The sequence below is a fragment of the Streptomyces sp. A012304 genome (assembly GCF_026008495.1).
Taxonomy (GTDB): domain Bacteria; phylum Actinomycetota; class Actinomycetes; order Streptomycetales; family Streptomycetaceae; genus Streptomyces.
In genome coordinates this window covers 51933-154525 of record NZ_BQUN01000111.1, presented here as the reverse complement: position 1 = coordinate 154525, position 102593 = coordinate 51933, and the positions used below count along the sequence as shown (strand labels likewise).

The 102593-nt window shown below is 70.1% G+C and carries 81 protein-coding genes and 2 pseudogenes; 38 read left to right on the top strand and 45 right to left on the bottom strand.

The annotated features are described in order from the left end of the window. Positions 1-42: 42 nt before the first annotated feature. The 5 genes from ALMP_RS28360 to ALMP_RS28345 form a co-directional block, all read right to left on the bottom strand. Positions 43-2526, bottom strand: coding sequence for an RICIN domain-containing protein (locus tag ALMP_RS28360; protein ID WP_264933390.1), 2484 nt, complete (start codon positions 2524-2526; stop codon positions 43-45). 378 nt (positions 2527-2904) lie between these two features. Continuing rightward, positions 2905-4902: a lectin gene (locus ALMP_RS28355; RefSeq protein ID WP_264933388.1), complete on the bottom strand. Its 1998-nt coding sequence runs from the start codon at positions 4900-4902 to the stop codon at positions 2905-2907. Positions 4903-5003: 101 nt separating this feature from the next. Then, the gene (locus ALMP_RS44460) at positions 5004-5270 is read right to left on the bottom strand and encodes an AbfB domain-containing protein (RefSeq protein WP_375803542.1); all 267 of its coding nucleotides are present in this window, start codon (positions 5268-5270) and stop codon (positions 5004-5006) included. A gap of 316 nt (positions 5271-5586) precedes the next feature. After that, positions 5587-5766, bottom strand: coding sequence for a hypothetical protein (locus tag ALMP_RS28350; protein ID WP_264933386.1), 180 nt, complete (start codon positions 5764-5766; stop codon positions 5587-5589). Between the two features lie 77 nt (positions 5767-5843). After that, positions 5844-6908: a LacI family DNA-binding transcriptional regulator gene (locus ALMP_RS28345; RefSeq protein ID WP_264933384.1), complete on the bottom strand. Its 1065-nt coding sequence runs from the start codon at positions 6906-6908 to the stop codon at positions 5844-5846. Positions 6909-7130: 222 nt separating this feature from the next. Between ALMP_RS28345 and ALMP_RS28340 the strand changes: the two genes are divergently transcribed. Next, positions 7131-8708, top strand: a complete 1578-nt coding sequence (locus tag ALMP_RS28340) for a glycoside hydrolase family 31 protein (RefSeq protein WP_264933382.1) — start codon at positions 7131-7133, stop codon at positions 8706-8708. 213 nt (positions 8709-8921) lie between these two features. Here ALMP_RS28340 and ALMP_RS28335 read toward each other — a convergent pair whose 3' ends face one another. From ALMP_RS28335 to ALMP_RS44455, 5 genes are all read right to left on the bottom strand, one after another. Continuing rightward, a complete protein-coding gene (locus ALMP_RS28335) occupies positions 8922-9515 on the bottom strand; it encodes a beta-galactosidase trimerization domain-containing protein (protein WP_264933380.1) in 594 nt (197 codons plus the stop codon). 229 nt (positions 9516-9744) lie between these two features. Next, entirely contained in the window at positions 9745-12813 is a 3069-nt protein-coding gene (locus ALMP_RS28330) for a S8 family peptidase (RefSeq protein WP_264933378.1), read from the bottom strand. A gap of 359 nt (positions 12814-13172) precedes the next feature. Next, the gene (locus ALMP_RS28325; protein ID WP_264933376.1) at positions 13173-14219 is read right to left on the bottom strand and encodes an SGNH/GDSL hydrolase family protein; all 1047 of its coding nucleotides are present in this window, start codon (positions 14217-14219) and stop codon (positions 13173-13175) included. 310 nt (positions 14220-14529) lie between these two features. Continuing rightward, positions 14530-16026 carry an alpha/beta hydrolase gene (locus ALMP_RS28320; RefSeq protein WP_264933374.1) on the bottom strand — a complete coding sequence of 499 codons (1497 nt, stop codon included), beginning with the start codon at positions 16024-16026 and terminating at the stop codon, positions 14530-14532. 335 nt (positions 16027-16361) lie between these two features. Beyond that, on the bottom strand, positions 16362-16643 hold the full coding sequence (locus tag ALMP_RS44455; RefSeq protein WP_375803541.1) for a hypothetical protein: 282 nt from the start codon (positions 16641-16643) through the stop codon (positions 16362-16364). A gap of 337 nt (positions 16644-16980) precedes the next feature. On the opposite strand from ALMP_RS44455, the gene ALMP_RS28310 reads away from it, so the two are divergent. Both ALMP_RS28310 and ALMP_RS28305 read left to right on the top strand, forming a co-directional pair. After that, positions 16981-17529: an AAA family ATPase gene (locus tag ALMP_RS28310; protein WP_264933372.1), complete on the top strand. Its 549-nt coding sequence runs from the start codon at positions 16981-16983 to the stop codon at positions 17527-17529. Between the two features lie 661 nt (positions 17530-18190). Then, positions 18191-19336 carry a GAF domain-containing protein gene (locus ALMP_RS28305; RefSeq protein ID WP_264933370.1) on the top strand — a complete coding sequence of 382 codons (1146 nt, stop codon included), beginning with the start codon at positions 18191-18193 and terminating at the stop codon, positions 19334-19336. Between the two features lie 26 nt (positions 19337-19362). On the opposite strand, the gene ALMP_RS28300 is transcribed toward ALMP_RS28305, so the two are convergent. The 6 genes from ALMP_RS28300 to ALMP_RS28275 form a co-directional block, all read right to left on the bottom strand. Beyond that, positions 19363-20781 (bottom strand): ricin-type beta-trefoil lectin domain protein, encoded by a 1419-nt coding sequence (locus ALMP_RS28300; RefSeq protein WP_264933368.1) that lies wholly within the window; start codon positions 20779-20781, stop codon positions 19363-19365. A gap of 404 nt (positions 20782-21185) precedes the next feature. After that, a complete protein-coding gene (locus tag ALMP_RS28295; RefSeq protein WP_264933366.1) occupies positions 21186-23483 on the bottom strand; it encodes a discoidin domain-containing protein in 2298 nt (765 codons plus the stop codon). A 96-nt stretch (positions 23484-23579) separates the two neighbouring features. Then, positions 23580-24488: a carbohydrate ABC transporter permease gene (locus ALMP_RS28290; RefSeq protein ID WP_375803540.1), complete on the bottom strand. Its 909-nt coding sequence runs from the start codon at positions 24486-24488 to the stop codon at positions 23580-23582. After that, complete coding sequence (locus ALMP_RS28285) at positions 24488-25480, bottom strand: carbohydrate ABC transporter permease (protein ID WP_264933362.1); 993 nt, start codon at positions 25478-25480, stop codon at positions 24488-24490. Before ALMP_RS28285 ends, ALMP_RS28290 begins: the two co-directional genes overlap by 1 nt. Before the next feature lie 42 nt (positions 25481-25522). Then, the gene (locus tag ALMP_RS28280; protein ID WP_264933361.1) at positions 25523-26821 is read right to left on the bottom strand and encodes an extracellular solute-binding protein; all 1299 of its coding nucleotides are present in this window, start codon (positions 26819-26821) and stop codon (positions 25523-25525) included. Between the two features lie 77 nt (positions 26822-26898). Continuing rightward, positions 26899-29445, bottom strand: a complete 2547-nt coding sequence (locus ALMP_RS28275; protein ID WP_264933359.1) for a glycoside hydrolase family 3 protein — start codon at positions 29443-29445, stop codon at positions 26899-26901. A 154-nt stretch (positions 29446-29599) separates the two neighbouring features. Here ALMP_RS28275 and ALMP_RS28270 point away from each other — a divergent pair, with 154 nt between their 5' ends. Continuing rightward, complete coding sequence (locus ALMP_RS28270; RefSeq protein WP_264933357.1) at positions 29600-30232, top strand: TetR/AcrR family transcriptional regulator; 633 nt, start codon at positions 29600-29602, stop codon at positions 30230-30232. An 86-nt stretch (positions 30233-30318) separates the two neighbouring features. Here ALMP_RS28270 and ALMP_RS28265 read toward each other — a convergent pair whose 3' ends face one another. The 4 genes from ALMP_RS28265 to ALMP_RS28250 all read right to left on the bottom strand — a co-directional run bounded on the left by ALMP_RS28265 (position 30319) and on the right by ALMP_RS28250 (position 34446). Further along, complete coding sequence (locus ALMP_RS28265) at positions 30319-30534, bottom strand: hypothetical protein (protein WP_264933356.1); 216 nt, start codon at positions 30532-30534, stop codon at positions 30319-30321. 267 nt (positions 30535-30801) lie between these two features. After that, positions 30802-32370: a long-chain fatty acid--CoA ligase gene (locus ALMP_RS28260; protein WP_264933354.1), complete on the bottom strand. Its 1569-nt coding sequence runs from the start codon at positions 32368-32370 to the stop codon at positions 30802-30804. Positions 32371-32404: 34 nt separating this feature from the next. Next, a complete protein-coding gene (locus ALMP_RS28255; RefSeq protein WP_264933352.1) occupies positions 32405-34072 on the bottom strand; it encodes a cation acetate symporter in 1668 nt (555 codons plus the stop codon). Next, complete coding sequence (locus tag ALMP_RS28250; RefSeq protein ID WP_264933350.1) at positions 34069-34446, bottom strand: DUF485 domain-containing protein; 378 nt, start codon at positions 34444-34446, stop codon at positions 34069-34071. The genes ALMP_RS28255 and ALMP_RS28250 overlap by 4 nt, the downstream gene beginning before the upstream one ends. A gap of 169 nt (positions 34447-34615) precedes the next feature. Here ALMP_RS28250 and ALMP_RS28245 point away from each other — a divergent pair, with 169 nt between their 5' ends. The 7 genes from ALMP_RS28245 to ALMP_RS28215 all read left to right on the top strand — a co-directional run bounded on the left by ALMP_RS28245 (position 34616) and on the right by ALMP_RS28215 (position 40786). Next, positions 34616-35758 carry a GAF domain-containing protein gene (locus ALMP_RS28245; RefSeq protein WP_264933348.1) on the top strand — a complete coding sequence of 381 codons (1143 nt, stop codon included), beginning with the start codon at positions 34616-34618 and terminating at the stop codon, positions 35756-35758. Beyond that, the gene (locus ALMP_RS28240) at positions 35743-36435 is read left to right on the top strand and encodes a response regulator transcription factor (protein WP_264933346.1); all 693 of its coding nucleotides are present in this window, start codon (positions 35743-35745) and stop codon (positions 36433-36435) included. Before ALMP_RS28245 ends, ALMP_RS28240 begins: the two co-directional genes overlap by 16 nt. A 684-nt stretch (positions 36436-37119) precedes the next feature. Next, positions 37120-37323, top strand: a complete 204-nt coding sequence (locus ALMP_RS28235; protein ID WP_028799214.1) for a cold-shock protein — start codon at positions 37120-37122, stop codon at positions 37321-37323. Between the two features lie 179 nt (positions 37324-37502). Beyond that, positions 37503-38984, top strand: coding sequence for a DEAD/DEAH box helicase (locus tag ALMP_RS28230; RefSeq protein WP_264933337.1), 1482 nt, complete (start codon positions 37503-37505; stop codon positions 38982-38984). A gap of 112 nt (positions 38985-39096) precedes the next feature. Then, on the top strand, positions 39097-39417 hold the full coding sequence (locus tag ALMP_RS28225; protein ID WP_264933496.1) for a CBS domain-containing protein: 321 nt from the start codon (positions 39097-39099) through the stop codon (positions 39415-39417). 61 nt (positions 39418-39478) lie between these two features. After that, the gene (locus tag ALMP_RS28220; protein ID WP_264933336.1) at positions 39479-39793 is read left to right on the top strand and encodes an SCO5918 family protein; all 315 of its coding nucleotides are present in this window, start codon (positions 39479-39481) and stop codon (positions 39791-39793) included. A gap of 648 nt (positions 39794-40441) precedes the next feature. Continuing rightward, positions 40442-40786 carry a MerR family transcriptional regulator gene (locus tag ALMP_RS28215; protein ID WP_224740483.1) on the top strand — a complete coding sequence of 115 codons (345 nt, stop codon included), beginning with the start codon at positions 40442-40444 and terminating at the stop codon, positions 40784-40786. Positions 40787-40908: 122 nt separating this feature from the next. On the opposite strand, the gene ALMP_RS28210 is transcribed toward ALMP_RS28215, so the two are convergent. The 6 genes from ALMP_RS28210 to ALMP_RS28185 all read right to left on the bottom strand — a co-directional run bounded on the left by ALMP_RS28210 (position 40909) and on the right by ALMP_RS28185 (position 48706). Then, on the bottom strand, positions 40909-42261 hold the full coding sequence (locus ALMP_RS28210; protein ID WP_264933495.1) for a phosphatase PAP2 family protein: 1353 nt from the start codon (positions 42259-42261) through the stop codon (positions 40909-40911). A 1029-nt stretch (positions 42262-43290) separates the two neighbouring features. Then, positions 43291-43794, bottom strand: coding sequence for a hypothetical protein (locus tag ALMP_RS28205; protein ID WP_264933333.1), 504 nt, complete (start codon positions 43792-43794; stop codon positions 43291-43293). Between the two features lie 96 nt (positions 43795-43890). Then, a complete protein-coding gene (locus ALMP_RS28200) occupies positions 43891-44613 on the bottom strand; it encodes a TrkA family potassium uptake protein (RefSeq protein ID WP_264933331.1) in 723 nt (240 codons plus the stop codon). Further along, entirely contained in the window at positions 44606-45979 is a 1374-nt protein-coding gene (locus tag ALMP_RS28195) for a TrkH family potassium uptake protein (protein WP_264933330.1), read from the bottom strand. The genes ALMP_RS28200 and ALMP_RS28195 overlap by 8 nt, the downstream gene beginning before the upstream one ends. 135 nt (positions 45980-46114) lie before the next feature. Further along, complete coding sequence (nhaA, locus tag ALMP_RS28190; protein WP_264933329.1) at positions 46115-47431, bottom strand: Na+/H+ antiporter NhaA; 1317 nt, start codon at positions 47429-47431, stop codon at positions 46115-46117. Between the two features lie 195 nt (positions 47432-47626). Then, positions 47627-48706 (bottom strand): CdaR family transcriptional regulator, encoded by a 1080-nt coding sequence (locus ALMP_RS28185; protein WP_264933328.1) that lies wholly within the window; start codon positions 48704-48706, stop codon positions 47627-47629. 322 nt (positions 48707-49028) lie between these two features. Here ALMP_RS28185 and ALMP_RS28180 point away from each other — a divergent pair, with 322 nt between their 5' ends. From ALMP_RS28180 to ALMP_RS28170, 3 genes are read left to right on the top strand one after another with little or no spacing between them, the layout of a single operon-like run. Next, positions 49029-50264 (top strand): sodium:proton antiporter, encoded by a 1236-nt coding sequence (locus ALMP_RS28180; protein ID WP_264933326.1) that lies wholly within the window; start codon positions 49029-49031, stop codon positions 50262-50264. Further along, positions 50251-50607, top strand: a complete 357-nt coding sequence (locus tag ALMP_RS28175; protein ID WP_264933324.1) for a hypothetical protein — start codon at positions 50251-50253, stop codon at positions 50605-50607. Before ALMP_RS28180 ends, ALMP_RS28175 begins: the two co-directional genes overlap by 14 nt. A 44-nt stretch (positions 50608-50651) precedes the next feature. Further along, positions 50652-52538 (top strand): NAD(P)-binding protein, encoded by a 1887-nt coding sequence (locus ALMP_RS28170; RefSeq protein WP_264933322.1) that lies wholly within the window; start codon positions 50652-50654, stop codon positions 52536-52538. A gap of 423 nt (positions 52539-52961) precedes the next feature. On the opposite strand, the gene ALMP_RS28165 is transcribed toward ALMP_RS28170, so the two are convergent. Further along, positions 52962-53819, bottom strand: coding sequence for an alpha/beta fold hydrolase (locus tag ALMP_RS28165; RefSeq protein ID WP_264933321.1), 858 nt, complete (start codon positions 53817-53819; stop codon positions 52962-52964). A 105-nt stretch (positions 53820-53924) separates the two neighbouring features. Between ALMP_RS28165 and ALMP_RS28160 the strand changes: the two genes are divergently transcribed. After that, a complete protein-coding gene (locus ALMP_RS28160) occupies positions 53925-54470 on the top strand; it encodes a TetR/AcrR family transcriptional regulator (protein WP_264933319.1) in 546 nt (181 codons plus the stop codon). Positions 54471-54539: 69 nt separating this feature from the next. On the opposite strand, the gene ALMP_RS28155 is transcribed toward ALMP_RS28160, so the two are convergent. Beyond that, the gene (locus ALMP_RS28155) at positions 54540-54986 is read right to left on the bottom strand and encodes a DUF1772 domain-containing protein (RefSeq protein ID WP_264933318.1); all 447 of its coding nucleotides are present in this window, start codon (positions 54984-54986) and stop codon (positions 54540-54542) included. 91 nt (positions 54987-55077) lie between these two features. Here ALMP_RS28155 and ALMP_RS28150 point away from each other — a divergent pair, with 91 nt between their 5' ends. Continuing rightward, the gene (locus ALMP_RS28150) at positions 55078-55656 is read left to right on the top strand and encodes a TetR/AcrR family transcriptional regulator (protein ID WP_264933316.1); all 579 of its coding nucleotides are present in this window, start codon (positions 55078-55080) and stop codon (positions 55654-55656) included. A 315-nt stretch (positions 55657-55971) separates the two neighbouring features. Here the strand turns inward: ALMP_RS28150 and ALMP_RS28145 are convergent, their stop codons facing one another. The 5 genes from ALMP_RS28145 to ALMP_RS28125 form a co-directional block, all read right to left on the bottom strand. After that, positions 55972-60897 carry a DNA repair ATPase gene (locus ALMP_RS28145; RefSeq protein WP_264933314.1) on the bottom strand — a complete coding sequence of 1642 codons (4926 nt, stop codon included), beginning with the start codon at positions 60895-60897 and terminating at the stop codon, positions 55972-55974. Between the two features lie 115 nt (positions 60898-61012). Beyond that, a complete protein-coding gene (locus tag ALMP_RS28140) occupies positions 61013-63049 on the bottom strand; it encodes a flotillin family protein (RefSeq protein ID WP_264933312.1) in 2037 nt (678 codons plus the stop codon). A 165-nt stretch (positions 63050-63214) separates the two neighbouring features. Continuing rightward, on the bottom strand, positions 63215-63703 hold the full coding sequence (locus ALMP_RS28135) for a hypothetical protein (RefSeq protein WP_264933310.1): 489 nt from the start codon (positions 63701-63703) through the stop codon (positions 63215-63217). 363 nt (positions 63704-64066) lie between these two features. After that, positions 64067-65176 (bottom strand): SPFH domain-containing protein, encoded by a 1110-nt coding sequence (locus ALMP_RS28130; protein ID WP_264933309.1) that lies wholly within the window; start codon positions 65174-65176, stop codon positions 64067-64069. A gap of 53 nt (positions 65177-65229) precedes the next feature. After that, the gene (locus ALMP_RS28125; protein WP_264933308.1) at positions 65230-65667 is read right to left on the bottom strand and encodes an NfeD family protein; all 438 of its coding nucleotides are present in this window, start codon (positions 65665-65667) and stop codon (positions 65230-65232) included. On the opposite strand from ALMP_RS28125, the gene ALMP_RS28120 reads away from it, so the two are divergent. The 7 genes and pseudogenes from ALMP_RS28120 to ALMP_RS28090 all read left to right on the top strand — a co-directional run. Then, positions 65666-65899 carry a hypothetical protein gene (locus ALMP_RS28120; protein WP_264933307.1) on the top strand — a complete coding sequence of 78 codons (234 nt, stop codon included), beginning with the start codon at positions 65666-65668 and terminating at the stop codon, positions 65897-65899. The two genes, ALMP_RS28125 and ALMP_RS28120, sit on opposite strands and share 2 nt — an antisense overlap. Positions 65900-66109: 210 nt before the next feature. Next, the gene (gene kdpF / locus ALMP_RS28115; protein ID WP_375803544.1) at positions 66110-66187 is read left to right on the top strand and encodes a K(+)-transporting ATPase subunit F; all 78 of its coding nucleotides are present in this window, start codon (positions 66110-66112) and stop codon (positions 66185-66187) included. A gap of 1 nt (position 66188) precedes the next feature. Continuing rightward, positions 66189-67865, top strand: coding sequence for a potassium-transporting ATPase subunit KdpA (kdpA, locus tag ALMP_RS28110; RefSeq protein WP_264933305.1), 1677 nt, complete (start codon positions 66189-66191; stop codon positions 67863-67865). Between the two features lie 32 nt (positions 67866-67897). Continuing rightward, positions 67898-70000: a potassium-transporting ATPase subunit KdpB gene (gene kdpB, locus ALMP_RS28105; RefSeq protein WP_264933494.1), complete on the top strand. Its 2103-nt coding sequence runs from the start codon at positions 67898-67900 to the stop codon at positions 69998-70000. A 5-nt stretch (positions 70001-70005) separates the two neighbouring features. Then, on the top strand, positions 70006-70674 hold the full coding sequence (locus ALMP_RS28100; RefSeq protein ID WP_264933303.1) for a potassium-transporting ATPase subunit C: 669 nt from the start codon (positions 70006-70008) through the stop codon (positions 70672-70674). Between the two features lie 130 nt (positions 70675-70804). Then, positions 70805-71488 (top strand): response regulator, encoded by a 684-nt coding sequence (locus ALMP_RS28095; RefSeq protein ID WP_264933301.1) that lies wholly within the window; start codon positions 70805-70807, stop codon positions 71486-71488. A 1-nt stretch (position 71489) separates the two neighbouring features. After that, positions 71490-71687, top strand: a pseudogene (locus ALMP_RS28090) (sensor histidine kinase KdpD); the annotation flags it as partial. A gap of 32 nt (positions 71688-71719) precedes the next feature. Here ALMP_RS28090 and ALMP_RS28085 read toward each other — a convergent pair. Further along, complete coding sequence (locus ALMP_RS28085; protein WP_264933299.1) at positions 71720-72589, bottom strand: alpha/beta fold hydrolase; 870 nt, start codon at positions 72587-72589, stop codon at positions 71720-71722. A gap of 388 nt (positions 72590-72977) precedes the next feature. On the opposite strand from ALMP_RS28085, the gene ALMP_RS28080 reads away from it, so the two are divergent. The 3 genes from ALMP_RS28080 to ALMP_RS28070 all read left to right on the top strand — a co-directional run bounded on the left by ALMP_RS28080 (position 72978) and on the right by ALMP_RS28070 (position 76620). Then, the gene (locus tag ALMP_RS28080) at positions 72978-74477 is read left to right on the top strand and encodes an MFS transporter (RefSeq protein WP_264933297.1); all 1500 of its coding nucleotides are present in this window, start codon (positions 72978-72980) and stop codon (positions 74475-74477) included. Between the two features lie 135 nt (positions 74478-74612). Further along, entirely contained in the window at positions 74613-75182 is a 570-nt protein-coding gene (locus ALMP_RS28075) for a TetR/AcrR family transcriptional regulator (RefSeq protein WP_264933295.1), read from the top strand. A gap of 349 nt (positions 75183-75531) precedes the next feature. Further along, entirely contained in the window at positions 75532-76620 is a 1089-nt protein-coding gene (locus tag ALMP_RS28070) for a 4Fe-4S binding protein (RefSeq protein ID WP_264933293.1), read from the top strand. A gap of 128 nt (positions 76621-76748) precedes the next feature. Here the strand turns inward: ALMP_RS28070 and ALMP_RS28065 are convergent. Then, positions 76749-77602: pseudogene (locus ALMP_RS28065) on the bottom strand (IS5 family transposase). A 258-nt stretch (positions 77603-77860) separates the two neighbouring features. Between ALMP_RS28065 and ALMP_RS28060 the strand changes: the two are divergent. The 3 genes from ALMP_RS28060 to ALMP_RS28050 all read left to right on the top strand — a co-directional run bounded on the left by ALMP_RS28060 (position 77861) and on the right by ALMP_RS28050 (position 80112). Beyond that, positions 77861-78223, top strand: coding sequence for a YciI family protein (locus ALMP_RS28060; protein WP_264933291.1), 363 nt, complete (start codon positions 77861-77863; stop codon positions 78221-78223). A gap of 2 nt (positions 78224-78225) precedes the next feature. Beyond that, entirely contained in the window at positions 78226-79473 is a 1248-nt protein-coding gene (locus ALMP_RS28055; RefSeq protein WP_264933289.1) for an RNA polymerase sigma factor, read from the top strand. 216 nt (positions 79474-79689) lie between these two features. Next, the gene (locus ALMP_RS28050; RefSeq protein ID WP_264933287.1) at positions 79690-80112 is read left to right on the top strand and encodes a PIN domain nuclease; all 423 of its coding nucleotides are present in this window, start codon (positions 79690-79692) and stop codon (positions 80110-80112) included. Between the two features lie 195 nt (positions 80113-80307). Here ALMP_RS28050 and ALMP_RS28045 read toward each other — a convergent pair whose 3' ends face one another. After that, positions 80308-80910, bottom strand: a complete 603-nt coding sequence (locus ALMP_RS28045) for a TIGR03086 family metal-binding protein (RefSeq protein ID WP_264933285.1) — start codon at positions 80908-80910, stop codon at positions 80308-80310. Between the two features lie 165 nt (positions 80911-81075). Continuing rightward, positions 81076-81771, bottom strand: coding sequence for an SDR family NAD(P)-dependent oxidoreductase (locus ALMP_RS28040; protein WP_264933283.1), 696 nt, complete (start codon positions 81769-81771; stop codon positions 81076-81078). 102 nt (positions 81772-81873) lie between these two features. Here ALMP_RS28040 and ALMP_RS28035 point away from each other — a divergent pair, with 102 nt between their 5' ends. The 3 genes from ALMP_RS28035 to ALMP_RS28025 all read left to right on the top strand — a co-directional run bounded on the left by ALMP_RS28035 (position 81874) and on the right by ALMP_RS28025 (position 87704). Next, the gene (locus tag ALMP_RS28035) at positions 81874-82752 is read left to right on the top strand and encodes a helix-turn-helix domain-containing protein (protein WP_264933281.1); all 879 of its coding nucleotides are present in this window, start codon (positions 81874-81876) and stop codon (positions 82750-82752) included. A 180-nt stretch (positions 82753-82932) separates the two neighbouring features. Continuing rightward, a complete protein-coding gene (locus ALMP_RS28030) occupies positions 82933-84321 on the top strand; it encodes a hypothetical protein (protein WP_264933493.1) in 1389 nt (462 codons plus the stop codon). Between the two features lie 200 nt (positions 84322-84521). Next, complete coding sequence (locus tag ALMP_RS28025) at positions 84522-87704, top strand: BTAD domain-containing putative transcriptional regulator (protein WP_264933279.1); 3183 nt, start codon at positions 84522-84524, stop codon at positions 87702-87704. Here the strand turns inward: ALMP_RS28025 and ALMP_RS28020 are convergent. Beyond that, on the bottom strand, positions 87682-88437 hold the full coding sequence (locus tag ALMP_RS28020; RefSeq protein ID WP_264933491.1) for an ABC transporter permease: 756 nt from the start codon (positions 88435-88437) through the stop codon (positions 87682-87684). The genes ALMP_RS28025 and ALMP_RS28020 overlap by 23 nt on opposite strands. A gap of 104 nt (positions 88438-88541) precedes the next feature. Further along, positions 88542-89552, bottom strand: coding sequence for an ATP-binding cassette domain-containing protein (locus tag ALMP_RS28015; protein WP_264933277.1), 1011 nt, complete (start codon positions 89550-89552; stop codon positions 88542-88544). Positions 89553-90227: 675 nt separating this feature from the next. Between ALMP_RS28015 and ALMP_RS28010 the strand changes: the two genes are divergently transcribed. The 6 genes from ALMP_RS28010 to ALMP_RS27985 all read left to right on the top strand — a co-directional run bounded on the left by ALMP_RS28010 (position 90228) and on the right by ALMP_RS27985 (position 94313). After that, positions 90228-90566 carry a MerR family transcriptional regulator gene (locus tag ALMP_RS28010; protein ID WP_264933275.1) on the top strand — a complete coding sequence of 113 codons (339 nt, stop codon included), beginning with the start codon at positions 90228-90230 and terminating at the stop codon, positions 90564-90566. A 231-nt stretch (positions 90567-90797) separates the two neighbouring features. Beyond that, positions 90798-91001 carry a cold-shock protein gene (locus ALMP_RS28005; protein WP_007383480.1) on the top strand — a complete coding sequence of 68 codons (204 nt, stop codon included), beginning with the start codon at positions 90798-90800 and terminating at the stop codon, positions 90999-91001. 257 nt (positions 91002-91258) lie between these two features. After that, the gene (locus ALMP_RS28000; RefSeq protein WP_264933246.1) at positions 91259-92797 is read left to right on the top strand and encodes a DEAD/DEAH box helicase; all 1539 of its coding nucleotides are present in this window, start codon (positions 91259-91261) and stop codon (positions 92795-92797) included. Positions 92798-92865: 68 nt separating this feature from the next. Further along, positions 92866-93153, top strand: a complete 288-nt coding sequence (locus ALMP_RS27995; protein ID WP_264933244.1) for an SCO5918 family protein — start codon at positions 92866-92868, stop codon at positions 93151-93153. A 51-nt stretch (positions 93154-93204) separates the two neighbouring features. After that, positions 93205-93585 carry a hypothetical protein gene (locus tag ALMP_RS27990; protein ID WP_264933242.1) on the top strand — a complete coding sequence of 127 codons (381 nt, stop codon included), beginning with the start codon at positions 93205-93207 and terminating at the stop codon, positions 93583-93585. 239 nt (positions 93586-93824) lie between these two features. After that, a complete protein-coding gene (locus ALMP_RS27985; RefSeq protein ID WP_264933240.1) occupies positions 93825-94313 on the top strand; it encodes a DUF5994 family protein in 489 nt (162 codons plus the stop codon). 37 nt (positions 94314-94350) lie between these two features. Here the strand turns inward: ALMP_RS27985 and ALMP_RS27980 are convergent, their stop codons facing one another. From ALMP_RS27980 to ALMP_RS27955, 6 genes are all read right to left on the bottom strand, one after another. Then, positions 94351-95895: an SDR family oxidoreductase gene (locus ALMP_RS27980; RefSeq protein ID WP_264933238.1), complete on the bottom strand. Its 1545-nt coding sequence runs from the start codon at positions 95893-95895 to the stop codon at positions 94351-94353. Positions 95896-96079: 184 nt separating this feature from the next. Then, positions 96080-96703, bottom strand: a complete 624-nt coding sequence (locus tag ALMP_RS27975; protein ID WP_264933237.1) for a hypothetical protein — start codon at positions 96701-96703, stop codon at positions 96080-96082. A 204-nt stretch (positions 96704-96907) separates the two neighbouring features. Continuing rightward, positions 96908-99118, bottom strand: coding sequence for an MMPL family transporter (locus ALMP_RS27970; protein WP_264933235.1), 2211 nt, complete (start codon positions 99116-99118; stop codon positions 96908-96910). Between the two features lie 94 nt (positions 99119-99212). Continuing rightward, a complete protein-coding gene (locus tag ALMP_RS27965; RefSeq protein ID WP_264933233.1) occupies positions 99213-100151 on the bottom strand; it encodes a UbiA family prenyltransferase in 939 nt (312 codons plus the stop codon). 14 nt (positions 100152-100165) lie between these two features. After that, the gene (locus ALMP_RS27960; RefSeq protein ID WP_264933231.1) at positions 100166-100975 is read right to left on the bottom strand and encodes a TauD/TfdA family dioxygenase; all 810 of its coding nucleotides are present in this window, start codon (positions 100973-100975) and stop codon (positions 100166-100168) included. Further along, a complete protein-coding gene (locus tag ALMP_RS27955; protein WP_264933229.1) occupies positions 100972-101916 on the bottom strand; it encodes an isocyanide synthase family protein in 945 nt (314 codons plus the stop codon). The genes ALMP_RS27960 and ALMP_RS27955 overlap by 4 nt, the downstream gene beginning before the upstream one ends. Positions 101917-102593: the final 677 nt, after the last annotated feature.

Here is a 102593-nt window from a genome sequence, read left to right as displayed (position 1 = left end):
GGGGCCCCCCCCCCCCCCGCCATGGGGCTCAATGCGTCAGGGTCAGGCGATCTTCACCAGCCTCCACTGCTGGTTGGCGCCGCCGGTGGTGGGCCACTGGATGATGGCCGCGCCGTCGGCGATGGAGTTCGCCGAGATGGCGACGTTGAAGGCGTTCGAGCGTGACTCGATGGTGTAGTTGCCGTTCTCGAACGGGGCGATCTGCCACTGCTGGTTGGAGCCGCCGTTGGGCGTCCACAGCTGGAACTGGGTGTCGGGCGTCGTGGTGGCGAAGGGGATGTCCAGCGCCTTGCCGCTGGCGACACCGGTGATGGTGTAGTAGCCGGCGCTGTTGCGGGCCAGCCTCCACTGCTGGTTGGCGCCGCCGTTGTCGGCCCACTGGATGATCGGCGTGCCGTTGGCGGTACCGCCTCCGGAGGCGTCGAGGGCCTTGCCGCTCCTGACACTGATGATCTTGTAGGTGCCGGAGAGGTCGGGGACGGTTCCGGGGGTGATGGACAGGTTGGAGTACTGCACGGGGTAGTACCCGGCGGTACCCAGGCCGGCCAGGCCGCCGCTGAAGCTGTTGTCGGTGACCGTGCCGACCGTGTTGCCGTCGATCTTGGCGGTGATCGTGGAGTCCTGGAAACCGAGGGACAGCTTGTGCCAGGTGTTGGTGCCGGGGGCGGACACGGTGCCGCTGGCCAAAGTGGTCCAGATCCAACGGTTGTTCGTGACCCAGCTCGTCTTCAGCACCGACCAGGCGCCGGTGTCGGACAGGCGCAGGTGGTAGGCGTTCAGACCGCCGTTGTTACGGCCCTGGGTGCCGACCCGGCCGAGGATCTCGGCGGCACTGCCGCTCTTCTCCAGCAGCACGTCGGAGCTGACCGTGTAGTTGCTCCAGCCCAGCTCACCCATGATCGTGTAGGGCTGGGTGCTGTCCTCGAAGGTCCACTTGATCGGCTGGACCTGTGCCATCTGGCGCAGGCACTGGCCGCTGCGGCCGCCGGCGCAGGAGGCCGACTCGAACGCGCCGGTCATGGTGGAGAAGTACTTCGCCTCACGTCCGGCGCTGTAGCCGGCGAAGGTGTCGGAGTACGGCAGAGTGAGCTGGCTGCGGTCGGGGGAGGTGACGGTGCCGGGGAGCTGCCCGCTGGTGGTGGTCACCGTGTAGACCCGGCCGGGCTGCAGGGTGAGCGAGTACGTCCCGTTGACCGCCGTCAGGTCGGCGCCGCGCACCATGCTCGGCGTGCTCTTGCCGGGCTGCGACAGGTCGGTGGACCACACCCGCAGGGTGCCGCCGGGAAGTCCGCCCGCCACCTTGAGGTTGACCGTCTGCGCCTCGGTGGCCTGCGTCGTCTCCAGGACGGTGCTCCAGGCGCTCTTGTCGGGCGCTGCGTAGCTGACGTAGCTGCCGTTGGCGCGGTCGCCCGCGAGGTAGCCGGTGGCGGTGTCGAGGTACTTCCAGCCGGGCGAGGTGAACTGGGTCGTCTGCGCGATGGTCCAGGTGGTACGGCCCACGCGATAGTTGCCGGACCAGGGCTGGTTGGCGTTGATCAGGCCGACGGTCTCGAAGTCGAGGTTCTGGTAGATGGACGCGACGATGGGCCAGTTGATGTACGCGGTGGTCTTGGCGTCGATGTAGCCGCGGTTGATGGCGCGGGCCACCGGCGCGGCACCGATCTCGGAGTCCTGCGAGCCGTTCTCACTGGCCCAGATCGGCTTGCCGAGCGTCTGGGCGTCGGAGGTGGACGAGCAGGTCGTCATCTCGGAGATGCCACCGCAGATGTAGTGGCCGCCGGCGATGTCGATGGCGTCGTACAGGGCGCTGTTGTTCTTCATGCCGGTGGCGATGGTCCAGGCGTTGGCGCCGAAGTGGTCGCCGCCGACCAGCTTGACCGAGGAGTAGCCGTTCGCCCGCAGGGCCGCCTTCAGGTTCACGTACCAGGTGGCGTTGTAGTCCTTCTCGTTCCAGCCGCCGACGTAGTCGACGTTCACACCGTGCTGCTTGGCGCAGTCCAGCCAGGACAGGTAGTAGTCGATCATGTCCTGGGAGTAGAAGTTGCCGTTGCCGATCCAGCCGGGCGCGCCCCAGGGCATGCCGAGGACCTTGATGTCGGGGTTGCGGAGCTTGGCCTGCTCCATCAGCCACCACTCGTAGCCGGCGTCGCAGTTGATGGTGCCCTTGGTGTGCTGGTGGCTGGCCTCGGCGCCGTCGGTGGAGTTGGTGTCACCGCCCATCTCCACCTTGAGGATCTGCAGGCTCGCGCCGTAGCCCGGCTTGAACAGGTAGTCGAGGACCTGGTTGCGCTGGGTGGCCGGGTAGTCGTACAGCAGGCGCGTGTTGCCGCCGCCGCCGCTGATCGCGCCGACGCCGTCGAAGGTCCGTCCGCCGCTGGTGCCGTCCACCGTGATCGCGGTGGCGGGGATGGCGGCGTGCGCGGTGGACGGGAACGGCCCGTAGATCAGGGCGAGCGTGAGGAACAGGGCGGCGGCGGCCGCGATTCGTCTGATGTGTCTGTCGGGCAGACGCAGGATGTCGGGCAAGGGACGGTCCTTCTGGGTCGTTGCTTTCCGCGCCGAGGCTTCGGCACGTAACGGGTGCGAGGCGGGGGTGGGAGCGCGAGGTGCCAGAGGTGAGCAGACCGCCCCCGCTGGGTGCCCGCTTGGCGAGCGGTGCGACCGCACGCGTTTCCGGCGGCGAGGGAGGGCGTGTGGCCGGGGCGTCGGTCAGGACCCCGGCCGGGGACCGCGCGCCCCGGCCGGGCATGCCTGGGACACTCCTCCGGAGGGGCGCGGCGCCGCGGTGGGCGGAGTCAGACTCCGCCCGCCGCGATCAGTGCTGTGCCGTGTCGGCCCCTTTGGTGGGCAGTCGGTCCTGCTCTGGCGCCGGACGGGCGGGTGGTCAGGACTCTGCCGGGTGTCTCAGGTGCGGGTCCACTTCTGGTTGCCCCCTCCGTTGCAGGTCCACAGGATCAGCTTGGTGCCGTTGGCGGTCGCCGCGTTGGAGGCGTCCAGGCACAGGCCGGACAGGTTGCTGGTGATGGTGCCGTCCGAGTTGACGGTCCACTTCTGGTTGGTGGTGTTGCCGCAGTCCCAGATGATCACCTTCGTGCCGTTGGTGGTGCCGCGGTCGTTGGCGTCGAGGCACTTGTTGCCGTAGACCACGAGTTCGCCGCGCGAGGTGTGGGTGAAGGTCTGGTTGCGTCCGCCGGAGCAGTCCCAGATCTGGGCCTGCGTGCCGTTGGTGATGGTGTTCTTCTCGATGTCCACGCAGCGGCCCGAGGCGGAGCCGACCAGGGCCGTGCCGTCGGTGCCGGGGATGCCCTGGACGCGCAGGGCGTCGATGTCGGGTGCGGTGCTGCCGGAGACCGGGGCGAACCTCACCGTGTTGGCACCCTTGGCGAGGTGGGCGAGCACGGAGACGGTGCGGTAGGTGGTGGCCGAGCCGGTCGGCGGGAACGCCACGACGTACTTGAACTGGCCGTTCACCTGGATGGTGGCCTTGCGGGCGGTGCTGCCGCCGTTGGCGTAGGTGATGTCCACCAGCTTGGTTCCCGCCGCGCCGGCGGTCACGCTGAAGGTCGGGGTGGTGGCGGTGGTGGTGTCCTCGTAGGTGGAGCCGGCCGCCTCGGTGCCGGACACGGTCAGCAGCACCGCGTCGTTGGCCGGGACGGAGGCGGTGTAGCCGGTGGCGAACGAACCGGCGTCGGTGCGGGTCCAGGCGTTGCGCACGGTGGCGGACGCGGTCGTCAGGCCGAGGTCGGCCCAGCGGACCGTGATGTTCGCGGCGGAACCGGTGCGGTTCAGCAGCAGCACCGCGCGCTTGCCGGTGCCGGAGAGCACCTTGCCGTACACCTGCAGGCCCCGGGTGTCCTCGGCGACCTTGACGCCCTGCAGCCCGCGCGGATCCTGGTCGATGGCGATGACCTCGGGGTTGGTGAGGATGTCACGGGTCTCCGTGGTCATCGTGGCCACGTTGTTGCCGGCCAGCAGCGGGGCGCCCAGGATCGACCACAGGCCCATGTGCAGCCGGTTCTGCGCCGCGCTGAGCCCGTTGATGCCGACCATGAGCATGTCGGGGTCGTTGGTGTAGCCGGTGTGCTGGGCCGCGGGGTGCTGGGCCTTGTCGAAGTTGGTGTACATGTTCGCCAGGCTCGGCGTCTGGCGGAAGACCAGCACGTCGTCGCTGGTGCGCCACAGGTCGCCGTAGCCGGTCGCCCAGTTCCAGGGCAGGCCGGAACCCCACTCGCAGAAGGAGAGCACCAGCTTGCGGCCGGTGACCGCGGAGGCGGCCTCGTTCGCGGCGGCTATCTGCTTGTACGTGGTCTCCTGGTCCAGGCCCTCCACCCGGCCGCCGCAGAAGTCGAGCTTGACGTAGTCGAAGCCCCAGCGCTGGAAGGTCTCCAGGTCCTGCTGGTAGTGGCCCTCCATACCGGTGTTGGGCGCCGCGGGGCGGGTGCTGGGGAAGTAGTAGCCGCAGCCGTTCTTGCCCGCGTCGGTGTAGATGCCCGCCTTCAGGCCCTTGCTGTGGATGTAGTCGGCGATCGCCTTCATGCCGCCGGGCCACAGGTTCTCGTCGACGACGATGTTGCCGTTGGCGTCACGGGCGCCCTGCCACCAGCCGTCGTCGAGGTTGACGTACTTGTAGCCGGCCGCGGCCATGCCGGAGGAGACCAGGGCGTCGGCCTGCTGCTTGATCACGTTGTGGTCGATGCTGCTGAAGAAGGTGTTCCAGGACGCCCAGCCCATCGGCGGCGGGGTGACGCCGATCTGGCTGGTGCTCACGGCGGCCGGTTCGGCGGCCAGGGGAACAGACGCCTCCTGCCGGTCGAGGCTCGCCAGACCGGCGACGGCGAGTCCGGCGGCGATCACCTGGGCGGTGAGCCGTCTGACCCATCTTCGGGCAGGGGTGTGCGACATGCGGCTCTCCAAAGGGGGAGGTGGAAGGGAAACCGACCTCAAGGACGGCGCGGGGCAGCGAAGGGCCGTGACGGCGGTCGGTGGGGCACGGGGCGCTGTGGTCAGTCCCGGCGCGTCAGCAGACGTCGCACAAGGAGGCGTCCACGCGCTCGATGCAGGTGGGGACCGGACGATGCACAGGGCCTGGTCCGCGTGCCCGGTGTAGCGGGTCGGGATGTCGCGGGACTGGGCGATTCGGCCAGGCCCGCCGTCCGACGGAACGGGGCGTCCTGGGGGAACGTGCTCGTGCCGACGTCGGCGCCCAGCCTCAGTTCGTAGCTGTGGTGCAGCAGGGAGCGGGTCAGGGGGCTGACGGACCGGAAGGGCACTCCGAGCTGTCGGTGAGTCCGGGAGGAGTGGGTCTTGCGCTCATCTGCTCTCCAGGTGAGGCGTGTGGGGAGGAGAGCGGTCGGCGAGTCAGGATCCGTGAAGGACACGCCCCCTCGGCATCCACCACCGTCCGATATGCCGACCGCGGCTCGGTGAGTTGAGCAGAAAGTAGAACTGGGACGAAGGATCGTCAATGATTTTGTCGAAGCACGTTGGATTCTGTGTGATCGGTGAGGCAATGCAGCGGCGCTGGGCCACGCCCGCACCCCGCTGACCGGTTGATAAGCGACCGTACCGGGTCACCAGCACCCGACATTACGTACCATCGGGTCCACCGCGCGGGGTTGCGACCGTCGCCTCGTCGCCGATCAATTGCCAGGTCGACGGCGCGGTGTGCGCCCTGCATGCCGGGATGCGGCGGTAGGACGGGATCGAGTCGTAGAAGGCCAGAGGGGCGATGGCCGCGGCTCTGGCCTGGTCGATGTCGTCGGTCACGATGGCGGGGACGGAGGAAGCCGCGTTCTTCGCCGTATCGAGATCCGGCAGGGCGCCCGTGCACCGGCGCGACCGCGTCAGCCCCCCTCGATGAACAGTGCGGTCGTGGCACGTCGCACCAGTCCTTCGGGCTGGACGAGCTCCAGGCGTGGCGGACCGTCCGCGCCCTCGAGCCGCTCGAAGAGCAACCTCATCGCCAGGCTCGAGACGGCCCGCGGCCTGGGCGAGACGTTCGTGATGGGGCGCGCGTACGACAGTGCGGTGTCGTCCGTGCAGAAGCCGGCGAGCGAGACGTCCTGGCCGGGGGTGAGCTGCCGGTCGTGCAGAAGCCGGACCAGCCACTCGGTGGCGCGCGGGGTGCGCGTGATCAAGCCCAGCCGGTCGTCACGGTGGGTGAGGAGCTGATCCGCGCAGGCGGCGATGCCGTCCCAGCCGTCGAACGGGCGCGGGACGACGGTCAGCTCGATTCCGTGGAGGGCGGCCCGGTCTGTGGCGGCGTCGTAGAAGTCGAGCACGAACTGGAAACGCTCCTGCTCATCCCCGGGTTCTCCCAGCACCGCGATGTGCCGGTGTCCGGTGATGGCGAGCTCGTCCACCAGCAACTCGGCGGAGCCTCGGGTGTTGAAGTCGACCACGTCGAGGCCCTGTGGATCCTTCGGGCGGCCGACGAGAACCACGGGCAGGTCCAGCTCGTGTGCCGCCGGAACCCTGTCGTCGTCCAGCTGGATGTCCATGATGACGAAGGCGTCGCAGATCGAGCGGCCGGCCAGGCGGGTAATGCCGTCCGGGCCTTCCCTCACGGTGCTGAGGACCACCTCGTAGTCGTGCCGGCGTGCCTCCTCGATGATCCTTTCGATGTAGGGGACCGATTCCACCGCGTCGGCCTTGGGGCCGAGGTACACGATCAGTGCGATCACATTCGTCTTTGCCGTACGCAGCGTCCGGGCGCCGGCGTTGGGCTGGTAGCGCAGTTCGCGCATCGCCCGCTCCACGCGAGCGCGTGTCTCGGCGGATACGGCGCGCTTGCCGCTCATGACCGCGGACACCGTGCTCTGTGCGACACCCGCCAGCGCGGCAACGTCCCTGCTCGTGGGCGCAGACCGACCGTTGCGCCTGTCCGGCGACCGCTCATCTCGTGCCATGTGTCGACACGCTAGCCGACCCTCGCCCCGGGGTGTGGCTGCCCTTGTCGTGGCTGCGGCGCCGCAGGGGTGTTGCCGTTGTCTCGATGCCTGCTCTACGCTCGATACGTATCGCGCGATACGTATCGCTCACTCTTTCGCGTGGCTGCCTGCGGTTATTCGCGCGCCCTCCTCCCGCTGCAAGGTCGTGATGATGTGCTCCACCCTGTGCCTGCTCCGCCCGTGGACGGTCTCGAGGAACTGACCGTGGGCGACGAAGTGGAGCTGATCCTCGAGGCAGGCGAGCGCTGGTGGGGCGGCGCCGCGGAGGACGGCGTGCTGATGCCTTTTGGCGAGCAACCGCTCGTGCGCGATCTCGGCGTAGCCCTACGGCATGAGTCCGGTGACTCCGCGCCGTCGAATCAGAGCAGCCCGCTCCTGGTATCGACGCACGGGCGCGTGATCTGGTCGGACCGGCCTTTCACCTTCGCGTTCGAAGGCCGCGAGGGCGGCTTGCTGCGGGTGACGGGACGACAGGTCCGCGTATGCCGGGCCGGCGCCACCCTGCGGGAGGCGTACCAGAGCGCCGCGCGCCGCTTCTTCCCCCCGTCGGGGCGGGCACCCGCGCGGGAACTGTTCACCGGGCCGCAGTACAACACGTGGATCGAGTTCCCCTACACGCCCACGCAGGAGGCGGTCCTGCGGTTCGCCGCCGATCTCCTGGCCGCCGGGATGCCGCCCGGTGTCCTGATGATCGACGACTGCTGGTCGCCGGGCTACGGCACCTGGCGATTCGACGGTGCCCGCTTCCCCGACCCGGCGGCGATGATCCGCCGGCTGCACGACTGGGGCTTCTCGGTCATGCTGTGGGTCGTCCCGTTCGTCAGCCCGGACTCCGCCGCCTTCCGGGAACTCGAAGGCAAGGGGCTGCTGATCCGCGACCGGAACGGCGACATCGCGATCCGCCGGTGGTGGAACGGGCTCAGCGCCCTCCTCGACCTCACCGACCCCGCCGCCACCGCCTGGCTGACGGGCCACCTCGACACCCTCATGGCCGAGACCGGCGTCGACGGCTTCAAGTTCGACGCCGGTGACATACGGGACTACCGCGCCGACGACCTCACGGCCACGCCGGCCGAACCCGTCGACCTGTGCGAGGCGTGGGCGCGGGTAGGACTGCGATACCCGTTCAACGAGTACCGGGCGTGCTGGCGGATGGGCGGTCAGCCGCTCGGGCAGCGGCTGCAGGACAAGCCGCCCCTGTGGGGGCCGGCCGGGATCGAGTCGCTCATCCCCGAGATGCTCGCCCAGGGCATGATCGGCTACCCCTACACCTGCCCCGACATGATCGGCGGAGGTGAGATCGTGGCGATGGGCAAGCAGGGGGCGACGGACCAGGAGTTCTTCGTCCGATACGCCCAGATCGCGGCACTGAGTCCGATGATGCAGTTCTCGGTCAGGCCCTCCCGCGTTCTCGACGACGTCCATCTCGACGCGGTGCACGCGGCGCTGGCGATCCGCGCATCCCTGCTGCCGCTCATCCTCGACCTCGCGGACGAGGCCGCCCGGACCGGTGAGCCGATCGTGCGCCCGATGGCCTACCACGCGAGCGGACTGGAGAACGTCACCGATCAGTTCTTCCTCGGCCCGGACCTCATCGTGGCACCGGTGACCACGCAGGGCGCCACCGAGCGGAGAGTCGCCATCCCGGCAGGCCGCTGGCGCGGCGACGACGGCACTGTCATCGAGGGCCCCCCAGCCGTGACCGTGCGCTGCGACCTCGCGCGCATCCCGCGCTTCGAGCGTCTCGCCGACGCATGACGGACCGTTCGGCAAAGGAGTAGCGGGAGCCAGGTCCGCATCAGGTGGCGGCCGTTGCCCGGTCGTTCTCAGGGCGCTCGCAGTATTTTGGCCCTCTCCCTGATGGAGCTGATATTCCTGCCGGCCGAACCGCTACGCAACGCGGTCCGCATCCACCGTTGGGTCGCCCAAGCCCGCCACCGCACGGCAGGAGGGAATCTCCCGGCTCCTCTCTCATGGTTGGTTGTGCGGGGTCGTCGCGCAGCACCGCCGCGCCGAACGGCGGCAGACACAGGTGGCCGCTGACGGTGCGGGAGCGTCACCGGCGAGCAGGTCCACCGGGGTGCCGGTGCCGGCGACGACGGTCACCTCATCGGGGGTGTGGTTGAGCAGGAAGAGGTGTTCGGTGCCGTCGGCGGCTCGGCGGCGGACCGCTTCGACACCCGCGGGGGTGTCCAGGGCGGGCGTCACTCCGGCGCCGGTGACACAGTCCAGGACCAGGCGGCGCAGGGTCTCGCGGTCGGGTGAGGTACCGAGATACGTCGCGATGCCGGTGCCGAAACGGTGCCGGGTGACGGCCGGGCCGCCCTTCAGTTCGCCGTCGGTGTAGGCGGCCAGCAACTCGGCGCCGGCCAGGTCGATGACGTCCTGCCAGTCGGTGGCCGTGCCGGTGTGGCCGGCGTGGTGCAGGCCCACCGTCTCACCGGGCCGCAGGGGCGCGAACTCGTCGATCTCGATCCCGAGCAGGTCGCGGAAGGCGCCGGGGTGGCCGCCGGGCCGTACCCGGTCGTACGCGTCGACGATCCCCGAGAAGTACGACATCAGCATCCGCCTGGTCCGCGAGGCGGACCTGCTTCTCTTCTGTGCCCGTGGGGCGAGTGGAATTTCCCGCCCGGCACCACGGAGAGTCAGCGAAGTCACCCGGCCGTTGCCGGGTTTCGGGGTCGGCGATGTCCGGGCCACCGTCTCAGGAGGCCACCAGAGCGCTTCGTGTTCCGGCCCCACCGAGTCGTCGGTGGGGCCGGAACGGTATGTGGTGGGCTCGGGTGGTTCCGGGTTACGGAGTGACCGTCAGGACCGTGGAGCCGAGGGTGTGCTTGCCGTTGCCGTAGTCGACCAGGCCGAGGTAGGTGTGGCCGGCCCGGAGGTTCCGCCAGGAGACGGTGACCTTCGCGGTGGCGCCCGGGTCCGCCCGCTGCTCGGCCGGTGTCGCGGTGGCCGGGTGGTCCGGCTTGGTGTCCGCGCCGATCAGCCAGGTGTGCAGGGTGTACTTCTGGCTGGTCGCGCCCGGCGGCAGGGCGTACTGACTGACGTACACGTCGTACGTGCCCGGCCCGGGGAGGTCGACGTGTTCGTCGCTGCCTTCGCCGGCCATGGAGTACACGTTGCCGTCGGCGTCGTGGACGTCCAGGTCGATGTCACTGCCAGGGAGGAAGCCCCGGGACTGGATCGCGAGACGGGCCAGCAAGGTGCCCTCGGGGACGGTGACCTTCAGCTTCGCCACCGACGGCGGCAGCGGTGACGCCGACATGTCGGGGTGGTCGCCGGTCAGGGTGCCGGTGCTGGTCGTACCGGCGTACAGGCCGTTGACCGTGGTGGTGAGGGTGCCTCGGTAGCCGGTCCGCGAGGTGAGGGTGACCGAGCCGGTGGCGTCCTTGCCGGTCGCCTCGCTCTGCGCCCCGAGGGCCACTGCGCGCAGAGCGACGGCGCCGCGGACCTTGTGGTGCTTGTCGCTCCAGGTGACCGAGCCGTACGACCAGTCGCCGAAGGCCGCGCTGGTGCGGGTGAAGGTGACCCGGTACGACGCGGACCCGCCGGCCGGGACGACCAGCCGCTTCGGCGACACCGTGGCCTTGTAGCCGGGTGGCGTCTGCAGGGTGGCGGTGTACACGCCGGTGGTGGCGCCGAGATTGGTCACGGTCCGGGTGACGGTCTGACGCCCGACGAGGTCGCCCACCGAGATCGTCGGGGAGTTGAAGTCGCTCGGGTCGATCTTCCTGGTGGTGGCGCAGGCGTCGCTGCCGTCCGCGGCCACCGGGTGCTCGCCGAGCGAGCAGCTGTAGGCGATCCAGTCGGCGGAGGTGGAGTCGTAGACCAGGCCCGGGTCGGCGGCGCGGTTCGGGACGACCTGCCCGGCGCCGTAGTCGAGCGGGGTGGCCGCGCTGTCGGCACCGGCGCGCCGGATCGGTTTGCCCGCGCTGTCCTTGGTGGTGGCGGTGGTCATCAGCGCCGACTTCAGCTCCATCGGCGACCAGTCGGGGTGCAGCGACCGCAGCAGCAGGGCGAGGCCCGCGACGTGCGGAGCGGCCATCGAGGTGCCGGACATCATGCCCTGCTCGCCCTTGGCGTCGAGGCTGCCCGGGACGGTTCCGGCGACGATGTCCACGCCGGGCGCCGCCATGTCGGGCTTGATCAGGTCGCCTCCGCTGGTCAGGTCGGGTCCGCCGGAGGAGAACCCGGCGATCTGTGCGCCCGGCTGCTTGACGGCTCGTGCCGCGCCGAGTGCGGCGGTGGCCCGGGCGGTGCCGTCGGCGTACGCCTTGATCGCCTGGCCGGCGGCGCTGTCGACGTGAGTGGACGGGACGGTGTGGGCGTCGGCGATCTCCTCGTCGGTCACGTTCGCGTTGTACAGCACCATGCCGACGCCGCCCGCGGCCTTCACCTGGGCGCTCTTGTCGGTGCGGGCGTTGTCGCCGCGCTCGCACAGGACGATGGCGCCTTTCACCTTCGCCGCATCGAGGGTGTCCGGCTTGCACAGCTCGGCCTGCGCGGCGTCCACCCCGGCCCTGGCGGCCTTCCCGGCGTCGACCAGCGGCGCGGACTTCACGGCCAGGGCGCTGATGCCGACCCCGTCGAAGGACTCGCCGTTGCCGAGGGTCACGGTCGTGCGGTAGCCGGTGTCGTGGCTGGAGGCGGCCACCGTGGCCACCCACGGGACGTTGTTGCTGACGGTGCCGGGTCCGTCGTTCCCGGCCGAGGCGGAGACGAAGACGCCCGCCCGGGCGGCGTTGAACATGGCCTGGTACACGGGTCCGGTGGTCGGGTCACCGTTGCCGCCGCCGATGGAGTAGTTGATGACGTCGACGCCGTCGGCCACGGCCTTGTCGAAGCCGGCGACGATGTCCACGTTCGGGCATCCGTTGCTCCAGCAGACCTTGTAGGCGGCGATGCGGGCGGCCGGGGCCAGCCCGGATATACGGCCGGATATACCGCTGTCGGGCACGGTCGCGGGCACGTCGATGTCGCCGGCCGCGGTGGTCGCGGTGTGGGTGCCGTGCGACTCCGCGTCCATCGGGGACGCCCAGTCGGTGTCCTGGGGGTCTTCGAGGCCCGCACGGAAGTACTGGGCGCCGATCACCTTGTTGTTGCAGGTGACTTGATGCTCGACATCCTCGCCGCGGTCACAACTGCCCTTCCATTTCTTGGCGATGACCTCGGCGTCGGGCCGGGGCTCCGGAAGGGCCCGCAGGGAGGGGTTGTTCGTGTCGATACCGGTGTCGAGGACTCCGATGATGAGCCCCTCACCGGCCCTGCGCTGCCCGCCCGGGATCTTCGAGTAGAGCCCGCCGCGCTTCTTCAGGCCCAGGAAGGCGGCGGTGTCGGGGACGGGAAGGGAATGGCCCGTCGCCGTCGTCGTGGCCGTCCTCATGGCCGCCGTGGTGGCGCTGCCGGTGCCGGCTGCGACGGCCGGCTGGAGCATCTCGTTGCGCACCACCGAGACGACGCCCGGAGTGCGGGCCATTTCTGCCGCCTGCCGGGCAGTCAGCTTCGCGGCGAACCCGTTGAGCGCGTACTGGTAGACGAGCGCCGGCCGGACGCCCCGCACCTCGTCCAGCACCTCCTCGCGTTCCCGCTTCAGATGGCCGAGATAGTCGCGCACGGCCTGTGACCGCGTGTTGAGCCGCTCGCCCTGCGGGGGCGCTGTCTTGGAGTAGGTGGCGACGGGCCGGTCGTCGAGCTGCACGAGATACGTACCGGCGGAGAACGTGTTCTGGTCCGGCTTGTCAGGCGCGGCCTGGGCGGGTACTCCCTGCGTCAGGGCGAGGCCCGCGACGAGGGCCGGGACCAACAGGGAAGTGGTTCTGCGGCCGGGGCGACGGCGCCGGCCGGGATGCTGCTGTGACACGTTGGTGCCTCGCTGTGGAGTGGTCAATCCCCCGAGATCGGGGACCATCTTGTTGCTCGCAAGATCGCTGCGAGAAGAGTCGGAAGCTTGAAATGCCAATAACTTCACCAGTCCTTCACAGAGTTGGCGGGCCGTTGCGCTATCTGCGGGCACGCCGCAGAAGATGGGGGCGCACTGCTGTGCGCCGGCGCGCATGCGCCGCATCGCCGAACGCCTCCCAGTGGACGGGAAGTCCCCGACGCTGCACCTGTCCGGCCCGGGCGAGACCGAGCAGGCCGCCCGCGACACCGCGAGCGGCTGCTGGTCAAGTTCGAAAGACTGAATGCCGAAAGACCGACTGCCGAATGACTGACTATCCGTCAGCCCTTTTCGCCCGTACGGTGCCTGCGCGCGAAATAGCCCGCGGCGGTACCGACCGCCACGACCGCGAGACCCCCACCCGCGACGACGGGAGTGCTGCTCGACGCGCCGGTCTCGGCGAGATCTCCGTTCGTGGTCGGGCTGTTCGCCCCCGTGTCCGTGCCGGCCTCGGGCGTGGCTGACCCGCTGGGGGTCGGGGACGCGCCCGCACCGGGTGCGTCGTTGTCGGCGAGCACCGCCGCGAACGCACCTGCGATCGCCTTGTGGCCGTCGGCGTTGGGGTGGGGGTCCTGCTTCGTGCACGCCCAGGTCAGCTGGCAGATCCTGGCCACGTTCGCCGGCACCTCGCCCGCGCCGGGCACGTTCACCTGGGTGGTGAAGTCGTCCGAGGAGAAGGCCCCGGCCACGTCCGCCACCTTGAAGCCGGTGGACTTGTACACCTGGGTGATCCCCGTGTTGGCGGCCCTGACCAGGGGTGCCGACTCCTTGGCGGCCTGCTGCCCCGCGGCGCCCTGCAGCCAGGCCGCCAGGAACGGGTTGTGGTACGTCGAGCCCACGAACCGGGTGTCGTTCCCGCCCGCCTTGCGGAGCGCGCCCGCGATCTGGGCGAGGTTCTTCGCCATGCTCTGGCTCTTGCTGTTCAGGCATGCCGCGTCGAGGGTGCCGGCCGGGCTGACGCAGTTGAGGAGCATGTCGTTCGCGCCCACGCTGAGGGTCACGTAGGCGACCTTGCCGTGGTGCTGGGCCATGGCCTTCAGGGCGGCATCCAGTTGGGACTTGGCGTTCGGGTAGTCGCACGTCCCGCCGTTGATCAGAGACTCGGTGGTCTCAGCGGTGCAGCCGAGGCGTATGTGCTTCAGGCCGGGGGTGCGCTGCTTGAGCCGCGCGTACAGCTGGTCGGTGTAGGCGACGTGGGTGTCCTTGTCCACATCCGGCTGATAGCCGGTGGCCAGGGAGTCACCGAGCGAGATGTAGTACGTGGTGTCCTGGCCGTTGCCCGCCTCGTCGGCGGCGGCCAGTCCGGGCGTGCCCAGCACGATCGCCATGGCAGAGACCGCCAGCCCGGGGCCGAAACGCTGAAGGGGTCTCATCACTTGTGTGCTTTCCAGTGGTGTTGGGGAGGGGGGTGGCTGACGAACGCGTTGGCGTGCGACGTGGTGAGAGGCAGCGAAACAAAGCCGCACCAGATCTGGGCATCGAAGAAAGCCTTGGTGAAGGCATTGCTTGGGTCGGTGGGCCGGAAGAACAGCTGGCAGGCGGAAGGCCGCACAGTCAAGTTCACTTCGTCCCGCGGGTCAGAAGAGGCTGACGCCCGGGACGCCCCGAAGTGTCGGCAGCGGCGGCGGGTTGGCGTCGCTACGCTCGCGTTGCCGGTGCTGCCTGGCAGGTGAAGTCCTTCGCCGGCAGCTTGCCGGTGGTCAGGTAGGCCGTCGCCGTCCTGTCGGCGCACGACTTGGAGCCGTAGACGCCGTGTCCTTCACCTCCGAGGACCGTGACCATCTTCGCCCCCTTCAGGGCACGGCGCAGGCCCTGGCCGCCGGCCAACGGCGTCTGGGAATCCCACTCGTTCTGCAGGATCAGCGCGCCGACCTTGTTGTTGATCCTGGTGGCCTGCTCACCGCCCTTCTTCCAGAAGGCGCACGGCGTGATGTTGGACGCGAAGTCGCCGTACAGCGGGTACCTGGCCTTGTCCCGGATCGCGTCCCTGCGGTACCGCTCGGGATCGCGCGGCCAGGTGCGGGTGTCACCACAGAAGATGGCCCAGTAGCCGGCCTCGCCGTTGTCCGAGGGCATGGCAGTGCTGTACGACGGGGGAGGCGGCGTGGGCGCCTTGGACTCCTGGCCGGCGGACGGGCTTCCATCCGTGGCGGCCTCCTTCACCATGACGACCCAGTCGGCGGCGTCGCGCACGGTGAAGAACAGGCCACGCCCGTTGGCGCGGATGTCGTCACCGGTCATCGGTGCGCCGAGGTCGATCGGCTTGTGGTCGGCCCGGGCGACCAGATCGTAGAAGGTCTTGCGGACCGCCTGGGGAGTCTTCCCCAGCTTGTACGTGGAGTTCCGCTTCGCAGTCCACTCGGTCCATCGGGTGAAGGCGTGCTCGCCGGCCTCCGCCGAGAGCCGGTTCATGCCGCGCCAGATACGGGCCGGGTCTACGGCGCTGTCCAGCACGAAGCGGTCGGAACGCCGGGGGAACATCTGCATGTAGACCGCGCCGAGGTAGGTACCGTACGAGTACCCGAGGTAGGAGATCTTCTTCTCGCCGAGCACGGCACGGATCACGTCCATGTCCCGGGCGGTGTTGCGGGTGGTGATGTGCCGCAGCTTGGCGTCGCACTTCTCCGCGAAGGTCCGGGCCCACCGCACGTCCTTGGCGAACGTCTCGGGCCTGTACGCCCGTTCCGAGTCCTGCTCCTCCTGCGTCAGGCCACAGTCGACGGTGGAGCTCTGACCCATGCCTCGCGGGTCGAAACCGATGAGGTCGTACTTTCTCGTCACGGACTTCGGCAGCTCGCTTGCCTGCCGCTGCGGCATGCCGAGGCCCGGACCGCCCGGACCACCGGGGTTGAGCAACAGCACACCGCGACGCTCCTTCTCGGTACTCGTCCTCATCCTCGATATGGCGAGGTCGAGCTTCTTGCCGCCGGGTCGGCTGTAGTCGAGCGGAACCTTGATCGTGGCGCACTGGAAGGTGGCCGGCTCCGCCTTGTCGCAACGGTGCCACGCCGGCTTCTGCTGGAGGTACTGGCTGAGGGGATTGCCTGCGGCGGACGCCGTGGTCGGGGCGAGCACAGGAACCAGGGTGGCGATGGCACTGGCCGCCAGGAAGGTGGCTGTTCGACTGCTTCGCACGGGGGAAGGTCCTCAGGGTCGGTGTGTTCGGAACACGGTGACCCTCTCGTGGACAGGGTCCGGCCGAATCCATCGAATGGATAAGGCGCATACGCCGATGGATGTACGGGCAGGCGTGACAGATGGTCCTGGAGTCGCACGCCCGCGTTCGACTCCGCGACGTCTTGCCCAAGTGGTCCAGCGCCGTGAGCAATTTCCCGTTGGTCAGCCGCCTGGCCGCGTCGCCGGGGCGCGTGCGGCAGGCTTGGTGCTTCACGAGGAGTTCGAGCCGATCGAACCTGATGTCGGACCAGCGCAGGACGCACGTTCGCCCCGCCGAAAGCCGGTCGCCACCGTCATGGACAGGAACGTCCCCCAGGCCAGGTCCTGTTGCCAGGCGGTGTCGAGACCGAGAGCTCCCTCTTGGGGAGTTGGCCCTGGACGCGCGCGGGGTCGACGGCCGTGACGGCCTGTGGGCCCACCCGGACATGCTGAGCCGTAGCTCGATGGGGCCTGTCGCCGTACCGGATGGCGTTCATGACCAGCTCGCTGACGATCAGCACGGTGGCGAACACCGCTTCCGCCAGTCCCCAGGCGGCCAGCTGTTCGCCCGCCATCTTGCGGGCCCTGGCCACCATGGCGGGGTCCTGCGGCAGCTGCCGAGCGCCGAGGTCCGGGCCAGCATCAGGACGATGTCGTCGGCGGGACGGGTGGTCAGTACGGTGCGTAACACCTCGTCGCAGGTTCGCTCCAGCGGTTCGGCCGGACCGCTCAACGCCTGGCGCAGCAGGGCGAGCCCGACCTAGATGTCACGGTCGGCCGCCTCGACCAGGCCGTCGGGGCATAGGTGACCAACGTGAAGCCTCTGGTTCAGCGGGCATGATCTTGTGGTGAGGCCTGTCCTACCAGGGGCCTCACGCTTGCCTCCGAAGGGGGCTCGCGCATCCGCGTGCCATCTGTGAGCGAAAGGTCCGCGTGGGCACCGAACTGGGTTCCGCAGTCGTCCTGATCACCGGCGTGATGGCGTCGGGGAAGTCCACCGTGGCCGACCTTCTGGCCAGGCGACTGCCCCGGGCCGCCCACGTGCGTGGTGACGTCTTCCGACGGATGATGGTCTCCGGCCGGGAGGAACTGCTGCCCGAGGAGACCGCCGAGGCCAGGACTCAACTGGAACTGCGCTACCAACTGTCCGCGCTCGTGGCCGACGAGTACGCGCACCACGGGTGGACCGCGGTCGTCCAGGACATCGTCCTTGGGAAAGACCTGAGCCAGTATGTCGCCAGGGTGCGGACAAGCCCGTTGTACGTCATCGTGCTGGCTCCCTCCGCCGCAGCCGTGCACACCAGAGAAGCCAAGCGTCCAAAGACCGGGTACGGCCTCTGGACGATCGACGCTCTCGACCACGCCCTGCGAGAGGAGACTCCGCGCATCGGGCTCTGGCTGGACACCTCGGAGCAGACACCGGACCAGACGGTCTCGGCGATTCTCAACAACCTCGCCGCCGCTCGCGTAGAGACCGGCTGACCCAGGCCAACGCCCAGCTCGGCGAGGCTCTTTCACTGTGAAAACCTCACTGGTCCAGGCCCCCATACGCGGGCAGCGAGACCTCATACCTCGATCGCATCAGCTGGGCGCGCTCTGAGGCCGGCATGGCGGTTTCCAGCTGCACCAGCACCCGTGAATTCCCTGGCCGTCAACCAAGCCCGTGCTCCATTGCTTGAAAATCTCCGTGGCACGGAAGCTCAGTCCACTGACCTTCAGTGCTCGACGGTCGGGCCGGGCAGACACTCGAAAGCCCGCAAATTCCATTGCCCCATCGACGGACAGGCCATCAAAGGACTTTCCGTCCCGCCCAACTCTTCCGTGAGAGCCCAAACCCTGCGCACGTGCACGGCTGCCGAACAGCCCCAGACAGAGGTCTCCATATGGCGATGGCGTTGGAGGACGAACGAGGTCAGGATGGTTGCGGCCTCTTACCTCGACGCGGTTGCGCTCAGAGGGTCCGTCCCGTTTGCCATGCCCTGGGACCTTTCCCGACCGACGCGACGCTCCACGTCAGCCGGGAATGAGAGCAATCCGAAGGGTCCTCCGTAGAGCCGAAACCAGGTTCTGCCGCCAGTCGACACCGAAAGCGCTTTTGTTACCGGCTGGTCGGACCTGTTCGCCCCCTGGAGGGCGCAATACCATGGCTATCGTGGTGCGAAAACAACAAAGGCGACCGCCGCCTGACGACTTGCTCGAACTCGCCGCGGAATACAAAGAGATTCTCGCCTTGTTCGACGGTGCCGCCGCGATACGCCGGGTTGTGGAGACCGTGCCCGCCCAGTGCGGCGTCGACGCGGCCTGGGTCGGCGAACCCCACGGCACGGACAGTCTTGTCCTGAGGCATACGCTGAACATCCGCTCGCCCGAGGTCAATGGACTTGTCATTCCGGCGGGCCGTGGACTGGGCGGGCAGGTTCTCGTCGAACGCCGCCCGCTGTGGGTGAGGGACTACACGCGGGCGGCGACCATCACCCACCACTTCAACCCCGTGGTGCAGGCCGAGGACGTCGGCGCCATGATCGCCGTACCCATGGTTTACGGGGGCCGACTGCTGGGCGTGTTGTATGGCGCCAACCGGTTCGCGGCGTCGTACGACGACCGGGCGACACAGCTCTTCGAGCAGGCCGGCGCACGAGCGGCGGCCGCGGCGGTCGTCGCCGAGCGAACCCGGCATGCTGCCGAGGTGGCGGTGCACGAGGAGCGACGGCGGGTGGCCCTCGATCTCCACGACACCGTCGGGGCCATGCTCTTCACCATCGGCGCCGGCATCCGCGGTCTCCTCGCCGAACTGCCCCCGGGAGACACGCTCCACGGTCGACTGAGCGACCTCGAACAACAGGCGGCCGAAGCCGCAGCCGTACTACGCGGGTCGCTGCACGCACTGAATGCTCCGCCGGACCGGGTCGCGCTGGGGGTGGCCCTGCGCGGCGACTGCCGGGCCTTCCAGGAACGTACCGGCATCGTCGCCCGGCTCATCACCGTCACCGAACTGCCGCCACTGCCGTCAGCGCATCTCAGAGCGCTCACCGACACGGCGAAGGAAGCACTGTTGAACGTGGAGAAACACGCCCGGGCTCGATCCGTCGTGGTCAGTGTGTTCGCCGCCTCCGACGGGGTCACCGTGCGGATCGCCGACGACGGTGTGGGCCTCCCTCCTGCCGGACGGACACGTGAAGGGCTCGGTGTGGCAGCCATGGCCGAACGTCTGGCACGAGTGGGCGGACGGCTGAGCATGGGCCGCAATGAGGACGGCGGAGTCACCGTCCAGGCGTGGGTTCCCGTATGAGCACGGAGGGGATGGGCCTGATTCATTCACGGCCTGTGGCCCGCTTCAGTCAGCCAGCGCTCGAACCCACTCGGGAATGACGCGTCCGGTTCCCTGAGTACGACAGGAACACCCACCACCTGGCGAGTGCCGGCCGGCGTCACCGCAAGTCGACTGTTCCGGCCCGGGATGAGCAGTCCGCCATCCGACAGGATGAACTGGAAGTCCGCGGCCCAGTCATCGGCGGCCTCGGTGCACGGACGCATTTCGAGCTCGAACACTTCTGCCGAGTCCAGGCACAGGCCCGGGTCGGCATGGCTGCGGAGCAGCCCGTCCGGGCCCAAGTCCCACAGCTGGGTGGCCACGGGCGCGCACGTGGAGGTCACCGCGGTGGCGCCTGCGACCGCGTCACGGTTCCCGATGTCGAGGCACAGACCGGTCGCCACGTTGTGGAAGCGGGCGTTCAGGACCGGGGTCGGTGGGTTGCCGGCGGGGGTGGCTTGGGGGGACGTGGCCTGCGTGGGGGTGGATTCCGCTGTCCCGGCATCGGCCCCGGGGCCGGTCGGGGAGTCGCTGAGGAGGATTCCGGTGACTGCTCCTATGAGGACCCCCGAGGTGATGACGATCCCACCGAAGAGGAGGCCCGCTCGGCGACGAGCTGCCCGTCGGGCCCTGCGCATCGTCGCGCGGGCCACTGGCGTGTACAAGGGCCGGGCTTGTGGCGGCGCATGGGCTGCGGGCACCGCCGTGGACGCATCCGAGCGGCGGGCTCGGCAGAGGGTGAGGTAGTCCTCCGCGCCGAAGCCCAGCACCGCTTCGGCGAGCAGCAAGGGCAGGCGCTCCGGCGTGTGGTCGAGCTGGTCCGTGGCGGCTCGGCAGTACGCGCACTCCGTCAGATGGTGGTGCAGGTCCGGCACGGCCTCCGTGACCTGACTGCGGTCGGTGGAGACGTCGATGAGGCGGTTGTAGCGGCGGCAGTCCTCCTCGGGCGCGAAGTCGAGGTGGGCCTGACGGCACACGGCACGTAACCGGGCGCGGGTACCGCGAAGTCTGGCGCGGGCCGTGGCCAGGTCCAGTCCGGCATGGGAGGCGGCCTCCGCAAGGTCCTCCGCCTCGACTTCGGTGTGCCACAGCAACGAGCGCAGTTGTTCCGGAAGCTGCTGGAAGCCGTGGAGGAGCAGATGCCGGTCGCGCCGCAGGACCATCGCGGACGGCTCCTGCCCGTCCGCCTGGGTGCGCAGGCCCTCCCGCAGGTCGAAGCGCCGTTCGTCGGCATCCCACTCCTCGGCGGTCTCGATGACGGCGCCGAGCAGATGGCAGCGCCACGGGAAGATCGGCCCGGCCGCGCTGTCGAGCTGCCGCCGGAAGGCCGCCTGCGCGAGGGCCTTGGCGGCCCGGGGGGAGTTCGTGCACAGCGTCGCGTACTCCAGGACGGGCGCCCAGTGCCGGCCGAGCAGCTCCGTCACGAGAGATGAGACCCTCGGCGGCCGCGGTCCGGGACGAGACGGGTGAGAAGGCCGTCCCTCAACGTCGACGTCGACGCGTCCCCCTCCGAGACCGTCGGCGGGCACCGGCTGCACCGAAACGCGCTCGGTATCGCCTTGGCCGACCTGCATAGTGCGTTTCAGAAGCATCCGAGCCCCCGGTCGCCACGTCACCCTCTGCTACACAGGGCGATCTTGTGCCCGTCGGCAACTGTGCGGAAGCTCCAGCCGGAGGTCTCCATCCGCAGACGGACACCGTCCCGGTGCACGTTGCCCGCGGCACCACGCACGGAGGAGGCCCCACGCGGTTCCCTCCCCCGCACGGGGCCCATGGTCGGGTGGACGGCCTTTCGCAGCCGTCCCCCGGTCCGCCGTCCCGCCCTGGTTCAGGCGGGCCGTGTCGTGAGGATCACGGCTGCTCCGGCGGGCAATCGGTAGCTGTACGTCGTGGCGCCCCACGGGACGTCGAACGTGGCAGGGCCGACGCCGGAGTTGTACGCCACCGACAGCCGGGTGCCGTCGGGCAGGGTCGCGTTCTGGCGCTGGACACCGCTGTTCGTGGCGGCGGTCGAGGGCGAAGCCGCGGTGGCCGGCCCGTCGGGGGCGAGTACGGACACCTCGTGGATGGACCACCAGCTGCCGGATTCGGACTTGTTGACCACCCGTATGTAGCGGGCGGTGGTGGCGGGCAGTTGGATCCGTGTCACGGTGCTTCCCGGCCCGGACGCGATCGGCCGGCCCCAGGTGGCACCGTCCTCGGAGGCGTACACCTCGTACTGGCGGGCGAAGTCGCCGGACGAGGCGGTGCTGTCCAGGACGATCTGGCTGAACGTCCGCTTCGAGCCCAGGTCGACCTGGAACCAGTCTCCGGACTGCATGCCGTGTCCGGAGCTCCACCGGGTGGCGGGGTCGCCGTCGATGGCCTTGGACGGCGGGTCGTCCGTGCTGCTCGCCGAGGCCGACGCCTGCCAACCGTCGCGGGGCAGGGCCACTTCACCAGTGGGCGGAGTGAGGGTCGCGCCGGTGGGCAGGGTGTGGCCGAGCCACTGGTCGCCGATGCGGACCTGGGCCTGCCGGTCGAGCAGGCCGCTGTCGTAGGTGATCAGTGCCTTGCTGCCGTCGGGGTTGCGGAAGGGAATGTCGACCGAGCCGATGGCGGCCGGGTCTGTGTCGCCGTGCTGCTCGCCGGTCCAGGTGAAGGTCGCGGCCGCTCCCGCGGCCAGGGTGTGGGTGAAGTGGCGGTCGCCCCAGCGGACGTGGAAGGTGCGGGCCATGCTGCCGGAGTTGAAGGTGACCAGCGCGGTGGAGCCGTCGGGGTTGGTGAACGCGACGTCCTCGATGCTGCCCTTGCCCAGGGTGTTGGAGGCCACCCGGTGCGCGCCGGGCCGGACGAACTTGCTGGCCTGGGCGAGTCCCCAGTAGTCGGCCGTCGGCTTGTACGTCCACGTGCCGTCGGCGTTCTGGGCGACGGTCACCACGGGGCGGCAGGCGAGGCATCCGTTGTTGGTGGGCCCGTTGTCGGCGTCCAGGGCGAGGTTCCAGCGGACGATGCTCCGGGCCCAGTTCCGGGGGCCGTTGATGACGTTGTCCATGGCTCCGGCGAAGCTGCCCCGCTCGTCGCCCTCCCAGCCGCCGCCGGAGCACTCGGTCTGGAAGGCGGGCTCGTTGGGGTAGTCGTTGTGGACCACGGACTGTGCCAGTACGTCGCCGGCGTAGCAGTGCCAGGCCGTGCCGGCGACCTTCCGGGCGGAGGCCGGGTCGGCGTACAGGGACTCGGGGTAGCTGGTGACGTCCCAGTTGTGGTCGTAGCCGAGTATGCGGGTGGACAGGCCCTGGGCCTTGAGTGTCGGGGCCAGGTGGCGGGTGATGAAGGTCTTCTGCTGATCTGCGGACATGGACATGCCCGGGTAGGTCGACGGCTCGTACAGCGGCTCGTTCTGCGGGGTGATGTAGCGCACCGGCACGCCGGCCGCCGCGTATGCCTTGAGGAACTTCGCGAAGTAGTCGGCGTACGCCTGGTAGGCGTCCGGCTTGAGCTGACCCTTGACCATCGAGTCGCTGGTCTTCATCCAGCCCGGCGCGCTCCACGGGGTGGCCATGACGGTCAGCTGCGGGTTGATCCGGCCGGCCTGCTTCAGCAGGGGCAGGGTGTACGAGCGGTCGTGGTCGATCGAGAAGTGCGCCAGCGTGGGGTCGGTCTCGCCGGCGGGCATGTCGTCGTAGGAGTAGTTGCCGCTCACGGTGAAGTCGGTGGCGCCCATGGGCTGGCGCAGGACGCTCAGGCCGATGCCGTCGCGGCGGCTGAACAGGTCGCGCATCAGCGCGTCACGCTGTGCGCTGTCGAGCTTGGTGCCGACCAGCCAGGCGGAGGAGTCGGTGAACGAGGCTCCGAAGCCGGTCATCGGCTGGTACTTGCGGGTGGTGTCCACGGTGATCGTCGGGGCGGAGGAGCCGGACGGTGCAGGTCCTGTCTTCCAGGCCACGGAGGGCTGTGGGGACAGGTACGTCTTGGTGGACGGATTCGTGAGCCAGACCGATGCCTTGGCGGGCGCGGCGTCGGCCTGGGCGGCGGCCGGTGTGGCCGACGGAAGGACCGGGAGGGCCGCGAGCATCGCTGCGGCGGTGGTCAGGGCGGCCCGGCGCTGTGGCCGGGCGACGCGATCGGCCCGAAGGGTGGGTCTCATGGTGCGGCTCCTTGCATGCATGGCTGCGTGGTGCGAAGCGGCGCGTGGGGGCCAGGGAAGGGCGCCGGAACGGGGGTCACTTCAGAAGATGGGGGCTCACTTCAGGCCGGTGGTGGCGATGCCGGCGATGAACTGCCGCTGGAAGAGGAGGAAGACGACGATCACCGGGAGCAGGACGACGACGGCTCCGGCGAGGAGGATGCCGAAGAGGGTGAAGTCCTGGCCGCTGCTGGCCAGGGCGAGTCCGACCGGCAGCGTGTACTGGTTCTCGTTCTGGGCCACGACCAGAGGCCACAGGAAGTTGTTCCAGGAGCCGAGGAAGGTGATGATCCCCAGCGTGGCGAGCGCGGGTTTCGTCAGCGGCAGGATGACCTTCCAGAAGATCGCCAGCTCCCGGCAGCCGTCGACGCGTGCGGCGTCGATGAGTTCGTCGGGCAGGGTGGAGATGAACTGCCGCATCAGGAACACCCCGAACGGGGTGGCCAGGAACGGCAGGATCAGCCCGAGCAGGGAGCCACTCAGCCCCAGGTTGGTCACCACGACGAACAGCGGTACGAAGGTGACCAGGCCCGGCACCATGAGGGTGGCGATGACCAGGGTGAAGACGCCGCGCCTTCCTCGGAACTCGAGCTTGGCCAGCGCGTAGCCGAGCATCGAGCAGAAGACCAGGTTTCCGGCGGTGACGGCCAGGGCCACGATCACCGAGTTGGCGAACATGCTCGTGAAGTCGAGACTGCTGAACAGTTCGCGGTAGTTGGCGGTCGTGGGACTGGTGGGGACCAGGACGGGCGGCACCTTGCGGATGTCCGCCTCGGGTTTGAAGGACCCGGACAGCATCCACAGGAACGGCGAGATCATCAGCAGCAGGACGGCGGTGAGCGGCAGGTACAGCCAGGGGTGGCCCCAGGTCTGCCGGATGCGGCGGCGGCGCAGTGCCCGGTCCGTACCGGCGTGCTCCGTACCGGCGTGCTCCGTCCCAGGGGTGGCGAGAGTGCTCATGGGCATCAGTCCTTGTCTCGCAGCACTCGGAACTGCAACACGGTCAGCGCGACGATGAGGACGAAGACGACGTAGCCGGCGGCGGAGGCGACGTCGTAGTTGCCGTTGCCGAACTGTTTGTAGGCGTACAGCGTGGCCGACAGGGTGGAGTCCAGCGGGCCGCCGTCGGTCATGACGAACGGCTCGTCGAAGAACTGCAGATAGCCGATGCCGGTGGTCACGGCGGTCAGCAGCAGGGCCGGGCGCAGGAGGGGGAAGGTGATGCGCCAGAACCGCTGCCAGGGCCCGGCGCCGTCGAGTTCGGCCGCCTCCATCAGGGAGTGGGGCACGGACTGCAGTCCCGCCAGCATGATGATCATGACGGTGCCGAGGTTCCGCCACACCGCCATGACGATCATGACCGGCAGGGCGAAGCGGGTGTCGGCGAGCCATGCGGGGCCGTCGATCCCGAACCAGCCCAGGACGGCGTTCACCAGTCCGGCGCGGGGTTCGAGGAGCGTCTTCCACACCACGGCGACGGCCACGATGCTGGTGATCACCGGGAGGTAGAAGCCGAGCCGGAAGACGGCCCGGAAGCGCTGGATGCCGCTGTTGAGGGCCACCGCCGCGGCGAGCCCGGCAGCCAGCGTCAGAGGCAGGCTGACCAGGACGAAGACAGCGGTGTTGCTCAGGGCGGTGAGGAACTGGGGGTCCTCGTACAGCCGCGTGTAGTTGTCGAGGCCGATGAACCCCACGTTCAGCGGTGTGCGCAGGTCGGCGCTCTTGGTGTCGGTCAGGCTCATCAGCAGCGACCAGGCCACCGGGAGCAGCATGAAGGCGAGGAACAGGGCGAGGAACGGCACGGCGAGGATCCACGCGGCGCGGGTCTGCCGAGCCCCGGCGGTCTGCCTGAGCGAGAAGATGCGGCGGTCCGTGCGCTGTGGCCTCGGGGGCCGCAGCGCACGCGTGTCGCCCTTCTCCGGCTTCTCCGGCTTCTCCGGGAGAGTGTTCGTGGACATGGAGGTCATCCGTCCGTACGAGGGTTGCTCACGCGGCGGCGCTCAGCGGCCGGTGCCGATGCTGGTGGCCTTGGACTGCAGGGTCTTCTGCACCTCGGCGACGGTGGCCTTGCTGTAGGCGAGCTTCTCCAGCTCCGAGTCGATGGTGTCGGCGATCTGCTGCCAGGTCGTGATCGCGGGCGGCGCCTTGGTGACCTTCAACTGCTCGGCGAACGCCTTCATCTTCTCGTCCTCATTCAGCTTGGCCTCCGTCCACGCCTCGGGGGAGGCGGGCAGGTTCCCGGACGCCTTGGCGTAGGCGGCGAGGTTGGCGGGCTCGGTGAGGAACCGCACGAACTTCCATGCGGCGTCGGCGTTCTTGGCGTCCTTGAACACCGCCAGGTCGCTGCCGCCCGCGAGTCCGGCGGGCTGCTCGGCGTACGGCAGCGGCATGGTCTTCCACTTGCTGTCCAGTTCCGGGACGTCCTTGTGCAGGTTGCCGCCGGTGCTGGGGCCCTGCTGGAGGGTGGCGATCACCCCGTTCTGGAGGTTCAGCTTGTTGTCCGTCTTGTCGGTCGGCGCCATGCGCTGCTTGAAGACGTCGGCGTAGTACTCCAGCGCCTTGGTGACCTCGGGGGAGTCGAAGGTGAACTTCTTGGTCTCCGCGTCGTAGATGTCACCGCCGTGCTGCCACACCACCGGCAGCCAGAACAGCCAGGCGTTGAAGCCGATCTGCATTCCGGCGGCGTAGTGCAGCTTGGGGTTCTGCTTGCCGGCGGTGGCCTGGATGGCCTCGAGGTCCTTCAGGTAGCCGTCCCAGTCCGTGGCGGGGGCGGCCTTGATGCCGGCCTTGGTGGTGAGGTCGGTGCGGTAGTAGATCACCGAGGTGTCCGCGACGAACGGCACACCGTACGAGGTGTCCTTGTACTTCGTGGTGTCCCACTGACCGGGGTAGAAGTCCGACGACTCGATCGACGTGGGGGTGGCCTGGAAGCCGTTCATGGCGGCCATCTCAGCCATCCATGTGGAGCCGATGATGGACATGTCCGGGGTGTTGCCGGCGGCAATCGCGGTGGTCAGCTTCTCGTGGGCGGCGTCCCAGGGCACCGCGGTGATCTGGACGTCGGCGTCCGGGTTCTGCTGCTCGAACTTCTTCGCCAGGCTCTGCAGGTCCTTGTCGGCCTCGTCGCCCATGGACCACATGACGACCTTGCCCTTGGCCTTGCCGCTGCTGATCTCCGCGGGGGCGTCCGTGCCGGGACCGGAGTCCTCGCTCCGCCCGCAGCCGGTGGCCAGCAGGGCCGCCGCGACGGTGGCGCAGGCTATCTGGAGGGTTCTGGTGCTGGGACGGGTGGTGTACATGGTTGCGGCTCCTTGCGGTCGTGCTGAACAGGGCACGGGGGGTGGCTGGGGCACATGGGACTGGGCGACCGGATGGGTCAGCCTGCGGGGTGCAGGCAGCCGTCGTCGACGGTCACCTCAGCCGTGAGATGCAGGTCACGGCTGGAGCGTCCGACGCGGAGGCGGTAGCGGCCGGGCGGAGTGCGCCACGCGTGAGCCTCGCTGTCCCAGATCTGGAAGGCGCGGGCGGGCACGTGTACCTCGGCTGTGACGCGGGCGCCCGGTGCCGCCTGGACGGTGGCGAAGCCGGCGAGCAGGCGCACCGGCCGGTCGGGGCCGTCGTGTGGCGGTTCCAGATAGACCTGGACGACCTCACGGCCGGCCTGGGGGCCGGTGTTGGTCAGCTCCACGGTCAGGTCGAGCCCGTCTCCGCCCGCGGGGCTGGGCAGAGTGGCGGAGACGGGAGACGGGGAGAGGGTCACGGACTCGTACGTCCACCGGGTCCAGCCGAGGCCGTGGCCGAACGGGAAGGCCGGGACGAGCCCGCCCCTGTCCCAGGCCCGGTACCCGACGTGGACGCCTTCGCTGTAGTCCACGATGCCGTCGCGGGGGCGGGCGTCGGGGACGGGGACGTCCTCCGCGCGGGCGGGCAGCGTCCACGGCAGCCGGCCCGACGGCTCTGTCCGGCCGAGCAGGACGTCGGCCAGTGCATGCCCGGCCTCCTGGCCAGGCAGCCACACCCACAGCAGGGCGGGAGCCTCATCGGCCCAGGGCAGTAGCACCGGGGCACCGGCGTTGACGACCACGATGGTGCGCGGGTTCGCGGCGATCACCTTGCGGACGAGTTCGTTCTGGTGGCCGGGCAGATCCAGCCCGTTGCGGTCCCAGCCCTCGGACTCGACCTCTTCGTTGGTGCCCACGACGACCACGGCGACATCGGCCGCCTGCGCCGCGGCGACGGCTTCGGCGATCTCCTCGTACGGGGTGGGCCCGGGTGGGGCGTGGCGCAGTTGGGCGGTGACGAAACGGTCGTAACCACCGGGCTCGACCACGGTGAGGTCGATGCCGAGGGCGATCCGGCGCGGCTGCGGCCCGACCTCCAGGTCGATGCCCCGCAGCCGCGGGTTGTTGTGAGTGGAGTCGAGGATCAGTTCCACGCCCCGATCGTCGTCCCCGGCCAGGACCTCCTCGCCGTCCACGGTCACCGCGTAGCGGCCGACGCAGCCGATCTCCAGGCGGTGTGTCCCCGGCTCGGTGAAGGTCAGCACCGTGCGCAGCACCACACGACGCGTCGCCGCCCCGAAGGCCGTGTATCCGCTCCAGTCACCGGAGGGGCGAATCTCGCCACCCACCCGGTTGCCGTCGGCATCGAGGTGGTCAGCGCGCACGCCGGCGGTGCCGGTCTCGGGATCGATGAGCAGGGCGCCGGAGAGGAACGGCGGGCGCAGTCGGGCATCGCCGCCCCGATGCACCGACAGGCGCACGTCGTCGGGGAGCGCAGCGCGCAGCCCGTCCTCGAACGACACCGTCCGTACCGCCGGAACGAAGGCGCTCCCGCCGCCCTGGAGGTACGGCGCCACGGCGTTGGGACCGATGAGCGCGACGCTGCGGATGCCCTCTGGCCCCAGCGGCAGCAGGTCTGCCTCGTTGCGGAGCAGCACCATGCCCCGGGCCGCAACCTCGCGTAGGAGACGAAACTCCATTTCTCCGGGTCCCGCCTGGGCGGCGGGCGGCGCCGGGTTCTGCCCGGGTTCGCCGAGTTGCCCGGTGTGCCTGGCCAGGCGCAGCAGCCTCAGCACCTTGTCGTCGATGAGCCGCTCGTCCACCTCGCCCGCGCGCACGGCTGCCACAAGAGGCTCGCCCCACAAGGGGTCGGGTCCCGGCATCACCAGATCCAGACCGCCGACCGCCGAGGCCACGGTCGAGCGGGTGGCGGCCCAGTCACTGACCACGGGTCCGGAAAAACCCCATTCTTCCTTCAGCACTTCACGCAGCAGCCGCGCGTTTTCGGTCATCGGCGCCGACTCGGTGCCGTCGTCGACGCCTGAGTAGGCGGCCATCACGCTCCATGGCTCGGCCTCGGCGAGGACCTGCTCGAACGGGGCAAGGTAGACCTCCCGAAGCGTCCGCTCGTCGAGCCGGGAGCGGTAGCGGGTGCGGTCGGTCTCGGAGTCGTTGGCCACGAAGTGCTTCAGGCACGCGCCCACGCCCCGGCTCTGCAGGCCGCGTACCACGGCGGCGGCCAGCGTGCCGGTGAGCAGCGGGTCCTCGGAGAAGTACTCGAAGTGCCGTCCGGCGACTGGCGTGCGCTGCAAATTCACCACCGGGCCAAGGACGACATCGACGCCCTTGCGGCGCGCCTCCGTCGCGAACAGAGTCCCCAGGTGTTCGGCAAGCGCGGTATCCCAGGCGGCCGCCAGGGCGCTCGGAGCCGGAGCCAGCATGCCGGTGGCGCCGGGGTCCTCACCGGTTCCGCGCACTCCCTGCGGGCCGTCGGACATCGTCACCGCCGACAGTCCGAGGCGGGACTCGGCCGGGAGTCTCCACACGGTGGCACCCGTCAGCAGACGGACCTTCGACTCAAGATCCAGCGTCCGGATGCGATCGGACAGCTCGGTGTCATCAGGGAGGGCAGGGCGGCTCATGCTCGTCCTTCCAGGCCGCGGCGCGGCACGAAGCGGGCGGAACGGGAGCAGGAAAGCACACTTACTAAGTACTTAGTAAGTCCTTGTGCGTATGTTCTTTCTCAGGTTTGATCGGCACGTGACCACCGATCGACAGCCCCGTAGACTCCGCACGATGAGCGAGAGCACGCCGAACGGGGAGCGGCAGCCCCGCACCGGGAAGAGCCTCAAAGCGCAGCAGCGACGGCACGAGATCCTCCGGATCGCCATGGACACCTTCGCCACCCGCGGCTACAACAACGCCTCCCTGCAGGAGATCGCCGACCGCGCCGGAGTCACCCAGGCCGGCGTCCTGCACTACTTCCGCTCCAAGACGCTGCTGCTCGCCAGCGTCCTGCAACTGCGCGACGACACCGACACCGATCAGGACAAGGAGCGCCCACGCGGCCTGGCCTTCCTGCAGCACCTGGTCGACACCATGCGCCGCAACGCCGAACGTGAGGGCATCGTCCGCCTGTACGCGGTGCTGTCAGCGGAAAGCACCACCGAAGGCCACCCCGCCCAGGACTACTTCCGCGACCGCTACGAAAGCCTGCGCGCCGACGTCACCGCCGCGCTGGCGGAGGCCCACGAACTCGGCGAGGTGCGAGCCGACGCCAACCTCGAGGAAGCAGCCAACGCGATCATCGCCGTCATGGACGGCCTTCAGATCCAGTGGCTGCTCGCCCCCGACTCCGTCGACATGAGCGCTGCCACGGACCGCGTCATCACAGCGCTCTTGGCCGACATCACCGCCAAGCACACCTGACCCGTCGTGCGTCGCCCACCGCACGGGTGAGGGACCGAGTCGGAGACCCGGCCCCCCACCGGCATGTCCGGGTTCGGTTATCCGGCCTAAGAGATCGAGAACTGTGTCGTGCCCCCGTCCCCGGCCTTCGGGACGTAAAGCTGCTTCCACGTCCAGCCCTTGGGCGGACGGACATGGTGGAACTCGACCGACCTGTCGGTCTGCCACCAGTAATCCGCGGCGGTGGTGCACCCGTTGGCCGGGACGTCCCAGAACCGTGAACCGCCCCAGTCGCCGTGGTCGTTGTAGCCGACGAGGATCATCAATGCAGGTCAGAGGCTTGAACAACGGAGTGAAGTGGTGTCCCGCAGGGCGGCCGCCCTCAAGGTGCCTGCGAACACGGCGACCCGACGGGCGGAGGCTGCGTGTGCTCGCGCGCGAGAGGGCGGTCACCGAGAGATGCGCCCGCCGGGCCATGTGCCGGTAGGTGGGACTGCCGGCCGCCCGGCGCAGGGTTCGCAGCTCGTCGGCGAAGCGGGCTATCGGGCCGGCGCCGGGATCCAGCGGCGTCTCAGGGCGCCCCATGGAGGTCAGGCCGACAGTCGATCGGCAAGCTCACGCTTGAGGATCTTGCCTGTCGCGGTCATGGGCAGCCCGTCCCGGAACTCGACGATGCGTGGGTACTTGTGGCCCGCCATGTTCTGCCGGCACCAGGCCACGATGTCGGCCTCTGTGGCCGTGGCTCCGGGCTTGCGGATCACGAAGGCTTTGACCTCCTCACCGTGGCTGGCGTGGGGTACGCCGACCACTGCCGCGAGGCTGACGGCCGGGTGGGTGAGCAGAACTTCCTCGAGTTCGCGGGGGTAGACGTTGAAGCCGCCGCGGATGATGAGGTCCTTGGTGCGGTCCACGATGTAGAGGTAGCCGTCGGCATCCCGCCTGCCGACATCGCCCGTACGGAACCAGCCCTGCTCGTCGATGGCCTCCGCCGTCGCTTCCGGCCGGTCGAGGTATCCCTTCATCACGTTGTGGCCGCGGATCCGGATCTCACCGGGCTCGTCGACGTCTGCTTCCGTGCCGTCGGAGCGGACGACGCTCACCTCGACGCCCCACGCCGGAAACCCGATCGAGCCGGGTTTGCGAGGCCGGTCGATGCGGTTGAACGTGGCGATGGGGCTGGTCTCGGAGAGTCCGTAGCCTTCGAGGATGGGCACGCAGAAGCGCTCCTCGAAGCTCTTCAGCACCTCGACGGGCAGGGCCGATCCGCCGGAGACGCCGAGACGCAGGTTCTCCGCGATCGCGGCCAGCTCGGATCCGGTGACGTCCTCGCAGTTCAGCAGGGCCCAGTACATCGTCGGCACACCGGCGAAGAAGGTGATGCGCTCGCGCACCATGACCTCGATCGCCGCGCGGGCGTCGAAGCGCGGCATCAGCACGATGGTGGTGCCGGTCGCGAATCCCGCGTTGAGCTGCGCGGTCTGCCCGAAGGAGTGGAACAGCGGCAGCGCCAGCAGTTGGACGTCGTCGGGCACCATCGCGAACAGGCGGCTCGCCATCAGCGCGTTGTGGACCATGTTGCTGTGTGTCAGCTCGGCACCCTTGGGGGCGCCGGTCGTGCCGCTGGTGTAGAGGATGACCGCGGTGTCCGTCTCCGCCGTCTGCACGGTGTCGAACGCGGCGGGCATCCCGTCGGTGAACTCCGCGAGCGTCGTCGTCCCCGGGTTCTCCGGCCGGGTCGCACCGGAGGGCGTGCCGGGGAGCAGCACGAACTGCTCACAGCCCGGCGTCGACTCGAACGCCCGCAGCCCCGCCTCAGCGATCGGCAGTTGCTCAGTGCCCTCGAAGCAGAAGTAGGCGGTCGCTCCGGAGTCCTGGAGGTGGTACGCGATCTCCCGCTCGGTAAGCAGGACGTTCAGCGGTACGATGGTCGCGCCCGCCTTGAGGATGCCGTAGTAGACGATGGCGAAGTACGGCAGATTGGGGCAGCTCAGGGCCACCCGGTCGCCGGGTCCGATGCGGTGAGCCGACAGTGCCGCCGCGACCCGGTTCGCCTCGGCGTCGATCTGCGCGTACGTCAGCCGTGTGCCCCCCAGCACCACGGCGTCACGGTCGGGCGCCTCGCGTGCGGTGTTTTCCAGCAGGACGGCGAGGTTGAGCATGGGTGTCTCCTCGGATGAAGCGGTACGGCTGTGGCTAGCGGGCCGTGAAGAAGAAGCCCGGGTCGCCCGGCGTGGTCCTCGCGACGGGTTCCGTACGCGGGTTTCCGGTCGAGTTCTCCACGGCGACGCGGTGCTGGAGGTCGGCGAACTTCCGGACATCAGGCTGTCTGCGGTCGAGGAAGGAGCCGAGCCAGCCGAGCAGGAACCCGAGGGGGATGGAGGCGATTCCGCAGTACCGGAGCGGGAAGAGGGCGAAGTCCGAGTCTGGCAGCAGGGAGGTGGGGCTCCCTGACAGGCCGGGCGAGAGGGCCCACAGTGTCAGGCTGGAGACGAGCCCTCCGTAGAGCGTCCAGCATGCTCCCCTGCTCGTGAATCCGCTCCAGTACAGGGTGTACAGCAGCGCGGGCAGCACGGTCGACGCGGCGACGGCGAACGCCAGAGCGACCAGGGTGGTGACGTTGATGTCCTGGGCGTACATGGACAGCGTCGTGGCGATCACGCCGATCAGGACGGCCGCGATTCGGGCGAGGCCGACCTCCCGGCTCTCCGGTGCCCGACCCTGCCTGAACGCGGCCTGGTACAGGTCGTGCGCCATTGCGGCGCAGGCGGCAAGGGTCGTCCCCGACACCACCGCGAGGATCGTCATGAAGGCCACGCAGGAGATCACGGTCAGCAGCAGCGTGCCGCCCAGCTGGTCCGCCAGCAGGAAGGTGGCGGTGTTGCCGCTCGGGCTCTCGCTCGTGATGCGGGCCGGTCCGACCAGGGCTCCCGCCCCCAGCCCGATGACCGCCGCCATCAGGCAGAAGGCGAGGGTGAGGAGAGCCGCCCAGCGAACCGTCTCGCGCGCCGCGCGCGCCGTGGGCACCGCGCTGATGCGCATCAGCAGATGGGGCAGTCCGGCCGCGCCGAGCACGATGGCCAGCTGCAGACTCAACCCGTCGACCCTGCTGACCGCATCGCTCCCGACGGCAGCCCCGGGATTCAGGAACCGGTCACCGGCACCACTGTTGACCGCCGCCCGGTGCAGGACCTCGCCCGGGTTCCAGCCGGCCTCGGACAGCACCCCGAACGCGAGGAGCAGGCCACCGCCCACCAGCAGACCGGCCTTCAGCAGTTGTACGACGGTGGTGGCCCGCATGCCGCCGATGGCCACGTAAAGGATCATCACGAAGCCGAGCGCAGCGACCATGCTCCGCTCGGCCGCCACCCCGGTCAGACCCAGCACCGGTGCGGCCAGGGCGCCCGCGCCGACGAGTTGCGGGATGAGGTAGAGCAGGCAGATGACGAGCGTGGCCAGACCGGCGGCCGCGTGCACCGGACGCGGGTTCAGCCGCCGTGCCAGGCAGTCTCCGACCGTGAAGCGGCCTGTGCTGTGGTACGGCTCGGCGATCAGGAACTGGATGACGATCCAGCTGACGACGGGCCCCAGGAGGAAGATCATCATGCCGTCGTAGCCGGTCAACGCCACCAGCCCCGGCGTACCGAGAAGGGTGGCGGCCGACATGTAACTGCCGAAGAGGGCCAGCCCGGCCCGGGCCGGGGACAGCCGTCGGTCGCCGAGGTAGAAGCCGCCGTCGGCGCCGTCGGTGCCGTCTCCCGAGATGACCAGCACGGCCAGGAACAGCGCGCAGCAGACGAAGGGCGCGAAGACGGTGAAGACGTGGAAGGAGGGAGCGGCTGTCAGTTCGAGGGCGAGGCTCATCGGGCACCCCCCGCATGGCGCTTCAGCTCCTCGGTGACGGGGTCGACGTTGGTGGCGGAGTAGTGGGCGTACCAGTGAACGGCGGCCGCGGTGGCGGCACACAGCGCCAGGCCACCGGCGAGGCCGACGGACAGCCGGCCGACCAGGACCATGCCCATGAACTCCGGTGCCAGGGCGGCGAGTACAACGTTGAGCAGGAAGAGTCCGAGGACAGCGGCCGTGACGGGCCGAACCGGCCTGAGCCGTCTGGCGCGCAACGCGAGCAGGTCGGCCACGGGGTCGTCGACCCGCTCGTCCCGGCGGTTCCAAGGCTCCGCGCCTCGTTCGTGCCAGGGATCGCGGTGGCGGGGATAAGGGGTGGCGCCATGTGTCATGAGGGCTGCGTTTCCGTCTGGGGCGGCTGGCCTGGGGGGTACCGACGCATCCTGGGCGGGCCCGAGGACGCCCGACAGCCCCATGCGGAGGTCTCCAGATGGAGATGGCGTCCAGAAACGGAACCAGTGACCATGGGAAAGTAAGGGCCGAGCAGGGAGGTGCCCGAGCATGACCGGTCCGGTGGGCGGACAGCAGCGACAGCCGCTGCCTGACGAACTGTTCGAGCTCACCGAGGGTTACAGGGAGATCCTTGCCCTGCTCGACGGTCCCGCCGCGATGCGCCGGATCGTGGCGACGGTGCCCACCGTGTGCGGCGCGGACACGGCCTGGGTCGGCGAACCGGAAGGCCCGGACGAGATCGTTCTGAGGCATCCGCTGAACGTGCGGACCGACAGGGTGGACGGACTCGTGGTCCCCGTCGGCTGCGGCCTGGGTGGCCAGGTCCTCATCGAGCGCACACCGAAGTGGGTGCGCGACTACCAGCACGCCCAGAGCATCACCCACCACTTCAAGTCCGTGGTGGAGGCCGAGGGCATGACCTCGATGATCGCCGTTCCGATGGTCTACGAGGACCGGCTGCTCGGCGTGCTGTACGGCTCCAACCGCTACGCGGCGTCGTACGACGATCGTGCGACGCAGCTCTTCGAACAGGCCGCTGCCCGCGCGGCAGCCGCGGTGGTCGTCGCGGAGCGGGCTCGGCACGCCGCCGAGATCGCGGTGCACGAGGAGCGTCGACGCGTCGCCCTCGATCTCCACGACACCGTCGGGGCCATGCTCTTCACGATCGGCGCGGGCATCCGCAGGCTGGCCGAGGAACTGCCCCCGGGGGACGCGCTGCAGGGACGGCTCAGCGACCTGGAGCAGCAGACGGTGGAGGCGGCAGCCGCATTGCGCACGTCGCTGCACGCGCTGAACGCTCCGCCGGACCGGATCGCCGGCTGTGTGGCGCTGCGCGGCGACTGCCGGGCCTTCCAGGAGCGCACCGGCATCATTGCCCGGCTCATCACGGTCACCGATGTGCCGCCGCTGCCGCCGGCCCACGTCAGGGCGCTCGTCGTCGCGGCAAGGGAGGCCCTGCTGAACGTGGAGAAGCACGCCCAGGCCCAGTCCGTCGTGGTCAGCGTGTTCGCGGGCGCGGGCGGAGTCACGGTGCGGATCGCCGACGACGGCGTGGGGCTTCCGACCCGGAACACCTCGGAAGGACTGGGTATGCAGGCCATGTCCGAACGGCTGGCACGCGTGGGCGGACGCCTGAGCGTGGGCCGCAACGAGGACGGCGGCGTCACGGTACAGGCGTGGGTCCCCGCATGAGCCGGGAGGAGTCGGGTCAGCAGCACTCGGACCGGGAGACGACGGGCGACCAGGAGAAGGTGAGCGTCCTGGTCGTCGACGACCACCCCATCGTCCTGGACGGCGTGACGGTGGCCCTCAGCAACACCCCGTGGATCGCCGTCGCGGGATTCGCCCGCTCCGGGAGAGAAGCCGTCACCGCGGTCGAGCTCCTGCGCCCCGACATCGTCCTCCTCGACCTGCGCCTGCCCGACATGCTCGCACCCGAAGTGGTCCGCGAACTGCGCGCCCACCGTCCCGGCGTCAAAGTCGTGATCTTCACCGCGTATCCCGAGCACGCCGCGCTGAACGCGGCCCTCGACGCTGGAGCGCACGCGGTCATCCTCAAGGACACCGAGCGATCCGATCTGGTGGACACCATCCGGCGAGTGAACGCCGGCGAGCGCGTCATCTCCACCAGCCTCGAACAGGACGTGAATATCCTGCTGGCCAAACGGCTCAAGGAGCGCGGACTGACCCGCCGCGAGTACGACATCCTGCGCCGCATGGCGATGGGCGAGACGAACCCGGAGATCGCCGAGGCCCTCGGCCTCACCCGGAACACGGTCAAGACGTACGTGCAACGAACACTGGAGAAACTGGGCGCCCGCAACCGCATCGAGGCGCTCACCCGCGCCAACGAATGCGGGATCCTCTAGAGCCCCGGCCCTTCGTAGGGATTGCTCACGCAACGCCGCCCGTGTCCCCCTCGACGGCTCTGCATCGAACGCTGCTCTCACAGGCAGACCTAGAGCCCACCCAAGCGCCGTCGCTTCCCAAGCTGAGAGCGCGAGTTCGATTCTCGTCACCCGCTCCAGAGAGAAACCCCAAGTCATCTGACTTGGGGTTTGTTTGTGTCGAGTCCAATTTGAGGGTTTCGTGCCCTCTGTGCGCCCTGAGTCGAGGACAAGCGGTCACCTGAGGGGTCTTCGGACGCCGGACCGCCTCCATCGGGCAGGTGCACGGTCGCCATGTGGCCTTCGTCTCGCTTCGGGGGTCTGGGCGCTTTCGTCGGCATCTGGTCCGCCGATGACGACAGCGGCCGCGCACAAGCCATCGAAGGAGGTCACAGCGCTGCGAGCGGGAAAACTCGGCGGCAATACCGCAGCCCGGAAGACAATATCTATCGCCGCAAAGTAAGAAATCGAGGCGGCGCACGAGAAATATTCCTGAGGCGACAGGCGGCGCGGAATTACTTATCGGGCAGGGCCGATGTCGACGTGCTACTGTCGACGTCAGTTGCAGGTGTGGTTGCCAGAAGGTTTTTCCGACGGCTGATCATCACGGCGACACGGAATCCGCACAGGGCGTATTCCTGACACCGCCTCCGAAGGAGAAACAAAATGGCTACTGGCACTGTGAAGTGGTTCAACGCGGAAAAGGGCTTCGGCTTCATCGAGCAGGACGGCGGCGGCGCCGACGTCTTCGCCCATTACTCGAACATCGCCACCCAGGGCTTCCGCGAGCTGCTGGAAGGCCAGAAGGTGTCGTTCGACATCGCGCAGGGCCAGAAGGGCCCGACGGCCGAGAACATCGTTCCCGCCTGACGCACCGGCACTGACGCATACTTCGCCGCTGGGGCCCGCACTTTGGGTGCGGGCCCCGGCTCGCTTTATTTTCAGGGCGCTTCGACCCTGTCATTTACGGCTCGTTCTCGCGATTCTCTGCGCCGCTCATTTCGCTGCGGAAATTCCTTGATACGTGCCCACGTCGAGGAAGGTTCCGCATGAACCGCACACGCACCACTCGCGCACGCACAACTCGCGCATATGACCGCTTCGGAGGAAGTGCTGCCGCAGGCCGCTCCGGCGTTCCGCGCCGTTCCAGCGGTTACGGAAACCGACGGGCCGCACAGGGCGAGTTCGCGCTGCCGAAGACGGTCACGCCGGCGTTGCCCGCTGTTGCGTCGTTCGCCGATCTCGCCCTGCCGGCGCCGTTGCTGACCACACTCGGCCAGGAAGGCGTGACCGTACCGTTCCCGATCCAGGCGGCGACCCTGCCGAACTCCCTGGCCGGCCGTGACGTACTCGGTCGCGGTCGCACCGGGTCGGGCAAGACCCTCGCCTTCGGCCTCGCGGTACTGGCCCGTACGGCGGGCCGACGCGCCGAGCCGCGCCGGCCACTGGCCCTGGTCCTCGTCCCCACCCGTGAGCTGGCCCAGCAGGTCACCGACGCGCTCGCGCCCTACGCCCGCTCCGTGCGCCTGCGGCTCGCCACCGTCGTCGGCGGAATGTCCATCGGCAGGCAGGCCGGGGCGCTGCGCTCGGGTGCGGAGGTGGTCGTCGCGACGCCCGGTCGGCTCAAGGACCTCATCGACCGGGGCGACTGCCGGCTCGCCGACGTCGGCATCACGGTTCTCGACGAGGCCGACCAGATGACCGACATGGGCTTCATGCCCCAGGTCACCGCGCTGCTCGACCAGGTACGCCCCGAGGGCCAGCGGATGCTCTTCTCGGCCACCCTGGACCGCAACGTCGACCTGCTGGTCCGCCGCTACCTGACCGACCCGGTGGTCCACTCCGTCGACCCGTCGGCGGGTGCCGTCACCACGATGGAGCACCACGTACTCCATGTGCACGACGCGGACAAGCACCGCACAACCACCGAGATCGCGGCCCGGGACGGCCGGGTCATCATGTTCCTGGACACCAAGCACGCCGTGGACCGGCTGACCAAGCACCTGCTGAACAGCGGCGTCCGCGCCGCGGCCCTGCACGGCGGCAGGTCCCAGCCCCAGCGCACCCGGACCCTGGCGCAGTTCAAGGACGGTCACGTCACGGTCCTGGTGGCCACGAACGTCGCGGCCCGCGGCATTCACGTCGACAGCCTCGACCTGGTCGTCAATGTGGATCCGCCCACCGACCACAAGGACTACCTGCACCGGGGCGGCCGTACGGCCCGCGCCGGCGAGTCCGGCAGCGTCGTCACCCTCGTGACCCCCGGCCAGCGCCGCGGGATGACCCGGCTGATGGCCGCGGCCGGCATCACCCCGCACATCACACCGGTCCGCTCGGGCGAGGCGGAACTGAGCCGCATCACCGGCGCCCAGGCGCCCTCCGGCCTCCCGGTGGTCATCACCGCGCCGGTCGTGGAACGCCCCCGTCGCGCGTCTTCGCCGTCCCGGGGCCGCACCGGCCGGGGCCGGCCCGTCGGCGCGGGGGCGCGCCGCAGGGCACAGCTGCGGCCCGGCAACGAATCGGCTGCCTAGGCCCGGCGCGGTGCCCGGACCACCGTGGTCTCCCTGGGGCCGCAATGGTCAGCAGACCGGTCAACTCTTACCGCAGGAGGCACCCTTGACGTCAATCCAGACGCAGTACCGCATGCCGGACCCCGCCCCCCTGACCGTGGTCGACGACATCGAAGCGCACGGGCCTCGAGTGTGTGACGACATGACCGTCGAGGTGGCTCTGGCCGTCATGGCGGGCGCCCGTGTCGAGTACCTGACCGTGTGCGACGGGGACGACCGGAGCACGGACTTGATCACTCTGGTCCGGCTCGCCGTTCTCCGCGACAGTCCCATGTACACGGACCGGATCCGTCTGCGGGAGGTGCTCGACGGATCGCTGCCCTCGCCCGGCGCCCGCCCCGGCGGAGTCGGTGAGTACGGCCGAGTTGCGGGCGTCCTCGCCCTCTCCCACTGATCCGCCTCGCCCCGGACAGCCCGGTTTCCTTCCCCCCGCGACTTCTCCCCTGGGAGGCATCATGCGCTGCGTCATCGCCCGGTACCCGTTCGACCTGACCAAGACCGGGGTCCTGGCCTCGATGAAAGGCGTCAGGCCCGAGATCGTCACGGGTGAGTCCGTGACCATCGGCCGCCGCCGCTACCCCGTCAAGCAGGTGGGACAGGTCATCACGCGACAGGACCGCCGTGACTTCACCGCCGGCGAAGTCACACGGGCCATGGCGCGCCTCGGATTCACCTGCCACGACCGCCCCGAGACCGCGCCCATGGGCGTTCCCACGCCGCTTCGGACCGCGTCGGCACTGCTCGGCGGCGCCGGCCCCATGGACGTATGAGGACGGGCGGGAAACCGCCCTCAGGATCCCGGTGGGGGCCCTGCCGACGCGCGTCGGCAGGGCCCCCACCGCTGTGTCGTCGTCCGCTCGGAAACCCCTGGCCGGGCAACGGGGCGGAGACAGCCCCATCGCCGCAGGCCGCAGGCTTCCTCCTCCACCAGAAAGGTGAAATCTGTCTTTGCTGGAGTAGACATTCGTTCCTGACATGGTTAGGCTTCAACTCGTCATCACGGTCGAACGAGACCCGCCAGACACGAACTGGCGGGTGGATGAACACGAAGTTCGCAGATCAGTGCGGCTCTCGAGCCTCGAAGCCAAAGTGTTCCCAGAACGGTGACGGGACTGAGAGCCGCACTGGGCGGCTCGCACGTCGAGGAGCTGCCAACAGCAGTACCGAGGAACGGAGGAACAGACGCCATCAGGATCGCCCGGGCCCAGAAGCACTCGGTCCGGGTACCGCAAGACCCCAGAATGGATGGTGGTCCCCGGTCACGCAGCTGCGATCCCCCGCTCCCCCCGCTGCCGGGCCGGGTAGCGGAAACAGAAGGTCGGCACAGCAGTAGGGCCGACAGATGGTGTTGAATTTCCTTCGGGGCCCTGGTGCCGTACGGCACCAGGGCCCCTCGACGCGTTGCACAGCGAGGTGACATGACAGCGGACAACCCTCTTAGTGATCGTCTGGACGACGACGACTACCCCGCATACACGATGGGCCGGGCAGCCGAGATGCTCGGCACCACCCCAGGTTTCCTCCGAGCCATCGGTGAGGCTCGTCTGATCACTCCCCTTCGCTCGGAGGGAGGACATCGCCGGTACTCCCGCTACCAACTGCGGATCGCCGCTCGCGCCCGCGAACTCGTCGACAGGGGGACTCCGATCGAAGCTGCCTGCCGCATCGTCATCCTCGAGGACCAGCTCGAGGAAGCTCAGCGCATCAACGAGGAGTACCGCCGTGCCGCGAGCGAGGCGGCGGGCAGTTCCGGTTCCGGCTGATCACACGGGCGCGGGCCGTATCCGCCCGCACCGCGAGGAGCCGCCTCAGCTCCGCCGATCTACGCCGGGTGCCTCGCGCGCGACCGCGCAGTACCCAGCCGACAACCTGATGCAGCAGCGATTCAGAGCAGTTCGCGTTGGGGTTCCGGTTGCCGGGCTGGGGCGGGGCTCGGCTCCCACAGGGCGGTGGTCCGTACGTAGCCGTAGATCACTGAGGTCATCGCCAGTATGAGAAGCGGTCCGGACACCCAGGGATGCTTGGCCATCTCCAACGGTAGATGGCGGTAGGACACCAAGAGCGCAGCGAAGACCGTTGCGCCGTAAGCGACCAGTTGGATGCCGGAACGATCCCAGCCGCGGTCGTGGGAGCGCAGAGCTGCCTCGATCGTGAGCGTGAAGACCACGCCGGCTATGAGATCCGCGCCGTAGTGGTAGCCGAATCCCAGCGTTGCGGTGAGCGTGGCGATCAGCCAGAACGTGCCTGCGTAACGCAGAATCCGTGGGCCCTTGCGGGAATGGATGAAGATCGCGGTTGCCCACGCCGTGTGCAGGCTGGGCATGCAGTTCCTCGGGGTGATCTCGTCGAACGGCATGTGGTGCGGCGTATTGATCGGCGGCGGCGTTTGCGGCCACAGGTCGGCCACCGCCCAGCGCGCGCTGGAAGGCATTTCCTCCGCCCACAGGCTGACCTGCGCCCAGTGATCGGTGCCGGTGCCGTAGGCGAAGACCGGTCCGACCACCGGGTAGATCATGTAGAAGGCCGGCCCGAGGAGGCCTATCACCAGGAAGGTGCGCACCAGGTGGTGGCGCGGGAAGCGGCGCTCGACCGCCACGTTACGCAGTTGGTAGAGCGCGGCTATGACCGCGGCCACCGCGAGCTGGCCGTAGACGGTGTCGAGAAAATTGAAGCCGATGGGGCCGGTGGCCGTGACGATCCGGCCTACCAGCCACGACGGATTGCCCAGCGCGTGATCGGCGGTTGCCACGTACTGGTCGAGCACCATCGGGCGGGTCTTCGACGTGATCAGCAGCCAGGTGTCGCCGGTCTTGCGGCCCGCCACCAGCAGCAGGCCCAGCCCGACGCCCTTCAGCAGCAGGACACGTTCCCGGCCGGTGCGGCGAGTGACAGCGATGACCGCACAGCCGAGCATCACCCACAACGCGCCATTGCCGAAGGGGTGGCCGTCGGTCACCTGGTAGTCGATCGCCCACCGGACCGCCAGGAACGCGATATCGACGCCGATCGCCGCAGCCACCGCGATGAATCGTTGCCGCCAGGTGAGTACCACCATCATCAACGCCATAGCGGCGTACAACAGACCGCCCGACTTGGGGGCGAATATCACCTCTCGCACCTGGTTGGTGATCGGCCCTGGCAGGCCGTAGCGACGCGCGGCGAATTCCAGCGCAATGAGGAATCCGAGGGTCACGGCACCCGCTACGGCCCAGAGTCGCGCCCGTGGTCGGCGCCACACGGAGAGCTCGGTTCTTCGGTTTATTCGTGGAAAGTCCTGCGGTGGTATGTATCTCAATTTTTGACTGCTTTGCTCGATGTTGGTCGTGGCAGAGCTGGTTCGCTTCGTCACCGCGACACGGAAAGGTCACGGTCCGGGTTCCGTCGGCGTATCCGCACAGCTCGCTCTGCCGGGTGACAGCCCGACTGATGCCGCTCTTCGCCCTGTTGGTCGCCCACGGGCCACTGAGGCAGCCGTCACGTCAGTTCATCGCGCACCCGGCAGACCGCGATGCCGTGTCCGGCAGGCCGCCGGAGACGACGCCGGCAACATCACCGGCGAGCGGCAGTACGGAACAGCGGTGACGTCCAAGGCCGTCCGTCCGATAAGGAGCATCGACCTCGTGGCGCCCACTGCCGGGGCAGGACCGGTCGAGGTGTGCGCATGTGCGATGCGGTCGCTTCGCCCGCGAGTCCGACGAGTCCCCCAACGCCCCGAGACACCTCATGCCCCCCTTGATCCGCCCCTGCACGCCTGCCCTTGGTGTGCCCTTCAGGGCTGACAACCACAGTCGACAGCGGTGCCACCAGGCCTCACGCCGAGCGAAACACAGCGAATCTACACAGGTCAATAGCCATGTGGGCGCGCAAGCGCCGTCGTTTCCCAAGCGATGAGCGGGGCGCGCACCCGAAGGGCCCTCCGGGGCCGTGTGCGTCGACGGCAACGACGGCGGACGACCACAGCGGTCGGCAGCCGGTCAAGGCGGTGAGGGCAGTCGGTAAGCCCGGGTTGCAGGCCCGTGCCCGACTGATTCCGCGCACCTGAAGCCTCCAGGTGAGTGTCTAACTGCGTGACAACGCCGACGAACAACAGCAGACGAGCGCGGACGTCTGCGGACGATCAGTGCAGGCGAGAGGCATACCGGCCCCAGGCAGCGCCCCCGCCCAAGTTGCTTCGACACCAAGAGGTCGGGCGCTCGTGCGTCCTGCGCCGCAGTGCGGATGGCTCTGCCCGCCCACGTAGTGGTGGGCGGGCAGACGTGTGAAGTGCTCAGTGAGAGCGTACCGACGCGCCGTAGCCGTCGCTGTGGCGGAGCACGGTGACGGGTGCGGTAGGTGCCGGCCACGCTTGGATGAGGTACCACTCAGTCACCTCATCAGGGGCGAGGTCGACTGCGGTGTCTCGGCCGCGGGCGTGAATGCGCAGCCGGTAGTCGCCAGGGCCGTTGAACGACAGGACGGGAAGCTCTTCGTCCAGGTCGTCCATCAGGCCACGGACCATGAGATCGCCCGACGCGGAGTGCGCGGAGAGCTCCACGATCTCCTGCCAGTCGTCGTTGCCGGGTGCGGGAGCGGTTTCGTGGACCGTGACGGTGACGTCCACGTCGCCGGTATGGATGCCGGTGTGGACGACAGTGACACCGTCGGTGACCTCAACGAGCCCGTTGTGCTCGTATGCCAGATCTGGGGCGGTGGGTCCCTCCTCATCGCTAATGTTGAACTGGTGGTACTGCACCGGGACACGTCCGCTGCCCCGTTCGACCTCGTCGCTCATCCGCAGTCCTTAGTCGGAGTGCCGGCTACTCTGGTGGCACGGGCCCCGGCCTCTGCGTACGGCGACGCCGCGTAACCGGAGACGGCACGGCGCGGCTCAGCTCAGCTCGGCGAAGGTCTCCACCGCGTGGGTCTTGCCGGTGACCACGATGACGTCGCCCTTCTGGACGACCGTGTCAGCGGTGGCGTACGTGAAATCCTCGCCCGGGCGTTTGATGCCGACAACCGTGATGCCGTACCGGCTGCGGACCTGGCTCTGGCCGAGGGGCACGCCGGTGGCGATGTCCGGGGCGACGGTCTTCACCAGGGCGTAGTCGTCGTCGAACTCGATGAAGTCCAGCATCCGCCCGGTGACCAGGTGGGCGACCCGTTCGCCCATCTCGTGCTCGGGCAGGACGACGTGGTGGACGCCGAGGCGTTCGAGGATCTGGCCGTGCTGGCGGCTGATGGCCTTGGCCCAGATGTTGGGCACCTCCGCCTCCAGCAGGTTGGAGCTGACCAGGATGGACGCCTCGATGTCGGTGCCGATGCCGACGACGGCACTGGTGAATTCGTGCACCCCGAGCTGGCGCAGCACCTCGGGGTCGGTGCAGTCGGCGACCGCCGAGTGGGTCAGTCCGTCGCTGTACTTCTGCACGAGCCGGGTGTCGGTGTCGATGCCGAGGACGTCCCAGCCGCGGTGCATCAGCTCGTTGGCCAGCGAGCTGCCGAAGCGGCCGAGGCCGATGACCGCGACCCGCTGGTCCCCGGTGTGCTGGGCGTGCTGATGCGCCAGCCGCTTGCTGCGGCGCCGACGCAGGGAGTGCAGGTAGTTAACCAATGACGGGTCGCTCCTCGGGCAGTTCGTAACGGCGGACGCGCTCGCGCAGGGCCAGCGCCGAGACCAGGGTGACCGGTCCGAGGCGGCCGATGAACATCAGCAGGACCAGGATCAGCTGCCCGGCGTCGGGAAAGTCGGCGGTGATGCCCGTGGACAGTCCGACGGTGGCGAACGCGGAGACGACCTCGAAGAGCACCCCGTCCAGCGGCAGCGAGGTCATGCTGAGCAGGGCCAGCGTGGCGGCCATGACCAGGCCGACGCCGAGCAGCACCACGGTCAGCGCCTGGCGCAGGCTGTGCGGGGCGAGCCTGCGGCCCAGGACCGTTGAGTTGGGTTCACCGCGCACCTCGGCAATGATCGCGACGGCCAGCACCGCGAACGTGGTGACCTTGATCCCGCCCGCGGTACCCGCGCTGCCGCCGCCAATGAACATCAGCATGCACGTCATCAGGAGCGTGGAGGCGTTCATCGCCCCGATGTCGAGGGAGTTGAAGCCGGCGGTGCGGGTCATCGTGGAGTGGAAGAACCCGTTCAGGAGCTTCTCGGGCCAGTCGTACGCGCCGAGGGTGGCCGGGTTGGTCCACTCCAGCAGACAGGTCAGCAGGGTGCCGACGGCGAGCAGGGCGCCGGTGGTGGCCAGCGTCAGCCTGGTGTGCAGGGTCCAGTTGCGACGGCCGGTGGTGCGGTGGCGGTTCCGGTGGCGGAGCAGCTCCAGGAGAACGGGGAAGCCGAGCCCGCCGAGGAGCACGGCCGCGGCGATGGGCAGGGTGACCCATGGGTCCTGGGCGTAGCGGGTGAGGTTGTCGGCGTACAGGCCGAACCCGGCGTTGTTGAAGGCGGACACCGCGTGGAAGTAGCCCAGGTACACGGCCTCACCGATGGGGTTGCCGTAGCCGAAGCGGAAGCGCAGGGAGAGGATCGCGCCGACCGCGAGTTCCACGATCAGCGTCGTGCCGGCGACTCCGAGCAGCACCCGGCGTACGTCGCCGATGCCGAGGCTCTTGGTCTCCGCCTGGGCGGTGAGCTGCAGTCGCAGCCGCAGCTTCCCGGAAACCAGCAGGGCGAGCAGGGAGGCCATGCTCATGATGCCGAAGCCGCCGACCTGGATCAGCGCGAGGATCACGCCTTCGCCGAAACCGCTCCAGTACGTGCCGGTGTCCACCACCGCCAGGCCCGTCACACACACGGCCGAGGTGGACGTGAACAGCGCGGTCACCAGCCCGGTGGCCGTACCGTCCTCGGCGGCGACCGGCAGCGCGAGCAGCCCGGTCCCGAGGGCGATCACCGCGGCGAAGGCCAGCACGACCGCGCGGGCCGGGTGCGCGGTGAACAGCGACCTGCGCGGATGCGCGGAACGTCCCGCCACGGCTCCCCTTCACGTATGTCCAGTCCGTCAAGGATTGGTATGGACTTCGTTCGTAGCCCGTCAAACCCCGCGCGGCCGTCACCCTACCTCGCGGCGGCTCCCGCAGAGCGTCCAGCGGGGCGGTTTTCCGGACGTTCAGCCCGTGCTCTCGGCACCATCGCGGCCAAGGGCGGTGCGCTGGTAGATGTCGGGGATGCCGTCGGCGTCCTCGTCCCGGTTCTCGGCCTCCCACAGACGGCGGTAGATGCCATTGCGGCGTTTGATCAGCAGGGCCGCGACCGTGGCGGCGATCAGGGAGCCGAAGAGGACGGCGGCCTTGATGTGCTCGGCGGCGGCCGGGTCGGGGAAGGCGAGTTCACCGATGAGCAGGGCGACGGTGAAGCCGATGCCGGCCAGTACCGCCAGGGCGAACACGTCCGCCCAGGCCAGGTCGGGGTTGAGGCGGGCCCGGGTGAAACGGGCGGCCAGGTAGGTACCCGCGAAGATCCCCACCGTCTTGCCCAGCACCAGTCCGAGGACGACTCCCAGCGGCTCCGGACGTGTGAACACCTCGCCCGGCGCGTCGCCCGACACGCTCACCCCGGCGGCGAACAGCGCGAACAGCGGCACCGCCACCCCGGCGGAGACCGGCCGCAGCAGGTGTTCGGTCCGCTCGCCGGGGGAGGCGTCCTCGTCGTCGTCGCGGGCCGTGCGCAGGATCAGGCCCATGGCCACACCGGCCACGGTGGCGTGCACGCCGCCGTTGTACATCAGCGCCCAGATCACCAGGCCCAGGGGCACGTACCACCACCAGCCGCGCACCCGGAACCGCTGCAGCACATAGAACACGATCAGGCCGGCCGCGGCCCCGGCGAGCGCGGCCGGGTTCAGGTCGCTGGTGAAGAAGATCGCGATGACCAGGATCGCGCCGAGGTCGTCGACCACGGCCAGGGTCAGCAGGAAGGCTCGCAGGGCGGACGGCAGATGGGTGGAGAGCACCGCGAGCACGGCGAGCGCGAAGGCGATGTCGGTGGCCATGGGCACCGCCCATCCCTGTGCGCTGCCTCCGCCGAGTCCGATGGTGGCCAGGTAGACGCCGGCGGGGACCGCCATACCGCACAGGGCGGCGACCACCGGGAGGGCGGCCGTGGCCGGGGTCCGCAGCTCGCCGACGACCAGCTCACGCTTCAGCTCGATCCCGGCGACCAGGAAGAACACGGTCAGGAGCCCGTCCGCCGTCCAGTGCTCCACCGACAGGTCCAGGCCGAGCGCCGATATCCCGAAGTGGGCGTCGCGCAGGTGCTCGTACGTACCGCTCCACGGGGTGTTCGCCCACACCAGCGCCACCACGGCCGCCGCCAGCAGCACCAGCCCGCCGACCGTCTCCGTACGCAGCGCGCGGGCCACCCGCACGCGCTCCGGCCAGGGCAGCAGGCCGAGGAAGACGGAACGCTCACGACGGGGGGCACACATCCGGGAAGACCTCCACAGCATCGAGTCCTGGGCGTACGTGCCCTTCGACGCCGACCAGACTTCCCGGCACACCCCGCGCCTTTGACGCGTTCTTTACACACTAACCGCCCCGGCTCGGGGCATGCGTCCCGAGCGCTCCCGATACGGGCGTGCCGATGCGATCATCATCACGTTTGGGCGCCCTGCGGGGGCGGTTCAGAAGGGTTTCGTCGGCCAGTCCAGCAGCCGGGCGCCGATCACCGCGGTCTGGAGGGTGTAGCGGTGCACCGGGTCGGACGGGTCGGCGCCGGTGAGCTTGTGGATGCGTTCCAGACGGTAGGTGAAGGCGCGCACGCTCAGCGACAGCCGCCGGGCCGCCTCCGCGGAGACGCAGCCGGAGTCGAAGTAGGCGGTGAGGGTGTCAAGGAGCGGCTGGGCGCCGCCGCGGGCCTGGCGCAGTGGGCCGAGGGCGCTTTCCACCAAGTCGGCCATGGCCTGCCGGTCACGCGTGAGGACGGGGTAGACGAGGAGGTCGGCGGCGCGCAGTACGGGATCGTCGAGTTCCAGACGTTCGGCCAGGTCGAGGGCGTTCAGAGCCTCCTCGTACGACTGGACGACACCCGCCGGGCCGGCGTGCGGGCGGCCGATCGCCACCTGTCCGCCGCCGGTCGCGGCGAACGCCTGCTTGGCGAAGTGCCCGAGGATCTCGTCCTGGTCGCCGGGGGCGACGCACACGAGTCGGCCGTCCTTGGTGGTGAGGAGGACGCTGCGGTCGCCGAACCTGCCTATCAGAGCCCGCTCCACCTCCCGAAGAACCGGGTCGCCCTCCTCGTAGGCGGCCGTACCGCGTGCCACGGCGACCGCGTGCTCGTACGACAGCCGCAGCCCGTAGCGTTCCGCGCGCTGGGCGAGTCGGCCCAGGTCGCTGCGGCCGTACAGCAGGTCGTCGATGAACTCCCGGCGGGCGGCCTCCTCCTGGCGCACGGCGTGCCGCTGGGCCCGTTCGTAGCCCTCGGCGAACGCGTCGAGAGCCTGTGTGGCGGCGGACAGCACGTCGTCCACGTTCGCGCCGCTCCCGGTGGGCCAGTGCGCCCGGGTGGCTGCCATGTGGGCGCCGACCAGGGCGCGCAGCCCGATCCCGGCCTCGGCGGCCTGTTCGCCCTGGGCACGGCGTGAAGCCAGTTCGTCCCGGGAGAGCCGGCGGCCGGTCGCCGAGGCGTCGGCGAGGATACGGGCGTACCCCTCCAGGTAGGCCTCGTACTCGTCGTGCCTCTCGGACACGTCCCGTCCCGCCATGCGGGTTCCTCCCGAATCGAATGCGCCGACGACATCTTCTCGACGCGTGGTCGCAGGAGGGTACTCCGTCCACCGCGGGATCGCTGCCCGTCCCCGGCAAAGAGGGCCGAACCGAACTGACTTCCACAGCACCGCACCAGGCCCGCTGAAACACGTCTCGGGCCATGCTCGATGCCGGAATCCGGCAACGTACGGGGTGCCGTGGCTGCGCGCCGAGAGTCTGTCAACGCCGCGTAAAGACCGTGTACGGTGCCCTCGGTGTGCCGGGAAGTCTGGTCGGCGGTCTTGGGAGAGCTCTCTTCGCCGATCGGGGGTCTTGGTCATGGTGCTCGTCGTGGTCTTCGGGGTGGCGCTGCTGATCGCCGTGCTGCTGTCGGGTCTCGCCGCCCGCACGGTGCTGTCGACATCGCTGCTCTTCCTGGTCGGCGGCGCGCTCGTCAGCGACGGGTTCCTCGGTCTGATCCACATCACGCCGAACAGCGAGATCGTGTCGGTGACGGCGGACCTGGCGCTGTTCGCGGTGCTGTTCACCGACGGCATGCACGTCTCCTTCCCCAAACTGCGCGCGAACTGGCGCAACCCGGCCCGCGCGCTGGGGCTCGGCATGCCGCTGGCCTTCGTCGGCATGGCGTTGGTCACCCACTACCTGGTGGGCCTGGACTGGACGACGTCCTTCCTGGTCGGCGCGGTTCTCGCGCCGACCGACCCGGTCTTCGCCTCCGCGATCGTCGGCCGCAAGGAAGTCCCGTCGAAACTGCGGCAGTTGCTGAACGTGGAGAGCGGCATCAACGACGGGCTCGCGCTGCCCGTCGTCCTCATCCTGATCGCGGCGGCCGGGCCGACCTCCGGGCACGCCGAGGCGTCCCTGGGGAAGATCGCCCTGGAGCTGGTCCTCGGGCTGGTCTTCGGCCTCGTCCTGCCCTACGTCGTCATCGAGCTCGTACGGTTCCGGCTGCTGGGCGCCGAGCCCAAGCTCCAGCCGCTGCTGCCGCTGGCGATCGGCGTGATCCTGTACGCGGTCTGCCACCTCACGCACGCCAACCCCTACCTCGCCGCGTTCTCCGCGGGCGCCGTGCTCACCGCACGCTCACTGGAGGCGAAGGAGGCGTTCGAGCCGCTGGGCGAGGCACTGGCGGAGCTGGCGAAGTTCGCGGCGCTGCTGGTGTTCGGCGCGCTGCTGACCCCGCAGTTGTTCGGTGACCTGTCCTTCGGCGGGTACGTCGCCGTCGTCCTGGCCATCGTGCTGATCCGCCCGGCGTCGCTGCTGCTGTCGCTGCTCGGCACCCGGTTCACCCGGCAGGAGAAGCTGGTCGCGGCCTGGTTCGGGCCGAAGGGTTTCGCCTCGGTGGTGTACGGGCTGCTCGTGCTCCAGGCCGGGATCCCGCAGGGCGAGGAGGCGTTCACACTCATCGCCGTGTGCATCGCCTTCTCGATCGTCGCCCACAGCTCCACCGACGTGCCGATCGCTCGTCTCTTCCACGTCGAGGACCTCACGGGCGTACCCTCCGGTGCCGACACACCGCCCGCCGCCAAGGAGGCCGGCCGTGTCGGCGCGTGACCGCGCCGAGCCCTGCCCGTACGTCACCACCGACGGGGACGCCGCCCACGCGGTCCGGCTGCCGGCCCGGTACCGGTTACCCGCGCTCCTGGTCGCCGGCACCGACGCCGCGCCGTACGCCGTCGTGCCTCCCGGCAGCCCCGGCCCGCCGACGGTCGAGGAGAACGCCGGCCTCACGCGGATCGCGGACCTCATCGCGCGGACCCGCAGCCCGCTGGTCGGCGTCGGCGAGGGTGAGCGCGGCGCTGCCCTCGATGCCGCCACCCGATGCGCTCAGGGCCGCCCGGCACGGGCGTCCGCAGGGCTTCGTCCTCGTCCCGGTCCCCGGGGAGGTGCCGTATGACGGTGTTCCCGCAGCCCGCTCGGCGTGTTCCCCGATCGGGGCACATGATCGTGTGCGGCGACGACGCGCTCGCCGAGCGGCTGGCCGACGAGCTCACCGCGGTGTACCGGGAGCGGGTCACCCTCGTCGTCCCGCCGGCGCCCCGGACCGGCACCGTGGCGCGAGCACGTGCCTCGGCCCTGCTGGGCCGGGTGCAGTCCGTGATCGGACGCACGGACACCGGCCCGGACGCGCCGCGCGTGCTCGAAGCCCCCGACCTGGACGAGAGCGTGCTGGCCGAGGCCGGGGTACACGGGGCCGCCGCGCTGGCCCTGGTTCATGACGACGACGAGACCAACATCCGCGCCGCGCTCGCCGCCCGCCGGCTCAACCCCCGGCTGCGCCTGGTCATCCGGCTCTACAACCGCAAGCTGGGCCAACGCCTGGAGGAACTCCTCGACCAGGCCGCCGTCCTGGCCGTCCCCGGACTGGACCCGGCGGCGCTGGACACCTCCACCACCGTCCTGTCGGACGCGGACACCGCCGCTCCCGCCCTCGCGGCCACCGCCGTCACGGGCACCAGCAAGGTCGTCCAGGCCGACGGGCTGCTGCTGCGCGCGGTGGAACGCACACCACCGGCCGCGGGCGAGGTGGCCGACCCCGGCCTGTGCACGCTCGCCCTGCTGTCGTCGACCACCGACGACCCGGCCGGTGCGGAGGGTTCGGACGCCAGCGGCCGGGAGGGGCCGACGCTGCTGCCCGACGACGAGACGGTGGCCGCCGCCACCGGACGCGGCACGGTCGTCCTGGAGACCGTCACCCACACCGGCGCCACGCCCCCGCCGGGCCGCCTGGCCGGACGGGGGCTGCCGCTCGCCACCCTGTTCCCGGCCCGGCTGCGCTGGTCACTGGCCGGACTGGTGACCTGTGTGCTGGGTCTGGCCGTCGCCACCTCGCTGACCACCGACGGCCCTCCGCTGCACGCCGCCTACCTCACCCTGCTCGACCTCTTCGCCATCAACGACCCCGCCCTCGACGAAGCCACGAGCCGTCAGGTGCTCCAGCTCCTCGCCGGTCTGGCCGGACTGCTGTTCCTGCCCGTGCTGCTCGCCGCCGCCCTGGAGGCGTTCGGCACCTTCCGCACCGCCGTCTCGCTGCGCCGCCCGCCCCGCGGCCTGTCCGGCCACGTCGTCCTGCTCGGCCTCGGCAAGATCGGCACCCGCGTCCTGTCCCGGCTGCACGAGCTCGGTATCCCCGTGGTGTGCGTGGAGGAGGACCCCGAGGCACGCGGCATCCCGCTCGCCCGCCGCCTGCGCGTACCCACCGTCGTGGGCGACGTCACCCAGGAAGGCGTCCTGGAAGCCGCCAGGATCGACCGTGCCCACGCCCTGCTCGCCCTCACCAGCAACGACACCACCAACCTCGAAGCCGCCCTGTACGCGCGTTCCGTCAAACCCGGCCTGCGCACAGCACTCCGCCTCTACGACGACGACTTCGCCACCGCCGTCCACCGCACCCTGCGCGCCGCCCACCCCCACGCCCTCACCCGCAGCCGCAGCGTCTCCACCCTCGCCGCGCCCGCCTTCGCCGGCGCCATGATGGGCCGCCAGATCCTCGGCGCCATCCCCGTCGAACGCCGTGTCCTGCTCTTCGCGGCCCTGAGCGTCGCCGGGCACCCCCAGTTGGAGGGACGCACGGTGGCCGAGTCCTTCCGGCCCGGCGCCTGGCGCGTCCTCGCCCTGGACACCGCCGCCCCCGACGACCGCCTCCCCGACCTCGCCGCCACCCCGGCCCACGACGACACCGAGCGGCCCGCCGGTCTCGTGTGGGAGCCGCACCCCGGGTACGTCCTGCGCCCGCAGGACCGGGTGGTCCTCGCCACGACCCGCCAGGGCCTGGCCGAACTCCTCGGACGGCAACCACGGCTTCGCACTCGTACCCCCGGCCTCTGAAGCGGACACCGAACCAGTACCCCAGCAGCGACCTGCCTCGGAGGCATCCCGTGAACATCCCCGGCCTCACCGCGTACACGGGGACGCGGCGCACCGCGCGCAGAGACAGCAGACGCCGGCGACAGCGGATCCGTGAACAGCGGCTCACCGCACTGGCTCAGGAGACGGGTCTCCGCCGGCCGCAGTGGTGTGTGGATACGGCGGCTGTGGACCGTCAGGTTCCTTCCGTGGCAGCGGATCAGCCGCGCGGACATGCGACGGGACGGACTGCTGGAGTTCTTCGACGGCCACAGACACCCCATGGCCGGGCTGTACGGCGGCCCTGCCTGGCTGAACCGGATCCTCGGCCGTCCCGACGCCGGACAGCGGACAGCGGACATCCTGACGATCATGGCCCGCCACCCTCACCTGCGGCCCTCGCACTCAGTCGGCGTGTCGGATCGGCTCTGCTCCGGTCTGGACAAGAAAGTCCGTCAGCACGTCGGCAAGTCGTTCGGGTTGGTCCTCTGGGATGAGGGTGGACGAGTCGGCGATCTCGATCAGCCGGCCCTGCGGGTACAACTCGGCCAGGCGGGGGCCGTGCTCACGCGGCATCAGTCTGTCCTCGGTCGCCCAGACGACCAGTACCGGGCGGTCGAACGCACGCAGTCGCTCGCTCCAGGCCAGCAGTGTCCTGCGGTCGGGTGCTCCGGTGGCGAACTTGGCGAGGTCCTTGCGAATGGCCCTGCTGCGGGTGGCGGGAGCGAACCAGTCGTCCATGATCTCGTCGGGGATCCCGCGCAGGCTCATCCCACCGTATCCGGCCCGGTTGTGGCGGAACGCGGGGATGCCCATGAGTCGGGTCAGGAGCCAGACTGCGCCGGGGACCCTGCATACCTGGGCCATCGCCTTGGCGGGCCCGGGGGGAAAGTTGTCGAAGGCCTCGCAGGCCACCAGCACCAGGCGCGCGAGCCGCTGGTCCTGCCCTTCCGACACCAGGAACTGGCCCCCGCCCCAGTCGTTGAGGACGAGGGTCACCTGGTCCAGGCCGAGCCGTTCGATGAACTCGCCCAGGAGCCGGGCGACACCACGCTGGGACAGGTCGGCGTCCGGATTCATCGGCCGGCGGTGACCGCCGAGAGGCAGCGTAGGCAGGACACAGCGGTATCCGTCCAGCAGCGGGACCACCTTGCGCCACTGGGTCTCGTTCATCGGCATACCGTGGCCGAACACCAGCACTGGCCCTTCACCGCCGGTGTCCTGGTAGTCAACCGGTCCGGACGACAGCTCGATCCTCGGCATCAGACCCCCATTTGATAGATTGTTCTACTGCAATCTTGGAGGCAGGGAGAGCAGCGGGCAATGGGACAATCGGACACACGAGCCAGGATCCAGGGTGCTGCCGCGATGCTGTTCCGCCGCCACGGCTACTCGGCGACCGGCCTCAAGCGGGTCGCGACGGAGGCAGAAGCGCCGTTCGGCTCGATCTATCACTTCTTCCCCGGCGGCAAGCAGCAACTGGCCGAGGACATGATCCGCACGTCCGGTCCCGAGTACGGCCGAATGGTGTTGGCTCTGCTGGACAGTGTGCCGGACCCTGCCGAATCCCTCGTGCACGCCTTCGAGGCAGCCGCGGACGACCTTGCCGCGGCCGACTACGCAGACGCATGCCCGATCGGGACGGTCGCATTGGAGGTCGCCAGCAGCAATGAGGTGCTGCGGGCCGCGACGGCAGAGGTGTTCGAGGAGTGGGTCGACGCCGCGGCGCAGTGGTTCGGCCGTTGGGTGGTCGACCCAACGGCGGCACGATCGCTCGCCTACTCGATGATCATGATGCTTGAGGGGGCGTTCATGCTCAGCCGGACTGCTCGTGATCCAGAACCGCTGCGGGTGGCCGGCCGATCAATGGCCCAGTTGCTGCGCACATCTGTCGCGCAGGCAGGTGAGGGCTGATTCCGGCGAGCGAGACGGGCTGTCCTGTCGCAGCGCGTGTGCCCACCTGCCCGGTGTCGGCCCGCGGGCTCAGGTGAGGGCGGCGACCAGCAGGGTGAAGGCGGCGATGATGACGGCGACGCGGACGTAGTGGAAGCGGTCCCAGCGGTTCCTCTGCTCCTTCCAGTCCTCGGGCCGGTTCTCCGGGGTCCACGTCTTGCCTCGGTTGTTGATCGGGACGAGCAGCAGAAGCGACATGATCACGCTCAGGATCAGCAGCGCGGCAGCGATGACGACGAGGCCGACGCCGGGGTGGTGCCATCCGGCGACGGCCCACACCGCGGTGAGGACGAGCGAGGTGATGTACCAGACCGGCATCACGGCGCCGAGCATCCGGCCCCCGTGGGCGCGGCCGAGTACGCCGCTGTCCTCGGGGAGTCCGTTGAGGATCGGGTTGATGACGAAGGCGACGGATAACTCCACCCCCACCATCAGGCCGACGACCACGGTGGTGAACACCTCGAGTGCGTTGAGCATGATGACCCCTCCAGGGATCTAGCGCCGCTAGATGACGAGGCAACGCTAGCGCTGCTGCCGCTCGATTGTCTAGCGGTGCTAGGATCGGGCTATGTCGGTACAGGAACGCAAGCAGCGCGAACGGGCGGAGCGCGAACACCTCATCGTGGCGACGGCCCGTGAACTCGCCGAGCAGCAGGGCTGGGACGCGGTCACCACCCGCCGGCTCGCCGAGCGCATCGAATACAGCCAGCCCGTCCTCTACAGCCATTTCCGCGGCAAGCGCGAGATCATCGGCGCCGTCGCCCTCCAGGGCGCCGCCGAGATGGCCGCGGCGCTGCGGGCCGCGACCTCCGCCGCGGACGGCCCCCGCGCCCGGGTCACCGCCCTCGCCCGCACCTACCTCGACTTCGCCGAACGCAACCCGGCGGTCTACGACGCCATGTTCCAGCTCGACGGCGGCCTGGCGTTCGCACACGAGGACACCCCCGAGCCGCTGAAGGACGCCTTCGCCGCCCTGCTGGAGAACCTCGACGAGGTCGCCGGGGACCGTGTCCACCCGGCACTGTTCACCGAGACGTTCTGGGCGGCCCTGCACGGACTGGCCACGCTGACCCGGGCGCGACGGCTCCCGCCGGAGGACACCGAGCGCAGGGTGGCGCTACTGGTGGACCGTCTTGCCATGGTGTGACGCGAGTTGGCCAGCATGCCGCCGTACAGGCACAGAAGTCCGTAGGCACGGGCACGCAGACCTCCGGCGTTCCGGCGCCTCCACGGAGGAACCCGTCCCCGCAGGAGCGCGATCGCCGGCAGCGGCATCAGGGCGCTGGAGACGGCCAGACCGATCCAGTGGTAGAGCGGTTGCCGTGCATGTCGACACCTTCCTTCATCGGAGCCGGTCGGTCAGCCGAACAGCTCCGGCGACCGCGAGACAGCAACTCCGGACTTCGGGGAGGACGAGGGGGTCGTTACCGCAGCGGAAACGTATCGCTATGCCATGGGCATCTCAGTTCTCCTTGGTGTCGCGTACGGGGTGGGCCGCGTGCCGGGCGTTCGGATTCGCGAGCAGGTTGCGGGGATCGGCGGCCCGCGCGATGGCCGACTCGACGGCGGCGATCCGGTCGGCGAGGAGGCCGAGGGCGGCGACCGCGCGGGTGAGGTGGTCGTCGTCCGGGCCGCCGAGGGCCTGGGTGCGGACGTACGCCGCCTTCAACTCCGTCCAGCGGGCGGCCTGTTCAGGGGTGAGCGTGCCGCGCAGTTCGGCCAGCTTGAGGAGGCCGGACTCGGCGCCGGTGGTGAGGGTCTGGGCCTCGGCCGTGTAGTGGTCGTCGATCAGGGCGGCCAGCTCGGTGTCGTTCATGACCGGCTGGACGCGCTGGGCGATCTTGTTCATGTTGCGGTAGGAGCCCTGGAGCTGGAAGGGCGGCTCGGTGCGGGTGGTGTCCGACTGCGCGGCGGAGGCGATGTACGCGGCGTTCACCGCCAGGACCGTCCCTCGGATCGTGAACAGGTGGCGCAGGACCGCGAGGATCCGCTCCAGCTCGGCGGGGGCGTACGGGTGGGTGAGTCGGTCGGCACGGGCCGTGGGGTCGTGCTCGGCGAGCCGGATCAGCAGATCGAGGTCGGCGCGGTCACGGCCCGCGAGCGGGGCGAGGACCGGGTTGGCGGTGAGGGCGTTCTCGATGAAGCTGAGCGCGAAGGCGTCCTCCTTGCCGGTGAGGACGTCACCGAGGTTCCACACGTCGGCCCGGTTGGCGAGCATGTCGGGGATGCGGAAGCGGCTGCCGGACTCGGTGTAGGGGTTGCCGGCCATGCAGACGGCGAAGCGCTTGCCGCGCAGGTCGTACGTGTGTGGCTCGCCGTCCTTGACGCCGTCGACGCGGCGGGTGGCGTCGCACAGCGGGATGAACCTCTGTAGCAGCTCGGGCGAGGTGTGCTGGATGTCGTCCAGGTACAGGAGGGTGTTGTTGCCCGCCTCCAGCGCGAAGTTGATCTTCTCGATCTCCCGGCGGGCGGTGACGTTGGGGGCCTCCGTGGGGTCGAGCGAGGTCACCGCGTGCCCGAGGGCGGGACCGCTGATCTTCACCAGCATCAGGCCGAGCCGGTCGGCGACGTACTCCATGAGAGTCGTCTTGCCGTAGCCGGGCGGGGAGACGAGCAGCAGCAGGCCGCCGGTGTCGGTGCGCCTGGTCTCGCCCGTGGTGCCGAGTTGCCTGGCGAGGCTGTCGCCGATGAGCGGCAGGTACACCTCGTCGATGAGCCGGCCCCGGACGAACGCGGACATGATCCTCGGGCGGTGTTCGTCCAGGCGCAGCCGGGCGCGTTCGGCGGCCGTCAGGGCCGTACGGTGACGCTGGTAGGCGCGGTGGGCGGGCACCTCGTAGGTCCGGAACGCCCTTGTCCTCGCGAGGAGTTCGTCGACGCGGACCGTGAGCGTGCCGCCGGTGAGGCGGGGGTGGGTGCCGAGCAGCCCCTCGACCGTCTCGGTGAGAGGCGCGTCCGACTCGTAGCGGGTCAGATCGGGGCACAGCTCGGCGGCCACCGCCTCCGCCAGGTCACCGGGCGTGATGTCCGCGCCGGTGGCGGCGGCGTACGAGGACAGCCACGCCTCGACCAGCTGCCGGCGTGTCCCCAGGTCGCCGAGAGCGGCGAGATCCTCGTCGTACGCCGGCGTGCCCACCGTGCGGCGGAACTTGTCGAGCAGCGTGCGGGCACCGGCGCTGATGACGAAGCCGTCGGGGCCGCCGGTGAGTTCCTCGAAGAGGTAGGCGGAGGCAGCGTCCGCGGATTCTCCGCCGATCGCTTCCGCCAGCTCTCCCCGCAGGTCGGCGATCGCGGGCGCGAGCCCGAACGTCTCCCGCGCGCGGGCCAGTGACACGGCCCGACGGGTCCACGCCTCGCGCTCCCCGGCCGTCGTGCCGTGTGCCCAGAACAGCTGGGCGGCCGCGCGGGCCACCGGCTCGTGGCGGAGGGGGCCCGCGTCCCCGTGCAGGCGGAGCAGCGCGGTGAGGATCAGGACCGTGTCGTGGTCGTGGACTCCGCGCTCGTATCCCTCGTCGTACGCCTCCTGCGTCGCCCGGCGTACGAGGGCGGTCAGGTCGGCCTCGGCGAGGGCCGCCGGGCCGTGCTCGTCGAGCAGCCGGGCGGCGAGGTGTTCGGCGCGGTAGACCTCCGGGGACTCCGACGGCAGCGGGCGGTCCCAGTACGGGCGGGTCGCGGCGAAGTCGGGGTCCGTCACCGGGGAGCGGTAGTCGGTGCCGGTGATCGCGAAGGCCAGGCCGTCGCCGTGCGGGACGAGGGTGAGGTCGAGCGGCTGGGTGTTCACGGCGAAGCGGTGGGTGCCCAGGCGGATCGTGCGGCCGTCGTCGGTGTACAGGTCGGTGCGGTCGCGCAGGGCTCGCAGGGCCTCCTGGCGGGCGGCCTTGAGGCGGCCGTCCAGTTCCTCCGCCCGGACCTGGTCGCCGAGTTGCCGCAGTTCGTCGGCGATGCGGCGGACCTTGGCGGGCATCGGGTCGGACGTGAAGTACGTGGCGACGGCGTCCGCGTCGGTGAGCGTGACGGCGCGGCGGGTGACCGTCCCAAGGACACGCATCGCCGACTCGGCGAGGCGTTCGGCGCGGCGGGCGCGGGCGTCGGCGAGGTTCTGCTTGCGGGCGGAGAACGCCTCATGGATCTCGTCGCGCTTGTCCGCGAGCTCGCCGAGGAAGTCGTCGAACTCGGCGAACCGGGCCTCCAGTTCCTCCACCCGTACGAGCATGCGGGCGAGCTGCTCGTCGCACGCCTCGGGACTGTCGGCCATGGCGAGCGCACCGGTGACGGCCTGGCCCAGCAGCGCGAACTCGGCGGCGAACTCGGCGCGCCCCTCGCGGTCGAGGAGTGCGCGGCGGCGGCCGTCGAGGGTGGCGCGGGCGCGGTTGACGCCGCCCAGCGTCTCGGCGATCCGCTCCAGGACTGCCGTACGGACGGTGGCGTCGCCGATGTCGAGCCCGGCGACGACCTCGGTCACCGTGCCCAGCTGGTCGCCGATGTCGTCGATGCGGGTGGCGAGAGGCGCGGCCTCGGCAACGGTGGTGATCGCCTCGACGTCGGCGATGAGTCGCTCGATGTCGGCCTGCTGACCGGCGAAGGCATCCTCGCGGGCGAGGTGGGTGACGGCCCGCTGCCCGAAGCCGGCGAGGTCGGCCTCGACGTCCGCGACCATGTCGTCGATGCGGGCCGTGTCCACGTACCGCATGCCTTTGAGGGTGAGCAGGTGCCCCTGTGCGTGCCGGAGTTCGGTCAGACCCGCCACCCAGGCGGCGGCGCCGCGCGGGGCCTCGCCGCGCAGCCGCCGCACCACCGTGGCGACCCGGACCGCCGCCTCGCCGAGCGCGTCGGCCGCCTGCCGGGTGAGGGCCTGGACGGTCTCGAACTCGGCCAGTACCTGCTCGGCGGTGACCCGGACCTGTGTGAGCGGCTCGTGCAGCTCGCCGAGCTCGGGCTCGCGCAGCCAGTGGTAGGAGTCGGCGGCCCGGACGCAGGCGCCGGCCAGCGCCTCGTACACCGCGCTCGTCGGGGTCGTCTCGGCGACGGCGCCCGCGATGGAAAGACAGTCGGAGATACCCCGGACGAGGTCGGCGTTGCCGACGCGGGCGAGCGGGCCGGTGCCGAGCGGCTGGGCCGCGGCGTAGGTGTCGGAGACGTACGGGGAGTTCCACAGTTGGAGCGGGTGGACGCGCTGCGGTTCGTCGCCCGTTCCCGCGGGGTCCGCCCGCAGCACCATCAGCGTGCCGTCGTCGAAGAGGGCCCAGCCGTGGCAGGACAGCGGAGTGGCGACCTCCTTGCGGATCATGTTGTACGGCAGCAGCAGACTGCGGCCCTCCACCCGCGCGTGGAACGCGTACAGCACGTCCTCACCGTTGGGTGAGCGCACCTCGCGTTCGAACTCCAGGTCGACGGTGTCGAGTTCGTACGTCTTGTGGGTGCCGGTCGCCAGGCAGTAGCCGCCGGGGAAGACGATGCCCTGGTCCTCGGGCAGGCGGCGGCACCCCTGCCCGATGCCGTCGAGGCGGACGACCGTCCGGGTGAGGGTGTTGAAGACCAGGTACCGGTGGACGTCCTCCTTGTAGGGGAGGACGTCCAGCAGGATGAGGGCTCCCACGCGCGCGTACGCGATGTCCGCGTCGGCGAGCGACTGCAGCGGCTCGGCGACCGGCTCGGCGTAGACGCCCTCTCCCGTCTCGGTGTTGTTCTCGACCTTGACCGTCAGCGTCCCGCCGACCGTCTCGACGAAGATCTCGCCCTCGATGGAGACGTGCGGGTGGCGGCCCAGGACGTGGTCCTCGCGGGTCGTCTCCGTCCATGCGAAGTCGTGGGAGGGCGGGAAGACGTGGTCGCGTTCGCCCCGCGCGTCCAGGAAGGTCGCCCGGCCCTCGTCGGTCACCGCCCAGCGCAGGACGCGGATGTCGTCGGCCTTCTCGCCGGTCTGGAAGACGGCGAGCACCTTGCCGTCGACACGGCGGAGCTGGAGCAGGTGGGCCTGCCGGTAGTAGCGGTAGAGGGCGGCGAACTCCCGTACGAAGGCGGGGTCGTCGAGCAGGCCGGGCACGGCGTCGTCGGGCAGCCGGTTCAGGTCGCGGTCGTGCAGGGCGAAGACGTCGCCGACGGCCGTCTCCGGTTTCAGGCCGAGGAAGACGTTGTGGCCGAAGAGCAGCACATCACCGACGGAGACGATGTCGCGGGGCACGCAGGTGTGCTCGGTGCGCAGCCGCTCGGTGCTTCGCAACTCCAGCCGGGTGGAGCCGAACTCCTCGGTGCGGCGGACGTTGAGCGCCTCGGCGCGGCGGGCGAGCTCGGCGGCCTGCGCGGCGAGCCGGTCGCGCAGCACCTCGTACGTGCCGGCGTCGAACGCGTCCTGCGTACCGGTGTCCAGGCCCGTGGTCCCGGTGGTCATGGGATCCCTCTCAGGAAGTCGGGAAAGGTACGCGGTCCGGAGCTGCCGTCCCCTGTGCGGCAGCTCCGGACCGCGGGTCTGTCGGACCTTGGCGACGCTCAGGCGTCGGCGGCGCTCAGACCTTGGCGGCGCTGCCGTTCAGCGCGGTGAGCGAGGTGTCCGCGAGACCCAGCTCACCGGCCCTGTCGAGCAGTTGCTTGACCTGTCCGGCGTTCGCGCCGCCCGTGTTCATGAGCTTCATCAGCAGGGCGGAGACGGTCAGGTTCTGCACGTCGGCCGTGGAGACCGAGCCGAGCACGCGGCCGAGGTCGTCGGTGAAGCTGGCGGTGCCGTCCAGCCAGGGCTTCGCCAGCGCCTGGGCGGTCTCGGAGTGCTGGACGAAGCCGTCGACGCCCTTGCCGAGCGCGATCGAGGACACCAGCCGGTCGAGGAAGACCGACTCCCCGCCGACGATGTTGATGTCGGCGTTCTCCAGACCGGTCGCCAGCACCGTGGCCTGCGCCTCGGCGACCTGCCGCTGCGCCTCCAGCCCGGCCAGCCGTACGTCCTTCTCCGCCTCCAGCCGCAGCCGGAACTCCTCGTGCCCACGCGACGCCTCGTCCAGCGCGGCCATCGCCGCCGCCTTCTCCGTCAGTCCCGCCGCCTCGGCCTTGAGCTTCTCGCCGATGGCCTCCGCCTCGGCGAGCGCCTGCGCCCGGGCGCCCGCCGCCTCGGCCCGCATCCGTGCCTCGGTCGCCTCGGCCTCCGCGCGGCCGGCCTTCTCGATGACCTCGGCCTCCTTGTCGCGGACCTGGACGGCGGCCAGGCCCTCGGCGGCGGCCTCCGCCTGGACGCCCTCGGCGAGGCGCAGCTTGGCCCGCGCGTCGAGGTCGGCGGTCTTCAACCGGGCCTCCGCCAGGGTCAGTTCCTCGGCGGCCCGGTGCGTGGCGGCCTGCTCGGCGGCCTCGGCCGCCTTGATGTCCTTGACCAGCTTCTCCTGCGCCTGAGCCTCGGCGGCGATGACCACGGTCTGCCGCTGTCGCTCCGCCTCCTCCACGGCCCGCAGCTTCTTGATCGACTCCTCCTGCTCGGCGACCGTACGGTCCACGGCGACCCGTTCCCGGATGACCTCGGCGATCTCCCGCTTCTCCGCCTCGACCTCCTTCTCGGCGGCGATCCGCGTCAGCTCCGTCTCCCGCTCCCGCGCGATGACTTCGAGGAGCCGGTCCTTCTCGATGCGCTCGCTCTCGACGGCGATGACCCGCTCACGGTTCTTCGCGGCGACCGCGACCTCACGGGCCTGGTTCTCCCGCTGCACACCGAGCTGCTCCTCGGTCCTGAGGAACGCGGACTGCGCCCGCAGCCGCTCCTCCTCCACCACCCGCGCCGTCTCGGCCTCCTCACGGGCCCGTACGGTCTCGATCTCCCGGCGCTGCTTGATCTCGGCATCCGCCTGCCGACGCTCCAGCTCCAGGATGGCCTCGCGGGCGTCGACGTTCTGCCGGGTGATCTCCTTCTCCTCGTGGCGCTGGAACTCGTTGGTGCGCACGTGCTCGATGGCCGTCAGCTCGGTGATCTTGCGAATGCCCTGCGCGTCGAGGACGTTGGCGGGGTCGAGCTGGGTGAGCGGCGTCTGCTCCAGGTAGTCGATCGCCGCGTCCTCCAGGTGGTAGCCGTTGAGGTCGACACCGATGACCTCGATGATCCGGTACCGCAGCTCCTCGCGCTTGGTGTACAGGTCGGTGAAGTCCAGCTGCTTGCCGACGGTCTTCAGCGCCTCGGAGAACTTCGCGTGGAACAGCTCCTGCAAGGTGTCCCGGTCACTGGCCCGGGCCGTCCCCACAGCCTGGGCGACCTTGACCACATCCTCGACGGTCTTGTTGACCTTCACGAAGAACGAGATCCGGATGTCCGCACGGATGTTGTCCCGGCAGATCAGCCCCTCCCGGCCGGCCCGGGTGATCTCGATGGTCTTCACCGAGATGTCCATCACCTCGGCCTTGTGCAGCACGGGCAGCACGACCTGCCCGGTGAAGGTCACGTCGACCTTCCGCATTTTGGAAACGATCAGCGCCTTGCCCTGCTCCACCTTGCGGAACAGCCGGGAGACGACGAGTACGGCGAGCAGGCCGACGACGACGAACACGCCGATGCCCACGGTGATGGCAGTCATGAGAAGCATCCTTGGCAGTGAGGGACCCGAGACCGGCAAGGGCCCGGACGTCCTCGGGAATCGGAAGGATCAGGAGAGGGAGCGCATGCCGGCATCCGGAAAGGAGCACACGCTCTTCCGCGCGTCTCCGGAGGGCAACCCTGTAGGCAGGGGCGGGCCTGCGGCTCAGGCGGCCCGACGGCGCACGTGAAGTTCCGGGTGAGGGCGGTCGCCCTGGGGGAGGCCGTCGTCCGCCCGCTCCGAACGGACCGTGCGGGTCGGCCCGACGCAGTGCGGCGATGACGGCCCGGGTTCATCGGGAGGGAGGCGGCGCAGTAGCCGTACCACTGCTCGGGTCGCGCACCATGAGACCAGGGCAGCGGCGACCAGGACGGCGAGCCCGGTCAGCGCACGCGACGGCCCCGAGGAAGCCAGCGGCTCCAGCAGGACGACGGCACCGAGGCTGCCGGCCCAGGCGAAGCCCGTCCACAGCGAGAACGCGACCGCGACGGGGACGCCGCCCAGCCCCAGCGCGCCGAGGTCGGCGTCCCCGTCAAAGGTGCGTGAGCCGACGGCACCCACCGCGACCAGCAGCCAAAAGCCCGCGGCTACCAGCAGGGGGACGGTGAACAGGAAGGTCGGAAAGCCTGTGACGGCCTCCAAGAACGTCCACATGTCCAACCCCCGATCAACCCCGTCACACGACGGCCTCGGCACAGCTCCGCAGCCGGATGCCGGGCACCTGCCGGTGCCCGGCATCGAGACCTCCGTCGCGTGCTCGCCTCGCCCCCTATATTGCCCGCGTCGACACCTCATCGCATTGCCGGATCCCGGCAGTCTTTACCAGATCGTCCATGCCGGTGCCCCGCTAAGAAGGCGTCAGTCTGCGTCCTCCGAAGTCCCGGGCCACGCATTGGCCGGCGTAGCGGTCGTACCGGCGAACGCCGTCGCCCCAGGCCGGGAATGCGAGACGGTTCTCGGTCGGCACCAGCGACAGCATCCGCTCTCACAGCGGTTCCTGGCGACAACCGAGGGGCCTCAATCGTCAGACGCTCGCGCCCGGCGCGGCAGCTGGGCCGACTTCGCGGCCTCGGCCTCCGCCTTGGCGTCGCTCACCGCCGCGGCGGCCTGCTTGCCGGCCTCGTCCGCGGCGGCGGCCGCGTCGAGGGATGCCGTCGAACCTCGTTCCAGCTGCGGGATCCCGGCCTCGTCCGAGGTGCCGCGACCGTCGGCGGTGGCCGCTTCCGCAGGCTGCCCAGGAGTGGGAGGGCCTGCCGTCGACTGGTCACCGAACGCTCGGGTGACGGTTCGAACCGCCTCGGTCAGCTCCCCCGGGATCACCCAGAACGTGTTGTTGTCGCTGCTCGCCAGGTGCGGGAGCGTCTCCAGGTACTTGTAGGCCAGGACCTTCGGGTCCGCGTTGTTGCGATGGACGGCCTGGAAGACGAGCTCCACCGCCTTGGCCTCGCCGTCCGCCCGCAGGATCATGGCCTGTTGCGCGCCCTGGGCCTCCAGAATGTCCTTCTGCTTCGTGCCTTCCGCGGTGAGGATCTTGGCCTGCCGCTCCCCTTCGGCGTGCAGGATGGCCGCGCGCTTGTCACGCTCGGCCCGCATCTGCTTCTCCATCGCCTCCTTGATGGTGGCCGGCGGATCGATGGCCTTGATCTCCACGCGGTTGACCCGGATGCCCCACTTGCCGGTGGCGTCGTCGAGGACGGCGCGGAGCCGGGAGTTGATCTCCTCACGCGAGGTGAGCGTCTCCTCCAGGTCCATGCTGCCGATGACGTTGCGCAGCGTGGTCACGGTGAGCTGATCGATCGCCTGGAGGTAGTCGGCTACCTCGTAGGCCGCCGCCCGCGGGTCCGTGATCTGGTAGTAGAGGACGGTGTCGATGTTCACCACGAGGTTGTCCTCGGTGATCACCGGCCTGGGGTCGGACGAATAGACCTGCTCGCGCACGTCGAGCTTGGTGTTGATCCGGTCCGCCACGGGCACGACCAGGTTCAGGCCGGGTTGCAGCGTCCGGCGATAGCGGCCGAACCGTTCGATGTTGTAGCGGCGCGCCTGCGGGACGATCCGCACGCTGGAGGCCACGAGGAACACCACGACAAGGGCCACGACGAGGATGGGGATGACGACGGGATCCACAGTGCCTCCGTTGCTGTCTGTTCAGCCGTTCACGGACGGAGTTCGCGGGGTGGTCACGGAAGGAGTTCGCGGGGGTAGACGACGGCCGTGGCGCCCTCGATCTCCATGACGTCGACGAACGCTCCCACGGGGATCACCAGGCTCTCGTCGAGGGCGCGGGCGGACCATTCCTCACCGGAGAGTTTGATCAGGCCACGGGTCCCGGTGACCTCCTGCATGACCTCGGCCCGCTTGCCGATCAGGGCGTCGCTGCCCTCGCGTACGAGTGGCTGCTGGGCCATGTGCCGCAGCGCGACGGGGCGGATGAGGAAGAGGCCCGCCGCCACCCCCGCGCCGAGGGCCACGAGCTGGCCGAGAAGACCGATGCCCACACCGGCGACCACGGCGGCGACCAGCGCGGCACCCGCCAGCAACCCGAAGACCAGTGTCAGGGTGAAGAACTCCGCGACGCCCAGCGCCGCGGCGGCGAGCAGCCACAGGAACCACGGCATGGCATCGCCCTCCTTCAGGGGCTTTCCTCACCAAGCTACCTTCCGGATCGCCGGGCAGACAGACACGGCGCTGTGGTTCTTGCTCGGTGAGGAGCATGCCCTGATCGACGGTGTTACCCGCGGGCAGCTGAACGGCCACCGCGATCATGAGCGCGGCAAGTCGATCAAGGACCGGGCGGCCGCTTCCGGCTCCTGTGAGCCGGGCGACGTCAGAGTTCCGTCAAGGCCGTAGGTGCCGCCGTAAGAGAGCCGTCAACGACAGACCCGATTCGGTCAAAGGGGCGCTTTCCTCTAACCGTCCGTTTCACCGAACCTCACTCCAGGAGTTCACGATGGCCGATCTGGCCTTCGTCGTCACCGTGCTCGCGGCGTTCGCGCTGGTGACTCTCGTCGCCAAGGGGGTGACGAAGCTGTGACCGCCGAGGCTGCTTCGAATGTCGAGATGGGCGTCGGCCTGGTCGTGGCCGTCTCCCTGCTGGGCTATCTCGTCCTCGCCCTGATCTTCCCGGAGAGGTTCTGAGATGAGTCCCGTCCTCGCCGGCGTACTCCAGCTGCTGGCGCTCATGGCGGCGCTGGCGCTGGTCTACGTCCCCGTCGGTGACCACATGGCCCGGGTCTACTCCTCGAAGAGGCACCTGCGGGTCGAGAAGTGGGTCTACAAGGGCATCGGTGCCGACCCCGACACCGAGATGACCTGGCCCGCGTACCTGCGCGGCGTGCTCGCCTTCTCGGCCGTCGGCGTGCTCTTCCTCTATCTGCTGATGCGGCTCCAGGGCGTCCTGCCCGGCTCGCTGGGGTTCTCCTCGGTCAACCCGGCGCAGTCGTTCAACACGGCCGTGTCGTTCGTGACCAACACCAACTGGCAGTCGTACTACGGCGAGCAGACCATGGGGCACGTCGTGCAGACCGCCGGTCTCACCGTGCAGAACTTCGTCTCCGCGGCCGTCGGCATGGCCGTCGCCGTGGCTCTCGTCCGGGGCTTCGCGCGGTCACGCACCGGTGAGCTCGGGAACTTCTGGTCCGACCTGGTGCGCGGCACCCTGCGGATCCTGGTGCCGGCGGCGGCGATCGCCGCGATCGTGCTGGTGGCCTGCGGTGTCATCCAGAACTTCTCCGGCATCCACGAGGTCGGGCAATTCTTCGATGGGCACAGCATGGGCGGCTCGCAGCAGTGGAACGGCGGTGCGGTCGCCTCGCAGGAGGCCATCAAGGAGGTGGGCACCAACGGCGGCGGGTACTTCAACGCCAACTCCGCCCACCCCTTCGAGAACCCGACGCCCTTCACCAACCTGTTCGAGATCTTCCTGATCCTGGTGATCCCGTTCTCGCTGACCCGCACGTTCGGGGTCATGGTCGGCTCGGTCAAGCAGGGATACGCGATCCTCGCCACGATGTTCACCATCTGGCTGGGCTTCGTGGCCCTGACGATGTGGACCGAGTTCGCCCACCACGGCCCGGCGCTCCAGGCCGCGGGCGGGGCGTACGAGGGCAAGGAGGTCCGCTTCGGCGTCGGCGCGTCCTCGATCTTCGCGGTGTCGACCACGCTCACCTCGACCGGCGCCGTGGACTCCTTCCACTCCTCCTTCACCGGCCTCGGCGGCGGCATCACGATGCTCGGCATGATGCTGGGCGAGATCGCGCCCGGCGGTGTGGGCTCCGGCCTCTACGGCATGCTGATCATGGCGGTCATCGCGGTGTTCATCGCCGGCCTGATGGTCGGCCGCACGCCCGAGTACCTGGGCAAGAAGATCGGCACCCGCGAGATCAAGCTGGCCGCCTGCTACATCCTCATCACGCCGGCGCTGGTGCTCGTCTTCACCGCTGCCTCCATGACCCTGCCGACCCCGCCGCACTCGATGCTGAATTCCGGCGCGCACGGCTTCTCCGAGGTGCTCTACGCCTTCACGTCCGCGTCGAACAACAACGGCTCGGCCTTCGCCGGGCTCAACGCGAACACCGACTGGTACAACACCATGACCGGGCTCGCCATGCTGCTCGGCCGCTTCCTGCCCATGGTCTTCGTCCTCGCGCTGGCCGGCTCGCTCGCCGGGCAGAAGCCGGTGCCCGTGACGGCGGGCACCCTGCGCACCGAGAAGCCGCTGTTCACCGGCCTGCTGGTGGGCTCGATCCTGATCATCACCGGTCTCACGTACTTCCCCGCCCTCGCGCTGGGCCCGCTCGCCGAGGGGCTGGCGTGATGACCACCCGTACAGACAAGTCAGAGGGCTCCATGTCCACAGCCACTCCCACCCGGGCGCCGCACAGCGACGCCCCCACCGGGCACAAGCCCGCCGAGGGCCGTGTCGATGCGGGCCTCTTCGACCCCGGGCAACTGGTCAAGTCGCTGCCGGACGCCTTCCGCAAGCTCGACCCACGGGTGATGGTCAAGTCGCCCGTGATGTTCGTGGTGTGGATCGGGTCCGTGCTGACGACCGTCTTCTCCTTCAAGGACCCGGGCGACTGGTTCGGCTGGACGATCAGCGTCTGGCTGTGGCTGACCGTGATCTTCGCCAACCTGGCCGAGGCGGTCGCCGAGGGCCGCGGCAAGGCGCAGGCCGACACCCTGCGCCAGGCCAAGACCGACACGGTCGCCCGCCGGCTGCTCACCGACGGCTCGGAAGAGCGGATCCCCGGCACCGGGCTGACGATCGGCGACCTCGTGGTCTGCGAGGCCGGGGATGTCATCCCCGGTGACGGGGACGTCGTCGAGGGCGTCGCATCGGTCGACGAGTCGGCGATCACCGGTGAATCCGCCCCGGTCATCCGCGAATCGGGCGGCGACCGCAGCGCCGTCACCGGCGGTACGAAGGTGCTGTCCGACCGGATCGTCATCAAGATCACGACGAGGCCGGGCGAGACCTTCATCGACCGGATGATCAACCTCGTCGAGGGCGCCGCACGGCAGAAGACGCCCAACGAGATCGCGCTGAACATCCTGCTCGCCTCGCTGACCATCGTCTTCCTCCTCGCGTGCGCCACCCTCCCGCCCTTCGCGGACTACGCCGGTACGCACCTGACGATGGTGGTGCTGGTCGCCCTGCTGGTCTGCCTGATACCGACCACCATCGGCGCGCTGCTGTCGGCGATCGGCATCGCGGGCATGGACCGGCTGGTCCAGCGCAACGTGCTCGCCATGTCCGGCCGGGCGGTCGAGGCCGCCGGTGACGTCTCCACGCTGCTGCTCGACAAGACCGGCACCATCACCCTCGGCAACCGGCAGGCCGCCGAGTTCGTGCCGGTGCGCGGGACCACGGAAGCGGAGGTCGCGGACGCGGCCCAGCTGTCGTCGCTGGCCGACGAGACACCCGAGGGCCGCTCGGTCGTCGTCCTGGCGAAGGAGAAGTACGGGCTGCGCGAGCGCCACCAGGGCGAGCTGGCGCACGCCGAATGGATCGAGTTCACCGCCCAGACCCGGATGTCGGGCGTCGACGTCGACGGCCGCAGGATCCGCAAGGGCGCCACGGCCTCGGTCGTCGCCTGGGTCGAGGAGCAGGGCGGCACGGTCGCGGAGGACGCGGACGGGATCGCACACCGCATCTCCGAGGCGGGCGGGACCCCGCTGCTGGTCGCGGTGGACGACGAGCAGGGCGCTCGCGTCCTGGGGGTCGTCCACCTCAAGGACGTCGTCAAGGACGGCATGCGCGAGCGGTTCGAAGAGCTGCGCCGGATGGGCATCAAGACCGTCATGATCACGGGCGACAACCCGCTGACGGCCAAGGCGATCGCCGAGGAGGCCGGTGTCGACGACTTCCTCGCCGAGGCCACCCCCGAGGACAAGATGGCCCTCATCAAGCGCGAGCAGGCGGGCGGCAAGCTCGTCGCGATGACCGGCGACGGCACCAACGACGCCCCGGCCCTCGCCCAGGCCGACGTCGGCGTGGCGATGAACACCGGCACGTCGGCCGCCAAGGAGGCCGGCAACATGGTCGACCTCGACTCCAACCCGACCAAGCTCATCGAGATCGTCGAGATCGGCAAGCAACTCCTCATCACCCGGGGCGCGTTGACGACGTTCTCCATCGCCAACGACGTCGCCAAGTACTTCGCGATCATCCCCGCGCTGTTCGCGGCGGTCTACCCGGGCCTGGACAAGCTCAACATCATGGGCCTGTCCTCCCCGGACTCCGCGATCCTGTCGGCCGTCGTCTTCAACGCGCTGATCATCATCGCGCTGGTACCGCTGTCCCTGAAGGGCGTGCGGTACCGGCCGGTCAGCGCGGACCGCATGCTGCGACGAAACCTCACCGTCTACGGGCTCGGCGGGCTGATCGCGCCGTTCATCGGCATCAAGCTCATCGACCTGCTCATCTCCCTCATCCCCGGGATCGGCTGAGAGCCATGAACAACTCCGTTGTGAACACCGCCCGGCTGCTCGGGGCGGGCCTGCGCGCCCTCCTCGTGCTGACCCTGGTCACCGGCGTCATCTACCCCCTGGTCGTCACCGGCATCGCCCAGGGGCTGTTCCCCGGCAAGGCGAACGGCTCCGAGATCAAGGTGGACGGCAAGGTCGTCGGCTCATCCCTGATCGGGCAGTCCTACAACCTGCCGTTGAAGATGGGCCAGGAGACCCCCGCGCCGGACCTGAAGTGGTTCCAGGGCCGCCCGGCCAACGGGCTCGGCACCAACAGCGTCAACACGCGGTACAAGCTGCTGCTGTCCGGCGCCACCAACCTGTCCGCCGACAGCAAGGACCTGATCAAGCAGGTCGAGGACGCCAAGGCCGCGGTCGTGAAGGACAACTCCGTGCCCGGTTACACCGTCAAACCCTCGGACGTCCCCCCGGACGCGGTCACCTCCTCCGCCTCCGGCCTGGACCCGGACATCTCCCCGGCCTACGCCGAACTCCAGGTCCACCGGATCGCGGCGAAGAACGGCCTGTCCGTCGCCCAGGTCGACCAGCTGGTCGAGGACCACACCGAGGGCCGCACGCTGGGCTTCATGGGCGAGCCCCGCGTGAACGTCCTGGAACTCAACATCGCGCTCAAGGACCTCGTAGCGAAGCAGTGACGGCCTCGCGACACCCACGGGAGGCGGCGGGACGGGAGGCGTCCCGGCCCGCCGGCTCCCACCGCCCTGAAGTCGGTCGCCCCGCCTCCGGCGCGCACGGGCCGACGCACGACAGGAGAGGCACACACCCATGACCCGGGTGCTCGTGGTGGAGGACGACCCGCAGCTCGTACGGGCCCTCGTCATCAACTTGCAGGCACGCCACTACGGCGTGGACGCCGCCCCCGACGGTGCCACGGCCCTCCGTCTCGCCGCCGCGCGTCAGCCCGACGCCGTGCTGCTCGACCTCGGTCTGCCCGACATGGACGGCGTCGACGTCATCGAGGCCCTGCGGGGCTGGAGCCGGGTCCCGGTCCTGGTCCTGTCCGCCCGGCAGGCGTCGAACGAGAAGGTGGCCGCGCTCGACGCCGGCGCCGACGACTACATCACCAAGCCGTTCAGCATCGACGAGCTGCTGGCCCGGCTGCGCGCCGCGGTCCGCCGTACCGATGACTCCTCGCACCCGCGCGGGACGATGCTCGTCGAGACGACGGACTTCAGCATCGATCTGATCGCCAAAAGAGTCGTCAGGGACGGGCGGGACGTACGGCTGACCCCGACCGAGTGGCATCTGCTGGAGATTCTGGTGACCAGTCCGGGCCGGCTGATCACGCAGAAGCACCTCCTCCAGGAGGTCTGGGGCGTCTCGCAGCGCAGCAAGAACAACTACCTGCGGGTGTACATGGCCCAGCTGCGCCGCAAACTCGAGGCGGACCCCTCCCATCCCCGCTATCTGATCACCGAGCCCGGCATGGGCTACCGCTTCGAGGGATGACATGGCACGCGGCAAGCTCCGGATCTACCTCGGCGCCGCACCCGGCGTCGGCAAGACCTACGCCATGCTCTCCGAGGCGCACCGCCGTATCGAGCGGGGCACCGACTGCGTGGTCGCTTTCGTGGAACACCATGACCGCCCGCGCACCGAGGTGATGTTACACGGCCTGGAACGGACACCTCGCAAGGATGTCCGCCATGCTCTGCTCCTTGTCGGTCAGGGGTCGCGGGGTCAGGCCACCGCGATCAGCAGGTCAGCCAGCACGTCGGGCCGTTCCAGGGCGATGAAGTGGCCGGCCTTCGGCACCTGTGTGAAGTCGGCGGCCGGCAGCAGTTCCTTGTTGGCCTGCCGGTCCGAGGGGCGGGACCAGTCCTTCTCGCCGTAGACGAAGTGGACCGGCGCCTTGACCTCGCGATAGCGCGAACGCGCCGCGATGAGGCTGGGCAGGGCCTGGTACACGGCCCGGGCGACGGTCGGGTAGCCCGGTCGGGCGCCCACCTGGAGGAGCTCGTCCACGTAGTCCTCGCGCAGCGCGCTCGTGTCGCCGAGCCCGCCCTGAAGGATCTTGCTGAGGGCGGGCCTGGGCTCCACCCCGGCGATCACCGGGCCCACCCCCGGGGCGAGAACACCGCTGACCACCACGCGGGCGAGGAGGCTGGAGCGGGCGATGCCGCCACGGAAGTCGTAGGTGTTGACCGCGACGACGCGCCGTACCCGCTCCGGCAGGTCGGCCGCGGTGGTCAGAGCGAGCACCGCCCCCATGGACTCCCCGGCCAACGTCACGTCGTGGAGGTCGAGTTCGGTGAGCAGCCGCTTGACGCCCGCGCGCATGGCCGGCTCGTCGTACGACGCTCCGGGCACGATCTCGGAGTAGCCCATCCCCGGCAGGTCGAGGGCGTACACGGTGTAGTGGTCGGCGATCAGTGGGATGAGGTGGCGGAAGTGCTCGGCCTGGGTGCGCACGGTGTGCAGCAGAACCAGGGGGGCGCCGGTGCCCGCCTTGAGATAGCGCAGTTCTCCCTCGCGGCCGCTGCGAGGGGAGATCGTGTGGCTGGTGATCCCCGGAATGTGAATCGTGGGACGGGACTCTTGGCTGGGCATCTCGCCGGCTCCTTGTGCGTGAGGGGATTACCAAAACGGTCATGACTCTCACCGGAGGATGAGAAACCGATCAGTTTCCATCAAGGTAAACCGGTCGGTTTCCGTGCGCAAGCCCCGTCAGGGGCTCGGCTTCAGCGGGGCGTTCCGTACCCGTGGACCCCTGGGACGACGAGCCCTCCGCCCGCCCATCCGGCCGGGCACACCCAGGGCGCCGCCGCAGGCCGAACAACCCTGCCGCGAGGGAGCAGCCAATGGCTTGTCGAGGCGGCACCGTCGGCGAGCCAGAAGCACCCCCTCACTTGCACCCAGGAAACCGATCTGTTTCCCTTGACGGAAACAGATCGGTTTCCGGCTGGTGTCCAGCCTACGACCAGCAGCAAGGGAAGACATGACTACGACCTTCGACCGCGGGGCGCCCGCCTCCGGAAAAACAGACTCGGGCCGCCGCGGCTCACATGCCGTGCGCTGGTGGGTGCTCGTCGTGCTGGGCGTGGCGCAGCTGATGGTCACGCTCGATGCGACGGTCGTGAACATCGCGCTGCCCGAAGCGCAGCATGACCTCGGCTTCAGCGATGGCAGCCGGCAGTGGGTCATCACGGGGTACGCCCTGGCGTTCGGCAGCCTGCTGCTGCTCGGGGGCCGGCTCGGTGACCTGTTCGGCCGACGTACGACGTTCGTGGCCGGCCTGTTCGGTTTCGCGGCCGCATCCGTCGTCGGCGGTGCGGCCGGCAGCTTCGAAATCCTCGTCGCGGCACGCGTGGGCCAGGGCGTCTTCGCCGCGCTGCTCGCGCCCGCGGCGCTCTCCCTGCTCAGCGTGACCTTCACCGACCCGGCCGAACGGCCGAAAGCCTTCGGCATCTTCAGTGCGTTGTCCGGTGCGGGTGCCGCGGTCGGGCTGCTGCTCGGCGGCATGCTCACCGAATGGGCGTCGTGGCGCTGGGTGATGTACGTGAACGTCGTTTTCGCGGGCGTCGCGCTGGCCGGTGCGCTGCTGTTGCTGGCCAAGCCCGTGGGCACCGAGCGGCCCAGGATCGACCTTCCTGGCACCGTCGTGGTGAGCGCCGCACTGTTCGGCATCGTCTACGGGTTCGCGCACGTGGAATCCACCAGCTGGACCGACCCGGTCGCCCTCGGCTCCATGATCAGCGGCGTGGTGCTGCTCGCGGTGTTCGCCTGGCTGGAGCTCAGGGTCACGCATCCGCTGTTGCCGCTGCGCGTCGTACTGCACCGCACCCGAGGCGGTTCGTTCCTCGCCGTGTTCGTCCTGGGCATGGGTATGTTCTCGATCTTCCTGTTCCTGACCTACTACCTGGAGGCCAGCATCGGCTACTCCCCCATCGAGGCCGGTCTGTCCTTCCTGCCGATGGTCGGCGGCATCGTCGCCGCCTCGACCACGGTGCCCTCGCTGCTGCTGCCCAGGGTCGGCCCGAAGATCGTGGTCAGCGCCGGCTTCCTGGTCTCCGCGTCCGGCATGGCCCTGCTGACCCGGCTCACCCTGGACAGCACCTACGTCGCCGACATCATGCCGGGCATGATCCTGCTGGGCCTCGGCATCGGTGCGGTGATGACCACCGCGTTCCAGGGGGCGACCGCAGGCGTGCGCCACGAGGACGCGGGTGTCGCCTCGGCGCTGATCAACACCAGCCAGCAGGTGGGCGGCTCGATCAGCACGGCGCTGCTGACCACCGTCGCCTCATCGGCCGCCACCGATTACCTGTCCTCGCACAAGCCCAGCGCACTGACCGTGGCCCAGGCCGGGGTCGAGAGCTACACGGCCACCCTGGCGTGGGGCGCCGGGATCTTCGTGGTCGGTGCGGTGCTCACGGCATTCCTGATGCCGAACACGGCTCTGGCGCCATCGGAGGGCGAGCCGGTGATCGCCCACTGAGCCGGAGACCGCGATGGGGGTGTGACGTCCGGGCGCACCCCCGTCAAGGCGCCGCCCGGCTTCTACCGCTCCCTCTCGACACCCATCGTAAACCGATCGGTTTCCAATAGGTCGGAATCGAGTTAACCTCGCCATATGACCACCGAAGCAATGCCAGGTTCCCGAGAGCGCCTGCTGGAGGCAGCGGCCACGCTCACCTACCGAGACGGCGTCAACATCGGCGTCGACGCGCTGTGCAAGGCGGCGGGGGTGTCCAAGCGCTCCATGTACAAGCTGTTCGAGAGCAAGGGCGAACTGCTGGCGGCGAGCCTGGAGGAACGCGCCTCCGCCTACGTGACGGCACTCCTTCCCGCGGCGGACGACAACCGTCCACCCCGCGAGCGGATCCTGCACGTCTTCGAACAGGCGGAGGCACAGGCGGGCGCACCCGACTTCCAGGGCTGCCGGTACCTCGTCGTACAGATCGAGCTCAAGGACCCGAGCCACCCCGCGAGCCAGGTGGCCCACAGGGTCAAGGAGAACCTGACGGCCTTCTTCCGCGCCGAGGCCGAACAGGGCGGGGCGAGCGACCCGGACCTGCTGGCCCGCCAGCTGATCCTGGTTTTCGACGGCGCCAGCGCCCGTGCGGGAATCAAGGCAGACACACAGGCCGGGCTCGTCGCTCCCACCGTGACCACCCTGCTCGACGCGGCGGACATGCGCTGACGCATCGCGTGACGAGCAGCTGCGGCGATTGACGGGCGCGACGAGCAGCCGCGGCGAGCGATGCGCTCGGCGAGTCGCAGCCGGCCCCCGGCGACCGAGCAACTCCCATGGCCTCTCAGGCCCGTTACCCTCCGAGGGCCGGCGCCCCGGCCCGACCCGCGGGCCGAGCCCTGACCGCCTGACGATCGATCACCGGCGCCCGCGAGGACCTTGACCGACAGTCCGAAGGAGTCCGAAGGAGAGGCTCACCACTTGGGCTTGCGTGCGAAACCGATCGGTTTACGGTGGCGAAACCGATCGGTTTCTCGCCGTGACGGTGAGCCTCGTACCCGCTTCCCCAGGAGGACGGATGACTGCCGCGCCCGACGCCGAGGGGCAACCCACTCACCCCAGGCTTCCGCCGAAGCTGGCGGCCCACCCGTCGGTGCGGGCCGCGCTCGCCCGGCGCAGGAGCGGTGACGTGGGCCGCCCGCCCGCGGTGATCGACGCGGCCTGGCTGCGCGAGCTGTGCCTGGCGGCCGGGGCGGACGACGTCGCCGCGGTCAGCCTGGACCACCCCGACCTGGCCGGTGAGCGTGAGTACGCGCTGTCCGCGTTGCCCGGCACTCGCGCCCTGATCGCGATGGCGGTCCGGATGAACCGCGACAACTGCCGCTCCCCCGCCCGCAGCGTGGCCAACCAGGAGTTCCACCAGACCGACGAACAGGCCAACCACGCCGCCCGCAGTGTCACCCAGGCACTCCAGGACGCCGGCTACCGCGCCCTCAACCCGTCGGTCGGCTTCCCCCAGGAGATGGACCGCTTCCCCAGCGAACGGATCTGGGTGGTGGCGCACAAGACGGTCGCGGTGGCCGCCGGGCTCGGCGTGATGGGCCTGCACCGCAACGTCATCCACCCGAAGTTCGGCAGCTTCATCCTGCTCGTGACCGTCCTGGTGGACGCGGAGGTGAGCGCGTACGGACAGGCACTGGACTACAACCCCTGTATCGACTGCAAGTTGTGCGTCGCGGCCTGCCCGGTCGGCGCCATCGCCAAGGACGGCGCCTTCGACGCACTGGCCTGCACCACGCACAACTACCGCGAGTTCATGAGCGGGTTCACCGACTGGGCACAGACCGTGGCCGACAGCGAGGACGCCGCCGACTACCGCTCCCGCGTCAGCGATTCCGAGAGCGCCTCCATGTGGCAGAGCCTGAGCTCGCCCCCCGGCTACAAGTCCGGCTACTGCCTCGCGGTCTGCCCCGCAGGCGAGGACGTCCTCGGCCCGCACCTGGGGCAGTCACCCCTTTCACGACCGCAAGGGACTGCACCGCGTCCCGGCGAAGACGATGCCGGAGAAGACCGCCACACGGGCATGACGGCAGGTCACCCAGGACGGGCCATTACTCGGAATGGCCCCGGTGTGCGTCGCCCTGCAGACCTACGTTGGCACCCTTGATCAACTCGCACATAACCCCCCACCCCGACAGCACGCGTCATACGTGAAAGGCCCCCCTCGCCATCTGTGGACCGGCCCCGTGTGACGTGCCGCACACTCAATGCACGGCGGAACTCTAGGGTCCGTCTTCAAACGGATCTTGCCCAGAGCAGGAATGACGCGAGACTGACCGCTGCCTCGTAGGAGGTAGCGGTCTTGTCGTATCTGGTGGCGATGCCACGGAAGCCTTTGAGATGGTTGAAACAGCGCTCGACGACGTTGCGTCGGCGGTACCTGCCGGTCGAACGCCGGTGGTCGGCCGCCGCGACGGCCGCGGTTGTGCCGGTGCCGCTGCTGGTCGGCTTTCTCCGGGATGGTGCAGGCGATGCCGCGTTTGCGCAGGTAGGCGCGGAATCCTCGGGAGCTGTAGGCCTTGTCGGCGATGACCTGGTCGGGTTTGGAGCGGGGCCGTCCAAGTCCGGTCCGCGGAACCCGGATGCGTTCCAGGAGGGGACGCGCGCAGATGCTGTCGTGGCGTTGGCCGGGTGTCAGCAGGATCGCGAGCGGGCGTCCCTTGCCGTCGCAGGCGAGGTGGATTTTGGTGGTCAGGCCTCCTCGCGATCGGCCGAGGGCGTGATCGTCTGGTTCGTCCGGCCGGTGGATCCCCCTTTTCGGCCGGTGGCGGCGGCGTGTTGGTGGGCGCGGACGATGGTGGAGTCGATCTGGACGAGCCAGTCGATGTCGCCGGCCGCGTCGGCGCGGGCCTGGATCTGCTGGAGTGCCCGGGTGAACCGTTCAGGGCGTAGCGGCGGAAGCGGGTGTAGACCGTCTTCCACGGCCCGTAGCGTTCCGGCAGGTCACGCCAGGAGATCCCGGTTCGGATCTTGTAGACCATCCCGTTGATGACCTGCCGGTCCTCCACACGCGGACGGCCCGTCGCGGCCCGCGGTATGAGCGGAGCGAGTAACTCCCACTCCTGATCGGTGAGTTCATGACGGCGTATCACCCGACCGTGATCCACTGTCGGCGTACAGGGCAATGTGCACAGCCAGGTACGCGTGAACGTACACAAGCCCCTGTCCCGTCGAAGGGGTGCCGGGTAGGTTGATCGTTTGTGTCGCTGGGGTGCTCGAGCCTGTCTTCGGCGGCTCGGAAAAGAAGTTCAAGAAAGTTGTCATCGGATGTCGAGGACCCACTTCCGGCTCCGACTGAAGGGTGACAGCGTGCCGACGGGGCGCGCGGAGCCGAGGGGATACTCGAGATGAAGTACGTAGCGATGATCTACGGCAACCAGGCCAAGTGGGACTCCTTCCCGGCCGAGGCGTGGCCGGAGGCCATCGCCAAGCAGGAGGCGTTCAACAAGAAGTACCGCGAGAGCGGGGAACTTGTGGGCGCCTACGGCCTGGCGGACGCGGCCAACGCCCAGCTGGTGCGCCGCAAGGACGGGGCCCCGGCGGTCACCGACGGCCCGTACCTGGAGACCAAGGAGTACATCGCCAGCTTCTACCTGCTCGACTGCGAAAGCCTGGAGCGCGCGCAGCAGATCGCGGCGGACATGCCCTTCGCCGACGTGGAGCCCGTCGAACTGTGGCCGGTCATGCACGAGTCCGCGGCGGACGTGTGAGCATGGACCGAAGCGCCGAGGATCTGCTGCGCGAGCTGGCGCCGCAGGTCCTCGGCGCGCTCGTCCGCCGGTACGGCGTCTTCGACACGTGTGAGGACGCCGTCCAGGAGTCGCTGCTCGCCGCCGCGCTCCAGTGGCCGGCCGAGGGAGTACCGGACAACCCCAGGGGCTGGCTGGTCACCGTCGCCTCTCGCAAGCTGGTGGACCACGTACGCAGCGAACAGGCACGCAGGAACCGCGAAGACCGCATCGCCCTGGCCACCCCGCAGGCGGAGATGCTCAGCGCCGCCGCCGACGCCACGCCCCAGGCGGACCGAGACGACTCCCTCGCGCTGCTGTTCCTGTGCTGCCACCCAGGGCTGTCCCAGCCCAGCCGGATCGCGCTGACGCTACGCGCGGTCGGCGGCCTGACCACCGCGCAGATCGCGGCCGCATTCCTGGTCCCCGAGGCGACCATGGCCCAGCGCATCAGCAGGGCCAAGCAGACCATCAAGACCTCCGGCACACCGCTGCGCATGCCGCAGGCGGCAGAGCGCGCCGAGCGGCTGGGCGAGGTGCTGCACGTGCTGTACCTGATCTTCAACGAGGGGTACACCACCACAGACGGCACCGACCTGACCGCGCCGACACTGTCGGCCGAGGCGATCCGGCTTACCCGGTTGCTGCACCGCCTGCTGCCCGACGACGGCGAAACCGCAGGGCTGCTGGCACTGATGCTACTCACCGACGCCCGCCGCCCGGCACGTACAACACCCGACGGTGACTTGGTGCCACTGGCGGAGCAGAACCGCAGCACGTGGGACCGCCGACTCATCGCCGAGGGAACCGACTTGATCAGCCGCACCCTGCCCCGCGGTCAGGTCGGCGCCTACCAGGTGCAGGCGGCCATCGCCGCCGTCCACGACGAGGCTGAGCACGTCGATGCCACGGACTGGCCGCAAATCCTGGTGCTGTACGGGCTCCTGGAACAGATCGCGCCGAACCCGATGGTCACCCTCAACCGGGCAGTCGCCGTCGCCATGGTGGACGGACCCGCCGCCGGGCTGGACCTCCTCGCCGCCCTGCAGTCCGACAAAAGGATGGCCGGCCACCACCGCCTGCTCGCCACCCGGGCGCACCTCCTGGAACTGCTCGGCGAGCACGACGCGGCGGCGGACGCCTACCGCGACGCCGCCCGACGCACCACCAGCACACCGGAACGGCGCCACCTCACCAACCGCGCAGCACAACTCGCCCCTCTCCACAGCTGATCAACAAAGCCGCAACCGCCAGCCACCGGGACGAGACCACGCGCCCATGCCGTGCACGTTCGGTTGTACCTGCCTGTGCATACTCGGGCGTACGCCGACATCCACCATTCGATGATCTTTGAAGACGGACCCTAGTGCCGGACGGGCACAGCCTGTGGCGGTTCACCGGAAACGTCTCGACCTCGACCTCTTCGAGGACAAGGGGAACTACCGCCGGTGAACGCCGCGCAATACCTGATCGACACCAGCGCGCTCGCCCGCATGCTGCGCGGCGACGCCGAGCAGTACGGATGGGACCAGGCGGCTGCCGCCGGACTCATCGCCACCTGCCCCATCACCGAGCTGGAGTTCTTCTACAGCGCGCGGTCGGCCGCCGACCGCGCGCAAGGCAAGGAAGACATGCGCCTGCTCTTCGGCTGGGTGCCGGTTGACGACCGTGCCTACGACCGGGCCTGGCGGGTCCAGGAGATCCTCACCCAGCGCGGACAGCACCGCAGCGCCGGGGCCGTCGACCTCGTGGTGGCCGCTACGGCCGAGTTGCAGGGACTGACGCTGCTGCACCGCGACCCGGACTTCGAGTGCATCGCCGCAGTCACCGGCCAGGCGCTCCAGTGGTACGGCCCCGCAGCCGGCAAATGAACCAACGGCGAGCGTCGGCCGTTCCCGAGGAAGCCGTGACCGTCGGCCCTGCGACGTGGCACGGGATCGACCCCTCTCTGTGCACGCGCGAAGGCTCTGCCCAACCGGACGTCCGACCGAGCCCCGCCCAACGCCATGCCCGTCTGTGAACGCGCTCTGCCCACCGGTCTTCGCACCCCGTGCCCATAGCGTGCCCTAAGAGACGCTCCAGCGGGGATCGCGGCCGAGGTAACGCAGGAGGGCCGCCACGTCGTCGTCGCCCGGCTCCGGGGTCAGGGCGGCGGTGTACGCGCGGGGGCGCAGCGGCTCGACGATCTCCCTGGCGATCTTGAGGAGGGGGCGGGCCAGTTCGGGCGTGAGCGGCGACGGCTGGCCCGTCGCCACGGCGATGTCCCAGGCGTGGACCGCCGCGTCCAGCCCGCACGCCGCCGAGCCGGACCACGGGGACAGCCTGTGCGGCGGCACCGGCGTGGGCACCTCGGCGACGTCCCGGTCGACCCCGGCCCACGCCTTCGCCGCGCGTGCCAGGGCGTCCTCCAGGAACGCCGCCGGGTCCGCCCCCTCCATCTCGCCCGACGGGGCGAACGGGTCGAAAGCGGGGCCGGGTTCGCCGGTCAGCGCGGCGGCGTAGCCGATCTGGTCGCCGACGGCGTGCTGGAGCACCTGGGTGACGGTCCAGGCCGCGCAGGGCGTCGGCAGGCGCCAGCCGTCGGTGGGAACGGCGCGGACCGCCGTGCGCAGTGCTTCGTGGGAGGCGTCCAGGACGTCCCAACCGCTGGAGAGGATGCCATCGCTCATCGGACAGTTCCCTTTCGTGGTGCCGTGACAGTGATGGGTGTGTCCGGCCTGCGCCGGGCCGGCCGACGGGTCCGGCCCGGCCGGAACCTTGTCGAGCATGGCATCGACTGGCGTCGTTGCGGTTTCGGCCGTCCGTGCCGGGCACGCCCCGGATTCGGAGGTGGATCACCAGGCCATCTCACCGTGACGGTCCCGGAAGGTCCCGGTCGGCCCGTCCGCCCCGATGGTGGCGAGTTCGACGATCGCGTCGGTCCCCTCGGTCACCGTCTGCGGGCCGCTGTGCCCGTTGAAGTCGGTCGCGGTGTAGCCCGGGTCGGCCGCGTTCACCTTCACGTCCGGCCAGGACTTCGCGTACTGCGTGGTCAGCATGGTCACAGCAGCTTTCGACGCCGTGTAGAGCGGCGCGATGGCCCGGCCCTCGACGCGCCCGGGGTCGTGTGTGGCCGCGAACGACCCCATGCCGCTGGAGACATTGACGATGACGGGGCTCGCGGACTTGCGCAGCAGAGGCAGGAACGCGTGCGTCACCCGGACGATCCCCACGACGTTGACCTCGAACACCGTAGACGCGTCCGCGGCCGTGAGCTGCTCGGCGGGGAGATGCGGCCCGAAGACACCGGCGTTGTTGATCAGGACGTCGATGCCGCCCTCGCGAGCCCCGATGTCGGCGGCGGCCGCGGCCACCGACGCGTCGTCGGTCACGTCGATCTGGACGAAACGGGCACCGAGTGCGTCGGCGGCCGCCTGACCGCGCTCTGGATCACGAGCGCCGATGAGGACGGTGTGGCCGGCCTCGATCAAGCGGCGGGCGGTCTCATACCCGAGGGACTTGTTGGCTCCGGTGATGAATGTGGTGGTCATGCGCCCACTCTCGGCCCGTGACGAGAGGACAACCAGTGCCCTCCCCGACGGTAGGACTGCCAGTACCAGGCACAACGGCTGCACGGCGGACACAATGGCCGGGTGGACGAGACCCTTGGCACGGCGTTGCGCCGCTGGCGCGACCGGCTCTCTCCCGCCGATGTCGGGCGGACCTCGCGGCCGGGACGACGTGCGGTGGGGTTGCGGCGCGAGGAACTCGCCGAACTCGCGGGACTGTCGGTCGACTATGTGGTGCGGCTGGAGCAGGGCCGCGCCACGAGCCCTTCGGCGCAGGTCGTCGCGAGCCTGGCCAGGGCACTGCAACTGCGGCCCATGGAACGCGATCACGCCTACCGGCTGGCCGGCCTCCTTCCGCCACAGGAGGGGACGGTCTCCACGCATGTTCCGGCCGGGGTCCAACGGATGCTGGCTCGCCTCGGGGAGTTCCCCGTGGGCGTGTTCAGCGCCGACTGGACCTTGCTGTCCTGGACTCCCGCATGGTCAGTACTGATCGGCGACCCCAGCGCACGGACACACGACGAACGCAACCTGGCGCGGGCGGTCTTCGCCACAGGGCCCAGCCGGCTGGCGTCCTGGCCCGTGCTCCAGGACGACAACGCCCTGAAACCCGCCCTCGTCGCCGACCTGCGCACAGCTCTCATCGACTACCCCCACGACCGCGGCCTGACCGACCTCGTCGAGGAACTGCGCTCCACCAGCGCGGAGTTCACCCGACTGTGGGACGAGGGCACGGTCGGCCCGCACGTCTCGGCCCGCAAGACCATCGTGCACCCCCAGGTCGGCGAGGTGACCTGCGACTGCGACGTGCTCACCGTCCCGGGATGCGACATCCGACTCGTCGTCTACACGGTGGCCGCGGGTTCCACCGACGCGGAGAAGCTGGAGTTCCTCCGGGTCACGAACGGCGTTCGCGCGGACGACCCCTCACCTCCCGCTCCCGGCCTGTTCTCCACGCCATGAGCACCGGGGCAGGAGCCCAGGGGTTCCGCGGTGGTCGGCCGGGGGTCTGTAGGGCTCGCTCGGCTCGGTTAAATCCTCATGCGTCGGCCGACGGCACCCCAGTACGATCCCCTCGCCGCTCGCACATCAGTGCGCATCGGGCACGGTGTGCGGGCATTCAAACGGGAGGATCACTTGACCATGTCCTTCGGCGCGAGACCCCGTGCCGTCCTCGCTTCTCTGGGAACTCTCGGGCTGGCACTGACCGCCGCCGCGTCGCCCGCGAGCGCGGCCGACGGGACGCCCACCACACCGACCCAGCTGTTCAACGGCTACCGGCACTGCTCGACCGACGCGGACCGGCCCTCGTACCGCTGGGCCGGCGACGGCCTCGTCGTCGAGGGCATTCCCGGGACCACCGACCCCGGCGGCGACTCCCTGGTCGGCGTGCGGTACCAGGTCTGGCCGGTCTCCGACCCGACGCGGATCACGACGGTCACCCGCGACCGTGTCCGCACCGGCTTCGAGGCCCCCGTCACCCTGCCCGCCAGTGCGCTCGCCGACGGGCAGAGCTACGCGTGGCAGGCGCGGACGGTGGTCGGGGACGCGGTCTCGGACTGGTCGGCGCCCTGCTACGTCACGATCGACAACACCCGCCCGGCGAACGCGCCCACCATCACCTCGCCGAACTACCCGCCGGACGTGTGGAACGAGGGCGGCGAGCCGGTCGAGTTCACGCTGAGCGCGGGCGGTGTCGACGACGTCGAGGGGTTCGCGTTCTCCTGGCAGCAGGACCTGCCGGTCATCGGCACGAGCATCGGTGAGTACGGCATTCCGCAGCCCGTCGACCCGTACTCCGACACGAAGTACTTCAAGCGTGCCGACGCGCTCGGCGGTTCGGCCACGCTCCGCCTGGTCCCGCCGGCCGGCTCCGGTCCGATGACCCTGTGGGTGCGCAGCCTGGACCGGGCCTACAACGGGTCGGCGGTCACCAGCTACCGCTTCAACGTCGGCTCCACGAGGCCCACCGTCACCCCGGCCGTCCCGGAGCCCGAGTTCGGTGAGCCGACGCGGTTCACGCTCCGGCCCGACCCGGGGCTCCAGGCGAAGAGCCCGGTCGTCAGCTACTCCGTGAAGACCGCCGGCGGTCAGAACGACAGGACCTTCGAGGTCGCGGCGGCGGCGGACGGCACGGCGACCGTGGAACTGGCAATGGACGGCGTCTACAACCAGAACGTCCAGGTGACCAGCAAGAGCGCGAACGGCTGGGTCAGTGACGCGGCATGGTGGGGCATCAGCTACGACACCACGCCCACCGTCGCCTCGGACGTCTACCCCGAGAACGGTTCGGGCGGCGGCGTCGGCGTCCCCGGCACCTTCACGTTCACGCCGAAGGTGAAGGACGTCGTGAGCTACACGTACACCTTCAACGACGGTGCCCCGGAGGTCACGGTCCCCGCGGGCGCCGACCACACCGCGAGCATCGACTGGACCCCGACCACGGACGGCTGGCACGACCTCACGGTCTACGCGACGACCCGCTCCGGCATCCGGCTGGCGGCCTACGACTACTTCTTCACCGTGAACTGAGAACCCGCACCGACCGCGCATCGGCCGCCCCCGCCCGTCGAAGCCACCGATGGGCGCGGGCGCGTGGGGTCCGCCGTCCCGGGTCGGGGCGCCCTCGGACGTGACGGTGGTGCGACTGGTATGAACCCGGTGACGCCGGATCGACGCGTCCCGTCCCGACAGGCGGAAACGTCCGGCTCCCCGGTGGTTAACCTTCGAGGGTGACCACCGAGCTGGCCCTGCTGTCCCAAGTCGCCTGTCGTGGGCGGGAGATCACCGCACCCCGGCTGCGCGGGCTGTTGGCGCTGCTCGCCCGGGAGCCGCGCACCGGCTGCACCACCGGCCGGCTGGTGGAGGGACTGTGGCCGGACGAACGTCCGGAGCGGCCGGCCAAGGCGGTGCAGATCCTCGTGTCGCGGCTGCGGGCTCAGCTGGGTGCCGATGTGGTGGTGAGCACTCCCACCGGGTACCGGCTGGCACTGGACGAGGAGCGGGTCGACAGTTCCGCGCTGCTGCTGCACGAGGCGGCGAGCGCCGAGCGCGGCAGGGCGGGGGATCACCGGGGGGCCCTGGCGCGGGCCGAGGCGGGGCTCGCCCTGTGGGACGGGAGCGTGGGCGCCGGCGCCGGGGAGGACCTGCACGATCCCGTGGTGGCGCTGCGCGTCGACCGGCTCCGGGCCTTGCGTTCGCTGGTGCGCTCCCGGGCGCTCGCACTCGCCCGGCTGGGACGGCGGGAGGAGGCGGCGGCGCCGCTGGCCGAGCTGGCCGGGGAACTGCCGCGGGACGAGGAGGTGCTGGCGGAGCTGCTGCGCTGCGAGGCCGCCACGGCGGGGCGGGCCGCCGCACTGACCCGCTACGACGTCTACCGGCGCGGGCTGCGGGAGGAGCTGGGCACCGATCCGGGGCCCCGGCTCAGGTCCGTGTACCAGGAGTTGCTCGGCGCGGACGCGACGCCGGTCCGCCACGGCGTGCCGCACGACCCGAACCCGCTGCTGGGGCGGGACGCGGACATCGCCGCCGTGTCCGGGCTGCTGCGCGAGGTCCGGGTGGTCACCGTCGTCGGCCCCGGCGGGCTGGGCAAGACCCGGCTCTCCCACGCGGTGAGCCGCGCGGCCGAACAGCCGGTGGTCCACTTCGTCCCCCTGGCCGGGATCACCTCCGACGACGACGTGGCCGGTGAGGTGGCCTCGGCCGTCGGCGCCGGGGAAGGGCGGCAGCTCACCGGCGGCGGCGACGCGGTGACCGGCATCGTCGCCACGCTGGGTTCCGGGCCCGTCCTGCTCGTGCTGGACAACTGCGAGCAGGTGATCCGCGGTGCGGCGGAGCTCGTGCGGGCGCTGGTGTCGCGCTCGCAGGGGCTGCGGATCCTGGCCACCAGCCGGGCCCCGCTGGGGCTGACCTCGGAGTCGGTGTACGCGCTGCCGGAGCTGTCCCTGGAGACCTCGGTGGAACTCTTCGAGCAGCGGGCGCGGGCGGCCAGGCCCGGCGTGGAACTGCCCGCCGACCGGGTGGCCGACATCTGCCGTCACCTCGACGGACTGCCCCTGGCGGTGGAGCTGGCCGCGGCCCGGGTGCGGGTGCTGTCCGTGGCCGACATCTCCCACCGCCTCCGGGACCGCTTCGCCCTGCTGCGCGGCGGCGCCCGCGACGCACCCGAGCGGCATCGCACGCTGCGGGCGGTCGTCGAGTGGAGCTGGAACCTGCTGGAGCCCGACGGCAGGGCGGCGCTGCGCGCGCTGTCGGTGTTCCCCGGCGGCTTCACCGAGGACGCGGCGGAGTACGTACTCGACGGGACCGGGGACACGCTGGCCCTGCTGGAACAGCTCGCCGACCAGTCCCTGATCAGGGTGGGCGACAGCCCCTCCGGGGCGCGCTTCCACATGCTGGAGACCCTGCGCGAGTTCAGCGCCGCCCGGCGCGCCGAGGCGGGCGAGGAGGAGGCGGTGACCGACCGGTTCCTGTCCTGGGCCCGGGACTTCGGACGCCGCCACCGCGATGTGCTGTTCGGCGACGACGCGTTGTCCTCCTTGGCACACACCCGGGGCGAGCAGGACAACCTCGTCCTGGCCCTGCGGTACGCGCTGGCCCGCGACGACGGGCCCAGCATCGCGGCCGTCACCGCCGTGCTGTCCTCCTTGTGGGCCACCGGCTCCAGCTACGCCCGGCTCGTCGCCCTCGCCGCCGAGACCGGCGGGCCGCTGTCCCACTTCCGCCCCGGTCCCGAGGACCCGGAGGACGTGGAGACGGCCCGCAGCGCGGCGACGGTGTGCACCGCCAGCCTCTTCATGGGCCTCGGCCCGCACGCCGTACGCCACCTCGTCACGCTGCGCCGGCTGCCGCCCGCCCCGCCGGACACCGTGGTGCGGGCGCTGGCCGTCGTCCTGTGCGCCGTCCCGGAGACGCAGCCGCCGGAGTACGCGCGGCTGCGGGACCTCTGCGACGCCGACGAGCCGCTGCTGGCGGGCATCGCCTCGTGCGTCGCCGGCTATGTGTGGGAGTCCGAGCACGACGTGGAGCGGGCGCTGGAGTACGCCCGGCGGATGCTCGACACCCTGGCGCCGCTCGGCAATCCGGCCCTGCACCTGCTGAGTCGAGGGCGGCTGAGCGAGTTGTGCCTGCAGTCCGAGCGGGGCGCGGAGGCGTACGAGCATCTGCGGGCCGCGCTGGACGTGCTCGGCGACTCCTCGGACCTGATCGGCGTCCGCTGGGGGCTGGTGCTGGCCTGTCTGCAGCGCGGGGAGGTCGACGAGGCGGAGTACTGGATGGGACTGGCGATCCTGGAGCAGCAGCAGGAGGGCGCCGTCAACGAGCTGACGGCGCGGGCGGAGATCGCGCTGGCCCGGGGGCTCACCGAGGTCGGGCTGGGGCTGTGGTGGCAGGCGGCGGAGCAGATGCGGGAGTACAGCCTGCGGCACACCGACGATCCGTTCCTGGACCCGTGGTCGCTCCAGGTGCGGTCGGCCGCGCTGGCGGCACACGCCCAGCACGGCCGGCTGGAGCGGGCCACCGAGCTGGCCGGCCAGCTGCGGGAACGCCTGCTGGACATGCTGACCGACCCCTCGGGTCCGCCCGGCGCCGCGGGGCCCTCCGGCTCACCCCGTTCCGGCCGGTCCTCCGGTGGGGGCGGTCCCGTGGACCTGCCGGTGTACGGGAGCGTGCTGCTGGCGCTCGGGTTCGTCGGGCTGGCCCGGGGTGACGCGGCGGCCGTACGGCTGGTGGCGCTGGCGGAGCGGATGCCGGCGGTGCGGGAGTTCCCCACCCTGTCCCACACCCGGTCCCGCGAGGCGGCCGAGAACGCCGACGGGGCGGCGTACGCCGACGCGGTGTCGAGGTACGCCGCCCTGGAGCGGGGGGAGTTGCGGGCGGTGGCCCTGCGGGAGCTCAGCGCCGGGGTTCACGATTGAACTGCGCCTTGGACCACAGATAGCCCAGCACGGTCAGGCCCAGACTCCAGCCGACGGCGAGCACGGCGTTCGTGGTGCCGATCCCGGTGCCCAGCAGCAGCCCGCGCAGGGTCTCGATGGCGGGCGAGAACGGCTGGTACTCGGCGAACCAGCCGAACCAGCCCGGCATGGCGTCCACCGGCACGAACGCGCTGGACAGGAAGGGCAGCATCACCAGCGGCTGGGCGATGTTGCTGGCACCCTCCGCGTTGGGGCTCACCAGGCCGACGCCGACCATGAGCCAGGTCAGCCCGAGGCTGAACAGGGCCAGCAGTCCGGCCGCCGCGATCCACTCCACCGGCGTCGCGTCGGGCCGGAACCCGATGGCCAGCCCGATGCCCAGCACCAGCACCAGGGCCGTCAGCGTCTGGATCACACTGCCGATCACATGGCCGGTCACCACGGAGGTGCGGGAGATCGCCATGGTGCGGAACCGGGCGATGATCCCCTCTGTCATGTCGTTGGCCACGGACACGGCGGTGCCGAGCGTGGTCATGGCCGCGGTCAGGAGCAGGATGCCGGGGACCAGGTAGGCGACGTAGTCGGCACGGTCCGCGGGACCGCCCGTGATGCCGGCGCTCATCACGCCGCCGAAGACGTACACGAAGAGCAGCAGCAGGACGACCGGGGTGAGCAGGAGGTTGAGGGTGAGCGAGGGGTAGCGGCGGGCGTGCAGGAGGTTGCGCCGCAGCATGGTGAGGTTGTCGCGGAAGGGGTGGGCGTGCCGGGACCCGCGGGCGGCACCGGTCGTCCCGCTCGTCGTCGAGGTCGTCGAGGTCGTGGAGGTCGTCGTCGCGCTCATCGGGCGGTCTCCTCGTCGGTGGAGCGGGCGGGGGTCGTGGACCGACGGTCGTCGGTGGCGCGGGCGGGGGTGGGGCCGCCGGCGGTCAGGGCGAAGAACACGTCGTCCAGGTCCGGGGTGTGCACGGACAGCTCGTCGGCCTCGATATCGGCCGAGTCCAGCCAGTCGAGGACGGCGCGCAGTTCGCGCTGACTGCCGTCGCTGGGGATCTGGAGGGTGAGCGCCTCGTCGTCCCGGGAGGCTTCGCGCAGGGCGGTCGCCGCCCTTTCGTACGCCACCGGGTCGGAGAAGCGCAGTCGTACATGGCCGCCGGGGACGAGCCGTTTGAGTTCCTCGGCGCTCCCTTCGGCGGCGATCTTCCCGTCGTTGAGCACGGCGATGCGGTCGGCGAGCTGGTCGGCCTCCTCCAGGTACTGGGTGGTGAGGAAGACGGTGACGCCGTCGGAGACCAGTTCGCGGATGATCTGCCACATGGTGTGGCGGGAGCGGGGGTCCAGGCCGGTGGTCGGTTCGTCGAGGAAGATGATCCGCGGGTCGCCGACCAGGGTCATGGCGATGTCGAGGCGGCGTTTCATGCCGCCGGAGTAGGTGGAGGCGGGCTTCTTCGCGGCGTCGACCAGGTCGAAGCGTTCCAGCAGCTCGGCGGTGACCTGTCGGCCCTCCCTGCGGGAGAGGTGGTGCAGATCCGCCATGAGCCACATGTTCTCCTCTCCGGTGATCAGGCCGTCCACGGCGGAGAACTGGCCGGTGACGCCGATGGTGGCGCGGATCGCCTGGGGGTCGGTGGCGAGGTCGTGGCCCGCGACCCGCGCCCGGCCGCCGTCGGCGGAGATCAGCGTGGACAGGATGTCGACCGTCGTGGTCTTGCCGGCGCCGTTCGGCCCGAGCAGCGAGTACACCGTGCCGGCGGGCACCTGGATGTCGATGCCGTCGAGGACGGTCTTGTCCCCGTAGGACCTGCGCAGCCCGGTGGCCGCGATCGCGAGTTCCTGGTTCGTCGTCGTCATGCCGCAGAGCCTGCGACCCGGCCGGTTCACCACGGTCTCAACCCGGTTTCAGCCCTGGGGAGGACCGGTTTCGCGATCGCCGCGCGGCGCCGGCGGGCATGGCACGGGCCGTGTCCCGCGTCCCTGAGAGCCGCCTGTGGGTGGTCTGTCACCGGGCCATGGGTCCTCGGCGGAGGGTGCGTGGCCGGCCGGTTCTCTCTCCGCGTTCCCCGGCGGCTCCTGTGCGTGGCTCCGGTCGAGCACGGCCCGTGGTTGCCGGAGCGCCGGCCGGCCGGTGTCCGCGGCGCCGTGCGGCGACGGCAGGCAGAGGGCTGTGACGAGTGCGGCGGCGGCCAGGAGGGTGACGCGCGTGAGGTGCCTTGCGGTGGTGAGAAGAGACTGCGGCATCGACCTGCTCCTCGGGGGAAGGGAAGCGCGGATCTCAATCTCCCGCCGGAGCGAAGGCGCCCACCTCGGCCGAACGGCCACGCTTGCCCGCACCCGAGGCGTGTCCGATCAGCCTTCCGGCCGACCCCGGGCAGCCGGCCCCTGCCGCGGGGAAAAGCTGCCACGGCGACAACACATGTCCATGCCTGCCGGAGCTAAGGTTGGGCAGGCGGATGGTGCTGAGTCCTTCGGGCACGGGAGTGCCGCGAACGCCCGGATCCCTCGCCGCGTCCTCGAAACGAAGGTGCTATGCCCGCTGAGAACACCCCCGTCGCCGGGAACCTCGACGACGACGACTACCCCGCCTACACCATGGGGCGGGCCGCCGACGTTCTCGGCACAACCCCCGCCTTCCTCCGGGCCGTCGGCGAAGCCGAGCTGATCACCCCACTGCGTTCGGAAGGCGGCCACCGCCGGTACTCCCGCCACCAGCTGCGCGTCGCCGCCCGCGCCCGTGACCTGGTCGACCAGGGCACTCCCCTGGAGGCCGCGTGCCGCATCGTCTCCCTCGAGGACCAGCTCGACGACGCCCTCCGCCTGAACCGGGAGCTGCGCCGGGAGCTGGACGAGGCCCGCGCGGATATCTAGTCCCGCCGGCACAGAAATAGCGACCGCGGCGGCATCAGAATGGTGGACGATGCCGAAAATCTCATGGGTGCTTCCGCCCGACCTGTGTTAGCGTGATAGCAGTTGCAGTTTTGGTTACCAGAGATTTCATTCTTTGCAGAGCTTTCCGGATCTTTCCGGAGGGGTGATCATCGCGGCGACTCGGATCCGTAAAGTGCGGATTCCGGCACTGCCCCCCAAGGGAGATTCAATATGGCATCTGGCACCGTGAAGTGGTTCAACGCGGAAAAGGGCTTCGGCTTCATCGAGCAGGACGGCGGCGGCGCTGACGTGTTCGCCCACTACTCGAACATCGCCACCAGCGGCTTCCGCGAGCTTCAGGAAGGCCAGAAGGTTACCTTCGACGTCACGCAGGGCCAGAAGGGCCCGCAGGCCGAGAACATCGTTCCCGCCTGACGCTGACGCGAACCATGTGACTGGGACCCGCACTCTTGGGTGCGGGTCCCAGCCCATTGCCGCTTCGGCATTACCGGATCTCCCGGCTTTCTCGGTTTTCCCGGAGTTCCCGGAGTTCCCCGCGTAATTGACCGCCCTGGCGTCACCGCCGAGAGGGCCGTTTTTCGCATTTCCCTCGGCTCATTCTTGTGAATCCTCGTGCGGCTCCCGCTGTCGGACGGCGTTCCTCGATGCGCCGCATCGAGGAAGGTTCCTCCATGAACCGCACCCGCCGTACCGGCCGCGGCTCCAGCCGCTTCCGCCCCCAGGAGAGGGACCGCCAGGGTCCTCGCAGGGGCACCGGGCGCGACAGCGGCCGACGGGCACGCGGGGCGACACGCCCGCAGGAGTTCGCCCTGCCGGTCACCCTCACCGAGCCACTGCCGGCGGTGGCGACGTTCACCGAACTGGACATGCCCACCCGGCTGCTGGCCGCCCTCGGCGCCGAGGGCGTGACCGCGCCCTTCCCGATCCAGGCGGCCACGCTGCCGAACGCGCTGGCCGGACGGGACGTGCTGGGCCGCGGACGCACCGGCTCCGGCAAGACACTCGCCTTCGGCCTGCCCGTGCTGGCCCGCCTGGACGGGCAGCGGGCCCTGCCCCACCAGCCGCTCGCCCTCGTCCTCGTACCCACCCGCGAACTCGCCCAGCAGGTCACCGACGCGCTCGCCCCCTACGCCCGTGCCCTGCGTCTGCGGCTCGCCACCGTCGTGGGCGGCATGTCGATCGGCCGCCAGGCGAGCGCGCTGCGCCGCGGCGCCGAGGTCGTCGTCGCGACACCCGGCCGCCTCAAGGACCTCATCGAACGGGGCGACTGCCGGCTGGACCGGGTCGCCGTCACCGTGCTGGACGAAGCCGACCAGATGGCCGACATGGGCTTCATGCCGCAGGTGACCGCGTTGCTCGACCAAGTCGACGCCGGCGGTCAGCGGTTGCTGTTCTCGGCCACCCTGGACCGCAACATCGACCTCCTGGTACGCCGTTACCTGCACGATCCCGTGGTGCACTCCGTCGACCCGTCCGCGGGCGCCGTCGCCACCATGGAGCACCATCTGCTGCACGTGCGTGACACCGACAAGCACACCACCGCGACCGAGATCGCCGCCCGCGACGGGCGAGTGATCATGTTCCTCGACACCAAGCACGCGGCCGACCGGCTGGCTGAGCACCTGCTGTCCGTCGGTGTGCGCGCCTCGGCCCTGCACGGCGGCAAGTCCCAGCCGCAGCGCAACCGGACGCTCGCCCGGTTCAAGGACGGCCAGGTCACGGTCCTGGTGGCCACCAACGTCGCCGCCCGCGGACTTCACATCGACGACCTCGACCTCGTGGTGAACGTCGACCCTCCGGTCGACCACAAGGACTACCTGCACCGCGGCGGCCGTACCGCCCGCGCCGGTGAGTCCGGCACCGTCGTCACCCTCGTCCTGCCGCACCAGCGTCGCACCATGGACCGCCTGATGGCCGACGCAGGCATCACACCGCGCACCGCCAGTGTCCGGCCGGGCGACGACGAACTGCACCGCATCACCGGCGCCCGGACCCCCTCCGGCGTGCCCGTCACCCTCCCCGCACCGGTCACCGGACCCAGCGACCGCGCGGCGTCCACCGACCGCGGCCGCAAGGGACGAACCCCAGGCCGCGACCGGAGAGGACGAGCCGCCGGCCGTGACGCGAGCGGACGGGCCACCGGCCGTGACGGAACCGGACGGACCACCGGCCGGACGCGTCGCTCCGCCGCCCCGCGGAACACCCCCTAGCCCAGCTCCGGCCGCCGTCGCGCGGTCGGTCCCTCCGGTGTTACTCCCCCGACTCTGTGGAGGCATCCATGCGTTGTGTCATCGCCCGTTTCCCCTTCGACCTGATCAAGAGCGAGGTCGAGCAGTCGATGAGCGGCGTCACGCCCGAACCCGTCACCGGCGTGACGGTCACCATCGGCCGCCGCGTCTACCCCGTGATGCAGGTCGGGGAGGTGATCACCCGGCAGGACCGCCGCGACTTCACCTCGGGTGAGATGCGCCGGGCCCTGACCCGGCTCGGCTTCACCTGCCACGACGCCGCTCCGCTCACGCCGGCCAAGGACACGCGCCCCGGCGAGGGCCTGCTGGGATGGTGACCGCTCGGTCCCTGCCGCGCACCGGCACCCGTCGAGCTAGGCTCCTGAGGCATGAAGCGCCCTGACGACCTGCTCGTGGCGATCGCCTCGATGGTGGAGTCTCAGCACAGCAGCCGGATGTCCCTGACCGTGGTGGTCCCGGGAGCCGTCATCACGGGACGGCTGGCCCCGGAAGCCCTGTGGAAGGAACGCGTGGCCGAAGTCCTGCGGGACTCCCAGCAACTGGGCCGGTTCGCCGCCGCGTTCACCCCGCACCGGGACGACGGCGACCACCGACCAGAGGACCGTGACCAGCCCACGCACCTCCACTTCCACGTCGCCCGGATCCTCCAGGGAAGCTTCGGCATCCCCGACACGGGAGGCATGTACCGCGTCGCGCTGGAGGACGTGAGCGCGTGGACCATCGGGGACATCGGCTACTCGGACCAGTAGAGGTCCCCGGCACCCGGTCCGCTCGCGATCCGTGACCCGGGATCCGTGATCGGGGACCCGATCCGTGACCCGGGATCCGGGATCCGTCCCGACCCGTCCGGGCTTCGGGCCACACGGTCCGGTGGCCCGGACGTACGCTGGTCCCACCGAGGGCATCTCGCGCAGCGCGACCACGGCGGTGCCGTTCTCGGCGTACGACGGAAGCGGACGGCCAGGAGCCGCTCGGGACGGGACCCACCATGGACGTCACCGGTACGCCGGCCGAGGACGGCTCCCCGGAGGAAGCACGTACCTACCGCATGCCCGCCGCCCGGCTGGCACTGGCTCGCGGTGCCGGCCACGGCCCGCTGGACGGGGCCTGGTGGCCACGGTGCGACATGCTGGAACTGGAGCTGCCCGCCCTGCTCGGTTCGCTGTACCCCGGCCTGGGCACCGTCACCGGCGTCACCGGTGTCACCGTGGACGCCATCGCCTGGCCCGACGCCCCGCGCAGGGTCACGGCACCCGGCCGGGTGATCGAGGTGGCCCTGTCGGCGGCGGATGCCGAAGCGCACGCCATCGTCCTGGACTGCGGCGCCGTGGGCCGCCGGGAACTGCTGGTCATCCCGCCCGGCGAGTCGCTCGCGGCGGCGACCTGGTTGCTGACCACAGCCGCCGATCCACGCAACGCCCTGACCGCCGCGCACATGCTGGCGCTCGCCGAGGCCCGCTTCCAGGACGGCGAGTGATGACGCACGGCGAGACCGTTCAGACCGGCTGGACCGGCTAGGTCTTCGAGCTGCTCCAGCGGGGCCGGGGAGGCGACTGGGCCTCGGGCGTCGCGTCGGCGGACTCGGCCGCGGCGGCGATGTTGCGGGCCATGCCGCCGAAGACCGCGGCGTGGAAGGGTGCCACGGCCCACCAGTACGCGTGCCCGGCCAGTCCGTGCGGATGGAACAGCGCCCGCTGCCGGTACACCGTGCGCCCCTGCGGGTCCTGGCCGACCGCCATCTCCAGCCAGGCGAGGCCCGGCAGCCGCATCTCCGCCCGCAGCCGGAGCAGCCGGCCCGGCTCGATCTCCTCCACCCGCCAGAAGTCCAGGCTGTCACCCGTCCGCAAGCGGGTCGGGTCCCGGCGGCCCCTGCGCAGGCCCACACCGCCCACCAGCGTGTCCAGCCACCCTCTCAGCGACCAGGCCAGCGGTGAGGAGTACCAGCCGTTCTCGCCGCCGATCGCCTCGACGACCCGCCACAGCGCCTGCGGCGACCCGGCGACCGTGCGCTCACGGTGATCGGTGTAGAGGCTGCCTCCCGCCCAGTCGGGATCGGTCGGCAGCGGATCGCTGGGGGCGCGGGGAGTGGCGGCCGAGGACCATCTGGTCGCCACGTCCGCGTCGTGCACACGCCGGAGAGCCAGCCGGATCGCCCGGTCCAGGGCGACCGGTCCCTCCGGCGGGTCCGGCACATGGCGGACGATGTCCCGTTCGGCGCAGACCACCTCGTGCTTCAGCGACTCGACCAGCGGACGGGCGAGAGCGCCCGGCACCGGGGTGATCAGGCCCACCCAGAGGCTGGACAGCCGGGGGCTGAGCAGCGGCACGGGCAGGATGACGCGCCTCGGCAGGCCGGCGACGGCGGCGTACCGCCGCATCATGTCCTGGTACGTGACGACGTCCGGCCCGCCGATGTCGAAGGCGCGGTTCACGTCGTCCGGCAGCCGCGCGCAGCCCACGAGCAGGCGGAGCACGTCGCGGACGGCGATCGGCTGGATGCGGGTGCGCACCCAGCGCGGGGTCACCATCACGGGGAGCCGCTCGGTCAGGTACCGCAGCATCTCGAACGAGGCCGAACCCGACCCGATGATCACGGCCGCCCGCAGTACGGCGGTGGGCACGCCCGAGGCCAGCAGGACGCGGCCCACCTCGGCGCGCGACCGCAGATGGGGCGACAGGGCGTGCTCGGGCACTCGGGCCGGTGTCAGCCCGCCGAGGTAGACGATCCGCCTGACGCCGGCGGCGCGCGCCTGCGCACCGAAGATCCGGGCCGCGCGCCGGTCGGTCTCCTCGAAGCCCCGCCCCGTGCCCAGCGCGTGCACCAGGTAGTAGGCGACGTCCGTTCCCTCCATCGCCGCGCGCACGGACACCTCGTCCGTCACGTCCCCGCGCACGATCTCCGTCCGCCCGGCCCATGGGTGGTCCCGCAGCTTGCCGGGCGAGCGGGCCAGGCACCGCACGGAGTGCCCGGCGGCCAGCAGCTCCGGCACCAGCCTGCCGCCCAGGTAACCGGTCGCACCGGTGACCAGGCAGCGCAGCGGGCGGTCGTCGTCACTCATTCCGGTCGCACGCGGACCGGTCGGGTGCGCCTGGTGCGGCGACGGCCGGCGGGCCGGGTCACGGGAAGCGTCATGGTTCTCGTCCTTCCCAGGGAGGTGCCCCGCCGGGGGGCTCTGCCGCTGTTCCCCCTGAGCCCATGCTTGGGCCCGGGGACGAGCGCCGCAACCTCGCCGGCCGCCGGTGTCACGCTCGGCGGCGCCTGGCGCCGACGACGTGGGCGAGGACGCACGCGGTGACGGCGGCGAGCACCAGGCCGAGCGGGGAGAACCAGTCGACTCCGCCGTCGGACTCGCTGGTCCACCACACCTTCGCCGGGAAGAACGGCTCGTGGCTCAGCAGGTCCCAGGCGGCGCTGGGGGTCTCCTCGTAGGCGAAGACGAGGGGGATGGTGTTGGTGTAGCCGAAGAAGGCGCCGAGTGCGGCGATGACGCCCGCTCCGATCCGGGCGCCGCCGCTGCGGCCGCCCACCAGGCCGACCAGGCAGCCGACGATCGCCCCGTTGAGCACGGCGTGACCGAGGTAGAGGACGTTGGCCGAGGTGAGCGACTGGTCCTTGTACGTCGCCACGTTGAGGCCGGCGTAGAGCAGCGAGACGACGAAGGAGACCAGGAAGCCGAGGAGGACCGCGCCGACCGGATGACCGGCCGACGGCGGCCGCTGGGCGAAGGGCCGCGGCTGGAACGGGGGTGCCGGGTGCGTCGGGGGCTGCCCGGCGGCCGGCAGCGGTCCGTACCCCGGCGGCTGCTGCGGCGGGACGGGCCCGCCGTAGTACGGGTTGTGCTGGGGTGGCGGTGGCGGCTGGTTCATCGAGGTCCCCCGGTCCGAGCTGGCAGAACCAGCAAGCTATCAACGAGATCAGCGGGGACCGTCGAAGCCGGGGGCGGGCCTTGTGAAGGCTGCGCGGCCCCCTGCCGGACGGCACCCGCCAACCCGGGGCACACCTTGTGAAGCGTGCGCGGCCCGCGCCGCCGGACGGCACCCGCGAACCCGGGGCGGGCCTTGTGGTGCCGGTCAGGCGTCCGTGGTCGGCCCCACGGTCGCCGGGGCGGGGGGCCCTGGCTCCGACTCCGTCACGGCGAAGCGGTCCCGGACGGGGCGCAGCCGGCGCGGGCACCACCAGGCGGTCCTGCCCATCAGGGCGAACGTGCCGGGCACCAGGACGCCGCGGACCAGGACCGCGTCCAGCAGGATCGCCGTGCCCGCGCCCAGCCCGAACATCTGGATGAAGTTGATGGAGCTGGTGACGAAGGCGAGGAAGCTGACGGCCAGCAGCCCGGCCGCGGTGGAGACGATCCGGCCGGTCTTCGCCAGACCGCGTTCCACGGCGGTCACGGTGTCCAGGCCCGACTCGCTCATCTCCTTGATGCGGGCGACCACGAACACCTCGTAGTCCATGGCGAGTCCGAACACCACGCAGAAGATGAGGACCGCCACCGTGGCGTCGGTCGGCTGGGGTGTGAAGCCCAGCGTGTCCTTGAAGTGCCCGTACTGGAAGACCCACACCATCGCGCCGAGCGTCGCCGCCAGCACGAGCCCGTTGAGCAGCAGGGCGCGCAGCGGTTGCAGGGGGCTGCCGGTGAACAGGAAGAGCACCACGAACGTCGTGACGACGATGACGGCTGCGGCCACGGGCAGCCGGGACGCGATCGCCGCGCGGGTGTCCAGGAGTTCCGCGTCGGTGCCGCCGACCACGACACGGGCGTCCGCCGGTCCGGCGGTGTCCCGGATGCGCTGGACGAGGTCCAGGGCCCGGTCGGACTTGGGCGGCAGGCCGGTGGCCACGGTCAGCCACTGCGCCGCCGGGCCGCCGCGCCGCTGACCGGCCGGGCCGGCTGTCTTCCTGCCGTCGGCGTACGTACCGACGCTCGCGATCACGCCGGTGACGTCGGGCTGCCGGGAGAGCCGTCGCGCGTACTCCGCGAGTGCCGTGTCCGGCACCCGGGGGGTGACGACCACCTCGACCGGGTCGGCGCTGAAGCCCGGGAACTCCTCGCGGAGGACCGCGGTGGCCTGTCGGCTGGTCACCTCCGGCTTGAGCACCCGTTCGTCGGGGGTGCCGTACACGGCTCCCGCCAGCGGGGCGGCCGCCAGCAGCAGGATCGCGACGACCGGGAGCGTGGCGAGCACCGGCCGACGGCTCACCCCGCGCGCCAGCCTCGCCCAGAACGGCGCGTCGGCGCCCCGGACGCCCCGCACCCACGGCAGCCGTCCGGCGTTGACCCGGTGCCCGCACAGGGCCAGCAGCGCGGGGACGACGAACAGCGCGGCGAGGGCGGCGAGGGCCACCACGCCGATTCCGGCGTAGGCGAACGAGCGCAGGAAGTACAGCGGGAAGACCAGCATCGCGGCCAGCGCGGCCATGACGATGGCCGCGGAGAAGAAGACGGTCCGCCCGGCCGTGCGGACCGTGTGCCGGAGGGCCTGCGGCACCTCGTCGCCCGCGGCCAGCCGTTCCCGGAACCGGGCCACGATCAGCAGGGCGTAATCGATGCCCAGGCCGAGGCCGAGGGCGGTGACGAGGTTGGCGGCGAACAGGGACACGTCCGAGACGGCGCCCAGCAGGCGCAGCAGTCCGAAGGTGCCGACGATGGCGGACACCCCGATGGCCAGCGGCAGCAGCGCCGCCACGACACTGCCGAAGGCGGCGAGCAGCAGGACCAGGGTGAGCGGGACGGCGATCGCCTCGGCGATCACCAGGCTCCTCATGACCTGCGTGAAGATGTCCCGGTAGATGCCCTGGAAGCCGCCCAGGGTGATCTCCAACGGCCCGCTGGTGCCCACGTAGGTGTCGTAGAGGCCGCGCGCGCGGCGCAGTGCGGTGTTCTCGTCGCCGTCGACGTGGACGGCGACGATCGCGTACCTGCCGTCGGCCGACTTCAGGGCGGGGCTGCCGGTGGACCAGTAGGAGGTCACGTTGTCCAGGACCGGCTCACCGGCCAGTCGGCCGGTGAGCCGCAGTCCTTCCGCGCGGGCCGCGGGCGCGTCCACCGATCCCTGGGGCGCCTCGATCAGGAAGACCAGGTTCGCCCGGCCGCCGAACTGGGCGTCGATGAGCCGGGTGGCCTGGCTCGACGGCGCCCGGGGGTCGAGGAAGCCGCCCACCTTGAGCACGTCCATCGCGCCGGTGGCCAGGGCCGCGGCGCTCGCCAGGACCAGGCCCGCGACGACCAGCACCAGGCGCGCTCGCCGCAGGACCAGATCGGCGATCTTGGTGAACACCATTGTGGGGGGACCTTCTGTGGGCGGATTTCTGCGGAGGGATTTTCTGCGTGCTTTGCGGGTCTGCGGGTCTGCGAGTGAGTGAGGGAGGGAGCGATCAGCGGTGTGCGAGGACGACGCCTGCCGCCAGCAGGGAGCCCCAGCCCGTCGCGGTGATCCACAACGGCATCCGGCGGGCCCGGGGCCGCAGGATCGCCATCCCGGCGGCCAGGGGGTGGCCGCGTACCGCACGCCAGGTCGAGACCATCTCCCAGAGCACCCAGGACAGGCTGAGCACGAAGACGGCGAGTCCCCACGACGGATCGCCGATGGCCGTCAGGCACGCCGCGCTGACCGCTCCTCCGACGGCGACCAGGCCGACGCCGACCGCCACCGACCGGGACAGCCCGAGGGCGAGCGCGGAGGTGCGCAGTCCGGCCTCCTGGTCCTCCGGGATGTCCTCGGCGGTGTTGACCAGGATGATGCCTTCCTGCATGGCGCCGTACGCCACGAAGAGGAGCAGGAGTTCCCAGGACGGCTGGCCCGGGAACGCCCGGGCCACGATCGCCATGGGCAGCACGAAGATGATCGCGGACAGGGTCAGCACCTGCCACAGACCGCGCCGCTTGAAGTGCAGCGGGGGCACCGAGTACTGGGCCGCCCACAGGAGTTCCACGGCCACGAGCGGTATCAGGTCCCAGTGCCGGGTGCCGGCCGCCAGGACGACGGTCAGGACGGCCGCAGCGCCACAGGTGATCCTCAGCTGCCACCGGACGTTGTCGACGCCGAGGCGGTACACGGCGTTCGACAGCCGGGTCTTGTAGATGGCGTCGAGGTCGCGGTCGGCGAGGCAGTTGATCACGTCGCCGAAGTTGAAGATCAGGTACACGAGGACGAACGCGACACCGAACCGCCAACTCAGCAGGTCCGAGGGGTCGTTCGTCATCAGCAGGGCCGGAATCAGGACGATGGGCAGTTCCGCGACCATGAATTCCGGACGGCGGATGGTGAGCGAGTCCTGGAGGACGTGCCGCCAGGTGCGTTCCGCAGTGGTCATCGCAGGCCTCCGGCTCAGATCACTTCCACCCGCTGGAGGTGGCGTGATGTGGGGCCGGTGAAGGCGTTGCGGCCGTGGATGAGGGAGAAGTTGTCGGCGATGACGATGTCGCCGGTCCGCCAGGCGTGCGCGTAGCAGTACTCGGGCCGGTGCACCCGTGCGCTCATCTCGGCGAGGAAGCCGTCGGCCTCCTCCTGCGGGATCCCGTCGACGGCGGCGAACACCGGGTTCTTGTACACGGCGGGGTCCAGCGGCTCGGCGAAGCGCAGGACGGGCGATCCGGTGCTCGGGTGCCGGCTCACGAGTCTCTCGGTGACCTGGCCGCCGTAGTGCGCGAGTTTCTCCGTGCTGTAGGTGATGCTGACGCCCTCCCACCGTCTGCGCAGGTCCTCGTCCGCGTCCCGGTAGACGGCGGTGGTGTCGCAGAAGACGGTTTCGCCGCCGGCGCCGGGGGTCGCGTCCAGGCACTGGAAGAAGAAGAACCGCGGGTCGGCCTCGACGAACGCGCCGTCCCAGTGGAAGGGCACGTCACCGCTGGCGAACAGGTAGTTCTTGGGGTTGTCCTGGACGACCAGGTCGATCACCGCGGCGCCGTCCCACAGCAGCACCTCCCCCCAGAGCCGGCAGTAGTCGGCGAACTCCTGGGTGTCGAGCGGGGCGCAGCCACGCAGCACCAGGACCCGTGCCTCCTCGGTCCACCGGGTGAGCGTCCCGATGGGCAGTTCGCCGATCCGGGTGCCCTCGGGTACCTGGACGACGAGGCCGAAGGGGTGGAGCGGCGACTGGTCGGCGACGGGGACGCCGGACAACGACGAGCTGGTCATGTGCTGCTGTCTCCCTGGGAGTCGATGGTGAGGTGCGGAGCCACGAAGTGACTTGGGACGCCGTTGCGCCAGACGATGGAGGCGCCGAGCTTCTCGGCGTCCCAGCGTTTGGCCAGGTACCGGCTTCTGCCGTCGTCGACGACGACGCCGTGCCAGGGGGTCAGCCACCCGTCGCGGGTGGGCAGGAGCTTCAGTCCGAACTTTTCGGAGTGGGGCGGCTGCGGGTGGATGGACAGCCGGATCGCCTCGGGGAACCGCTCGGCGACCACCCTGCTCCAGGCGTTGCTCCGCCGGATGGTCTGGAAGGCGGCTTCCTTGGACCCGTTCCGGAGTTTCGTCCTGGACGTTGTGTCCGTGCCCTGCCGGGCGAGGGCGTCCTCGTACATGAAGCGGTGGATGCCGTTGAACAGCGAGCGGGTGGTGGCGTCGGTCCGGACGTCGTCCTTCAGCTCGTCGAGGCTCACCGCGTAGTCGCGTTCGAGGATCTCCCGCAGTTTCGGATAGTCGTGGGATCCGAAAGCGTCGTCCAGGCCGAACATGTCGAGCGACACCAGGTCGGCGGCTTTGACACGGGCCATCAGGCTCTCGCGGTAAGCGGTCACCGCGCTGTCGGTCACTCCGACGACATCGCTGAAAACGTGTCCGTCGGAGCAGATGGTGACCCGGGCTCCCGGCGAGTAGAAGTAGCCCACGTAGTCACACATGGATTGGAGGAAGTTCAGGGCCAGCAGTTCGCCCAGGTCCGGCAGGACGCCCAGGACTTTCTTCTGGTTCGGTGACTTCGCGGGGAAGGCGGGGATGACGAAGTGTATTCGCTCTCCCTGCCGGATGAAGTTCTCGATCTTCGCCTGGCGTGCTTCGAAGCACGCCACGCAGGGGGCGCAGGGCTCTTCCGGGCCCGTGCTCACCGACTCGTCCACCCGCTGGTAGCGGTGGAGCATTTCTAATATGCGACGAGAGGTGTGCGAGATGGGCAGCGACACACCTATCGCGTTCACGCTCAACGTACCCCCATGACTAGTGGAGTTGCTCTGGCGCGCCCGTGTCACCGGCGGAAGGGCGGCCGGGCAGGGCGGCGCGGCCGCGGAGGAAATGACGACGCGGCTCTCGACGGCGGGGAATCCGGTCAGATGCGGTGTGGTTCCGCCGGGGCGGGCGGAAAGTGACGGCCATTCAGGGAGAAATGGCGAGCTGGGCGTTCGGCGCACCGGGGTCTTCCGGGCATGACGAAAACGCCTTGCTCACGGCCGTTCACACGCCAGGAAATGAATGCTGAAAGGGCTCGGCAGAGGGCCGAAGGAAGCGTTCGCGGCTATTCGTCGGCGGCTTGTCCGCGCCCGCCGGTTCCCAACCGGCGGCAGCGCCCGACGGCCGGTCCTGCCGCGGGAGAGGACGGCCGTACGGGACGGGGAGAGGAGGGTGGGGGATTCATGGCCACTCCATATATGTGTCGCAGAGCGTTCTGCACAGTCGGAGCGATGGAGAGAGGGTGGCAAACTCCCTTTCCGGTAAGGAAGTTGAAGCGCTTTCCCGGGGCAGACAGTAGGGGACGCGTCCTGCCGGATGCAATGCTCCAACGACCTCAACTTTAACTTTCCATAACTCACCGGTAGGGGAA

Excerpts from the sequence above, each read along its gene's own strand:
- ALMP_RS28355 (WP_264933388.1), bottom strand. The coding sequence starts at position 4,902 with ATGTCGCACACCCCTGCCCGAAGATGGGTCAGACGGCTCACCGCCCAG.
- ALMP_RS28345 (WP_264933384.1), bottom strand. The coding sequence starts at position 6,908 with ATGGCACGAGATGAGCGGTCGCCGGACAGGCGCAACGGTCGGTCTGCG.
- ALMP_RS28335 (WP_264933380.1), bottom strand. The coding sequence starts at position 9,515 with ATGCTGATGTCGTACTTCTCGGGGATCGTCGACGCGTACGACCGGGTA.
- ALMP_RS28325 (WP_264933376.1), bottom strand. The coding sequence starts at position 14,219 with ATGGCGATCGTGCTGGGCACGCCCGGACTGGCCGCCGCCGACGAGGCG.
- ALMP_RS44455 (WP_375803541.1), bottom strand. The coding sequence starts at position 16,643 with ATGGTGGCCAGGGCCCGCAAGATGGCGGGCGAACAGCTGGCCGCCTGG.
- ALMP_RS28305 (WP_264933370.1), top strand. The coding sequence starts at position 18,191 with ATGGCTATCGTGGTGCGAAAACAACAAAGGCGACCGCCGCCTGACGAC.
- ALMP_RS28295 (WP_264933366.1), bottom strand. The coding sequence starts at position 23,483 with ATGAGACCCACCCTTCGGGCCGATCGCGTCGCCCGGCCACAGCGCCGG.
- ALMP_RS28290 (WP_375803540.1), bottom strand. The coding sequence starts at position 24,488 with ATGCCCATGAGCACTCTCGCCACCCCTGGGACGGAGCACGCCGGTACG.
- ALMP_RS28285 (WP_264933362.1), bottom strand. The coding sequence starts at position 25,480 with ATGTCCACGAACACTCTCCCGGAGAAGCCGGAGAAGCCGGAGAAGGGC.
- ALMP_RS28280 (WP_264933361.1), bottom strand. The coding sequence starts at position 26,821 with ATGTACACCACCCGTCCCAGCACCAGAACCCTCCAGATAGCCTGCGCC.
- ALMP_RS28275 (WP_264933359.1), bottom strand. The coding sequence starts at position 29,445 with ATGAGCCGCCCTGCCCTCCCTGATGACACCGAGCTGTCCGATCGCATC.
- ALMP_RS28270 (WP_264933357.1), top strand. The coding sequence starts at position 29,600 with ATGAGCGAGAGCACGCCGAACGGGGAGCGGCAGCCCCGCACCGGGAAG.
- ALMP_RS28265 (WP_264933356.1), bottom strand. The coding sequence starts at position 30,534 with ATGATCCTCGTCGGCTACAACGACCACGGCGACTGGGGCGGTTCACGG.
- ALMP_RS28260 (WP_264933354.1), bottom strand. The coding sequence starts at position 32,370 with ATGCTCAACCTCGCCGTCCTGCTGGAAAACACCGCACGCGAGGCGCCC.
- ALMP_RS28255 (WP_264933352.1), bottom strand. The coding sequence starts at position 34,072 with ATGAGCCTCGCCCTCGAACTGACAGCCGCTCCCTCCTTCCACGTCTTC.
- ALMP_RS28250 (WP_264933350.1), bottom strand. The coding sequence starts at position 34,446 with ATGACACATGGCGCCACCCCTTATCCCCGCCACCGCGATCCCTGGCAC.
- ALMP_RS28245 (WP_264933348.1), top strand. The coding sequence starts at position 34,616 with ATGACCGGTCCGGTGGGCGGACAGCAGCGACAGCCGCTGCCTGACGAA.
- ALMP_RS28235 (WP_028799214.1), top strand. The coding sequence starts at position 37,120 with ATGGCTACTGGCACTGTGAAGTGGTTCAACGCGGAAAAGGGCTTCGGC.
- ALMP_RS28230 (WP_264933337.1), top strand. The coding sequence starts at position 37,503 with ATGAACCGCACACGCACCACTCGCGCACGCACAACTCGCGCATATGAC.
- ALMP_RS28225 (WP_264933496.1), top strand. The coding sequence starts at position 39,097 with ATGCCGGACCCCGCCCCCCTGACCGTGGTCGACGACATCGAAGCGCAC.
- ALMP_RS28220 (WP_264933336.1), top strand. The coding sequence starts at position 39,479 with ATGCGCTGCGTCATCGCCCGGTACCCGTTCGACCTGACCAAGACCGGG.
- ALMP_RS28215 (WP_224740483.1), top strand. The coding sequence starts at position 40,442 with ATGACAGCGGACAACCCTCTTAGTGATCGTCTGGACGACGACGACTAC.
- ALMP_RS28205 (WP_264933333.1), bottom strand. The coding sequence starts at position 43,794 with ATGAGCGACGAGGTCGAACGGGGCAGCGGACGTGTCCCGGTGCAGTAC.
- nhaA (WP_264933329.1), bottom strand. The coding sequence starts at position 47,431 with ATGTGTGCCCCCCGTCGTGAGCGTTCCGTCTTCCTCGGCCTGCTGCCC.
- ALMP_RS28185 (WP_264933328.1), bottom strand. The coding sequence starts at position 48,706 with ATGGCGGGACGGGACGTGTCCGAGAGGCACGACGAGTACGAGGCCTAC.
- ALMP_RS28180 (WP_264933326.1), top strand. The coding sequence starts at position 49,029 with ATGGTGCTCGTCGTGGTCTTCGGGGTGGCGCTGCTGATCGCCGTGCTG.
- ALMP_RS28170 (WP_264933322.1), top strand. The coding sequence starts at position 50,652 with ATGATCGTGTGCGGCGACGACGCGCTCGCCGAGCGGCTGGCCGACGAG.
- ALMP_RS28165 (WP_264933321.1), bottom strand. The coding sequence starts at position 53,819 with ATGCCGAGGATCGAGCTGTCGTCCGGACCGGTTGACTACCAGGACACC.
- ALMP_RS28160 (WP_264933319.1), top strand. The coding sequence starts at position 53,925 with ATGCTGTTCCGCCGCCACGGCTACTCGGCGACCGGCCTCAAGCGGGTC.
- ALMP_RS28155 (WP_264933318.1), bottom strand. The coding sequence starts at position 54,986 with ATGCTCAACGCACTCGAGGTGTTCACCACCGTGGTCGTCGGCCTGATG.
- ALMP_RS28150 (WP_264933316.1), top strand. The coding sequence starts at position 55,078 with ATGTCGGTACAGGAACGCAAGCAGCGCGAACGGGCGGAGCGCGAACAC.
- ALMP_RS28145 (WP_264933314.1), bottom strand. The coding sequence starts at position 60,897 with ATGACCACCGGGACCACGGGCCTGGACACCGGTACGCAGGACGCGTTC.
- ALMP_RS28140 (WP_264933312.1), bottom strand. The coding sequence starts at position 63,049 with ATGACTGCCATCACCGTGGGCATCGGCGTGTTCGTCGTCGTCGGCCTG.
- ALMP_RS28135 (WP_264933310.1), bottom strand. The coding sequence starts at position 63,703 with ATGTGGACGTTCTTGGAGGCCGTCACAGGCTTTCCGACCTTCCTGTTC.
- ALMP_RS28120 (WP_264933307.1), top strand. The coding sequence starts at position 65,666 with ATGGCATCGCCCTCCTTCAGGGGCTTTCCTCACCAAGCTACCTTCCGG.
- ALMP_RS28125 (WP_264933308.1), bottom strand. The coding sequence starts at position 65,667 with ATGCCGTGGTTCCTGTGGCTGCTCGCCGCCGCGGCGCTGGGCGTCGCG.
- kdpF (WP_375803544.1), top strand. The coding sequence starts at position 66,110 with ATGGGCGTCGGCCTGGTCGTGGCCGTCTCCCTGCTGGGCTATCTCGTC.
- kdpA (WP_264933305.1), top strand. The coding sequence starts at position 66,189 with ATGAGTCCCGTCCTCGCCGGCGTACTCCAGCTGCTGGCGCTCATGGCG.
- kdpB (WP_264933494.1), top strand. The coding sequence starts at position 67,898 with ATGTCCACAGCCACTCCCACCCGGGCGCCGCACAGCGACGCCCCCACC.
- ALMP_RS28100 (WP_264933303.1), top strand. The coding sequence starts at position 70,006 with ATGAACAACTCCGTTGTGAACACCGCCCGGCTGCTCGGGGCGGGCCTG.
- ALMP_RS28095 (WP_264933301.1), top strand. The coding sequence starts at position 70,805 with ATGACCCGGGTGCTCGTGGTGGAGGACGACCCGCAGCTCGTACGGGCC.
- ALMP_RS28085 (WP_264933299.1), bottom strand. The coding sequence starts at position 72,589 with ATGCCCAGCCAAGAGTCCCGTCCCACGATTCACATTCCGGGGATCACC.
- ALMP_RS28080 (WP_264933297.1), top strand. The coding sequence starts at position 72,978 with ATGACTACGACCTTCGACCGCGGGGCGCCCGCCTCCGGAAAAACAGAC.
- ALMP_RS28075 (WP_264933295.1), top strand. The coding sequence starts at position 74,613 with ATGACCACCGAAGCAATGCCAGGTTCCCGAGAGCGCCTGCTGGAGGCA.
- ALMP_RS28070 (WP_264933293.1), top strand. The coding sequence starts at position 75,532 with ATGACTGCCGCGCCCGACGCCGAGGGGCAACCCACTCACCCCAGGCTT.
- ALMP_RS28060 (WP_264933291.1), top strand. The coding sequence starts at position 77,861 with ATGAAGTACGTAGCGATGATCTACGGCAACCAGGCCAAGTGGGACTCC.
- ALMP_RS28055 (WP_264933289.1), top strand. The coding sequence starts at position 78,226 with ATGGACCGAAGCGCCGAGGATCTGCTGCGCGAGCTGGCGCCGCAGGTC.
- ALMP_RS28045 (WP_264933285.1), bottom strand. The coding sequence starts at position 80,910 with ATGAGCGATGGCATCCTCTCCAGCGGTTGGGACGTCCTGGACGCCTCC.
- ALMP_RS28040 (WP_264933283.1), bottom strand. The coding sequence starts at position 81,771 with ATGACCACCACATTCATCACCGGAGCCAACAAGTCCCTCGGGTATGAG.
- ALMP_RS28030 (WP_264933493.1), top strand. The coding sequence starts at position 82,933 with ATGTCCTTCGGCGCGAGACCCCGTGCCGTCCTCGCTTCTCTGGGAACT.
- ALMP_RS28020 (WP_264933491.1), bottom strand. The coding sequence starts at position 88,437 with ATGCTGCGGCGCAACCTCCTGCACGCCCGCCGCTACCCCTCGCTCACC.
- ALMP_RS28015 (WP_264933277.1), bottom strand. The coding sequence starts at position 89,552 with ATGACGACGACGAACCAGGAACTCGCGATCGCGGCCACCGGGCTGCGC.
- ALMP_RS28010 (WP_264933275.1), top strand. The coding sequence starts at position 90,228 with ATGCCCGCTGAGAACACCCCCGTCGCCGGGAACCTCGACGACGACGAC.
- ALMP_RS28005 (WP_007383480.1), top strand. The coding sequence starts at position 90,798 with ATGGCATCTGGCACCGTGAAGTGGTTCAACGCGGAAAAGGGCTTCGGC.
- ALMP_RS28000 (WP_264933246.1), top strand. The coding sequence starts at position 91,259 with ATGAACCGCACCCGCCGTACCGGCCGCGGCTCCAGCCGCTTCCGCCCC.
- ALMP_RS27995 (WP_264933244.1), top strand. The coding sequence starts at position 92,866 with ATGCGTTGTGTCATCGCCCGTTTCCCCTTCGACCTGATCAAGAGCGAG.
- ALMP_RS27990 (WP_264933242.1), top strand. The coding sequence starts at position 93,205 with ATGAAGCGCCCTGACGACCTGCTCGTGGCGATCGCCTCGATGGTGGAG.
- ALMP_RS27985 (WP_264933240.1), top strand. The coding sequence starts at position 93,825 with ATGGACGTCACCGGTACGCCGGCCGAGGACGGCTCCCCGGAGGAAGCA.
- ALMP_RS27980 (WP_264933238.1), bottom strand. The coding sequence starts at position 95,895 with ATGAGTGACGACGACCGCCCGCTGCGCTGCCTGGTCACCGGTGCGACC.
- ALMP_RS27975 (WP_264933237.1), bottom strand. The coding sequence starts at position 96,703 with ATGAACCAGCCGCCACCGCCACCCCAGCACAACCCGTACTACGGCGGG.
- ALMP_RS27970 (WP_264933235.1), bottom strand. The coding sequence starts at position 99,118 with ATGGTGTTCACCAAGATCGCCGATCTGGTCCTGCGGCGAGCGCGCCTG.
- ALMP_RS27965 (WP_264933233.1), bottom strand. The coding sequence starts at position 100,151 with ATGACCACTGCGGAACGCACCTGGCGGCACGTCCTCCAGGACTCGCTC.
- ALMP_RS27960 (WP_264933231.1), bottom strand. The coding sequence starts at position 100,975 with ATGACCAGCTCGTCGTTGTCCGGCGTCCCCGTCGCCGACCAGTCGCCG.
- ALMP_RS27955 (WP_264933229.1), bottom strand. The coding sequence starts at position 101,916 with ATGCTCCACCGCTACCAGCGGGTGGACGAGTCGGTGAGCACGGGCCCG.